109 protein-coding genes (2 of these 109 running past the window's edge) are annotated in these 115,343 nt (G+C 39.2%); 44 read left to right on the top strand and 65 right to left on the bottom strand.

What is annotated here, in order from left to right; all coding sequences use genetic code 11:
• On the top strand, positions 1-183 hold the 3' portion of the coding sequence (locus GO621_RS08555) for a type II toxin-antitoxin system Phd/YefM family antitoxin (protein WP_157566028.1). 36 nt of this gene lie to the left of the window's left edge; the window shows 183 of its 219 coding nt (coding positions 37-219); its start codon lies beyond the left edge, outside the window; the stop codon is at positions 181-183.
• A 674-nt stretch (positions 184-857) separates the two neighbouring features.
• Here GO621_RS08555 and GO621_RS08550 read toward each other — a convergent pair.
• The 6 genes from GO621_RS08550 to GO621_RS08525 all read right to left on the bottom strand — a co-directional run bounded on the left by GO621_RS08550 (position 858) and on the right by GO621_RS08525 (position 5,082).
• Positions 858-1,829 carry an alpha/beta hydrolase gene (locus tag GO621_RS08550; protein WP_157566025.1) on the bottom strand — a complete coding sequence of 324 codons (972 nt, stop codon included), beginning with the start codon at positions 1,827-1,829 and terminating at the stop codon, positions 858-860.
• A gap of 45 nt (positions 1,830-1,874) precedes the next feature.
• Complete coding sequence (locus GO621_RS08545; protein ID WP_157566023.1) at positions 1,875-2,270, bottom strand: hypothetical protein; 396 nt, start codon at positions 2,268-2,270, stop codon at positions 1,875-1,877.
• Between the two features lie 26 nt (positions 2,271-2,296).
• Positions 2,297-2,614 (bottom strand): HigA family addiction module antitoxin, encoded by a 318-nt coding sequence (locus tag GO621_RS08540; RefSeq protein WP_157566021.1) that lies wholly within the window; start codon positions 2,612-2,614, stop codon positions 2,297-2,299.
• A 13-nt stretch (positions 2,615-2,627) separates the two neighbouring features.
• Entirely contained in the window at positions 2,628-2,906 is a 279-nt protein-coding gene (locus GO621_RS08535) for a type II toxin-antitoxin system RelE/ParE family toxin (RefSeq protein ID WP_157566018.1), read from the bottom strand.
• A gap of 122 nt (positions 2,907-3,028) precedes the next feature.
• A complete protein-coding gene (locus tag GO621_RS08530) occupies positions 3,029-3,745 on the bottom strand; it encodes a DUF92 domain-containing protein (protein ID WP_157566016.1) in 717 nt (238 codons plus the stop codon).
• On the bottom strand, positions 3,745-5,082 hold the full coding sequence (locus GO621_RS08525; RefSeq protein ID WP_157566014.1) for a hypothetical protein: 1,338 nt from the start codon (positions 5,080-5,082) through the stop codon (positions 3,745-3,747). Before GO621_RS08525 ends, GO621_RS08530 begins: the two co-directional genes overlap by 1 nt.
• A gap of 356 nt (positions 5,083-5,438) precedes the next feature.
• Between GO621_RS08525 and GO621_RS08520 the strand changes: the two genes are divergently transcribed.
• Positions 5,439-6,950, top strand: a complete 1,512-nt coding sequence (locus GO621_RS08520) for a malate:quinone oxidoreductase (protein WP_157566012.1) — start codon at positions 5,439-5,441, stop codon at positions 6,948-6,950.
• 75 nt (positions 6,951-7,025) lie between these two features.
• On the opposite strand, the gene GO621_RS08515 is transcribed toward GO621_RS08520, so the two are convergent.
• The 10 genes from GO621_RS08515 to GO621_RS08470 all read right to left on the bottom strand — a co-directional run bounded on the left by GO621_RS08515 (position 7,026) and on the right by GO621_RS08470 (position 13,746).
• Positions 7,026-7,727 carry a hypothetical protein gene (locus GO621_RS08515; protein WP_198170183.1) on the bottom strand — a complete coding sequence of 234 codons (702 nt, stop codon included), beginning with the start codon at positions 7,725-7,727 and terminating at the stop codon, positions 7,026-7,028.
• Positions 7,728-7,765: 38 nt separating this feature from the next.
• On the bottom strand, positions 7,766-8,389 hold the full coding sequence (locus GO621_RS08510; protein ID WP_157566008.1) for a hypothetical protein: 624 nt from the start codon (positions 8,387-8,389) through the stop codon (positions 7,766-7,768).
• A gap of 22 nt (positions 8,390-8,411) precedes the next feature.
• On the bottom strand, positions 8,412-9,467 hold the full coding sequence (locus GO621_RS08505; RefSeq protein ID WP_157566007.1) for a DUF2157 domain-containing protein: 1,056 nt from the start codon (positions 9,465-9,467) through the stop codon (positions 8,412-8,414).
• Between the two features lie 30 nt (positions 9,468-9,497).
• Entirely contained in the window at positions 9,498-10,505 is a 1,008-nt protein-coding gene (locus GO621_RS08500; RefSeq protein ID WP_157566005.1) for a bifunctional riboflavin kinase/FAD synthetase, read from the bottom strand.
• 64 nt (positions 10,506-10,569) lie between these two features.
• On the bottom strand, positions 10,570-11,295 hold the full coding sequence (gene truB, locus GO621_RS08495) for a tRNA pseudouridine(55) synthase TruB (RefSeq protein ID WP_157566003.1): 726 nt from the start codon (positions 11,293-11,295) through the stop codon (positions 10,570-10,572).
• An 80-nt stretch (positions 11,296-11,375) separates the two neighbouring features.
• Positions 11,376-11,591, bottom strand: a complete 216-nt coding sequence (locus GO621_RS19380; RefSeq protein WP_198170182.1) for a type II toxin-antitoxin system HicA family toxin — start codon at positions 11,589-11,591, stop codon at positions 11,376-11,378.
• Positions 11,592-11,600: 9 nt separating this feature from the next.
• The gene (locus GO621_RS08485) at positions 11,601-11,810 is read right to left on the bottom strand and encodes a 2-oxoisovalerate dehydrogenase (RefSeq protein ID WP_232335613.1); all 210 of its coding nucleotides are present in this window, start codon (positions 11,808-11,810) and stop codon (positions 11,601-11,603) included.
• Between the two features lie 33 nt (positions 11,811-11,843).
• A complete protein-coding gene (locus tag GO621_RS08480; RefSeq protein WP_157566001.1) occupies positions 11,844-12,635 on the bottom strand; it encodes an undecaprenyl-diphosphate phosphatase in 792 nt (263 codons plus the stop codon).
• A complete protein-coding gene (locus GO621_RS08475) occupies positions 12,632-12,865 on the bottom strand; it encodes a DUF3098 domain-containing protein (RefSeq protein ID WP_157565999.1) in 234 nt (77 codons plus the stop codon). The genes GO621_RS08480 and GO621_RS08475 overlap by 4 nt, the downstream gene beginning before the upstream one ends.
• 2 nt (positions 12,866-12,867) lie before the next feature.
• Positions 12,868-13,746 (bottom strand): cell division protein FtsX, encoded by an 879-nt coding sequence (locus GO621_RS08470; RefSeq protein ID WP_157566100.1) that lies wholly within the window; start codon positions 13,744-13,746, stop codon positions 12,868-12,870.
• A 183-nt stretch (positions 13,747-13,929) separates the two neighbouring features.
• Here GO621_RS08470 and GO621_RS08465 point away from each other — a divergent pair, with 183 nt between their 5' ends.
• Together GO621_RS08465 and GO621_RS08460 are read left to right on the top strand one after the other, a co-directional pair.
• Positions 13,930-14,139 (top strand): hypothetical protein, encoded by a 210-nt coding sequence (locus tag GO621_RS08465; protein WP_157565997.1) that lies wholly within the window; start codon positions 13,930-13,932, stop codon positions 14,137-14,139.
• A 181-nt stretch (positions 14,140-14,320) separates the two neighbouring features.
• Positions 14,321-15,784 carry a TlpA family protein disulfide reductase gene (locus tag GO621_RS08460; protein WP_157565996.1) on the top strand — a complete coding sequence of 488 codons (1,464 nt, stop codon included), beginning with the start codon at positions 14,321-14,323 and terminating at the stop codon, positions 15,782-15,784.
• Between the two features lie 1,283 nt (positions 15,785-17,067).
• Here GO621_RS08460 and GO621_RS08455 read toward each other — a convergent pair.
• Positions 17,068-20,856: a DEAD/DEAH box helicase gene (locus tag GO621_RS08455; RefSeq protein WP_157565993.1), complete on the bottom strand. Its 3,789-nt coding sequence runs from the start codon at positions 20,854-20,856 to the stop codon at positions 17,068-17,070.
• 162 nt (positions 20,857-21,018) lie between these two features.
• Between GO621_RS08455 and GO621_RS08450 the strand changes: the two genes are divergently transcribed.
• Together GO621_RS08450 and GO621_RS08445 are read left to right on the top strand one after the other, a co-directional pair.
• Positions 21,019-24,018: a leucine--tRNA ligase gene (locus tag GO621_RS08450; RefSeq protein WP_157565992.1), complete on the top strand. Its 3,000-nt coding sequence runs from the start codon at positions 21,019-21,021 to the stop codon at positions 24,016-24,018.
• A 178-nt stretch (positions 24,019-24,196) separates the two neighbouring features.
• Entirely contained in the window at positions 24,197-26,737 is a 2,541-nt protein-coding gene (locus GO621_RS08445) for a TonB-dependent receptor domain-containing protein (RefSeq protein WP_157565990.1), read from the top strand.
• Between the two features lie 169 nt (positions 26,738-26,906).
• Here the strand turns inward: GO621_RS08445 and GO621_RS08440 are convergent, their stop codons facing one another.
• Positions 26,907-28,595 (bottom strand): ABC transporter substrate-binding protein, encoded by a 1,689-nt coding sequence (locus tag GO621_RS08440; protein ID WP_317163414.1) that lies wholly within the window; start codon positions 28,593-28,595, stop codon positions 26,907-26,909.
• A 173-nt stretch (positions 28,596-28,768) separates the two neighbouring features.
• Between GO621_RS08440 and GO621_RS08435 the strand changes: the two genes are divergently transcribed.
• Genes GO621_RS08435 through GO621_RS08425 form a run of 3 tightly spaced genes read left to right on the top strand, consistent with a single transcriptional unit; the run spans position 28,769 to position 31,418 of the window.
• Positions 28,769-29,701 (top strand): Abi family protein, encoded by a 933-nt coding sequence (locus GO621_RS08435; RefSeq protein WP_157565985.1) that lies wholly within the window; start codon positions 28,769-28,771, stop codon positions 29,699-29,701.
• Positions 29,702-29,731: 30 nt separating this feature from the next.
• Positions 29,732-30,658 carry a cobalamin-binding protein gene (locus GO621_RS08430; RefSeq protein ID WP_317163413.1) on the top strand — a complete coding sequence of 309 codons (927 nt, stop codon included), beginning with the start codon at positions 29,732-29,734 and terminating at the stop codon, positions 30,656-30,658.
• 10 nt (positions 30,659-30,668) lie between these two features.
• On the top strand, positions 30,669-31,418 hold the full coding sequence (locus GO621_RS08425; protein ID WP_198170181.1) for a PPK2 family polyphosphate kinase: 750 nt from the start codon (positions 30,669-30,671) through the stop codon (positions 31,416-31,418).
• A gap of 390 nt (positions 31,419-31,808) precedes the next feature.
• Here the strand turns inward: GO621_RS08425 and GO621_RS08420 are convergent, their stop codons facing one another.
• Entirely contained in the window at positions 31,809-32,048 is a 240-nt protein-coding gene (locus GO621_RS08420) for a DUF433 domain-containing protein (protein WP_157565982.1), read from the bottom strand.
• A 182-nt stretch (positions 32,049-32,230) separates the two neighbouring features.
• On the opposite strand from GO621_RS08420, the gene namA reads away from it, so the two are divergent.
• Both namA and tnpA read left to right on the top strand, forming a co-directional pair.
• Complete coding sequence (namA, locus tag GO621_RS08415) at positions 32,231-33,307, top strand: NADPH dehydrogenase NamA (protein WP_157565980.1); 1,077 nt, start codon at positions 32,231-32,233, stop codon at positions 33,305-33,307.
• A gap of 162 nt (positions 33,308-33,469) precedes the next feature.
• Positions 33,470-33,904: an IS200/IS605 family transposase gene (tnpA, locus tag GO621_RS08410; protein WP_157565978.1), complete on the top strand. Its 435-nt coding sequence runs from the start codon at positions 33,470-33,472 to the stop codon at positions 33,902-33,904.
• 578 nt (positions 33,905-34,482) lie between these two features.
• Here tnpA and GO621_RS08405 read toward each other — a convergent pair.
• From GO621_RS08405 to GO621_RS08390, 4 genes are all read right to left on the bottom strand, one after another.
• On the bottom strand, positions 34,483-35,826 hold the full coding sequence (locus tag GO621_RS08405; protein ID WP_157565976.1) for an alpha-L-fucosidase: 1,344 nt from the start codon (positions 35,824-35,826) through the stop codon (positions 34,483-34,485).
• A 383-nt stretch (positions 35,827-36,209) separates the two neighbouring features.
• The gene (locus tag GO621_RS08400) at positions 36,210-36,962 is read right to left on the bottom strand and encodes an MIP/aquaporin family protein (RefSeq protein WP_157565974.1); all 753 of its coding nucleotides are present in this window, start codon (positions 36,960-36,962) and stop codon (positions 36,210-36,212) included.
• 4 nt (positions 36,963-36,966) lie between these two features.
• The gene (locus GO621_RS08395; protein ID WP_157565972.1) at positions 36,967-37,962 is read right to left on the bottom strand and encodes an MBL fold metallo-hydrolase; all 996 of its coding nucleotides are present in this window, start codon (positions 37,960-37,962) and stop codon (positions 36,967-36,969) included.
• Between the two features lie 34 nt (positions 37,963-37,996).
• The gene (locus GO621_RS08390; protein ID WP_157565970.1) at positions 37,997-39,037 is read right to left on the bottom strand and encodes a hypothetical protein; all 1,041 of its coding nucleotides are present in this window, start codon (positions 39,035-39,037) and stop codon (positions 37,997-37,999) included.
• Between the two features lie 107 nt (positions 39,038-39,144).
• Between GO621_RS08390 and GO621_RS08385 the strand changes: the two genes are divergently transcribed.
• Genes GO621_RS08385 through GO621_RS08375 form a run of 3 tightly spaced genes read left to right on the top strand, consistent with a single transcriptional unit; the run spans position 39,145 to position 40,957 of the window.
• On the top strand, positions 39,145-40,407 hold the full coding sequence (locus GO621_RS08385; RefSeq protein ID WP_157565968.1) for an alkaline phosphatase family protein: 1,263 nt from the start codon (positions 39,145-39,147) through the stop codon (positions 40,405-40,407).
• A 33-nt stretch (positions 40,408-40,440) separates the two neighbouring features.
• The gene (locus GO621_RS08380; RefSeq protein ID WP_157565966.1) at positions 40,441-40,662 is read left to right on the top strand and encodes a hypothetical protein; all 222 of its coding nucleotides are present in this window, start codon (positions 40,441-40,443) and stop codon (positions 40,660-40,662) included.
• A gap of 19 nt (positions 40,663-40,681) precedes the next feature.
• A complete protein-coding gene (locus tag GO621_RS08375; RefSeq protein WP_157565964.1) occupies positions 40,682-40,957 on the top strand; it encodes a hypothetical protein in 276 nt (91 codons plus the stop codon).
• A 440-nt stretch (positions 40,958-41,397) separates the two neighbouring features.
• Here the strand turns inward: GO621_RS08375 and GO621_RS08370 are convergent, their stop codons facing one another.
• The 3 genes from GO621_RS08370 to GO621_RS08360 form a co-directional block, all read right to left on the bottom strand.
• On the bottom strand, positions 41,398-42,738 hold the full coding sequence (locus tag GO621_RS08370) for a SusD/RagB family nutrient-binding outer membrane lipoprotein (RefSeq protein ID WP_157565961.1): 1,341 nt from the start codon (positions 42,736-42,738) through the stop codon (positions 41,398-41,400).
• 17 nt (positions 42,739-42,755) lie between these two features.
• A complete protein-coding gene (locus tag GO621_RS08365) occupies positions 42,756-46,028 on the bottom strand; it encodes a SusC/RagA family TonB-linked outer membrane protein (protein WP_157565959.1) in 3,273 nt (1,090 codons plus the stop codon).
• Between the two features lie 265 nt (positions 46,029-46,293).
• Entirely contained in the window at positions 46,294-47,244 is a 951-nt protein-coding gene (locus GO621_RS08360) for an ion channel (protein WP_157565957.1), read from the bottom strand.
• 532 nt (positions 47,245-47,776) lie between these two features.
• On the opposite strand from GO621_RS08360, the gene trpD reads away from it, so the two are divergent.
• The 6 genes from trpD to GO621_RS08330 all read left to right on the top strand — a co-directional run bounded on the left by trpD (position 47,777) and on the right by GO621_RS08330 (position 52,345).
• Entirely contained in the window at positions 47,777-48,766 is a 990-nt protein-coding gene (gene trpD / locus GO621_RS08355) for an anthranilate phosphoribosyltransferase (RefSeq protein ID WP_157565955.1), read from the top strand.
• Between the two features lie 9 nt (positions 48,767-48,775).
• Positions 48,776-49,414, top strand: a complete 639-nt coding sequence (locus GO621_RS08350; RefSeq protein WP_157565953.1) for a phosphoribosylanthranilate isomerase — start codon at positions 48,776-48,778, stop codon at positions 49,412-49,414.
• A 15-nt stretch (positions 49,415-49,429) separates the two neighbouring features.
• A complete protein-coding gene (trpB, locus tag GO621_RS08345) occupies positions 49,430-50,611 on the top strand; it encodes a tryptophan synthase subunit beta (RefSeq protein WP_157565951.1) in 1,182 nt (393 codons plus the stop codon).
• Between the two features lie 70 nt (positions 50,612-50,681).
• Complete coding sequence (trpA, locus tag GO621_RS08340) at positions 50,682-51,470, top strand: tryptophan synthase subunit alpha (protein WP_157565949.1); 789 nt, start codon at positions 50,682-50,684, stop codon at positions 51,468-51,470.
• Positions 51,471-51,711: 241 nt separating this feature from the next.
• Positions 51,712-52,059 carry a hypothetical protein gene (locus GO621_RS08335; RefSeq protein WP_157565947.1) on the top strand — a complete coding sequence of 116 codons (348 nt, stop codon included), beginning with the start codon at positions 51,712-51,714 and terminating at the stop codon, positions 52,057-52,059.
• Between the two features lie 130 nt (positions 52,060-52,189).
• The gene (locus GO621_RS08330) at positions 52,190-52,345 is read left to right on the top strand and encodes a hypothetical protein (RefSeq protein WP_157565945.1); all 156 of its coding nucleotides are present in this window, start codon (positions 52,190-52,192) and stop codon (positions 52,343-52,345) included.
• Between the two features lie 60 nt (positions 52,346-52,405).
• Here the strand turns inward: GO621_RS08330 and GO621_RS08325 are convergent, their stop codons facing one another.
• Entirely contained in the window at positions 52,406-52,777 is a 372-nt protein-coding gene (locus GO621_RS08325) for a single-stranded DNA-binding protein (RefSeq protein WP_157565943.1), read from the bottom strand.
• Positions 52,778-53,225: 448 nt separating this feature from the next.
• On the opposite strand from GO621_RS08325, the gene gltB reads away from it, so the two are divergent.
• Together gltB and GO621_RS08315 are read left to right on the top strand one after the other, a co-directional pair.
• Complete coding sequence (gltB, locus tag GO621_RS08320; RefSeq protein ID WP_157565941.1) at positions 53,226-57,746, top strand: glutamate synthase large subunit; 4,521 nt, start codon at positions 53,226-53,228, stop codon at positions 57,744-57,746.
• Between the two features lie 7 nt (positions 57,747-57,753).
• Positions 57,754-59,232: a glutamate synthase subunit beta gene (locus tag GO621_RS08315; RefSeq protein ID WP_157565939.1), complete on the top strand. Its 1,479-nt coding sequence runs from the start codon at positions 57,754-57,756 to the stop codon at positions 59,230-59,232.
• 123 nt (positions 59,233-59,355) lie between these two features.
• Here the strand turns inward: GO621_RS08315 and GO621_RS08310 are convergent, their stop codons facing one another.
• From GO621_RS08310 to GO621_RS08295, 4 genes are all read right to left on the bottom strand, one after another.
• Entirely contained in the window at positions 59,356-60,018 is a 663-nt protein-coding gene (locus GO621_RS08310; RefSeq protein WP_198170180.1) for a YdeI/OmpD-associated family protein, read from the bottom strand.
• Positions 60,019-60,067: 49 nt separating this feature from the next.
• Positions 60,068-60,919 carry a hypothetical protein gene (locus GO621_RS08305; protein WP_157565935.1) on the bottom strand — a complete coding sequence of 284 codons (852 nt, stop codon included), beginning with the start codon at positions 60,917-60,919 and terminating at the stop codon, positions 60,068-60,070.
• Positions 60,920-61,062: 143 nt separating this feature from the next.
• Positions 61,063-61,596: an RNA methyltransferase gene (locus GO621_RS08300; protein WP_157565934.1), complete on the bottom strand. Its 534-nt coding sequence runs from the start codon at positions 61,594-61,596 to the stop codon at positions 61,063-61,065.
• Positions 61,597-61,744: 148 nt separating this feature from the next.
• A complete protein-coding gene (locus tag GO621_RS08295; protein WP_157565932.1) occupies positions 61,745-62,896 on the bottom strand; it encodes a galactokinase in 1,152 nt (383 codons plus the stop codon).
• A 197-nt stretch (positions 62,897-63,093) separates the two neighbouring features.
• Here GO621_RS08295 and GO621_RS08290 point away from each other — a divergent pair, with 197 nt between their 5' ends.
• The 4 genes from GO621_RS08290 (at position 63,094) to GO621_RS08275 (ending at position 69,721) form a co-directional block, all read left to right on the top strand.
• Positions 63,094-64,710, top strand: coding sequence for an arylsulfatase (locus GO621_RS08290; RefSeq protein ID WP_157565930.1), 1,617 nt, complete (start codon positions 63,094-63,096; stop codon positions 64,708-64,710).
• A gap of 175 nt (positions 64,711-64,885) precedes the next feature.
• Entirely contained in the window at positions 64,886-67,465 is a 2,580-nt protein-coding gene (gene mutS, locus GO621_RS08285; protein ID WP_157566096.1) for a DNA mismatch repair protein MutS, read from the top strand.
• A gap of 441 nt (positions 67,466-67,906) precedes the next feature.
• A complete protein-coding gene (locus GO621_RS08280; protein ID WP_157565929.1) occupies positions 67,907-69,043 on the top strand; it encodes a glycosyltransferase family 1 protein in 1,137 nt (378 codons plus the stop codon).
• A 228-nt stretch (positions 69,044-69,271) separates the two neighbouring features.
• Positions 69,272-69,721: a PA2169 family four-helix-bundle protein gene (locus GO621_RS08275; protein WP_157565927.1), complete on the top strand. Its 450-nt coding sequence runs from the start codon at positions 69,272-69,274 to the stop codon at positions 69,719-69,721.
• Between the two features lie 3 nt (positions 69,722-69,724).
• Here the strand turns inward: GO621_RS08275 and GO621_RS08270 are convergent, their stop codons facing one another.
• The gene (locus GO621_RS08270; protein ID WP_157565926.1) at positions 69,725-70,321 is read right to left on the bottom strand and encodes a thymidine kinase; all 597 of its coding nucleotides are present in this window, start codon (positions 70,319-70,321) and stop codon (positions 69,725-69,727) included.
• A gap of 85 nt (positions 70,322-70,406) precedes the next feature.
• On the opposite strand from GO621_RS08270, the gene GO621_RS08265 reads away from it, so the two are divergent.
• Positions 70,407-71,405 (top strand): hypothetical protein, encoded by a 999-nt coding sequence (locus tag GO621_RS08265; RefSeq protein ID WP_157565924.1) that lies wholly within the window; start codon positions 70,407-70,409, stop codon positions 71,403-71,405.
• Between the two features lie 64 nt (positions 71,406-71,469).
• On the opposite strand, the gene rodA is transcribed toward GO621_RS08265, so the two are convergent.
• The 6 genes from rodA to purH all read right to left on the bottom strand — a co-directional run bounded on the left by rodA (position 71,470) and on the right by purH (position 78,763).
• On the bottom strand, positions 71,470-72,732 hold the full coding sequence (gene rodA / locus GO621_RS08260) for a rod shape-determining protein RodA (protein ID WP_157565923.1): 1,263 nt from the start codon (positions 72,730-72,732) through the stop codon (positions 71,470-71,472).
• Positions 72,725-74,713 (bottom strand): penicillin-binding protein 2, encoded by a 1,989-nt coding sequence (gene mrdA, locus GO621_RS08255; protein WP_157565921.1) that lies wholly within the window; start codon positions 74,711-74,713, stop codon positions 72,725-72,727. Before mrdA ends, rodA begins: the two co-directional genes overlap by 8 nt.
• Positions 74,713-75,228, bottom strand: a complete 516-nt coding sequence (locus GO621_RS08250) for a rod shape-determining protein MreD (protein ID WP_317163411.1) — start codon at positions 75,226-75,228, stop codon at positions 74,713-74,715. The genes mrdA and GO621_RS08250 overlap by 1 nt, the downstream gene beginning before the upstream one ends.
• Positions 75,225-76,052: a rod shape-determining protein MreC gene (gene mreC / locus GO621_RS08245; RefSeq protein ID WP_157565920.1), complete on the bottom strand. Its 828-nt coding sequence runs from the start codon at positions 76,050-76,052 to the stop codon at positions 75,225-75,227. Before mreC ends, GO621_RS08250 begins: the two co-directional genes overlap by 4 nt.
• 77 nt (positions 76,053-76,129) lie before the next feature.
• A complete protein-coding gene (locus GO621_RS08240; RefSeq protein ID WP_157565918.1) occupies positions 76,130-77,152 on the bottom strand; it encodes a rod shape-determining protein in 1,023 nt (340 codons plus the stop codon).
• A gap of 84 nt (positions 77,153-77,236) precedes the next feature.
• Positions 77,237-78,763: a bifunctional phosphoribosylaminoimidazolecarboxamide formyltransferase/IMP cyclohydrolase gene (purH, locus tag GO621_RS08235; RefSeq protein WP_157565917.1), complete on the bottom strand. Its 1,527-nt coding sequence runs from the start codon at positions 78,761-78,763 to the stop codon at positions 77,237-77,239.
• Positions 78,764-79,230: 467 nt separating this feature from the next.
• On the opposite strand from purH, the gene GO621_RS08230 reads away from it, so the two are divergent.
• From GO621_RS08230 to GO621_RS08220, 3 genes are all read left to right on the top strand, one after another.
• Positions 79,231-79,494: a hypothetical protein gene (locus GO621_RS08230; RefSeq protein WP_157565915.1), complete on the top strand. Its 264-nt coding sequence runs from the start codon at positions 79,231-79,233 to the stop codon at positions 79,492-79,494.
• 511 nt (positions 79,495-80,005) lie between these two features.
• A complete protein-coding gene (locus GO621_RS08225) occupies positions 80,006-80,284 on the top strand; it encodes a type II toxin-antitoxin system RelE/ParE family toxin (protein ID WP_157565913.1) in 279 nt (92 codons plus the stop codon).
• 19 nt (positions 80,285-80,303) lie between these two features.
• Positions 80,304-80,618, top strand: a complete 315-nt coding sequence (locus GO621_RS08220) for a HigA family addiction module antitoxin (RefSeq protein WP_157565912.1) — start codon at positions 80,304-80,306, stop codon at positions 80,616-80,618.
• Between the two features lie 50 nt (positions 80,619-80,668).
• On the opposite strand, the gene GO621_RS08215 is transcribed toward GO621_RS08220, so the two are convergent.
• The 9 genes from GO621_RS08215 to GO621_RS08175 form a co-directional block, all read right to left on the bottom strand.
• The gene (locus tag GO621_RS08215) at positions 80,669-80,839 is read right to left on the bottom strand and encodes a formyltransferase family protein (RefSeq protein WP_317163417.1); all 171 of its coding nucleotides are present in this window, start codon (positions 80,837-80,839) and stop codon (positions 80,669-80,671) included.
• Positions 80,840-80,851: 12 nt separating this feature from the next.
• Positions 80,852-81,187, bottom strand: coding sequence for a type II toxin-antitoxin system RelE/ParE family toxin (locus tag GO621_RS08210; RefSeq protein ID WP_157565910.1), 336 nt, complete (start codon positions 81,185-81,187; stop codon positions 80,852-80,854).
• Positions 81,177-81,386 (bottom strand): hypothetical protein, encoded by a 210-nt coding sequence (locus GO621_RS08205; protein WP_157565908.1) that lies wholly within the window; start codon positions 81,384-81,386, stop codon positions 81,177-81,179. The genes GO621_RS08210 and GO621_RS08205 overlap by 11 nt, the downstream gene beginning before the upstream one ends.
• Before the next feature lie 94 nt (positions 81,387-81,480).
• The gene (purN, locus tag GO621_RS08200; RefSeq protein WP_157565906.1) at positions 81,481-82,086 is read right to left on the bottom strand and encodes a phosphoribosylglycinamide formyltransferase; all 606 of its coding nucleotides are present in this window, start codon (positions 82,084-82,086) and stop codon (positions 81,481-81,483) included.
• A 30-nt stretch (positions 82,087-82,116) separates the two neighbouring features.
• Entirely contained in the window at positions 82,117-82,605 is a 489-nt protein-coding gene (locus GO621_RS08195; protein WP_157565905.1) for a hypothetical protein, read from the bottom strand.
• 76 nt (positions 82,606-82,681) lie between these two features.
• Positions 82,682-83,068 carry a response regulator gene (locus GO621_RS08190; protein WP_157565903.1) on the bottom strand — a complete coding sequence of 129 codons (387 nt, stop codon included), beginning with the start codon at positions 83,066-83,068 and terminating at the stop codon, positions 82,682-82,684.
• Between the two features lie 27 nt (positions 83,069-83,095).
• Positions 83,096-83,731, bottom strand: coding sequence for a PAS domain-containing protein (locus GO621_RS08185; RefSeq protein ID WP_157565901.1), 636 nt, complete (start codon positions 83,729-83,731; stop codon positions 83,096-83,098).
• 131 nt (positions 83,732-83,862) lie between these two features.
• Positions 83,863-85,011 carry a lactonase family protein gene (locus GO621_RS08180; protein ID WP_157565899.1) on the bottom strand — a complete coding sequence of 383 codons (1,149 nt, stop codon included), beginning with the start codon at positions 85,009-85,011 and terminating at the stop codon, positions 83,863-83,865.
• Between the two features lie 73 nt (positions 85,012-85,084).
• Positions 85,085-86,410, bottom strand: coding sequence for a pseudouridine synthase (locus tag GO621_RS08175; RefSeq protein ID WP_157565897.1), 1,326 nt, complete (start codon positions 86,408-86,410; stop codon positions 85,085-85,087).
• 241 nt (positions 86,411-86,651) lie between these two features.
• Between GO621_RS08175 and GO621_RS08170 the strand changes: the two genes are divergently transcribed.
• The 3 genes from GO621_RS08170 (at position 86,652) to GO621_RS08160 (ending at position 91,996) form a co-directional block, all read left to right on the top strand.
• Entirely contained in the window at positions 86,652-87,404 is a 753-nt protein-coding gene (locus GO621_RS08170; protein ID WP_157565895.1) for a lytic transglycosylase domain-containing protein, read from the top strand.
• Between the two features lie 127 nt (positions 87,405-87,531).
• Positions 87,532-90,381: an excinuclease ABC subunit UvrA gene (uvrA, locus tag GO621_RS08165; protein ID WP_157565893.1), complete on the top strand. Its 2,850-nt coding sequence runs from the start codon at positions 87,532-87,534 to the stop codon at positions 90,379-90,381.
• A 106-nt stretch (positions 90,382-90,487) separates the two neighbouring features.
• Positions 90,488-91,996: an NAD(P)H-hydrate dehydratase gene (locus GO621_RS08160; RefSeq protein WP_157565891.1), complete on the top strand. Its 1,509-nt coding sequence runs from the start codon at positions 90,488-90,490 to the stop codon at positions 91,994-91,996.
• Between the two features lie 41 nt (positions 91,997-92,037).
• On the opposite strand, the gene GO621_RS08155 is transcribed toward GO621_RS08160, so the two are convergent.
• Genes GO621_RS08155 through lipA form a run of 3 tightly spaced genes read right to left on the bottom strand, consistent with a single transcriptional unit; the run spans position 92,038 to position 94,494 of the window.
• On the bottom strand, positions 92,038-93,039 hold the full coding sequence (locus tag GO621_RS08155; RefSeq protein ID WP_157565889.1) for an anti-sigma factor: 1,002 nt from the start codon (positions 93,037-93,039) through the stop codon (positions 92,038-92,040).
• 1 nt (position 93,040) lies between these two features.
• The gene (locus GO621_RS08150) at positions 93,041-93,592 is read right to left on the bottom strand and encodes an RNA polymerase sigma factor (protein ID WP_157565887.1); all 552 of its coding nucleotides are present in this window, start codon (positions 93,590-93,592) and stop codon (positions 93,041-93,043) included.
• 23 nt (positions 93,593-93,615) lie between these two features.
• Positions 93,616-94,494, bottom strand: a complete 879-nt coding sequence (gene lipA / locus GO621_RS08145; protein ID WP_157565886.1) for a lipoyl synthase — start codon at positions 94,492-94,494, stop codon at positions 93,616-93,618.
• Between the two features lie 114 nt (positions 94,495-94,608).
• Here lipA and GO621_RS08140 point away from each other — a divergent pair, with 114 nt between their 5' ends.
• Positions 94,609-95,010: an OsmC family protein gene (locus tag GO621_RS08140; RefSeq protein ID WP_157565884.1), complete on the top strand. Its 402-nt coding sequence runs from the start codon at positions 94,609-94,611 to the stop codon at positions 95,008-95,010.
• A 108-nt stretch (positions 95,011-95,118) separates the two neighbouring features.
• Here the strand turns inward: GO621_RS08140 and ytxJ are convergent, their stop codons facing one another.
• From ytxJ to GO621_RS08125, 3 genes are all read right to left on the bottom strand, one after another.
• Positions 95,119-95,448: a bacillithiol system redox-active protein YtxJ gene (ytxJ, locus tag GO621_RS08135; RefSeq protein WP_157565882.1), complete on the bottom strand. Its 330-nt coding sequence runs from the start codon at positions 95,446-95,448 to the stop codon at positions 95,119-95,121.
• Between the two features lie 218 nt (positions 95,449-95,666).
• A complete protein-coding gene (ribH, locus tag GO621_RS08130) occupies positions 95,667-96,161 on the bottom strand; it encodes a 6,7-dimethyl-8-ribityllumazine synthase (protein WP_157565881.1) in 495 nt (164 codons plus the stop codon).
• Between the two features lie 63 nt (positions 96,162-96,224).
• A complete protein-coding gene (locus GO621_RS08125) occupies positions 96,225-96,923 on the bottom strand; it encodes a tetratricopeptide repeat protein (RefSeq protein ID WP_157565879.1) in 699 nt (232 codons plus the stop codon).
• A gap of 137 nt (positions 96,924-97,060) precedes the next feature.
• On the opposite strand from GO621_RS08125, the gene recF reads away from it, so the two are divergent.
• Together recF and GO621_RS08115 are read left to right on the top strand one after the other, a co-directional pair.
• A complete protein-coding gene (recF, locus tag GO621_RS08120) occupies positions 97,061-98,173 on the top strand; it encodes a DNA replication/repair protein RecF (RefSeq protein ID WP_157565877.1) in 1,113 nt (370 codons plus the stop codon).
• Positions 98,154-98,444, top strand: a complete 291-nt coding sequence (locus GO621_RS08115; protein ID WP_157565875.1) for a DUF721 domain-containing protein — start codon at positions 98,154-98,156, stop codon at positions 98,442-98,444. The genes recF and GO621_RS08115 overlap by 20 nt, the downstream gene beginning before the upstream one ends.
• Positions 98,445-98,642: 198 nt before the next feature.
• On the opposite strand, the gene GO621_RS08110 is transcribed toward GO621_RS08115, so the two are convergent.
• Complete coding sequence (locus tag GO621_RS08110; protein WP_157565873.1) at positions 98,643-99,062, bottom strand: nucleoside-diphosphate kinase; 420 nt, start codon at positions 99,060-99,062, stop codon at positions 98,643-98,645.
• Positions 99,063-99,185: 123 nt separating this feature from the next.
• On the opposite strand from GO621_RS08110, the gene GO621_RS08105 reads away from it, so the two are divergent.
• From GO621_RS08105 to ypfJ, 6 genes are all read left to right on the top strand, one after another.
• Positions 99,186-100,196 (top strand): DHH family phosphoesterase, encoded by a 1,011-nt coding sequence (locus GO621_RS08105; RefSeq protein ID WP_157565871.1) that lies wholly within the window; start codon positions 99,186-99,188, stop codon positions 100,194-100,196.
• Between the two features lie 2 nt (positions 100,197-100,198).
• On the top strand, positions 100,199-101,200 hold the full coding sequence (locus GO621_RS08100; protein WP_157565869.1) for an FKBP-type peptidyl-prolyl cis-trans isomerase: 1,002 nt from the start codon (positions 100,199-100,201) through the stop codon (positions 101,198-101,200).
• Between the two features lie 51 nt (positions 101,201-101,251).
• Entirely contained in the window at positions 101,252-102,262 is a 1,011-nt protein-coding gene (locus tag GO621_RS08095; protein ID WP_157565867.1) for an FKBP-type peptidyl-prolyl cis-trans isomerase, read from the top strand.
• Positions 102,263-102,316: 54 nt separating this feature from the next.
• Positions 102,317-103,087 carry a TatD family hydrolase gene (locus GO621_RS08090; RefSeq protein ID WP_157565865.1) on the top strand — a complete coding sequence of 257 codons (771 nt, stop codon included), beginning with the start codon at positions 102,317-102,319 and terminating at the stop codon, positions 103,085-103,087.
• A gap of 48 nt (positions 103,088-103,135) precedes the next feature.
• Positions 103,136-104,155 (top strand): asparaginase, encoded by a 1,020-nt coding sequence (locus tag GO621_RS08085; protein WP_157565863.1) that lies wholly within the window; start codon positions 103,136-103,138, stop codon positions 104,153-104,155.
• A 110-nt stretch (positions 104,156-104,265) separates the two neighbouring features.
• A complete protein-coding gene (gene ypfJ / locus GO621_RS08080; protein WP_157565862.1) occupies positions 104,266-105,144 on the top strand; it encodes a KPN_02809 family neutral zinc metallopeptidase in 879 nt (292 codons plus the stop codon).
• Positions 105,145-105,222: 78 nt separating this feature from the next.
• Here ypfJ and GO621_RS08075 read toward each other — a convergent pair whose 3' ends face one another.
• The 10 genes from GO621_RS08075 to GO621_RS08030 all read right to left on the bottom strand — a co-directional run bounded on the left by GO621_RS08075 (position 105,223) and on the right by GO621_RS08030 (position 112,607).
• The gene (locus GO621_RS08075; protein WP_157565860.1) at positions 105,223-105,597 is read right to left on the bottom strand and encodes a YgaP family membrane protein; all 375 of its coding nucleotides are present in this window, start codon (positions 105,595-105,597) and stop codon (positions 105,223-105,225) included.
• Positions 105,598-105,745: 148 nt separating this feature from the next.
• Entirely contained in the window at positions 105,746-106,342 is a 597-nt protein-coding gene (locus GO621_RS08070) for a LutC/YkgG family protein (protein WP_157565858.1), read from the bottom strand.
• A complete protein-coding gene (locus GO621_RS08065) occupies positions 106,332-107,714 on the bottom strand; it encodes a lactate utilization protein B (RefSeq protein WP_157565856.1) in 1,383 nt (460 codons plus the stop codon). The genes GO621_RS08070 and GO621_RS08065 overlap by 11 nt, the downstream gene beginning before the upstream one ends.
• Complete coding sequence (locus GO621_RS08060; RefSeq protein WP_157565854.1) at positions 107,711-108,451, bottom strand: (Fe-S)-binding protein; 741 nt, start codon at positions 108,449-108,451, stop codon at positions 107,711-107,713. The genes GO621_RS08065 and GO621_RS08060 overlap by 4 nt, the downstream gene beginning before the upstream one ends.
• Positions 108,452-108,743: 292 nt before the next feature.
• Entirely contained in the window at positions 108,744-108,902 is a 159-nt protein-coding gene (locus tag GO621_RS08055; protein ID WP_157565853.1) for a hypothetical protein, read from the bottom strand.
• Between the two features lie 142 nt (positions 108,903-109,044).
• Entirely contained in the window at positions 109,045-109,554 is a 510-nt protein-coding gene (locus tag GO621_RS08050) for a shikimate kinase (protein ID WP_157565851.1), read from the bottom strand.
• Positions 109,551-109,859 carry a hypothetical protein gene (locus GO621_RS08045; protein WP_157565850.1) on the bottom strand — a complete coding sequence of 103 codons (309 nt, stop codon included), beginning with the start codon at positions 109,857-109,859 and terminating at the stop codon, positions 109,551-109,553. The genes GO621_RS08050 and GO621_RS08045 overlap by 4 nt, the downstream gene beginning before the upstream one ends.
• A 1-nt stretch (position 109,860) precedes the next feature.
• Entirely contained in the window at positions 109,861-110,919 is a 1,059-nt protein-coding gene (locus tag GO621_RS08040) for an ABC transporter permease (protein WP_157565848.1), read from the bottom strand.
• The gene (locus GO621_RS08035) at positions 110,920-112,071 is read right to left on the bottom strand and encodes a BT_3928 family protein (protein WP_157565846.1); all 1,152 of its coding nucleotides are present in this window, start codon (positions 112,069-112,071) and stop codon (positions 110,920-110,922) included. It abuts the gene before it with no gap.
• Entirely contained in the window at positions 112,068-112,607 is a 540-nt protein-coding gene (locus GO621_RS08030; protein ID WP_198170179.1) for a DUF1599 domain-containing protein, read from the bottom strand. The genes GO621_RS08035 and GO621_RS08030 overlap by 4 nt, the downstream gene beginning before the upstream one ends.
• A gap of 70 nt (positions 112,608-112,677) precedes the next feature.
• Between GO621_RS08030 and folP the strand changes: the two genes are divergently transcribed.
• Together folP and GO621_RS08020 are read left to right on the top strand one after the other, a co-directional pair.
• Positions 112,678-113,544: a dihydropteroate synthase gene (gene folP, locus GO621_RS08025; RefSeq protein WP_157565843.1), complete on the top strand. Its 867-nt coding sequence runs from the start codon at positions 112,678-112,680 to the stop codon at positions 113,542-113,544.
• A 102-nt stretch (positions 113,545-113,646) separates the two neighbouring features.
• Positions 113,647-114,306, top strand: a complete 660-nt coding sequence (locus GO621_RS08020) for a DUF2927 domain-containing protein (RefSeq protein WP_157565841.1) — start codon at positions 113,647-113,649, stop codon at positions 114,304-114,306.
• 122 nt (positions 114,307-114,428) lie between these two features.
• Here the strand turns inward: GO621_RS08020 and GO621_RS08015 are convergent, their stop codons facing one another.
• Positions 114,429-115,343 carry the 3' portion of an MlaD family protein gene (locus GO621_RS08015; RefSeq protein ID WP_157565840.1) on the bottom strand. It continues 84 nt past the right edge of the window, so the window shows 915 of its 999 coding nt (coding positions 85-999); the start codon falls outside the window, past its right edge; the stop codon is at positions 114,429-114,431.

Raw genomic sequence — 115,343 nt, 5'->3', positions numbered from 1 at the left:
CAGGACACTGCTATCCGGCTTTTTTTAGATGCTTTGTACGTAGAGTATAAAAGCGATGAGGTAGATGACACGAAATACTTACTATCAACATCTGCCAATGCTGATCATTTAAAAAAGTCTATTGAACAAATGGAGGCCGGTGAAGTAACAAAGGTTAATTTGGATGATATATGGAAGCCGTAAATTTTACGGCAGAAGCAATTGTTGATCTTGCTTATTGGCAAAAAAGTGGAAATGCAATATTAAAACTTCGCTGAACATTGTTTTTAAACTACGAAGTTGTTTAAACTTTTTTCTGCCCCTGTTTTTTGAATTAATGCTTCTTTTACCACCTAAAAATCTTAATCATGGGGTTTTGGTTTTTTAGGTTGATGCTTCTTTTATCACCTGAAAATGTTAGGGCCTGTTCAAATTTTGTCTTTTTTTGATGCTTCTTTGATGCCATCATTTTTTGTGTTTTTGGTTTTTTGGCTAAAGCCGGTTGCCTGTTATCCTTTGTCCACGGCCTGAAGGCCGTGGCAACCGGAATTTGAACCTGACTATACGTCCTGTCCGCACAGGGCCAATTCAGCATTAGTAAACAAAGATCTGTTGTAAAAAACACGCTTTAAAATTGCCACTGCCTTCGGGCCGTGGTGGTAGAAACGCAGGGAACGGCTTTAGCCAAAAAAAGGGGCACACAAAAGTTACGGAATAAATTTTAAACAGGCCTTAATGCTCCGGTTTTGATTTTTTGGGCCGATGCTTCTTTTATCACCTAAAAATGTTAATCTTTAGGTTTTGGTTCTTGGTGTCGATGCTTCCTGTGCAGGTTTAAACGGAGCCCTAAAAGTTTAAACAACTTCTACTGCTTCTCCTCAAAGCACCTTCCCCAAAAACCCAACAATATAATCTACAGTTGGCGTAAACCAAGGTTCAAACATACAAAATCCATGTGGCGAATCTGGAAAGGAATGAACTTCAGAATAAATATGGTACTCGTCTAATATCTTCCGGAAATCATCACGTCCGGCATGCATCCGATCAACAGAACTGTTCAGAAATAAAAACGGCGGCGTGTTTTTACCAACGTGTGTTAAAGGCGATGCTTCTTTTAGCAGGTTAAAATTGTTCATTTTGGTATAACCAAACCAGTAAGTAGAAGCCGAAATAGATTTTGTATCGTTTCCTTCTCCGGATTCCGGGTGAACGAAAGAAAGTATCCCATCAATATCAACCACAGCATTTACATTACTGGAAGCTTGATTATTACAAGGATCAGAACCTTCAAAAGCTGGATTTTGTCGGGTTGTACCTAACAAGGCAGCCAGTTCTCCTCCGGCAGAAAAACCTAAAACAGCAATTTTAGTAGTATCAATATTAAATTTTGTTGCGTTAGCGTGCATCCAGCGCAAGGCTGATTTTAAATCATAAACGGCAGCCGGATAAAGTGCTTCGGTAGAAAGCCGGTAATCGGCAGTAAAACAAACATAACCTTTTGAGGCCAGCCGTTGGGCAAGCGGAATTTGTTGTGCGCGGTTTCCGGAACGCCAGCCGCCGCCAAAAATAATTAAAATAGCAGGAAGTTTTCTTTTTCCGGCTTTCGGATAAAAAGCATCGAGGTACAAGTTCCGGTTCTTTAAACTACAATAAACCAGGTTGCGTTTTTCCTGAACGCCTGGTAATGATGCTTCTTTTACCAGTATAATATTGGGATATTTTTTTCTTGTAGATTGAAACGCACTGTAATTGGTATAACTGGTATCGGGTTTCTGGGTAAGGCCGGAAGTAAGTTGTGCTTGGGAAGGAAGAAAATAGAGAAGGAGAAGAAATGAGAGTAGATATTTCATTAAAAAGGTCTATAATAGTTGTTACCTAAGGTAGCTACATTAAAGCTAATTATTCTTTTTAACAGAATCTATTTGGACCGTTTTATAAGCATTTGGATATTTTTCATCATCAAGTGTAATTTCTACTACGCCATATTTGCCTGCCTGGCCGTATTTTTCAGTATCTTTAGAATCCTTCGATACATGGATGGATTTAATAGCCTGCGGATCAAGGGAGTTTAACTGGTTACCCATTATTTCTTTACCATGCGATTTAATTACATATAAAGATTCCTGCCCGATCAAACCTGCCCTGCTTGGTGTGCAAATACGTATTTTTTTGTTTTTTGAAGCATCCGCAGCACTACCTGTAGGCGACGGAAATTGTGCTACGGTTACCAATTGTGCTACGGTTATCTCTCCTGATAGCGTAAATAATAGCAGGATAAAAAAGGTTTTCATGGTGATTATTTTCTTCAAAGAAGTTTTTAGTAGCTGGAATTAACCTGCAAATCTTTTTTTCGCATCATCTGCACTTGTACTTTTGAACGGTTTTGTTTAGCCTGCCATAAATCATAGCTTTGTTGCATATTTAGCCAAAGTTCTGGAGTAGTATTAAGTGCTTCTGATAAGCGTAAAGCCATTTCTGCACTTATTCCCATTCTTCCGTTTACCAGTAAGGATAAAGTGCGTCGTGATACGCCTAAATTTATAGAAGCTTGTGTAATCGTTACTTCTAACGGGTCAAGGTATAAACCTTTTAATACTTCTCCCGGATGGACGGGCGGCATTCCTTGTTTTAACATAATTTGTTTCTCCTCAATGATAATCTACGTAATCAATATCAAGAATATTTTCATCAACAAAACGAAAGATAATACGATAATTTCCTGAAACTTTTATTGCCCAAAAACCGGTAAGGCTCCCTTTTAAAGCATGCAGGGCAGAACCCGGAAAATTAACGTCTTCAACAAGCTTTGCATTGTGTAATAAGATTAAAATAAGCCTGATTTTTGTAATATGTGCAGCCGGTAGTTTAGAAGAATCGCCTTTTTCCCAAAAAAGTTTTAACCCTTTGTGCCGAATGCTTTCAATCATTACTCAAATGTAAAAGCTTATGTTACGGTTTACAAGTTTCGGATGAGTAAATAAAGTCGAATTAAAGGTTATTTATATCTCTTAGTGCTTTTAAAATAATAATATGGCTATATAAATTGATTTCAGTTGGAAAAAGAGGATAACAGCATTGCAACAACCGCAGCAACAACTGTATTCAAAAAATTAACGGCATTGTTGCCTAAATAATGTTTTCGCTCTAAAGTAGCGCCGAGAACAGAATCTGCAAAGTTACCAATTGTTCCGGCAATAACAATCCACCAAAAATTGATCGTCCAGCCAAAGCTAAAAGCGTAAATAGCAGCAATGATAATGCTTGCTGCCAGGCCAAACAATGTTCCTTTCAGGCTGATTACGCCGTCCAGTCCTTTTTGGTCTTTTTTTAACGTGATGATGTTATAAAACCGTTTTCCGTAAACTGTTCCCATCTCCGATGAAATGGTATCTGCAGCAGCAGAAGCTAAACTTGCAGCCATCATCAACCTGAATAAATTAATTTTTGTTGGATAAAAGAAGCATAGCAAACCAAACAATCCGGCTGCACCAACATTGGCTAAAACTTGTGCGGTTCTGCGCTGGCCTTTGTTTTTTTCGGCTGCGCCCAATGCTTCTTTTAGCGTCAATTTATTGGCAGTAGCCAGGGCGGATAACAGAAAAAGTACGGCGGCCATCAATATTCCGTAATAACCGGCACCCAGGTATAAGCAAACGCCAAGCAAGGCAGCGGTTAAAGCAGCAGACAAAGTAAGTTTTTTTGTTTTTACGCTGAGAATTACGCCTGCTAACAATAAAACCGGAAGGAAATAATCAGCTTTTTGCATTACTTCATCTTCATTAACGAAGGATAAATCCGCAGAAAAACTTCGCCTGCATAAGGATTTTTACCGTACAAATTATCTAAACGATTATTGGTATGATACCAGGAAAGCTGTCCGCCTGCTGCAACACGGATTTTACCGATATGAAACAAATCGTAATTCAATCCAAAAGTTAAAGCATTAACCGGAAAAAGTGTATCTTCTCCGTATAAATTCTCATCCAGGTTCAGTTCCTCACGCGATTTTTGTACCCACTCGTATCGGGTATATAAATCCAGTTTTTTTAAGCGATAATCTGCTTCCAGCAAAGCCGTGTTCTGGCCATCCTGGTTTTTGTATTTATTCAATCCCCATAATGCAGTAACGTTTAAAAATTGTTTTCCTGCAAAAGGCTTGCTGTAAATGGCAGAAGCAATAGTCCGGTTTACGTTTTCATCCGGATGAAGCAGCTCTGGACTTTTTATAAATCCATGAGAAACCTCCAAAGCCCAGTTTTTTGACGGGTTGTAAGATAAGCGGCCGCTCCAGGAATCAAATTTGGGTTTGTCAAAATCCAGCCGGTTCTCGTCCGGTTCCCTTCCCGTAAAGGAAGAACCTTCAATCTTAAATTTATACAAACGTAAACCTAAAGTTGCTACACCGAATGTAATATGTGTGCCATCGTTCCAGTGATGGCCAATCGGTGCGTCCGGGTTAGAAAGCGCAGAAGGCCGATGCATGAAAGCTGTTGAACCCAATGCAGGTTCGCCGGGATAACCGATATAAAAGCTCAAATCAGTTTTTTTGTTGAAGCTGTAGGAATAACTGGCAGCCAGCTCAGAAAACAGATCATGCGGATGCTGGCGATCAACCAAAGGCACATTTTTCCAACTTTCTCCGGTTTGAAATAACAGTGGATAACCATTTCCGCCTTCTGTAAAATAATCCGCAGAAAGCATTACGTTAAAATGGAACAAGCCTTTTTGTCCAACCTGCCGCTGTCCCATCGCCATAAACCAGTTCGGCGCATCCAGTTTATTTGCACCTCGTGAACCTTTATTAGTAAAATCCTGACTGGTAAAACGGGGTGCAATATTGCCATGCAGCATATACATCCATTTTCCGGAGTTCAGCATAATTCCATACATTGGTGCTGCATCAGGGAGCCAGGCAGTTCCGGAACCATCGCGGTTCATGGGCAGGTTTAAAGAATAACCGCTGTTCATCTGCATTTTCATGCTGCTGGTATCGTTCATTTCCATACCTTTCATGTCTGCCATATTGTGCTGCTGCGCTTTAACTTTTATTATTATCAGCAGCAGCAGAGGGATTAGTTTAAGGGAGAGTTTTGCTTTCTTCATATCAACACAAAATTATTCTGATTCGTACACACCATTTTATATAATCCTGTTTAAGATTTATAAAATTATTACGTTATAAGATGTCTATGAACAATAAAAACCAGCTATATATGTTCAAACAAAAGGATAATGCTTCTTTTATCATACAATAATTCGGCAAGCTGATTCCCTATTTTTAGTGCATAAAAACAGTATGATAAATCTGTAAGTTGCGTTAAATCAAATAATCCTTTATTTTGTTTAGCTTAAGAAAACTTGAAAACAGGGCGTCATTTGCAAATCAAATTCTGTTCGGTTATTTTTCGCGCCTTTGCTTTTAAATTTTGAATGTATCTTTGCTTTCTTCAAAAAATACGATGAATAAATCTGGAAATACTTCTGAAAATACGGATGTAATTTTAATTGGTGCCGGTATTATGAGTGCAACGCTTGGCGTAATGCTTAAAGAACTGGACCCAAACTTAACGATACAAATTTTTGAACGGCTTGACCGTGCTGCGGCAGAAAGTTCTGACGCCTGGAACAATGCCGGAACCGGCCACTCTGCTTTTTGTGAATTAAATTATACGCCCGAACTGAAAGATGGTTCGATCGAAACCTATAAAGCGGTTAAAATTGCCGAATCGTTTGAAGAGTCCAAACAGTTCTGGAGTTTTTTGGTTGAACAAAACTTTTTGCCTGACCCGCCAAGTTTTATCAGGAGCATTCCACACATGAGCTTTGTTTGGGGCGAAAAAAACGTGGAATATTTGCGCAAAAGGCATCAGGCGCTTACCAAAAACCATTTGTTTAAGGAGATGGTTTATTCGGAAGATAAAAAGCAACTGCAAGATTGGATGCCGCTGGTAATGGATGGCCGCAATCCGAACGAAAAAGTAGCTGCCACACGCATGGAAATTGGTACGGATGTAAACTTCGGTGCCTTAACCAAAGCGATGTTTAACAAGCTTAAAACGATGGATGGCGTTCAATTGCAATTTAGCCATAATGTTTTAACGCTCAGAAAAAATAAAAATGGAACGTGGGCAATTAGGGTAAAAAACCGTGCAACAGGCGAAAGCAAAAAAGTAAACGCAAAATTTGTATTTATTGGTGCCGGCGGCGGTTCCTTGCCTTTATTAGAAAGATCAGGAATTCCGGAAGGAAAAGGTTTTGGCGGATTTCCGGTTAGCGGGCAATGGCTGAGATGCGTTAACCCGGAAGTGATTAAAAAACACCAGGCAAAAGTTTACGGAAAAGCTTCTGTAGGCGCGCCGCCAATGTCTGTTCCGCATTTAGATACACGGATGATTGAGGGCAAAAGAGAATTGCTGTTTGGGCCTTATGCTGGTTTTTCGACCAAATTTTTAAAAACAGGCTCTTATTTAGATTTGATTTTATCTATCAAAACCAATAATATTTTACCGATGATGGCTGCGGGGATTAAGAATCTTCCGTTAACCAAGTATTTAATTGACCAGGTAAGGCAATCGCCGGAAGACCGTTTAAATGCTTTAAAAGAATATCTGCCAACAGCAAAAATGGAAGATTGGGAGCTGGAAGTTGCCGGACAGCGTGTGCAGGTAATCAAAAATGATCCGGTAAAAGGAGGCGTTTTAGAATTTGGAACCGAAGTGGTAAGCGCCGCCGATGGCAGTATTGCAGCTTTGTTAGGTGCTTCGCCCGGAGCATCAACGGCGGTTTCTATTATGCTTGATCTGTTAAAGCGTTGTTTCAAGGATAAAATCAATACGCCGGAATGGCAAAGCAAACTGAAAGAAATGATCCCATCTTACGGTAAAGCTTTAGGTAAAGATGCCGAACTCGCCGGAAAACTAAGAGAAGAAACCAGCAAAGTATTAGGATTGACTGTGCCTCAAACGGTTTAGTTTTACCGAAATTATAGGCATAAAAAAAGCATGACAGATTGCTCTGTTATGCTTCTTTTATGATTTAAACTTACATTAAGTAATCCAGTAAGGTTTACGGTACAATAAAAACCATTTGCCTTGTTTTTTCTCCACATGAATGATTTCTCCATTTGCCCAATGATTTTCTGGAAAACGTTGTGAAATGTAATAACATGCTTTAGTATGATTAGAGTTAAACACCACTCTCGATAAAATAACTTTTTGTAGTGAATTTCTATTTAAATGTTCGATAGAATCAGCAGACTTAAATAAATAGTTTCCGATAGTTAATCCTTTTAATCTGATAGCTTGTTTTGGATATTCTTCTGTAAAAAGCTTCTTTTCTAATTTTAGCAAAGATGGATCATCTTTAATTTTTGGATAATATCTTACTTTTAAACCCATTTCTTTTGGGTTGTACAAAGTATCGTTAACATAGTAAATTAGTTTTTCAGACAGTTGTTGGTATGTGCTATCTGCCCATTTTTTATATCTTTTGTTTGTCGCTTCTCTGCTTTCTTTGAAATTATACTTAAAAGTGGGATGTTCCTTCTCCATCAGATAACAACAAGTTGCATCAGGAAAAGTATATTTTATCACTTCCAATTCTTCAGGCTGAAGTTTTATTTGGATGATTTTCGGTTTAGAATTGCATCCGTAAAAAAAGAGGCATAAAAACAGTATCATCAACTTCCTCACATTTCTCTCCCCTTTAGTTAAACTATCCGGGTTCCAAATCTTTTCAATAAATCCCATAAGTTTTTTTGAGGGCCAAATTGTAATTAATTATATCGTTACGATGTCCAGTAAGGTTTAATATACAATAAAAACCATTTGCCTTGCTTTTTTTCAACATAAAGCATATCACCATTTCCTGCATAAACTTCTGGGTAAGAGTAAGAAACATAGTAACATGCTTTTGTATGATTTGAGTTAAATACAACCCTGGATATGGCAATGTAACGTTTCGGAACCTTTTTTAATTTTCTGATCGAATCAGCAGATGCGAAAACATAATTTCCAAACATTAGTCCGTCTAATTTTGCAGCTTGTTTTGGATATTTAATTGTAAATAACTTTTTTTCTAAGTTGAAGAAAGTTGTATCTAATTTGATTCTTGGATCATGATAATATTTGTTGCCTGAACTGAAATTTGTGGGGTTGAACAAAGTATCTTTAACAAACCAGATTAGTCTTTCAGATTTATTTCTCTTGATGCTATCTATTGCTTTTTTAAATCTTTCTCTTTGTCCCTTAGTTTGATGGAAACCTTTAGGTGGAAATTTAGGAGCTTCCAGAATCTTCCAAGGAATGGGGTCATTATTTGGAAAAGTATATTTAATCACTTCCAATTCTTCAGCCTGAAGTTTTACCGGAATAATTTCTGGCTGAGAATGGCAACAACAAAAAACAGGCATAAAAACAGTACGGGTAATTTTTTCATTCCTCTTTTGTTTTCAAACTATCCAAATTCCAGATCTTCTCAGCCTTTCTTCCAATCAGCCAAAACGATAATCCAAGAATGGCAAAGAATAATGTTTTGTTAATATTGTCCCACAAGTATTCGGTGTAACGCGTGTAAACGTTTATCAGGAGGAAAGTAATTCCAAACTCTCGGGCACCTTCATCTTTCTTTTTCAATCCATATAGAACAAAAGCTATGGAAACGGCAATGGCAATGAGCGCCCAATAAAATAAAGTAATTTGTTTTACCCGGAGCCAGTCGTTTATCGTACCAAAATTGCCAAAAATGGAAAGCAGCCAGAGCGAGCAAAAAAGGTAAGCCATACCAACAATGTAAGTAAACTCGCGAAAGTATTCCAGCCAGCGCTTTTTTCTCAGCACAAAGCAAAAAGCTACCAGTATAGCACCGAAAACAACGAAGCGTAACGGATAGTTCATACCGAGGAAATAATGCCGCCAATCTGTTTGGTAACCGGTTTCTGTACCAAACCAGCTTCCTAAGGAAATTAAAGCAAAAAGCCAGATCAAATGTGAGTTAAGTTTGTAAGCAATAAAACCATACACAAAAACCGACAGTAAAAACAGTAGTGAGTAATGTCCGGAACCATTATCAAAAGTTTTGCCTAAATAAGCAATGCAATTGGCGGTAAACAGAATGCCAAGAAAAATAACAGCTTCGTTGCTAAATACTTTTTGCGGAGAGGTTTTTTTAAGCCGATGTCCTCTTAAAAATAAAAATGCAGCTAATATTCCCGAAAATAAACTGATCAGAATATCAGGTGTATTGTACAACTGCTTTAACCAGCGGATTACTTTATCATCAATAATTAACGAAGCAATGGCAATCAATCCACAAAATAAAGCTACCCAAAAGGAGTATTGTGCCAGGCGTTTCCAGTCGAAACCTTTTACATCATAACTGTTGCGCAGGTTTGCAGCGGTTTGTTCATCAATTAAACCTTGTGTTTGCCAATGGCCAATGGTTTCGTCTAAAAATTCACTTTCTTGTTTATCGAGGTCCAGTTTTTCCAAAGCATTAATTTTGATTGGAAGTTACTTTTTTTATCGGTAAAAGTAGGCAAGCACGCTTTCTTTATCGCGGCCTAATTGTGCGGTCAGTTCTTCCAGCCCGGCAAATTTAATATCATGCCGGATAAAGGCATGAAAACTCATTTGTAAGGTTTGGTTGTAAATATCGCTGTTAAAATCAAAAATGTTCACTTCAATGTTTCGTGTCATGCCATTAATTGTTGGCCGGTGACCGATGTAAGCCATGCCTTTTAGGAGTGAAGAGTGAGGAGCGGGGATCGTGGAATCAGGAGCGGTAAGCGTGTTTTTTTCTTCGTGATTTTCCTCTCTTCGCTCACCGCTCACCGCTCTTACCTCGACCGCATAAATTCCATCCGCAGGAATCAGTTTATAACTTTCTTCTACAAACAAATTAGCGGTTGGATAACCTAAAGTCCGGCCAATCTGATCGCCGCGTATCACTTTTCCAGTGATAAAAAAAGCATAGCCCAGGAACTGATTGGCCAAACTGCTATTTCCTTGCAATAAAGCTTCTCTGATCCGGCTGGAACTTACCGCTACTTCGTTTACATCCTGTTCCGGAATTTCTTCTACCTCGTAATTATAAACCGGTGCAAATTTTTGCAGTTCTGCTAATCCGCCGGTTCGGTCTTTCCCAAAACGATGGTCATATCCAATTACAATTTTTTTGGTCCCTATCCGGTTTACCAGTATTTCCCGGATATATTCTTCGGCAGAAAGATTGGAAAAATCACGCGAAAAAGGCGTGATAATGAGATGATCGATGCCTAAACCAGCCAGCAATGCTGCTTTTTCCTGAATGGTAGAAATCAGTTTCAGGTTTTGGTCTTCCGGATGCAAAATCATCCGCGGGTGCGGAAAAAAAGTTAAAATAACTGTTTCGCCGCCGGTTTGCCTGGCTACTTCCTGTAAACGTGAAATTATTTTACGATGCCCGAGATGTACGCCATCAAAAGTACCGATGGTAACAACGGCGTTTTGCAGCGGCTTAAACTCCTGAATATCGTGGTAAATCTGCATGCTGTTTTTATGCACTAAAAATAGATAATGAGCCTGTCGAAATTATTATACTATAAAAGAAGTATCAACCAGCAGGTGCAATTTCCGTTTTTTGAGAACGGATATGATTTACCAGTTCCATTACTTCATAAGCATTTTCCAACTTAAAACCACCGCTTCTGGTGCGGGTTAATTTGGAAAGAAAAGCACCGTTGTTAAGCGCCGCGCCAAAATCGTGCACCAAAGAACGGATATAAGTGCCTTTGCTGCAAACTACACGGAAATCAATTTCAGGTAATGCTATTCTGGTAATTTCAAATTCGCTGATGGTTACTTTTCGACTTTGGCGTTCCACTTCTTCGCCACGGCGCGCTTTCTCATACAAACGTTCCCCATTTATTTTGATGGCCGAATGTGCTGGCGGAAACTGGTCAATTGCGCCCAAAAAAGCTTGGCAATTTGCTTTGATCTGGTTTTCGGTAATTCCGTCTAAAGAAAAAGTTTGGTCAACTATCGTTTCCAGATCGTAAGAAGGCGTTGTTGCACCTAAAACCATTGTTCCGGTATATTCTTTTTCTTCTGCCTGGAAAGTATCAATTTGTTTGGTGAGCTTTCCGGTACAAACAATCAGCAAGCCGGTTGCCAATGGATCTAACGTTCCGGCATGGCCAACTTTTAGTTTTAATGGTTTCATCGAGTTGCGGATTTTACCAACCACATCAAAACTCGTCCAGTTATAAGGTTTGTTGACGAGGAGCAGTTCTCCTTCGGGGAAGTTAAAGTTTTTGAAGATGCTGTTTTTATCGGGCAAAATGTAATAATGTTAAATCTTTCAAAGATATAATTAATTGCAAAAAGGTAATTTATAAGCATCAGTTTAAAAGGTCTTCTTTACTGATTCCTAAATGTGCACTTACCTGATTTAATATTTCTGAAAGTGTCCCTAATTTTAGTGGGGTTATGATCTGGGATTGTAACGTGATGAGAACCAGTTATTGTTACTCTGGTTAGCCGAATATGACTGCCTTTTTGCCTGCTGATTTTGTATCCGAATTTAGATAGAATTTTTATAAGTTCTTTGGAGGATAAATCTCTTCGCAGTTTCAATATTGTATTTTAAACAAGTAAAATTTCTTCTTTAACCATGTGTAAACGAATAATTTTGGGCATTTGATCTTCCTCAAAATGACAATGAACAGCTTCGCGGATTTCTGATTTTAGTTCATCCAATGTTTCTGCTTCTGTAAATATAGGTTCACCTAAAGCATGAGCTGTATAACCACCTTCTATTGCTTCTTCAACCAGAAAAAAAACTTCATTCATCATTTAAAGATACTTCTTTTACACAATATTTTTTAATCATGCAGTTAGATGACCAGTATAATACAAAGCAATCAGCACCAATCCGGCAAGGATCCGGTAGAAACCAAAAACTTTAAAACCTTTTTTTTCCAGGTAAGTAATGAAAGTTTTAATGGCGAGCATGGCTACCACAAAAGCAATAACATTACCAATCAGCAAATATTTAAGCTGATCGCCGTCGAACATTTGTGCATGATGTTTATGATAATCCCAAAGTTCTTTCACGGTTGCGCCAAACATAGTTGGTACAGCAAGAAAGAACGAAAATTCTGCTGCTGCCTTACGGGAAAGTTTTTGGCTCATGCCACCAACAATAGTAGCTGCAGAACGGGAAACACCCGGAATAACCGCCAGACATTGAAATATACCAACTTTAAATGCAGTTGGATAATCGATTTCCTTTTCTTTATCGATAGCAGGTTTGTTAAACCATTCATCTACAAAAAGCAAAATTATACCACCTAAAACAAGCATCACGGCTACAACTAACGGGCTTTCAAGCAGTACGTCAATCCTCTTTTTAAACAGAACGCCAACAATAACGGCCGGAATGACGCCGACAACAAGCTTTAAGTAAAAATCGATAGAACGAAAAAAACGTTTTAAGTAGAGAACAACAACAGAAAGTATAGCGCCTAACTGTATGCAAACCTCAAACAATTTAACAAAATCGTTTTTACCGATGCCCATAAAAGCACTGGCAATAACCATGTGGCCGGTAGAAGAAACGGGTAAAAATTCTGTAATACCTTCAATAATAGCCAGAATGATGGTTTGGATCAGGTTCATGCTTTATGGTCAGGCTTTTTTAAGATTGCGTAAAAACCAACCCCAAAGCCAGCTAACACCACAATAGGAGATAATACAATCTTACGGAAATCATAAATATCGGTATCGCCAATCATCAGCATAAAGCCAATTACAACAATGGCCATGCTGATTAGCAGCCAGCGGTAGTTGCTTTTACCAAATACAAATTGGACAGGTTTAGTGTCTGTCTGGGTGTGTTTTAATGCCATAATTATCTGTATAAATCGTATAATTTTAAACGTAAAAATTTGTTGACTGCCAAAAAGGTACTGAAGCCAGAAATAAACATGCCCAGGCCAATAATACCTAAAAAGATAATGCCGAACTCGTAATAATTTCTTAAAAGGATTAAATCGGGCACTTCGCGGTAGCCTAAATATAATAAACCTACCAAAAGGATAATGGCAATAAAGCCGCCAAGCAAACCATGCAACAATGCGAAACCAACATAAGGCCAGCGGATAAAACCTTTAGTTGCGCCAACTAATTGCATCGATTTAATTAAAAACCGCTGCGAGTAAATAGCGAGGCTAATGGTATTGTTGATTAAAGCTACCGAAACAATCAGGAAAATACCGGCAAAAGCAAGGATAACCATACTGATGGAATAGATTTTTTCGTTCATCAGATCAACCAAAGATTGCTGGTAGATTACTTCTTTTACCAGTGGATTTTTAACAAGTTCTGCTTTAAACTTCGTAATATTGGCGTTATTGGCAAAATCGGCCTTGAGGTAAACATCGATGGAAGAAAGCAGCGGATTGTAGCCCAAAAACTTGATAAAATCTTCGCCCATATCTTTTTGCAGGTTTCGGGCGGCAAGTTCTTTGGTGATGTATTGCGTTTGTTTTACCTGCGGGTTTATGTCCAGCTGTTTTTGCAGTTGTAAAATATCTGTTTCTTTTGCGGCATCATCTACAATTATATTCAGCACAATATTTTCTTTAACATAACGCGACAAGTTGTGGGCATGTACCAGGATCAACCCCAATAAACCCATCATCAGCAGTACCATAGCAATGCTGATTACCGTGGAAATGTAAATCGTTTTTGTTTTTTTAGTCGAAGCGCTTGCTTCAAATTCTTCCAACATAGCCCAAACCTTTTTGCGAAAATAGAAAAAGCCCGTTCAAAGGTAAAACAATATCTATTTTAATTTCATCATACTCAAAAACTTCCTTTAAAGTTTAACAAATATTAACAAGCTGTAGAAACTGTTTTCTGGCAGAACTATTTGCGGCGCTAACAGTTTTAGGTAGATAAAAACAGCATCATGGAAAAAGCAAATTCACATCAAAAACCTTCGCCTTCGGATGATAAAACTTTTCCCGGAGTAGATGAAGGCCACAAAAGCAAGCTGCGCAAAGAAGATAAAACCTACCACGAGGATGATGCAAAAGCCAAAACTGATAATCCGGCCGAGTATTATCAAAATGAGGAACAGCCGGTGCAACCGATTAAAGATGCGCCGAAAGAACCATAAATTGATGCTTCTTTTAGCAGGATAAATTATAGCAATTAATATTTTATGGATTGCAAATTCGAGCTATCGAATTTTTATTAATAGAACAAGTCTAAAAGGATTCTAATCATCTGTTTTGTATATTTAAAATCATTGTTTGCATAATATATTGTTTACATTGTCATCTGTAAAACAGTATGGTATGAGAATCTTTACCAAAGCAATCGGCACTTTTTTAGTTACCTACTTACTATTTGGTTGCGGTAAAACACCTGATAACGCGGCTAAAAAAACAATTGTGTGCGGCAAAGTAATTAACATGCAAGCAAGTCCTAACATTAAAAATTACACATTAGAACTTGTAGATTATAGTGGTAGGTCGGCCAATCACATCGGACATATCGATAGCAATGGCTCATTTAAAATAATTTTTGATCAGTTTATTGCGGAAGACGTTAAACTGGATAATATTGTAGGAACTTTTATAGCACATCCGGGAGACAGTATTCATATCGACATTGATTTGAATAATATGAGTTCAGTCAAGTTTTCTGGTGATGGCTCGAAGACAAATACTGATATTAATAAATACACAAACCAGTACTACTCCGACTACGACAAGTATCAGCTTCCATATACTGATGTTAATAATTACAAAGCATATTGTGAGAATCTCAAATCAGAAATGTACAAAAAACTGGATGAGTTTTCTGCTTCCGCAAATCCAAACCAGGAAACAACAGAATGGATAAAAAACTATATCAACATCCAGTATTATTCGGCTCTTTTAAATTTCCCGTACAGGTATTGTTATTATAAAGATATACAGCTTTCTGATTGGGTTGCTCCAAAAGGATATTATAACATGGCTGATTTAAATAATGTTACTAAATCTTCTGTATTAAATTCAGGATACTATGAATTACCTAATCGATATTTAGGTGAATATATTTTAAGAAAACAGAAGACGTTCACTTTAGACAAATTAATTAATGGTGTTAACCAACAGCTTATTGGAAATGATTTATTTAAACAAGTAGTTTTAGGTAGCATTTTAGATTCAAGGCTTAATATAAACGATTTAGATTTTTATAATAAGAATAGAAATTTAATTGAACCTAATTTACAAGCTTTTATAAAACAGCCATTACAAACACATTATGCTAATGTGCAAAATGATTTTAAAAATGTGCATTTAAATACAAATGCTACATTAAGAAATATTGCCGGGACAGCTGCCGAGGGAATTATTGACTCAATCCGTAAAGCAAATAAGGGAAAAGTAGTTTATGTTGATTTTTGGGCAACCTGGTGTGCTCCGTGTAAGAAAGAAATGCCAGCTTCTAACAAATTACAACAGAAACTTAGAAAAGAAAACATTGCTTTCATTTATATATGCCTAGATTCTGAACCTAATACCTGGAAATTTACCTTATCTAAGCTTAATTTAAGTGGCATTCAGTACTACAGCGATAAACGACAATCATTAGCATTGCAAAAAGCATTTCATATTAATGGCATACCGTTTCATATGCTACTAAATAAAAACGGTGATATTGTAGAATCCGGAAACTGTTTAGGAGCAAATGATCCGCTTACAGAAAAAAAGATAATGAAGCTTTTGAGTAAGAATAGTATCGATAAACAGGTATCCAGTAATCTTTAATGCTGTTTTTAACAAAAAAAAAATTGATATTTTTAAGAAAAAGGTTCCCACTGTTAACGTTCACTAAAATGAGTTACTGTAAGTCCGATAACTTCGCCGTTTTTATAGTAGGATTTCATCTTCCCATTCCACTATCCATCTGCAGGTATTGAGGGGACCGAAACATACAACACACATTACATCTGCTTCCTCATTATAGCAAATGTGCAAATCTTCATCATTGCTTTGGATAACAGCTTTAAGTGCCTGCAAAATGTCTGTAATACTTACTTCTGCAATAGTATTTTTCGTTTTAAAAGTCTCTCAAACCAAAAACAATACTTCTTTTAGCAGCATAAAAGTATAATGGCAAATAAAACAAAAAAGGGAGCCAGATTAACGCAGCTCCCTTTGGTTTGTAAAAATGGTAATTTTAATTGTGTGCGCTTTTTTTTGCAGGGATCAATGGTACTATAATAGCTGCAAACAAAACAACAACTTCCAGGGCAATTAGCATAATTTTAGTTTTTTTAAAAAGATTAACAGATTGAGAACATTCGTCAGGGTGGTTTCTAATTCCAGCATTTCTTTTTCAGATCAGGTTAAAATTTGAGGCCCCTTGCTGCCCATACCCCGGCTATAAACATGCCACATCTTACTTGTAAAAATAGCTCCTGTTTTTCTAAAAATTAAGCTTTTTGTAATTGTATAAAATGAGGAAAATTTATTTAAGAATTCTCCTTGTTTTTTAAATTTCATCTGTATTTGGTAGATTGCTGCAAAAAAAATTATCAATACTAATGTCTATATTGATTTTTTGCTTCTGCTAAATGAGAAAGAAAAATAAAAGTTGGGAGAAGGTAGATTGGAAGTATTTTTCGTCCAATAAAAATTATAAAATAATTCCCTAAGTTGATTATTATTCTAAACGGCCGAAAAAATTGGCCTTTATTTTTTTAAAATAGATGTTACACAGTTTCAAATTCATGTAAAAACAGCTGTAAAAAAATAATTGTCAATTTGTCAGGGCGGTGTCAGTAGGCGGACTAATTTTAGGTCGTAAGTAATTTGGGTTGTTAATTACTGACATTATTACTTCTTTTTGGCAGTCTTTTTCTGCAGGTTTCTCTCAAAAATCAAAATCTATTGATTTTTATACCTTGCCAATTACGTGTGGAAAAAGAACATGTTTTTGCCCGACCAAAAAGTTAAAGAAAGCATTCCATACTTCTTTTACCACTATAAAACTGATACTTAGGAATAATCAATTTTTAACCGATCGGTTTTTTGTGCAAAACCCTCCCTTAACTAAATAAAAAAGCGATATCATCCTTGGTCAGTTTTTTTACAAAGCCACTTTCTTCATTAATCAGCTCATCTGCCAGGTTTTTCTTTTTTTGCTGGAGTTGCAGGATTTTTTCTTCTACGGTGTCTTTGCAGATCATTTTATAGGCGAAAATTTTACGGGTTTGCCCGATGCGGTGCGTTCGGTCTATCGCCTGTTGCTCGGCAGCCGGGTTCCACCAGGGGTCAACCAGGTAAACGTAATCCGCAGCAGTCAGGTTCAGGCCAACACCGCCAGCTTTTAAAGAGATCAGGAACACCTTGATGTTTTCGTCTTCCTGGAAACGGGTTACTTCTGCCTTGCGGCTGGCAGCCGCTGTTTTCCCATCTAAATAACAAAAAGGTATATCGGCTTTTTTTAGTTCTTTGCTGATTAGTTGCAGCATTTCGGTGAACTGGGAAAATACCAGCAGCTTGTGCCCGCCGGAGTTTTCCTGGATTTCGCGCATCAGTTCTTCCGTTTTTACAGACTCGGCTGTTGCTTCGCCTGCCTCTTTTATCAATGCCGGGTGGTCGCAGATCTGGCGCAGCCGCAGCAATCCTTCCAGTACATAAATACCGGATTTTCCCATACCTTCCTCCTCGATTTTTTTGAGCAGCATGTTGCGGTAATAATTTTTATACTCATCATAAATGCTTCGCTGGCCTTTGTTCATGCTGCACCACAAGATCGTTTCGGTTTTGTCAGGCAAATCCGTTGCTACCTGCTCTTTAGTCCGCCGCAGCATAAAAGGATAAACCATACGCCGTAATTGTTCTGATTTTAGCTTGTCGCCAAACTTATCAATCGGGTTTGCAAATTCCTGCTTGAAAAATTCACGCTGACCTAAGAAACCGGGATTGATAAAATTAAACTGTGCAAAAAGGTCATAAGTATTGTTTTGAACAGGCGTACCGCTGAGGATGAGTTTATTTTCGGCTTTTAACAATTGCAGCGATTTAGTAACCTGGGCATCAGGATTTTTAATCGCCTGGCTTTCATCCAGAATAATATAATGCCAGCTAAACCTGGATAAGTGTTCTACATCCAGCCTTACCACACCATAAGTTGTTAAAATAACGTCGAATTTTTCAAAATGATCGTCGTCAAAACTGCGCATGTTGCCGTAATACGTATGGTATTTTAAGTCCGGGCCAAATTTATCCAGCTCGTTTTCCCAGTTAAAAATAAGCGAAGTGGGGCAAACAACCAGTTGTGTACCGCCGGGTTTTTTCTCTTTCAGGAATTGCAGAAAGGTAATGGCCTGCAAGGTTTTCCCCAAGCCCATATCATCAGCGAGGCAGCCGCCCCAGCCCAGCTCGTCCAGCGCCTGCAACCACTGGAAACCGGCCAATTGGTATGGCCTTAACTGCGCGTTAATGGCAGCGGATGGCGGCTGATGCGTTTGCATTTCGCTAAAATTGACCAGTTTTCGTTTTTTTTCGGCTATTTCTAATTGCACATCCTGGTTGTTTAACTTATCGCCCAGTTCATCCAGCAAATTGTAATGCAACTTGCTCACGCGTACTTTGCCTTCTTTTTCATTACCAACTTTCAGCAATAAACCGTATTGCTCCAGCCATTCGGCCGGGATGATGCCCAGCGTGCCATCATCCAGCAAAACAGCTTCCTGTTTGTTTAAAATAGCTTTGCGTATAGCTGCAAGCGGAACCTGCTGCTCGCCCCAGTGGATTTCTATTTTCAGGTCAAACCAGTCGATCCCGCTGCCGGCCTCAATGTCAAAAGTTGGCGTATGGGTATTATAGCGGAAGGTTTTTAAATCCTGCAAGCCAAAAACAGGAAAACCAGCTTCCTGCACCTGCTGGATCATGTTTAAAAACCAGTTGCCTTTCATCACTTCTGCAAAAGGCAAAAAGTAATAAAGGTTGTTGCGCTGCGATGCAAATTTAGGGTGCAGGGTGCGCAGGTATTCATACAGCTTTTTTTCTTCGGGCTTATTTCTTTTTAAAATTTTGATTGCCCCTTCGCTTTGCTGGATATGCTCCTGGTTGTCATCATAGTCAATTAAAGTTTCCCCGTATAAAAAGCGGGGTTTCAGCATCAAAAATTTATCTTCAAACTCGCTTAAAAGCAACTGCGGCTGCGGTTCCGGTCCGGTTACATCAAAGTTGAGGGAATTGCTTACCATAACCGAATATTTTGCCTGTAAAGGAAGTATGATGTTTCGAATAATTTCGAGCTGGTCGGCAATTGGAAATTTAAGCAAACCGCCGGCAAAGTTTTGAGCAAGCAGCAGGTCTTCCGGGTTTTGCAACAGGTAAAGTGTGTTGTCTGCTTCTAAAATAAGCCCGCTTTTTAAAACTTTTGCCTGATTTGCTAACAAATCAACACCTTCTAAAATAAAATCGATTTTTATGGTGATAAAACGTTCATCTGCATCAACAGTAAAAAATAATTGGACTGGCGTTTTACTTAATTTTACAGGTTGAATATTGGCATTGCTAAAGCGTCCTTCGTTTAACTGGTAAACAAAAGGTTCCTCGCAAAGCACTGGCCATAAGTTTTGCAAAAGTTCCAGGTAATGTTTTTTTAACTGCTCTCTGTCGGGCTCACTGATCTGGTTCCAGGGATTTGCGTAACTATTTAAGTAGGAATTACCTTTTTGCGCCATCCATTCCACTAATTTCTGATCGCTGAATTCCAGGAGTTGATAGAAAATATCATCACTCAGAGATTGTAAAAAAGGAAGGTTGCTTTGATTGTGCAGCACCAATTTTTTCAGGTCCTGTTTGCCATTCTTTTCGCGTACAAAAACCGTTTCCAGTTCAAAACCAATATGCCTGGCAGAGGTGAAATTAAAAAGGAAGCCAATTTCAAAATCCAGCATTGTACTGGCAGGAAGCTGCAGCCTAAGCATATTATACCTGGTTGTGGCATTTCCTAAAATACTTTGTTTAATGCCTTGCAAAAACACAATATTGCCGGCCGAAATTAAATAAGCTGGCTTTTTTATCAGGGTTAGTTCTCCCCAGGGGGAAACCTGCCATTCAAAATCTTTTGCTTCCGGATCGTTCAGGCTGAGGCCGTAATTAGCCAGGATTTTATTTTTTTCGTCGGTAAAAAGCTTAAAACGATTAAAATAAAACCTGTTGTAATGATACTCCAGGTAAGCAAAGCCGCCAAACACATGTTTGCATAAAGGATAGGTTTTATCGCTGCAGGTACAGCGTGTTTTAAAGCCGTTATTTCTATCAAACACAATATCCACATCGCAAACCTTTTTCGATTTCTCATAATAACTAAAGCATTGGTGGGGCATATTTAAAGGCCCGGGCTTTAAATTATTCAGGATCTTATTTATAGCGCTTTGACTTGGATTGCCGGCCAGCCTTTGTAAAGTATAACCAGAAATACTATCCATTGTAAAATGAAAATAGCCGTCTTGGTCAAGCTTAATTTGTTTTCCTTCTTTTACTTCGGGTGTTGCTATTATCGGTATTTCTGTAACATCTGATGATAATCTTCTTCGGATAGTAATTGCGGCGGCAACGCAATGTTTGCAATCTTCATGGTCGAAAAACGCCGGGCATTCACACATAATTCCCAGATCAGGAGAACTTTCAATATCGTAAATATCAACAGTATAATTATATCTGCTGCTTTCGCTTGGAACTTGAAGTTCATAACTTTCTTTGTCGTCGCCTTCCTTTATTTTAACTGCTTTAAAAGAAGCAATCCGTCTGCCTTTATCCAATTGTGATTTGGATTGTTTATCGAGATAGAAGTTGATTTTATCAATAAATTGCATGCGCAAAGATATAAGAAGTGAAAAATACTTCTCCTGAAAAAGGCATGTACAATATTGACTTTACATGCTTCTTTTACCACTATAAAACTGATACTTCCGAATAATCAATTTTTAACCAACCGATTTTTTTAATTTCGCGGTTCAATTCCCGGAAAAGCGAAAATGGATTATCAATTCAGACAAATAGAAAGCGAATGGCAAAAGTTTTGGGCCGAAAACCAGACTTTTAAAGTAGAAAACCATTCTTCCAAACCTAAATATTACGTGATGGATATGTTTCCGTACCCTTCGGGCGCCGGTTTGCATGTTGGACATCCGCTGGGTTATATTGCTTCGGATATTTTTGCACGCTACAAACGTTTAAAAGGTTTTAACGTGCTGCACCCGATGGGTTACGATTCTTTCGGGCTTCCTGCAGAACAATACGCTATACAAACCGGTCAGCATCCTGCCATCACTACCGAACAAAATATTGCCACTTACCGCCGTCAGTTAGACCAGATTGGTTTTTCTTTTGATTGGAGCCGTGAAGTACGCACTAGTTCGCCCGATTATTATAAATGGACGCAGTGGATCTTTATGCAATTGTTCAATTCCTGGTACAACCTGGAAACAGACAAGGCAGAATCTATATCAACCTTAATTCAAAAGTTTGAAGCTGAAGGAAATCATGCGGTAAAAGCAGCATCCGATGAAGATGTTTTAAGTTTTTCTGCGGAGGAGTATGCTTCTTTTACCGACCAAAAAAAGCAGGAGGAACTGCTGAAATATCGCTTAACCTATCTCCGCGAAAGCACCGTAAACTGGTGCCCGGCGTTAGGGACGGTTTTGGCAAATGATGAAGTGAAAGACGGTTTTTCTGAACGCGGCGGTTATCCCGTCGAACAAAAAAAAATGATGCAATGGAGCATGCGCATTACGGCATATGCCGAGCGTTTGCTGCAAGGTTTGGATACGATCGACTGGCCGGAACCGCTGAAAGAAATGCAGCGTAACTGGATTGGGAAGAGTGTTGGCGCGATGGTGCGGTTTGGGATTGAGCGGGGAGCGAACCCAGAGCGGGGAGCGGGGAGTGAAAAGAGCGAATTTGCAAGTCCGCTCCCCGCTCCACAATCTTCGCTCTCGCTCGAAGTCTTTACCACCCGTGTAGATACCATTTTCGGTGTTACTTTCGTCGTATTGGCTCCGGAACATGAACTGGTAAAATCCCTAACAACACCAGGTCAGCAGGCGGATATTGATACCTACATCGATCAGGCGAAAAAGAAATCGGAACTGGACCGGATGGCCGATACTAAAACCGTTTCCGGCGCTTTTACAGGCAGTTATGTGATTAATCCTTTAGACGGAAAGAAAATTCCGGTTTGGATTGCCGATTACGTTTTGGCAGGATACGGGACCGGTGCGGTAATGGGCGTTCCTTCCGGAGATGCGCGCGATCATCGTTTTGCTACACATTTTAATTTGCCGATTGTTGCCATTTTAGATACACAAAAAGATGTGCTAAAAGAAGCAGATGCCACGAAAGAAGGCCATTATATCAATTCCGGTTTTATCAATGGAATGGAATATAAAGAAGCAACGGCTGCGGTAATTGTCAAACTGGAAGAACTGAACGCCGGAAAAGCAAAAATCAACTACCGCCAGCGCGATGCTATTTTCGGCCGGCAGCGTTACTGGGGAGAACCTGTTCCGGTATATTTCAAAGATGGTTTGCCACAATTAATCGATCAGGACAAACTGCCTTTGGTTTTACCGGAAGTGGATAAATATTTGCCAACAGAAAGCGGCGAACCGCCTTTGGCCCGTGCAGAAAACTGGAAATACCAAAATGAATTTGAATACGAATTAAGCACCATGCCAGGCTGGGCGGGAAGCAGCTGGTACTGGTACCGTTACATGGATCCGAAAAACGGGCAGGAATTTGCCTCAAAAGAAGCTATAGCTTACTGGAAAGATGTGGATTTGTACATCGGCGGCAGCGAACATGCAACCGGACATTTACTGTACAGCCGTTTCTGGAACAAGTTTTTAAAAGATTTGGGTTTGGTAGTAGAAGAGGAACCTTTTAAAAAGCTGATTAACCAGGGAATGATTCAGGGCGTATCTGAAAAAATTAATATTTCAGGTACATCTGGGTCAACTTTTTACATGATTCAAGGATTACAATTTAATTTTCCTAATACTGAAAGATTAATAATAAGTCAAAATGTTAGAGAACGTATTGATGAAACTTTAGTAAATACTGAATGGTCCAAAGCAGAGGTTCTCTACGCAACTTCTCAGCATCATGTAGATATAAAATGTGTTAATTCACTTACACATGAATTAGATATACATAAGTTCATTGAATGGCGCCCTGAGTTCAAAAATGCGATTTTCTGGTGTTCTGGTGGATGTTGGCAAAATGGTAGTTTTAAAAAATTTGAAGGCTCAAACGGCGATGATAAATTCTACACTAAGCCAGAAGTAGAAAAAATGTCCAAATCCAAGTTCAATGTAGTCAATCCGGATGAAATGATTGAACGTTATGGCGCGGATACTTTACGGATGTACGAAATGTTTTTAGGTCCGCTGGAACAATCTAAACCCTGGAACACCAACGGGATCGAAGGTGTTTTCAAATTCCTGCGGAAATTCTGGAAACTGTTCCATGACGACAACTTCAATTTTAGGGTGATAAACGAAGCACCAACAAAAGCAGAACTGAAAACTTTACATAAGATCATTAAAAAAGTGGAAGATGATGTAGAGCGTTTCTCGTTCAACACTTCCGTTTCCAGCTTTATGATCGCGGTAAATGAACTAACCGAATTAAAGTGTGCTAAAAGAAGCATCCTGCAGGATATGGTAATTATTCTATCGCCTTATGCACCGCACATTTGCGAAGAATTGTGGAAGTTGCTGGGCAATGAAGCCGGAACTTTATCTTACGCAACTTATCCAAAATTTAACCCGGAGTTTTTGGTGGAAGATGCTTTTTCGTACCCGATCTCCATCAACGGAAAAACAAAAACTAATTTGAATATTCCGCTTAGTTTAGACCCGAAAGAAGTAGAAACGCTTGTTTTAGCGGATGAAAATGTGCAGAAATATCTTGGCGGAAAAACCCCTAAAAAAGTAATTGTGGTAAAAGGCCGTATTGTAAATATGGTTGTTTGAGGAGGTTAAAGGTTAAGGGTTTTTAGGTAAAAGGAGAAAGGCCGATACGGTTCAGGCTTTCACCTTTGTCCTTTCACCTCTCAGTCTTCTTCCCAGGTAATGCTTCTTTTACAACTAAATTTCTTTTAACGCTGTAACAATTCCCACTTTTGCATCTCCAATTCCAAAAAATATATTAATGAAACGCTTATTTTTACTTTTTTCTTTATTTGCCTTCACCCTTTCTGCCCGGGCCCAGTTTCCTGGCGGCGGTTCCTCTGTTACCGGAAGGATTTCGGGATCGGTTATAGATTCGGTTACTAAAAAACCGATTGATTATGCAACCATTACTTTATATCGCAGTGGCGGAAAAGTACCTTTAAACGGAGTAGTTACCGATGAGAAAGGCGGTTTTAGGATTAATAATATCAATAACGGCAAATACAAAATTACGGTAAGTTTTATTGGTTATCCAACAAAAACTATCGATCCGGTTACCACTACGCCCGGCAAACCCGATGCTAATCTGGGCGCTATCCGTTTGTCTCCATCTGGACGTACGTTAAAAGGAGTAGATATTGTTGCTGATGCGCCGCTAATTGATAACAGGATTGATAAAATTGTGTATAATGCTGAGAAAGACGTTACTTCTGCCGGAGGTAATGCTACAGATATTTTAAGAAAAGTGCCTTTATTATCTGTAGATATTAACGGAAACGTAGCTTTACGCGGCGACCAAAACGTACGTGTATTAATTAACGGCAAGCCTTCCGGTGCCATGTCGAATAATTTAGCTGATGTTTTGCGCTCTTTACCTGCCGATCAGATTAAAAATGTGGAAGTGATCACTTCTCCATCCGCAAAATATGATGCAGAAGGATCAGGCGGTATCATCAACATCATCACCAAAAATAAAAATGTTGCCGGTGTAAGCGGTTCTGTAAGCGGCGGCGTGGGTACCAGGCAAAATAACGGAAACATTAATCTTAACATTAAGCAAAACCGTTTAACAGTTACAGCTAATATTGGCGGTAATTATACCTGGCCGCAAACTACGCCATCTACTTTTTACAGTTATAACGATACTTCCAGAACGCTAACTAACCAAACTACTTTAAGCAAGGTTAAGCGTTATGCAGGCACTGGTTCGGGTTCTGTAAATTATGATTTTAATAATTTTAACAGCATCACTTCAACCATTCGTTTTAACCAGGGCGGATTTAAAACGAATAGCGATATCAACAACGTTACCACAGACCCTAAGTATAATTCGGCTTATTATAACAACACCAACAGCAAATCTACTTTCGGCGGTTTCGACTGGAATGCTGCTTATACCCATAAATTTAAAAAAGAAGGGCATGAACTTTCTGTAGCCGGACAATGGAGCCACAGTATTTCTGAGGTAGATTATACTTCTTTATATACACCTGTCGGTTCATCAACCAATACCTTTCAGAACCAGCAGGCCAATAATGATGGGAAGAACAATGAATACACGCTTCAGGCAGATTATAGTTTACCGGTAAACAAAGTGCTTAAAATTGAAGCAGGCGGTAAGTCTATTTTTCGTCGTATCAACAGTAATTCTGATTTTTACAACCAGCTTAATGGTGGGGAATTTACCTATAACCCAACTACTTCCAACGATTATGATTACAATCAGGATGTGTATGCCGGTTACAGCGTTTTCAGTTTTACTTTACCTAAAAGTATTGGCTTACAAGTTGGTGCAAGGGTAGAAAATACACAGATTGAAGGAAAATCTGCTAATACAGTATTAGGTTTGGTGCCATTTGATAACAGCTATACTACTTTTATCCCAAGTTTTGCCATATCCAAAACGTTTAACAGCACCCAGACTTTTAAACTCAGCTATACTAAAAGGATACAACGGCCAAGCTTGCAGTTTTTAAATCCGTTTTTAAATACCAGCAACGTACAGAACCAATCTGTTGGAAACCCTTATTTATCGCCGGAGGTATCTCAAACGGTAGAGTTTAACTTCAATACGTTTATCAAGTCTTCTGTTATCAATGCTTCTGTTTATTACAAACACACTAATAATATTATTGAAAGTTTGGTAGGGCCGGTAACTTATACCACAACCAGTGCCAATGGAACTGATATTACCCGCAATGTTAACCGCACCACTTATGCTAACGTTGGCGAAAACAATTCTTTGGGCGTAAGTTTCTTCGGTTCTGTTAACCCGATAAAACCATTGACACTCAGGGGCAGTATTAATTCCTATACTTATGACCCCAATGCAAGCGGCGCTTTCCAGGCGCAGCAAAGCAGTACCGGAACCTACATTTTATACAATGTTTTTGCAAACGGAACGCTTGCTTTAAAAGGCGGTTTTACTGCCGAAGTTTTTGCTATCTTAAACTCGCCGCGCCGTACCATTCAGGGTACCAATCCGTCATTCGGTTTTGTTGGTTTAGGTGCGAGAAAAGAGATACTGAAGAAAAAAGCTACTATTGGTTTTAACACACTTTCGCCATATAAAAAAGCGATCGATTTTGACCAGAACATTACCGGAAACCATTTGGTACAAACTACCAAAACTGCATTTCCATTCCGCTCTTTTGGTTTAACGTTTAGTTATAATTTTGGTAAGATCAACTACAACGTTCAGCCTAAAAAAGGAATTAATAACGATGACCTGAAACAAGGCGATACAGGCGGCAGCGGTATCCCTTCAGGCAGCGGCACCGGAAGCGGCAGCAGGCAATAACAATTTTATACCGATAAAAGAAGCATTCGGAAAGTCGGGAAGACCGGAAGTTCAAAAAGTGGAAAAGACCGGAAGTCGGAAAGAAAAGTTTGTCTTTCTTCCCGGCTTCCGGTCTTTTTAGTATTCCGGTTTTTTCGGTCTTCCGGACTTTTCCGACTTTCCCCTCTCCTCAACTTCCTTTCTTTACCCTTTTCAAAACCAATAAATTCTGTCCGTTAGTGCTGATGCCGCTGATGTTGTTCTGGTACAAGTTCACTAACTTATAATAATACAAAATTACAACGGGCGATTCTTCCATCACCAGATTATCCATTTGCCGGTATAATTTAAATCTCGCAGAATCAGTTTTAGCCTGATAGCTGTCTTCAAATAATTTGTCGAAATCCGAATGGTAGAAACTGGTATAATTCGGCCCGAAAGGAACTTTGTTATGCGAGTAAAAAACGGATAAGTAATTTTCTGCATCCGGATAATCCGCAATCCAGTTTCCTCTGAAAAAGTTGATGCTGTTTTTAGCGATCATTTCTCTTAAACTCGCACCCTGACTAACTTCTACACGTGTTTTTATGCCTACCGAATTAAGTTGTCCTTGCACAAACTCAACTAAATCTCGATAAGTTGTAGTTGTATTTAGTAAAATTTCCGGAAGGGGATGGGCATTGTTGAAGCCGGCTTCTGCCAATAAAGCTCGTGATTTGTCAGGGTTGTAGTGATAACCTTCAACTACTTGCTGCTCAAAACCAGGCATTCCAACCGGAACAAAACCTGCATGGCCAGGTGTGCCAACACTGTTTCGTAAATATTTAACCATTTTATCGCGGTCGATAGCATAATTAATAGCTTGCCGTACTTTTTTAATCCGTAGAGGTGAAGTTTTAACGATAGCTAAATTGGTATCAACCAAAATTCCTAAATACTCTGTATTAAGATACGGACGAGTAATAAGCTTAAATTTTCCTTGGTATTTTTTACTGATCTTGCCAGATTTAGTTAAGATATCATCGCGGTAACTGCCATCAATATCATTAAAAAAATCGAGGTTGTGCTTTACAAACTCCATAAAAGCTGTTTGTTTATTGGTGATAAAAGAAGCACGTACAGCATCCAGATAAGGCAGTCGATGGCCATTTTCTATCTCCCAATATTTTTCGTTTTTGAGGAGAACGAACACTTCGCCCTCTTTCCAGTATTTAAACTTAAACGGACCAGTGCCGATTGGATGGCCGCGGAAATCTTTTCCATAAAAATCAACCACTTCATGCGGAACAACGGAACAATATTGAGCAGTAAGTAAACTTAACATTGGCGGAAAAGGACGGCGCAGGTTGATGATGAAAGTAGTATCGTTAGGCGCTTCAAATGCTTCTTTTAGCGCTACTTTATCGCTAAAAATCCAGGAACCAGAAGAACCGATTTTCGGATCAGTAAGCCGTTTAAAACTATAAACAAAATCTGCCGCAACCGCTTTCCGGCCTTTCCCATTTTTAAACTGTGTTGCATCATGAAAAAAAACATCGTTGCGCAGATGAAAAGTATAGCGCAAACCATCCGCAGAAACTTCCCATGTTTTGGCAATACAAGGCTTGGTTTTTAAGCTGTCATCAATTTGTACCAAGCCGTTATAAATCTGGTTGTCGCACCAAATGGCATTCTGGTTTCGTGCAAAAGCCGGATCAAGCGAAGTAAGCAGATCGTCCATGTTAAAATTAAAAACCGTTTTATTGGATTGATCTTTTGATGTGCATCCGCTTAAAAAAAGTAGTGCTAAAAGAAGTATCAGTATAATTTCTGCCCGTGTAGAATTATTGCGAAGATTGCGGGCTAATCCTTTATTTTGTTTGTTGTGATGGTTGTTCAAGGTTGGGAAATTAATTATGAAACACTCTATTTTAGTAAACTGAATCATATAATCTGCAATTTCAGTATAAATACTTGTTTTTTATAATTCGAAGATTACGTATGTTTGTACTAACAAGCTCACCCCGCTTCTCGTTAGATCAGCGCGCTCAGGGTGGGCATTTTTTTTGACTTATGCCGAGAGTTCCTTATACAAAACCGGCTCTATCATTTCAAGACCAATTACAGCAATTAAAAGAACGAGGACTTGTTATCGAAGACGACCAAAAAGCTATTTTTTTATTAGAAAACATTAGTTATTACAGATTAAGCGGTTATTGGTATCCGTTATTACAAGAACCTAAATCTTCCCACGTTTTTAAGCCAGATGCTTCTTTTAACCAATCTTTTCAATTATATTGTTTTGATAAAGAATTAAGAAAATTAGTTAGTTCTGAATTAGAGAAAATTGAAGTTGCGATCAGAGCTAAGATGATATATATATTAGCACATCAGTATGGTGCATTTTGGATAGATGATAGTAACTTATTTTCTAACCCTAAAAAGTTTAATAGTACAATTGATAAACTTAGGGAAGAATACAGGAGAAGCAGAGAAGATTTTATATTAGCATTTAAAGTTAATTACAATAATCCATTGCCTCCATCATGGATGATATTGGAGATTTCTTCGTTCGGTTCTTTATCAAGTTTATACGAAAATCTTAAACCTGGAAGATCGAAAAGAGCAATTGCTAAGCACTTTGGGTTAGATAATTCAACATTTTCTTCATGGTTGCATAGCATTGTTTATATAAGAAATATTTGTGCACATCATTCCAGATTATGGAATAAAACTTTAAGCATTTCACCTGCTTTGCCAGCAAAACCATATCTTCAATGGTTAACTGTTACAACTACAACTGATACTCGTAATGGTAAGGTTTCAACTATCAATAATAAAACATACTACATTCTATCAATGATAATTTATTTGTTGCAAACTGTAAATCCTGCAAATAATTTCAAAAAGAAATTGTTTATACTGTTATCAAAATACTGTACTGTAGATCCTGCTGCAATGGGTTTTCCAGTCGATTGGAAAGATCAATCTATTTGGCAATCATAAAATAGTAATTCTATTTATAATTTATCATAAGTGGATCAAAAAAGAATTATTTCCCTGCTGGCTGCCGGAACTGAAATAGTGTGTGAACTGGGTTTAGAAGACCAATTAGTTGGCCGCTCGCATGAATGTGATTATCCTGAAACCATTTTAAATTTACCGGTTTGTTCTTCTGCGATGCTTGATCCTCATGCGAGTAGTTTGGAAATTGATAAACAAGTAAAAGGTATTTTAACGGACGCACTTTCTTTTTATCAAATAGATCGAGAACTGATTAAAAGTTTAAAACCGGACGTCATCATCACTCAAACACAATGCGAGGTATGCGCTGTAAGTTTAAGCGAGGTAGAAAAAGCCCTGGAAAATTTACTGGATGGGCCGGTAACGATTATTTCTTTGGAGCCGGATAACGTGAATGCTGTTTTTAACGATATAAAAACAGTATCCGAAATTTTAGGCGTGCCGGATCGAGGAGCAGATTTAACTGGCCGTATGCACGAACGGATGAATTTGGTTAAACACAAACTCAAATTCATCACCCAAAAACCAAAGGTTGCATGTGTAGAATGGATAGAACCATTAATGATGGCCGGAAACTGGACACCGGAAATGGTGGAAATTGCAGGCGGACAATCAGTTTTAGCGGTAAGCGGAAAACGTTCGCCTGCCATTGATTGGCTTGAACTGCTTCACACTGATCCAGAGATCGTAGTGATCATGCCTTGCGGTTTTTCGATCGAAAGGACTTTAAAAGAAATGGGCACGTTATTAGAATTACCTCATTTTAATGATTTGCAGGCGATAAAGAACGATAAGCTGTTTATTGCAGATCGCAACCAGTATTTTAACCGTTCCGGCCCGCGGATTGTAGATTCGGTGGAAATATTAGCAGAAATAATCAATCCAAAACAGTTTATTTTTGGTTATGAAGGAGAAGGCTGGATCAAATTCAGCCTGTAAAAAAAGCATCATGAGCAAAAAAATAAAACTGGCAGATATTTCTACTTCTCCCAAAGAAAAAATAACCAAAGAAGAAGCGTTAGAGGCAAGTAAAAAGCTAAGCAGAGAACTGGCAGAAATACAGAATAAATTATATGCACAAAAAAAGTATGATGTGCTGATTATTTTACAGGGGATGGATGCTTCCGGGAAAGACAGTGCGGTAAAACATGTTTTTTCGGGTGTTAATCCTGCTGGTTGTCGGGTAAAATCATTTAAAGCACCAACAGAAGAAGAACTTGCCCATCATTTTTTGTGGCGGATCAGCAAAGAATGTCCCGAAAAAGGCATGATCCAGATTTTTAACCGTTCGCAATATGAAGATATACTGGTCCCAACGGTTGAAAAGCTGGCCGACGATAAACTAATTAAAGCTCGTTGCGAAGAGATTAACTGTTTTGAAGCAGGTTTGGTAAGAAACAATACGATACTAATGAAATTTTACCTGCATATTTCCCATGATAAACAGGTTGAAAAATTGCAGGAACGTAAAACCAACGAATACAAACGCTGGAAATACCAAAAGGAAGACATCGCAGCAATTAGCAAACATGATGAATTTGCCAAGGTTTATGAAGATATTTTCGACCGTTGTTCTGAGGCTGCACCCTGGAAAATTATTCCTGCAGATAAAAAGTGGTATAAAAACTATGCTATTTTAAATGAAATTGTACAGGAGCTGGAGAAATATGAGATACATTTTCCGAAGGTGGATTTGTAGGATGTTTACAGATCGTTGACTGAAACTATCATGATCTTTGGCAGGTTACCGCTTTTTAAAAGCAACCTTACTTTTTCTATCAAACAAAATTTTCACTAAATGGCCTGTTTAAATTTTGTCCTTTTGTTTGATGCTTCTTTTATACCATATTTTTTAAATGTTTTGTTTTTTTGGCTAAAGCCTGTTATCGGTTATCCTTTATCCACGGCCTGAAGGCCGCGGCAACCGCATTTGAACATGAATGCAACGTTCTGTTTGCATAGGGCCAATTCAGCATTAGTAAACAAAGTTCTGTCGTAAAACCAAGCTTTAAAATTGCCACGGCCTTCAGGCCGTGGGTTGTATAAACACCGGTAGCGGCTTTAGCCAAAAAAAGAAGCATATAAAAAATTACGGAATAAATTTTAAACACGCTCTTAATAATTTTTCAGATGTTAACGTTTTACTGGCCATTTTAAGCACTTGAAGAGCAAGCTCTTTTTTAACTGACGGAAAGTTTTCCAGGAACTCATCTAAAGTTTCTCCTGTTTCAATATAATCGAACAGTGCCTGGATGGGTACTCTTGTTCCGGTAAAAACGGGTGTTCCGCCCATCGTTTCCGTGTCAATATTAATTGCACCGTAATTCATCGTTTTGTTTGGTTGGTATCAAAATTACAAAAAATATAAGGACTCTGATAAGAAGCTTTTAAAGCTTTTGTGGTTTTATTGATAGTAAAATCAATTATTTCTGTTACGAGGTACTATCGTTACAAACCCGTAAGCAGCAGATGCGTTGTTTGTATAAATAATTTACCGATAAAAGAAGTATCATGGCCGAACTGTTTAAACCGTTAAAAATAAAAAGTATAGAACTTAAAAACCGAATTGCTATTTCGCCCATGTGCGAATATTCCAGCGAAGACGGTTTTGCCAACGACTGGCATTTGGTACACCTGGGCAGCCGTGCTGTTGGCGGCGCTGGTTTGATTATTACCGAAGCTACTGCAGTTTCTCCTGAAGCCAGGATTACACCGGATGATTTGGGTTTGTGGAAAGATGAACATATTACCGAGCTAAAAAAGATTGTGGATTTTATCCATGAACATGGTTCGATTACAGGTGTTCAATTAGCACATGCCGGCAGAAAAGCCAGTCACCAATCTCCCTGGAAAGGCAGCGCATTGATACCAAGCAGCGAATCAGAAGGCTGGCAAACAGTAGCACCAAGTGCAATTCCATATAAAGAAGGTACGGAAGCACCGATTGCTTTAGACGAAACTGGCATTGCCAAAGTAATTAACGATTTTAAAGAAGCAACCAGAAGATCAATCGAAGTTGGTTTTAAAGTGATTGAATTGCACGCCGCACATGGTTATTTGCTGCATCAGTTTTTGTCGCCTTTGTCTAATCAGCGAACAGATCAGTACGGCGGCCCTTTTGAAAACCGGATCCGTTTTTTGTTAGAAGTTACGGCTGCGGTGCAGGAAATCTGGCCTGCTGATCTGCCTTTATTTGTACGTATTTCTGCTACAGACTGGGCAGAAGGCGGCTGGACAGCAGAAGAATCGGTAAAACTTTCAGCTATTTTAAAAGAAAAAGGTGTTGACCTGATCGATTGTTCCTCCGGCGGATTGGTTTCCTGGCAAAAAATTAATATTGGCCCGGGGTACCAGGTTCCTTTTGCAGAGCAGATCAAAAAAGAAACCGGCATTTTAACCGGGGCTGTTGGTTTAATTACCGAAGCCGCACAAATGGAAGAAATTGTAGCAAAAGGACAGGCTGATCTGATCTTGATTGCCCGCGAATCTTTGCGCGATCCTTATTTCCCGCTGCATGCCGCACAACAGTTAGGCGTGGATGTTTCCTGGCCGGTGCAGTATGATCGTGCGAAGCATCAGCATAAGTAAAAATTTAGGGGATAAAAGAAGTATGTTTCAATTGCCGCTCCTTCAATTTGGTAAAGGAAAAAGTGGGAAGCATCGGGATAAAAGAAGTATGTTTCAATTGCCACGGCCTTTAGGCCGTGGATTGAAGGAATAGTTATAGGCTTTAGCCAAAAACAAACTGACATGCCATACACTAAAGTATTGATACATTTCATCTGGGCAACCAAAAACCGTGAACCTTTAATTACGAAACCGTTGAAGCCTTTATTATTGCAACATATTAAAGCAAATAGTATCAAAAAAGAAATTTTTATTGATACCCTAAATTGTGTTTCCGATCATGTCCATTTGCTTGTTTCCCTCGGTAAAGAACAAACAATTGCCAAAGCAGCGATGCTGATCAAAGGAGAATCTTCTTTTTGGGCAAACAAACAAAACCTGGTTAAAAGTAAATTTGAATGGCAGGACAAATACATTGCCTTATCTGTAAGTTATTCTGCCATAGATAAAGTAAGGGCTTACATTGCAAACCAGGAAACGCATCACCAAAAGAAAACGTTTGCTCAAGAATATGAGGAGTTTCTTGAAGCGCATCATTTTCAAAAAGGTTTTGCCTAAAGCCAGCTGTATTAACTTCAAAAACCAAGGACTAAAGGCCATGGCAATTGTAGCTGTTTAATTTAGAGTAGTTTATGTTTATACAAAAAACGGCAATGCTTCTTTTACCCTATAAAAGTTGTTGTTTGCATAATTTAGACAAAATCAAAAATTAAATGCTTACGGTTTTTTAGAGAGATAAAAGAAGCATCAGAAACATAAATATGATTAGTTTCAATTGCCGCGGCCTTTAGGCCGTGGATTGGAATAGAAAGGATCGGCTTTAGCCAAAACGAATTTGTAAAATATAGTTTTTAATTGTATTTCGTTTTTAAAAGCGGTTTGGCTAAAGCCAATTTTGAAACTACATACAACCACGGCCTAAAGGCCATGGCAATTGTAGCTTCGTATTCGATCCTGAACTCAGCTGCTGGTCCGGGTTTGCAACCCGGTCCAGCAGCTGTGGATTTCTAATCCCACTAAAAAATTTATTCACTTAACAATGCTTCTTTTACAGGCAAAAAATTAGTGTGGTATAAAAGTTATAGGCCTTAAAGGGCAGCATTCTTCCAAAATCCCAACTTCATCTTAAACCCGGGTTATTTATTTCCAACTTCCAGTACAATTACCTGGTCAGGGTCTTCTGCTGTGGGCTGCTGTACCGTTAGCAGTAATTTTTTATTTTTGAGCTCAGCTTTTACAGGCTGCTTTGTTTTAAGCAGATAAGCCTTTTTGATTTGTTTATAAGGAAAGCTTTCCAGGGTAAGGCTGTTCCCTTCGGGATTTAAAGGGTGCACATATACTTTTCCGGATGCCTGCGTTAAACAGCCCCATTTTTGCGGCCTGAGGAAACCGCCTTTGGTTTGATAAATGCTTTCGCCATATGTTTTTAACCAGGCGCCCATCCAATTAATGCGGTCCTGAAATTCCTGCTGGATCTCGCCGTTAGGCATAGGGCCAATATTAAGTAAAAGATTGCCCCCGTTACCTGCCGATCTTACCAAAAGGTTAACGAGCTGTGCCGGTGTTTTATAGGTAGTGTCTGTAAGGTTAAACCCCCAACTGTTATTAATGGTGGCGCAGGTTTCCAGCGGAAGGCCGGAGATTTTTTGAAAACTTAACCCGCTTGTATTTTCGCCGGGCACATCCTGTTCAAACATTTGAAAATCCTCGCCAGGTAAAGGCGACATGTGGTGGTTATTGCCAATTAGGCATTGCGGTTGCAGCCGGTGGATCAGGTCGTAAATTTCACGGATATGCCAGTCAACGCGCGTGTCATTATCTTTCCGGTCTTTACCTTCCTCGTCCATCTGGTCCCAGTAACCATCAAACCAAATCCCGCCGATGGTACCATAATTTGTTAAAAGTTCTGTTAACTGGTTTTTCATAAAGGTAATATAATCGTTCCAGTTGCCTCTTTCTGTCCGTCCGGTGCCTTTGCCGGTCCTGCCCGTCCAATATTGGTAATCGTCCCTTCTCCAATCCAGCAGCGAGTAATATAAAAAAAGTTTAACACCTTGTTTATGGCACTCATCGGCCATTTGCTTTACAATATCCTTTTTGTAAGGCGTTTGCATGATATTAAAATCAGAATACCTGGTATCCCACATACTAAACCCGTCGTGGTGACGGGTAATTAAAGTAATGTATTTCATGCCGCCCTGCCTGGCCAGGCTTACCCAGTTGGCTGCGTTAAAATCAACTGGGTTAAAAAAACGCTCCAGCCGGGTATAATTTTTTACGGTGATGTTCCTGTTGTTCATCACCCATTCGCCCGAACCCGGAATGCTAAACGGGCCCCAATGGATAAACAGGCCATATTTTGCATCGGTAAACCATTTTCTGGCTGCTGTATTTTGGGGCGAGGGTTGATAGCTGTTTGTTTGTGCATGTGTGCCGGTCATTAAAAACAAGAACGCCAGCGCAAGTAAGCTTTTTTTCATCCGTTTAAATTTGTTTTGTTTAGCTTTTAATGGCCCTGCTTCTTTTATCCCATAAAAAACAGCAGGATTGCTGTAAAGCTATTTAAAAATATAGGACAAAAAATCCTTATGCTTCTTTTAGCATTAAGAATTTTTGTTTTTTTTCATCCGGTGCTTCATAAAAGTATAACATGCCCCTTGTTTTTTAGGTGATAAAAGAAGCATCTCAAACAGCACGGATAAATTAAACAACTGCCGGTCCTGGTTTGCCAATTGCTAATTCTTGAAACTGGGATTCTAATCCCCATTAGAATAATAGTTATCCACTTAACAATGCTTCTTTTACAGGCAAAAAAATAGTGCAGCAAAGAAAGCCGTCAAACCCGCGTTAAAAGAAGTGTTAGTTACAGATCATTGCTGATATGCCGGTATTGAGCAAAATGATATAACTTGGCCACATCAGATCTGAGGTGTTTTAGCCAGCCAATATTAAAAACTAAAACAGCAAGCAGCATGCCGGTTACCGGTGCAGCCCAGTAAAGCCAGTAACCCGACCAAACGCTGCTTATAAGCGCCGGGCCAAAACTCCGTGCCGGATTGGTACTTGTTCCGGAAATGGGCGCTTCTGCAAAAACCATCATACCATAGATAACCGGCATCATAAAAGGGGTAATATTTTTCAATTTTTCGTGGCCTGTAAAAAACAGGATTACGGCAATTAGAACGAAAGTTGTCCATATTTCACCAATAAAAGCAGCATTTAATCCGTTCGGTATGGTCGCGCCATAATCCATACTATTACCTTGTTCTCCCCATAAAAGTAAAGGCAAGCAGCCAATTGCGGCGCCAGCCATTTGTGCTGCAATAAAACCAAGCATGTTTTTAAATTGCATGGTTTTGCGAAGCCAAAAAGCAATACTTACAACCGGGTTAATATGCGCGCCGCTGATTTTTCCGACCGGAGAAATGGTGATCAAACAACCGGTTGTACCGAATAAAAAACCGGAAACAGCCCTTCTGGTTCCCGCATCCGGGATAATTTGCAGTATGGGCGAACCTTTTCCATTAATAAAAATCACGACAGATAACCCCACTAAAACGAGCAAGGCAGTCCCGATAAATTCAGAAAAGTAAGCTTTTAAAAATTTACTTTCCATCTTACTATTTAAAAGGTTTCCACCATTTATTCACGTAAGGTTTGCCGTTATAAGTATAAGTTTCCCCTGGTTGAGGCACCAGTAAGGGAATGTTTTTTTGCTTTGCAATTTCCAACAACCTTTCAACCGGTTGTGTCCAGGCATGAAAAGCCAGGTTAAAAGTTCCCCAATGTATCGGCATCATTAAGTTAGCGTTAACAGCCGCAAAAGCATCTGCAGCGTTATCCGAGCCCATGTGGATGTCTTTCCAAAGATCGTTATAAGCACCAATTTCCAGCATGGCTATATCAAACGGGCCGTACTTTTCGCCAATGGTTTTAAAAAGCGGGTGGATGCCAGAATCAGCGCCAAAATAAACCTTATGTTTTGAACCTTTAATAATGTACGAAGCCCAGAGTGTGGTATTTCTGTTGATGATCCCTCTGCCTGAAAAGTGACGGGCAGGGGCAGCAGCCAATTTAAAACCCGGCCAGATCTCTTTTTCCTGCCACCAGTCGAACTCTGTGATCTGGTTTTTGTTGATGCCCCAGCCTGCCAAAATCTTTCCCACTCCTAAAGAACAGAAAAACGGAATGCTTCTTTTACCCAATGTTTTTACGGTTGCTTCATCCAAGTGGTCGTAATGATCATGAGAGATCAGGATAGCATCAATCGGAGGCAGATCATCTAAAGCAATCGGGGCCGGAAAAAACCGTTCCGGGCCGAAAAACTGAAAAGGCGAAGCCCGTTTTACCCAAACCGGATCCGTTAAGATCCGTTTTCCATCCATTTCGATCAACAAAGAAGAATGTCCCATCCAGGTAACCCGCAGCTCATCTCCCTTTAACTTATTTAAAAGAGGCAAATCAGCAGCAAAAGGGCCTGGCTGAATGCGTGGCGTACGGTTTGGATGATCTTTGGTATATTCTGCCAAAACTTTAAAAATGCTGGAAGATAAACCGGTTTTAGTGGGGATTGGGTTAACAAAAACTTTACCGTTAAAATTAGGCGAGTTATACATGCAAGCAGGAACAGGAAGGAGTTGTTTTGGTTTGTTAACTGTTATGCGCTACCAACATTTTTACGCTTTCCAAAAAATCTTCTTTACAGTCAACATGCAAAGTAATTTGTGAAACATATTTTCTGATACCAAAAGCTGCTGAAAAGGCAACTGGTTCATTCAATTTCAAAAATAAGTTTGGCTGATCAAATATTGGTTTTGCCAAGTTAAGCACTGCTTTTTCGGGTATAAAAGAAGCATTGACCGGGCTAATATTTTCTATTTGTGCTGCTTTAATTTGAGCGGTGTACAATAAGCCAATCCTGATTTTAATTTCGTTATTAGCAATTACAATGCGGCGTTGTTTAACAGAAGTTATATAAGCGATGATGAAAAGTACAGTATATATTTCTGAAATAAGCAATCCTAAAGCTATATTTTCATGCCCAAAATGCAGTAATAATAAGTGTACCAACCCCGTTTCGAGTATCAGCATAAATAGCAAAACACCAGTAAAAGCAGCAAACGAAGTGTTTTTGTAGATAGAAAATTCATTTGGCTGGTACGGTTCTTTTTTGCGTTTATACCAAAAGAACAAACCGTAACGTATCATTACAAATTCGGCAGCTAAAATGTCGGCTATTTTATTTTGTCCTAAAACGCTTTCTAAGCTTTGCTGCAATTTCTCAGGGAAATCAAAATCTGAGGAAGATAACCTTCTATAAAAGCGTCTGATTTTTTTAATTTTAATAAATAACCAGACAACTGAAATTAATTCAGTTGCTGCTAATAAATACTTTACCGATTGTAGCAACAAGTTTTGCTGTTGTGGAAGCAGACGGATAACAGTAAAATAGCAGATGGAAACTATAGTTAAGAAAAGTGGAAAATTGATAATTTTCTTTCTGACCAAAAGCATCCAAGCACAAAAAGGTAAAGTAACTATAAAATCAACTGAAAGTGCATTGGATAGGATTGAGATGTTATGTTGAAAAACGGAAGAGCGAATAATAAAATGTGCTGCAATTACTGCTGATAAAAAAAACAGGCTAAATAAAGCCACCATTTTGAAACGATTATCATAAAGTAAATTCATATCAATTTTTAGCTATAAATCTATACTTTTTATAACAATACACTTCCATTGCTGTAACTTATTTGTGCTTATTACAACGCTAAAAAAAACAACGGTAAATTTGCCTAATGAAACGTTTTTTTGCTATTCTCATTTTCTGTTTCCTTTCAACTTTTGCTTTTGCCCAGGCTGATACAACGCAGCACGTAATTTCCGGTCGTAAAAACAGCATCCAACAACAAAAAAAAACTTACGTGATCATGATTTCTGTTGATGGTTTGCGGTACGATTTTGTTGATAAATATCAGGCCAAAAACCTGATGGCCTTCCGCACTGCAGGTGTGCAGGCAGAACGGATGGTGCCTTCCTATCCTTCGTTAACTTTCCCTAATCATTATACTTTGGTTACCGGTTTATATCCTGCACATCATGGTTTGGTTAACAACGATTTTTACGATCCGAAACGAAAAGAATTTTATAAAAGCAGCAACAAAGCCAAAGCCGAAGATGGCAAATGGTATGGCGGAACGCCGCTTTGGGTTCTGGCCGAACAGCAGAAAATACTGACCGCAAGTTTTTACTGGGTCGGATCGGAAGCGCCGATAAAAGGCATTTATCCAACCTATTATTATGATTATAGTGAGAAAATTGGCATCCATCAGCGGATAGAAACAGTTGTAAACTGGTTAAAGTTACCGGCAGAAAAGCGCCCGCATTTAATTACTTTTTATTTTCCGGAAGTAGATCATGCGGCACATAATTTTGGCCCGGACGCAGCCGAAACGCAACGTGCCGTTTTATTTATTGATTCTGCGGTAAACGAATTGAACAAAGCCGTAAAAGCAACGGGTTTGCCGGTTAGTTTTATTTTAGTATCCGATCATGGCATGGTAAAGGTTGATACACAAAACCCAATTCCTTTGCCGCAGGCTGTTGATACTACTAAATTCATCATTCCGCCCGGTGGGGAAATTTTGGAGCTGTACGCCAAAAATAAAAAGCATATACCGGCTACTTATCAATCATTAAAACAATCGGAACATGATTATAAGGTGTACACAAAAGCAAATTTGCCGGCTTATTTGCATTATGGTGAAAAGGATGACCGTTACAACCGTATTGGTGATATTTTGCTGATACCTGATTTGCCTAAAGTGTTTAGATTAGGTCCTGGGAAAATAAAGCCGGGCCAGCATGGTTACGATCCGACAAAAGTTAAAGAAATGAACGCTACTTTTTACGCCTGGGGACCCGCTTTTAAACAGCATTTAAAAATTCCGGCGTTTCAAAATATTAATGTTTATCCCGTTGTTACTACCGTTTTAGGTTTAAAACAGACTGAAAAAATTGATGGGAACACAACGCTGGCCAAGCAAATCATCAGGAAATAAAACATTAAAACAACAGAAAGCTTTTTGTTAGGAATGACAGAAGCTTTAAACCAGATCAGGCAATTTTACAAGCCGCAAACAGTACAAATTATTTTTATAACCGAAGCGGTACAACCAGGAAAGCGCTTTTTTTACCTTAAAAATTCTAACGTTTTTAGGGCGGTAAAAGAAGCATTCAGCCAGGTTTTTGGTGAGTTTAAAAATGACGAAGAGTTTCTTGCTTTTTTTAAAGAAAACGGCTGTTATGTAGATTAACTGTGTGATCAAATGATCAATGGTTTACCTCCAAGTCCGGCAATCGGTTAGGGAAAACGGTATTAAACCATTAAGCGAAAGGTTAGCCAGCATGAGGCCGAAAGTGGTAATAACGATGATGAAAGTGCTGGAGCCTGAAGTAAACAAAGCGATTGAGCTATCAGCTATTGCTTCCGTTCAATATACCAAAGCCGTTCCTTTTCCGGCACATAGCCAAATCAATGTAGATAAATGTATTGCTGCCTTGGTTGAGGTTTTGGAAGCGTTGATGGAAAGAAATATGCTGTCTGACTGAACTCGGATTGTGCCGTGCTTTTGTTCTTAGCTTCGACCTGTTTAAATTTTACCTTATATCTTTTTGTATGCTTCTTTTATCAGGCAAAAACCTTAAAGTTTTCTACAATCTACCTTAAGGTTAGCCTGCAGTTTTGCTTTCTGCAAGGTTTAGAAGCCGTTTAAATTGAACTGGGGAAAAATCGTGATGCTTCTTTTAGCACCATAAAATGGATGTTTACACTTGCTTCCGTTTCCAAAAGCAAATGGCTTTGATGATTTTTAGGTGATAAAAGAAGTATGGACAAATAAATGGAACAAAAATTAAACTGCTTCTTAATAGTTTCTAAGTTTTCCATCCTTAAAATCAGAACTTAAAACAAAAAAGCGCGGAATTTTTAATGGCCCGCGCTTCTGCTTTTTTAAATAAACGGTTAAATAATAACCCTGATGTGTTTATTATTATTTATCCCACCAAACCCTTCTTAACATACTGGTGTTCTTAGGTGCGTTAGAATTATATCTCTCTTCGCCGGATGGATATAGCAACGAGCGCGGCAAAGAACCATTTAATGCGCTGCTTGGGGGTGCAGTAAGAACAGGTAAACCTGTTCTTCTCCAATCCGTCCAAACTTCCGGGTTCAAAAAGTTGGCTATGTATTTTTGGGTCATAATATCATTTAACGTGATATTGGCAGCAGTTTTAGCAACAGTAGTGGCATAAGCGGCGCTGTTTACTGTCCTCAATAAATTTGCAGTCACGGCAGCATTATAGGAAGCAGCAGCAGAAACTTTATCCCCTTTTTGAAACTGTGCCTCAGCTTTAATAAACAATAATTCATCGTAGCTCAGTAAATAAACGGTTGAATTAGGGCTGCCGTACAAGGTTCCTAAACCCCCGCTGCCATCGCTGTAAACACTTAAGCGAGGGTCTTTATTAGCAGTTAATAAATCATAAATATAGCCTGTAAAAGCAATATCGCCTCTTTGTGTATTAAACTGGTACCAGGGGTTCTGTGAGGTTACGCTCGATCCGGCAAATGGAACACCAGCATTATCAGCAGCAGAAGTAAAGCCTAAAGCAGCTTCGGTTAATGCCTTATCGTAATAAGTAGCATCAACCTTAACCAAATGCAGGTACATTTTAGCGCGTAAAGTATGTGCAAACCTTAACCATTTTTGCAAATCACCGTTGTAAAGTACATCATCGCTTCCGGGCTGGCTGGTGTTTTCTGAAGTAGTCAAAGCAGTTATAGCTGTACTTAGCAGGTTGTCTATGGTAGTATAAATACTTTGCTGCGTATCATAATGAGGCTGCAGGTTTGCTGTTCCCTGGAAAGCTTCTGTATAAGGTATATCTCCCCACAAATCTGTAGTTAAACCTAAAGCATTGGCCATTAATATACGTGCAACAGCAGCATAATGCGTTTGGCCTGCAGCATCGGCTATTTTAATCAGGAAGTAATCGTTGTTCATAATACCTCCTCCGTATAAGCCGCCGGTCCACATATTGTCCACATCATCTGCAGATACATTATAGTTACTGGCAAGTGCAGATTGGTTGGCTACACCCGTTGTTTGCTGCATAAATTCTGAAGTAAACCGTGAAGCATCTCCGCCCCATTCATAGCCTGTACTTTCAATAATTCCAGGAAGCAGGTTAGAAGATACAGGTTTTTGCAGCTGTGTCGGATCATCATTAATTCCCGGGTAGAAATAACCTTTCTTACACGAGGTAGTTACAGTTGCTATAGCAAATAGTACAGCAGCTTTTGTAAATATATTTTTGATATGAAGTTTCATGATAATAGTATTTATTGTTAAAACCGGGCTTTTAAATTAATACCATAGCTTGAAGTTCCCGGGTTATTAAAGTAATCAATCCCTTGTGCACTTGTTGCACCCGTTAAGCTGGTTTCGGGGTCAATTCCTTTATAAGGTGTCCAGATAATAATATTTCTTGCAAAGGCACCTATTGTAAAGCCTTTTATAAAATTACTTGATTTACCAAAGAATAAACTTTTAAAATCGTAGGATAAAGAAACTTCCCGAAGTTTTACAAAAGAGCCATCTTCAATAAACTGTTCGTTGATATTTCCAAAGCCGCCGCCATCGCCCTGGAACCATCCCTGGTCTAATGGAACACTTGAAGTATTGGCTGCCCCGCCGCCTGCAACTTCCTGGCCTGAGCTGTTGTAATGTACCAGGTTGCCATTGGCATCCAGGTGACCGTAAACGCCGCCAAAAACAGTATTGGTATTTCTGTTACTGGTAGCATCCGAGGTGCCGATAGCAGCTAAAGACCCTCTGGTGCCATCCCAGATATCTCCTTTAAACTTCCAGTCAACAAGGGTATATAACGAGATTTTTTTATAGGTAAAAGTATTGCCAAAACCCATCAGGAACCTGGGATTGGTATTTCCAATGATCTTTTGAACATTGGTGTTGCTGATGGGATAGCCAGTAATATCGCTTATGTTGCTTCCATTGGTATTCTTCACATCACTTACAACAATGTTGCCATTGTTGTCCCTAACATATCCGTAGCCATAAATGGAAGCAGCAGGGGCACCAGGGATCTGTGCAATAACAGTTCCGGTAAAACCATTTAGGGTAATCTGGTTTACACCTTCGGCCAGGGCCAAAACTTTATTTCTGTTCAGGCTAAAATTGACAAATGAATTCCAGGTAAAATTATTGTTCTTAACAGGGGAACCATTTACCTGAAGTTCAAAGCCATTATTCCTGATCGAACCGGAATTTAGGGTAAGATATTGATAACCTGTAGAACCTGAGATAGGGGCTGTAACCAATAAATCAGTTCCTTTACTGTGGTAAATGGTTGCATCTATGCCCAGCCTGCTCCGAAAAAAAGCTAATTGTGTACCAATCTCAAATGAGTTTGTTCTCTCTGGTTTTAAATTAGCATTACCTAACACATTAATTAAACCGTAGCTGGCTTGCCCGTTGCTTGGATAAGATATGCCGGTAGTGTATCCATCTGTATAGGTAGTTGGTGTATAAAAGCTGGATGTTCTGTAAGGATCCGGCACTTTACCAACTTGTGTTGCTGATAAACGGATTTTACCAAAACTTAAAACATCGCTGTTTTTAAGGTCGCCTAATTCTGAAAACACAAAACTTAAGTTAGCAGAAGGATAAAAGAATGAATCTTTACCTTTTGGCAGGGTCGATCCCCAGTCATTCCTTCCGGTGGTTTCCAGGTATAATAATGATTTATACCCTAAGTTTAAATCATAATATACGGCTGCCGTCCTGAAGTTTGTAATCGGATTGGTAGATATAATGCTGCTTGCGTTGGCAATATTGTTAAAACCTGGCGCTACCAATCCATCTCCCTGGGTGTATAGTTCATCCAGTTTATAACCATAAAAGTTATTTCCTATTTTAGCATCGAACTGGAAATCCTGGGCGAATTTTTTAGTATAACTTAATATTAAATCAGAGTTTAAGCTTCTGTAAGTATAGCGGTCATCAAATATTCTTCCACCCGGATAGGCGCCAGAATTAATCTCATACAATTGATGCCGGTTGTCATTATAAGTATCAGTACCTAACCTATAAAGCGCACTAAAACCATTGCCAATGTTATAATCCAACTGAACATTGCCAAACAGACGGCCTATGTTGGTAGTGTATGGATTTTGATTAATTGTCCAGTACGGATTGTCGTAGGTTCCGTTTCTGTATGACCTTTGACTGCCATCCGGGTATAGATAGGCAGCCGGATCTGTTGGGTCTTTTCTGCCAAAAGAATTATCAAAGGATATCGGGGTCCGGGTTAAACCTAACATAATACCAGAAAGGTTACTGCCTTGCTGGGCAATATTGCCATCACTGGAAGTATAAGTCAGGCTGGTTGAAGCTTTTATTTTTGATGAAATTTTTAACTGGCCGGAAAATGCAACTGAAGTTCTCTGATAATATTGAGTAGGGATTATTGAAGTTTGATAAACATTAGTAACTGATGTTCTGTAAGTAGCTGCATCATTTCCTCCGCTTAAACTAACAGAGTTATTATAAGTAACGCCAGTTTTAAAAAAGTTATTTAAATTATCATAAGGTGTAAAAGGGATCTTAGCTAATGGGCTTGATTTTCCAACCAGGTCTCCATGAACATCATATTGGTTCGGAACACCTGTCCAATATAAAGTATCTGCTTTTGCCCCCCAAGAGTAACGGTTGGTTGAACTGTAGGGATAAATCTGGCCATTAAGCCCTTTTACATATTGGTTTTGCAGTTTAGGTAACTTATTTACTACATCAAAAGATACACCTGTATTAAAATCGACCTGAGGTTTACCCATTGCACCTTTTTTAGTGGTAATGATAATAGCACCATTGGCAGCACGAAAACCATATAAAGCGGCCGCAGACGGCCCTTTTAATACGGATATGCTTTCTATATCATTTGGGTTAATATCAGCAGCCCGGTTAGTATTGGCAGCGCCTTGCAATAAATTGTTCTTCCCCTGGGAAGGGTCGCCGGAATAGTTTTGGGAATTATCTACTGGAACGCCGTCAACAATAAATAAAGGCTGGTTATCGCCTGTTAAAGAGTTTTGGCCTCTTAACTGGATATAAGCACCAGCGCCGGGTGTGCCTCCGGATGCCGTAATTTGTACGCCTGCAACCTTACCGCTTAATGCTTTTAAAGGATCAGATTGATCGGCGGCAATTAAGTCATCACCTTTAACATCCTGTACAGCATAGCCTAATGCCTTTTTCTCTCTCCGGATGCCTAAAGCTGTTACAATAACCTCAGTTAGTTGTGTATTACCGCTCTGCAGCGTAATATTAATAACAGATTTGCCGGCAACATTTGTTTGTTGCACATCATAGCCGATAAAAGTAAATACAAGTACATTATTGTCAGATGCGGAAATGGAATATTTACCGTCTGGCCCGGTTACTGTACCAACTGTTGTTCCTGCCACACGTACACTTACACCAGGCAAGGGTAATCCGTCCTCTTTGGCAATAACTGTTCCAGTAATTGTATGATTTTGCGCATAAACTTGCGAAGCAAATAAAAACAGGAAAATCATGCATAAATGTATATTTTTTTTCATTTTTTAATTAGTTAAACGAGTTAGCGTGTTAAATTATGTTAAACTTATGTAGTAAACTGAAAATTTTAAGTTTTATTGCCAAAAGTTTAACAAAATGTTATATTTATATCGTTTTTCGTATAAATATTAAAATTGTAACTACGTTTTTTTATATCTATACTTCTTTTAAGGATAAAATTTAAGTAATAATTCCATCCGGCAGGAAATAAGTTTAATTAATTGCTGGTTATGGGGTTGTAAGAGAATATTTAAGCTAAAAAGCTATTTATCCTGCAGGTAAACTGACTTTTTGTAAAGCATCGATTTTAGTTAAATCCAATACATTTACACCCATTTCATCCAGGGAAATGGCAGATATAAACTGTGCGCCCCAAACCAATTCTTCATCCTTATAAGAAGTTCTGGAATGTACCGTTTGCGAAAAGCTGTCATCAAAAGCTTTCAGCATCACAATAAATTCTGCTTTGCTGGTTTTTAAAAAATCTGGCCCCATGGTTTTCAGCGGACTGTCTTCGGTAATCGGATGCACAACTGTCCAGCTTAAGGTAAGCAGGCTAATCCTGTTCCTTTCCAGTTCTAAGGGCACAAATTGCCGTATAACTTTTCCGTCAACCGTTGCATTATAAGTTAGCATTATGCTCACTTCCAGCTCGATTAACTGGTTGCTGCGGTAATTAGCTAATCTAAACATCAAACCGGTTATATCCCAATAAGGCGCAACAATTATATTTTTACTGTAACGGATTTTTGCAGAAGGCCGCGAAAACCGCCCATAAAGTAAGCCTGTAGCCAAAGCAAAACTGAGCAGGCCGATTAAACATTCTAAAGCAGCAACAAAACTGGTTGTTATGCCAGCCGGGCTGATGTGACCGTAACCAACTGTAGAAATAGTTTGTGCCGAAAAGAAAAAAGCATCCATAAAGTGCATAAAAGCAGAATGCCCTGGTCTGATTCCGTCTAAATTTTCAATCCCTAATGCAAGATAAACAAGCGCAAAAAGTACATTGATAAGCAGGTAAGCAGAGAAAACCAGCAGGTTAAAGGCACTCCACGACATCGTAATCAAAGCATTATAAGTATCTGCCGTGCGAAAAAAAGGCGTTCCGGTACGGCGGATATTAGAAGAGCCATCGCGGTTTATTACCCGCTGGTTTTTTACCACAGGCTGTAAACCTAAGCCCAGGTCGTCCTGAATTTTATATTTTTTTGAAGACATAGTTGCATCTCTATGCTTTTTTTACCGGTTAAAAAAGCAATGGTGTCAAAATTATAAGGCTGTAAAAACAGAGCCTGTTAAAATTTTTATCATAAGAAATACAATGCTTCTTTTATCGATAAAAAGTTAATGCCTGAATAATCTTTAAATTAAAAATTACAGGGACATCACAGATTTTACCGGATAAAAGAAGTATCGGCAATACGTTGAATAAAATTTAAACAGGCTCACAGTAAAATCTGTTTTATGCAGTTACAATTGGTTTGATGGTGTTAGCGTTTTAAATCCTTTTCATCCGGTCCTTCATCATAATTGTTTGGCCTGTAACCGGTGTTCGTCTTTGTAATCCTTATATTTTTTTTGATATTTGCTATCTTGGTTCAGATTAAAGAATCATACTAATAATTAAAACTTGCAATAAAAATAGGATTTTGTAAGACAAGGTTGCCAGCAGCAACCTTTTTTATTTGCCAGAAGAAAACGAAATCCAATAATTGTACGATTAGAGCTGCCAATGGCAGGTTAAGCAGATATGAAAGCCATCTTAAATCATTTATTTGAAAACAGGAGCTTCGGTAAAGAAGAGTCTAAAAATATCCTGATCAACATCGCCAGGGGCAAATACAACCCATCTCAAATGGCTGCTTTTATCACCGCCTATTGTATGCGCAGCAGCACGGTTGATGAAATGGAAGGTTTTCGCGATGCGATGCTGGAATTATGCGTGCCGGTAGATTTAGAAACAGAAAACCTGATCGATCTATGCGGTACAGGCGGCGATGGTAAAGATACTTTCAATATTTCTACACTGGCTTCTTTTGTAGTTGCCGGCGCTGGTTATAAAGTAGCCAAACATGGTAATTATGGCGTTTCTTCCGGGTCTGGTTCTTCTAATGTGATGGAATATCTCGGTTATCAGTTTACCAACGAAATTGACCGGCTTAAAAGAAGCATTGATACCGCCGGCATTTGCTTTTTGCATGCGCCATTGTTTAACCCGGCCATGAAAATTATTGCACCCATCCGTAAAGAACTGGCTGTAAAAACCTTTTTTAATATGCTTGGGCCAATGGTTAACCCGGCAAAGCCAAAAAACCAGATGGTTGGCGTTTTTAGTTTAGAGCTTGCCCGCGTTTATGCTTATCTCTATCAAAAAACTGATAAAAATTATACTATTGTTCATGCTTTGGATGGATATGATGAGATTTCTTTAACCTGCGATTTCAAAGCTTTTTCTAATGCAGGCGAACGGATTTATAAATTGAATGAGCTTGATCTTCAAAAACTTCATCCTGCACAAATTAGCAGCGGCCATACGGTCCCCGAAGCAGCAGCAGTTTTTACAGCAGTTTTAAATAACGAAGCAACCGAAGCACAAACCAGCGTAGTGCTTTGTAATGCTGCTATGGCCATCAAAACAATTCATCCCGAAAAAACATTTGCAGACAGTTATAACGAAGCAAGTGTATCTTTGCAAAGTAAGAAGGCGTTAAACAGTTTTAAAACATTGTTGGAACAATAACAAAACGTTATGAAAATTAAAGTTTGCGGTATGAAGTTTCCGGAAAACGTCCGGGCAGTTGCAGCTTTGCAACCAGATTATCTGGGCTTTATTTTTTATCCGCATTCGCCGCGTTTTGTGGGTTATGAGCCAAACAAAGAGTTGACCGAACTTCGTTTACCGGCAAAAAAAGTAGGTGTTTTTGTGGATAAAGACTTTAGTACAATCAAAAGTATCATCCAGAAATATCAGCTTGATGCTGTGCAGCTTCATGGAAACGAAGTGCCGGAAATGTGTGGGGCTTTAAAAACTCAAACAGAAGTAATTAAAGCTTTTGGTGTTGATGATACTTTTGATTTTAGCAGATTAGAACCTTATGCTAATTGTGTTGATTTCTTTTTGTTCGATACCAAAACTACTGCTCATGGCGGATCAGGCGAGGTTTTTAACTGGCAAATCCTTCAGAATTATCATTTAAAAGTGCCCTTTTTTATTAGCGGCGGTTTAAGTGAAGAAAATATAGAAAGTGTTTTGAAACTGAAACATCCGGCATTTTACGGTGTAGATTTAAACAGCCGGTTTGAAATATCACCGGGATTAAAAGATTTAGAAAAATTAAGCAGGACTTTTGAACTGATAAAGTTGCAAAACAGCAAGCTTCCTTCATAATAAAACCTCAAGAAGATGAAATACGGAGTTGATGAACAAGGTTATTACGGCGATTTCGGTGGCGCTTATATTCCCGAAATGCTTTACCCGAATATTGAGGAATTAAGGCAGCAATATCTGGCTATTACTACGGATGCTTCTTTTATCAATGAATTTAATCAATTAATGCGCGATTATGTTGGCCGTCCTTCTCCTTTATATTTCGCAAAACGTACTTCGGAATTGTATGGCGCAAACATTTATTTTAAACGGGAAGATTTAAACCATACCGGTTCACATAAAATTAACAATGCAATCGGGCAAATTTTATTAGCACAACGTTTAGGTAAAACAAGGATTATTGCCGAAACAGGAGCAGGGCAACACGGCGTAGCAACCGCAACTGTTTGTGCGCTAAAAAATATTGAATGTGTTGTTTATATGGGCGAAGTGGATATTGAACGCCAGGCACCAAACGTTGCCCGGATGAAAATGTTAGGCGCAACGGTAATTCCGGCAACTTCAGGAAGCAAAACGTTAAAAGATGCAACCAATGAAGCGATGCGCGATTGGATCAACAATCCGGAAGATACGCATTATATTATCGGTTCTGTAGTTGGACCGTTTCCTTATCCGGAAATGGTTGCCCGTTTTCAATCCATCATCTCCGAAGAAACCCGCAAACAGTTATTAGAACAAACCGGGAGCGAACTGCCGGATTATGCGGTTGCCTGTGTTGGCGGAGGAAGTAATGCAATGGGTATGTTTTATCACTTTTTGGATGATGAAAGCGTAAAATTAGTTGCGGTGGAAGCTGCCGGAAAAGGGATTGATTCCGGTTTATCTGCAGCGACTTCTGTTTTAGGTAAAGAAGGTGTTTTGCATGGCAGCCGAACGATTTTAATGCAAACCGATGACGGACAAGTGGTAGAACCTTATTCTATTTCTGCCGGTTTAGATTATCCCGGGATCGGTCCGCAACATGCACACCTTCATAAAATTAAACGGGCAGAATACGTAAGCATTACAGATGATGAAGCCATGGAAGCAGGTTTGGAATGTTCCCGTTTGGAAGGGATTATTCCGGCGATAGAAACTGCCCATGCATTGGCCCAGCTTAAAAAAATGAAATTTAAAGGAGATGAAACTGTAGTAGTTTGTCTTTCTGGCCGAGGTGATAAAGATTTGACGACTTACATTAACCATTTCGGATTTTAAACCATACTGTTTTTACTGGCATAAAAACAGTATGCCAAGCAATTTTCTACTTTTAACATCAACACAAAGCATGAACAGGCTGAACCAGCTTTTTTCCACCAGGAAAGAAAACCTCTTATCTATCTATTATACGGCTGGGTTTCCAGAGTTAAATGCTACGGTTAATATTGCCGAAGCATTAGAAAAAGCAGGTGCAGATTTTCTGGAAATCGGTTTTCCGTATTCAGATCCTCTGGCTGACGGGCCGACGATTCAGCATAGTTCTCAGACTGCTCTGGAAAACGGGATGAACCTGAATGTTTTGTTTGAACAATTAAAAGATCTGCGTAAACGTGTTTCGATTCCTGTTTTGTTAATGGGTTATTTTAACCCGGTAGTACAATATGGCGTAGAAAAATTTTGTAAAAAAGCAGTTGAAGTTGGTGCTGATGGTGTAATAATTCCGGATTTGCCGATGTACGAATATGAAAGTTTGTACAAGCAGTATTTTTTGGAGAATAACCTAAGCAACATTTTCCTGGTCACGCCGCAAACATCGGAAGAACGGATCCGAAAGATTGATAATTTAAGCCAGAGCTTTATTTACCTGCTTTCTTCTTCTTCCATTACTGGTAAAAACCTGGAAGTTTCCGAAAACGTCGAACGCTATTTTGAACGCATCCAAAACCTGAAATTGAAAAATCCGACCGTTATTGGTTTTGGTATTTCCAGTCACGCTGCGTTTTCAAAAGCCTGTATATATGCCAACGCAGCTATTGTAGGCAGTGCTTTTGTAAAGATGTTAGCTTCGGAAAAGGATTACCTGAATAAAATCCCTGCTTTTATTGATCGGATTAAGAATGAAGGGGTTATTGTTTAAATTGTCATTTTTAAACAATAAATAACTACTTAGTGTACTTTGTACACAATTATTTTTATCTTTGCCCCGAACAAAAAAGATAAAAGTGCTTTGCTGTTTTTTGTCTTGTAAAAACAGCATCCCTCAAAACCGGTTGAGGGTTTTTTAAAATCAAAATAATTTTCCTCTATCATTTTCCGGTAAATCCAAGTATGGTTTAATACTTGCAATTTAAAGTTCTATAACTTTTAAAATCAATCCCATGAATTCAAAAATTTCTGATAAAATTATTAATCAAACAACACAAAACCTGCCTGATGGAACTGTTGTTCCCTTAACTTTTCATTATCCTGCTAACTTTAAAATTGATGATGTAATTAGTGTAACTGCCCCGCGCGAAAGTATGCAACTATTTGTACCTCAGCATCAAGAAGGCTGTTATGCCTTTGATATAGAGGTATGGGACGACCGCATCCGTTTGCTTTGCGATTCTATAAAAGAGCGTGAAACCCAGCCGGACGGAAGTACGGTTTTTTCTTTTAAGATCAGGGAAATTAATCTTTTTGCAAACAGCTTTCCGGCTGTTCAAAAAGTAGCAGTATATCAATAATTCCACAAACTGGCGTTGTTTTTCCCCGTTTCTTAAAATTTAAGAAAAACACGGGCATGCTTTTTTTATCCGGCTAAAACAATCAGGTAAAATATCCGTGTTAGAAGTATAACAGCTAAAATAAAATAACATGGAAATAGTTCCCGAAAATCAGGATCAGGAAACAAGACCGGATTCAACCCAAGAACAAGACAAGGATAATGAAGAACTTGCCAAAGAAATTCCTACGGTTACACCCGATACAGAGAATTTAGAACCTGGGCCAGAAGAAGGAGATGATGAGTAATGCCACAGTATTAAAATGATCGGGTAATATGTTGCCTGATCATTTTAATACTGTTTAATATTATCCTTTTGTAGGTTCAAAAGCTTCAATACTGGTAAAATCTGTTTTACGGCCAAGTAGTTTAAAATTTTCTGCCACTATTTCTGTGGTAAATTTTTTTACTCCTTCCCTTGATTCAAAAGACCTGGTTTTTAGTTTTCCTTCTATGTAAACTAATTTTCCTTTGGTTAACATTTGCTGTGCAATATCAGCAAGCCCTCTCCATAAAACAATATTGTGCCATTCGGTCAATTCTGTTCTTTTACCGTCTTTTAATACAATTTCCGACGTAGCCAAAGGAAAACTAGCTACTGCCACTCCATCTTCCAGGTGCCTGTATTCAGGATCTTTACCTAAATGCCCTACTAAAATCACTTTGTTAATTCCAGACATAGCTTTTTAATTTAATTTGTTAGCGTTCGCTTCGTTAGGTTTAAATACGGCTAATATTATTTCAAGGAATTGCAAGTAGGTTTGCTAAACTGATTGCTTATATTTAATATAAGTAAAATTAACTTTTAAAGTTTTTTTAATTATGAATTTTACTGCTTAAGCTCCTGTAAACGCTAAGAAAAATAATTTTGCCCTGGCCTAACCGTCTTAATCATGCTTATTTTTATCCTGGACCTGAAGTTTTAGCTTTTATAATAACTAATGTTTATAAATTTAGTATTATCAATATAATAAATTTAATTAACTTTTATTGCTATTTGATTAAAATAATTGGTTTTAAATTTTAAATTTTAATAAATGTATAAAAAGTAATATAGATGCTGATAATTTCTTTCAGTACGCTTATATTCGTCTAATAAGCAATATTTTACTTGTTCCTATTTTACTGATGAAGCAAACTGAAACTGACCAGCAGGGATTGTACGACCCTCAATTTGAGCACGATGCTTGCGGTACCGGATTTATAACACATATTAATGGGCATAAATCGCATCATATTATAGCTGATGCGCTTACCATGCTTGAAAACATGGAGCATCGGGGCGCGTGTGGCTGCGACCCTGATTCGGGAGATGGTGCGGGGATATTAATGCAGATTCCGCATGAGTTTTTACTCGAAGAATGTACAACAGATGAAATTTCTTTAAAAGAACCGGGTGAGTATGGTGTAGGGATGCTTTTTTTACCTAAAGATTCTGGTGTAAAAAAAGTATGCCATAATATTATTCAGCAATGCTGCGGTAAATTAGGGTTAACCATTTTAGGTTACCGTAAAGTTCCTGTCGATTCTTCCTGCATTGGCGAAACAGCCCGGGCAGCCGAACCAACAGTTGAACAGCTTTTTGTGGCACGGCCAGCACATATACACCATGCAGATGATTTTGAACGTAAATTATACGTATTGCGCCGGTTTATTACCAAAACAGTTAACGAAACTATTAAAACAGGCGCAGAGCATTTTTACTTTACTTCGTTTTCCTGTAAAGTTATTGTTTATAAAGGCCAGTTAACCACCTATCAGGTGCGCCAGTATTTTACTGATTTACGTGATGAACGCGTTTCATCCGGATTTGGGATGATCCATTCCCGGTTTTCTACCAATACCTTTCCTTCCTGGAAACTTGCCCAGCCATTTCGTTTTTTAGCCCATAATGGCGAGATCAATACTTTAACCGGTAATTTAAACTGGTTTTATTCGGGCATTCAATCTTATGTTTCTCCGTTTTTTACTAAAGAGGAGATGGAGATTTTGTTTCCGGTAATTGACAATAACCAGTCGGATTCAGCCTGTTTAGATAACGTAGTTGAAATCTTAATGCACTCTGGCCGTTCGTTGCCCCATGTAATGATGATGCTGGTTCCGGAAGCCTGGGACGGAAACGAACAAATGGACCCGTTAAAAAGGGCATTTTACGAATATCATGCCACTTTAATGGAACCTTGGGACGGGCCTGCTGCTTTAAATTTCACCGATGGTAAAATTATAGGCGCGTTATTAGACCGGAACGGTTTGCGTCCATTACGTTACGCAGTTACCAATGACGGGCGGGTGATCGTGGCTTCAGAAGCAGGAGTTTTGCCTTTGGATGAATCGACCATAATTAAAAAAGGCCGTTTGCAGCCGGGTAAAATGTTCCTGGTAGATACTACTCAGGGAAAAATCATTACAGATGATGAAATAAAAAAACAAATTACCTCCCGCCAGCCCTATGGCCGGTGGTTGGAGAATTATAAAATTAAGCTGGATGAACTTGCAGAACCACGTGTTTCCTTCACTAATTTATCAAAAGCTTCTGTTTTTAAGTATCAGCAGGTTTTCGGGTACTCGCGTGAGGATATTGAAACGATTATTAAACCGATGGCAACCGATGGTAAAGAACCAATTGGCTCTATGGGAACTGATGTACCGTTAGCGGTATTATCAGATCGTCCTCAGCATATTTCCAGCTACTTTAAACAGTTTTTTGCGCAGGTAACTAACCCGCCAATTGATCCAATCCGTGAAAGATTGGTGATGAGCCTGGCTACTTTTATTGGTAACAATGGTAATTTACTGGACGAAGATAAAATGCACTGCCATTGTGTGGAGCATAATCAGCCTATTTTGCATGATTATGAACTGGAGAAGTTAAGAAGTATTGATACAGGTTTGTTTCATGCTAAAACGCTTCAAACTTACTTTAAAGCTGATGGTTTGCCAGGATCATTGGCAAACGGGTTAAACCGTTTATGCCGTTATGCAGAAGATGCTGTTCAGGATGGGTTTGAAGTGTTAATCTTATCAGACCGTGCAGTAGATTCTGAACATGCACCAATACCTTCTCTGTTAGCTGTTTCTGCTATTCATCACCATCTCATTAAAAAAGGTTTACGCGGAGCGGTAGGTTTGGTTATAGAAGCTGGAGATGTTTGGGAGGTTCACCATTTTGCTTGTTTGCTGGCTTTTGGGGCAACTGCAATCAACCCTTATCTGGCGCTGGCTACGATCAATACTTTATCTCAGGAAGGAAAGATGGAAAGTTCACTGGATGTACCATCTCTTTCTAAAAACTATATCAAAGCAATTTGCGAAGGCTTGCTCAAGATTTTCTCTAAAATGGGGATTTCAACGCTGCAGTCATATCATGGTTCTCAGGTTTTTGAAATCCTGGGAATTAATAAAGAAGTTGTAGATCAGTATTTTACTGGTGGAATTACCCGTATTGGTGGTTTAGGCCTGGATGAAATTGCCCGCGAAACATTGTGTAAACATGTTAACGGTTTCAGAAGCTCTAAAAAGGAAGATCAGTTATTGCCTGAAGGCGGTATCTATCAATGGAAACGCAGGGGCGAGGCACATCTATTCAATCCGCAAACGGTGCATTTGCTGCAACATGCTACCCGTACTAACGATTACGAGGTTTATAAGAATTATGCAAAACTGATTAATGAGCAAACAGACCGGATGTACACCATTCGTGGTTTGCTGGATTTTGCCCATCACCGTGAAGCAATTTCTATTGATGAAGTAGAACCTGCAGAAAACATTATGAAGCGTTTTGCAACCGGAGCGATGTCTTTCGGTTCTATTTCTCACGAAGCACATAGTACAATTGCTATTGCAATGAACCGTATTGGCGGGAAAAGCAATACAGGGGAAGGCGGAGAAGATGAAATAAGATATGTGCCATTAGAGAATGGAGATTCTATGCGTTCATCCATCAAACAAATTGCCTCTGCCCGTTTTGGCGTAACTTCAAATTATTTAACCAATGCGGATGAGTTGCAGATTAAAATGGCGCAAGGTGCAAAACCTGGGGAAGGCGGACAATTGCCTGGCCATAAAGTAGATAACTGGATTGCAAAAGTACGCCATGCTACGCCTGGGGTAGGCTTGATTTCTCCGCCGCCGCATCATGATATTTATTCTATTGAAGATTTGGCGCAATTGATTTTCGACTTGAAAAATGCTAATCGTGCAGCAAGAATCAACGTAAAATTAGTTTCTAAAGCTGGTGTCGGAACGATTGCCGCCGGTGTTGCAAAAGCCCATGCTGATGTAATTTTAATTGCCGGAAGCGATGGCGGAACTGGTGCTTCACCAATCAGTTCTGTAAAACATGCTGGCTTACCTTGGGAATTAGGTTTATCCGAAGCACATCAGACTTTAGTACGTAATAAATTAAGGAGCCGTGTAGTGCTGCAAACAGACGGACAGTTAAAAACAGGTAAAGATTTAGCAATTGCTGCTTTGCTTGGCGCAGAAGAATGGGGCGTTGCAACTGCAGCATTGGTTGCAGGCGGTTGTATCATGATGCGGAAATGTCATTTAAATACTTGTCCGGTTGGTGTTGCTACCCAGGATCCTGATCTGCGAAAATTGTTTAGCGGCAAGCCAGAACATATAGTAAACCTGTTCCAGTTTCTGGCAGAAGAACTACGGGAAATTATGGCCGAGTTAGGTTTCAGGACCATAAATGAAATGGTTGGCAGGGTTCAATTTTTGAAAGTACGTGAAAACGTTACGCATTGGAAAGCTAAAACTGTTGATTTTTCTGCCTTGTTACATCCTGTTAGCAATACGCGCGGCATGACTTTGTACAACAGCGAAAAGCAGGACCATGGCATGGAAGATATTCTGGACTGGAAACTGTTGGAGCAGGCTAAACCAGCCCTGGAAAATCAGATGCCGGTATATGCTTCTTTTACCGTTAAAAATACTGACCGTACTGTTGGGACATTATTATCCAACGAAATCTCTAAACTTTATGGTTCTGCCGGCTTACCTTCAGGCTTAATCAATTATAAATTTACGGGTTCTGCCGGACAAAGTTTTGGCGCATTTTCAACAAAAGGACTATCTTTTGAACTGGAAGGAGAAGCTAATGATTACGTTGGAAAAGGACTATGCGGTGCACAAATCGCAATTTATCCCTCTAAAGAAAGCAAGTTTATAGCAGAAGAAAATATTATTGTAGGCAATGTGGTGCTTTACGGAGCTACTTCGGGAGAAATGTTTATCCGCGGACAAGCAGGAGAACGCTTTGCCGTACGTAATTCTGGCGCTACTGCCGTGGTTGAAGGTGTAGGCGATCATGGTTGCGAATATATGACTGGCGGACGTGCTTTAATCCTCGGAAAAACCGGGCGTAATTTTGCTGCCGGCATGAGCGGCGGTATTGCCTGGGTTTATGATGCAGATCATTCTTTCCGCGAGAACTGCAATAAGGAAATGGTTGATTTAGACACTTTATCTGCTCAGGATGAAGAAGAAATCATCACGTTACTACGCAAACACGTTCAGTTAACCCAAAGCGAAGTTGCTAAACAACTGTTAAGCGAATGGCCAGTAGCTTCTTATCAGTTTATTAAAGTATTCCCGAAAGAGTACAAAAAAGTTTTACAACAAAAAGAACCCTTAACCATCTGATTAAAAAATGGGAAAAGATACCGGATTTAAAGAGTTTGGAAGAGAACTTCCGCCAAAAATAGCGCCCCAGGAACGGGTAAAAAATTATCACGAGTTTGTTGGTACTTATTCCGACGAAAAACTGAACCAGCAATCGGCCAGATGTATGAATTGCGGCATTCCGTTTTGTCATTCAGGTTGTCCGCTGGGCAACATTATTCCTGAGTTTAACGATGCGGTTTACAAAAAGAAATGGGAAGAAGCGTATCAAATCTTATCTTCTACCAATAACTTTCCGGAGTTTACCGGCCGTATTTGCCCGGCTCCATGCGAGTCGGCATGTGTTTTAGGAATCAATAAACCGGCTGTAGTAATTGAGGAAATAGAAAAGCACATCATCGAAATAGCTTATGCCAAAGGTTATGTAAAACCAACAGCTCCGTTAATACGGTCGGGCAAAACAGTTGCCGTAGTTGGTTCCGGACCGGCTGGACTTGCTACCGCGGCACAATTGAATAAAGCAGGCCATTTAGTTACCGTTTTTGAACGTGACGATCAACCAGGCGGTTTACTTCGTTACGGTATTCCTGATTTTAAATTAGAAAAAACAATAATTGATCGTCGGCTCGAAGTAATGAAGGACGACGGCATTACTTTTAAATGCAATACAGAAGTAGGAAAAGACATTCAGGCTGATGAACTGTTGCGCAATTTTGATGCCGTTGTTCTTTCGGGCGGTTCTACCATTCCGCGCGATCTGCCTATTCCAGGCAGAGAGCTAAAGGGAATATATTTTGCTATGCAATTTTTAAAGCAGCAAAACAAACGCGTAAGCAATGCTTCTTTTACCGGTGAAAATATTACGGCTACCGGTCAGGATGTAATTGTTATTGGCGGTGGCGATACCGGGTCGGATTGTGTGGGCACTTCCAACCGTCAGAGCGCACGTTCCATCAAACAGTTTGAAGTAATGTTCCAACCAGCTAAAGAACGTACGTTGGCTATGCCATGGCCAAGTTTCCCCATGGTTTTAAAAACGACCAGTTCGCATGAAGAAGGCTGCGAACGTTTCTGGGGCATTAACACTAAACGTTTTATTGGTGATGAAAATGGCAATTTAAAAGGATTAGTTGTTACCGATGTTGAATGGGAAAAAGATTTTTTAGGCCGGCCGGTAAAGTTCAAAGAAATTGAAGGCTCTGAACGGGAAATTCTTTGTCAGCGTGTGTTTTTAGCGATGGGTTTTGTTCATCCGCAGCATTCGGGTTTGCTTGAACAGTTAGGTGTTGAGCTGGACGAACGAAAAAACGTGAAAGCCAAAGAAGGCGTTTTTCGTACCAATGTAAATAAAGTTTTTACTGCCGGCGATATGCGCCGCGGCCAATCATTAGTGGTTTGGGCAATTTCCGAAGGACGTGAAGCGGCCCGCAAAGTCGATGAATTTTTAATGGGGTATTCTGAACTGGAAAGCAAAGATGCCATTAACGAGTACCAGATGGATTTGTAGCGAAGGTAAAAGGTAGAAAGGTAAAAGGTTAACGGTAGAAAGATAGCGAACTTTGACTCCCTCTCTTTTGGAGAGGGCAGAGTGAGGCTTCCAACGCCAACTTTTACCCGGTAAAAGAAGCATCTAAACTTGCTTCGTTTCCAGTAACTTCTCAATCATTTTTTGAACCCGGCTTGTCCGGGTTTTTTCTTGTTTAGCTGTAAGTATCCACACCAGGTACTCCTTTTTGTGGCTGTAAGCCAGTTTTTCATAAGCAGAAAAAGCATCGGGTTCTTTTTCCAGAGCTTGTTTTACATCTTCCGGCAAATAAACAATACGGTTTTTAGTATCAATAAATTGATTAAGCTCGTTGTTTTGGATGGCATCATTTGATATTTTAGATTCTTTAACCTGTTCTTTTGGCCGCAAACGCAAAGCTGTCCAGGTTTTATCAATAGAAGCAGCAGAAACAACCTGTAAACCATACTTTTCGGTTTCCTGCCAGTTGCCTGTCATTTCCAGATCAGAAATAATGCCCGAACTTTTTTTCGGATAAGCAATCCAGGCAACAGTTTCGGGTTTTAAAGCAGAAATTATTTTTGGTAAACCCTGCTTCAATTCTGTACTATTCTTCAAAAAAAGCAAGACGCCATCAAATTTCTCTTCCGGTGAAACAATGGTTTTTGCTTTGACATTAAGCTGAGCAAAACTATCTGCAAAACCTTCTGGCGGATTAATAAACAACCAGTGTTGTGCTGTTTTTATCAGTAGTTTTTTTGCTAAGCTGTTTATTTCTGCTGTATCCATTTTGTCTTGTTGTTTGTAATATGGAAATTTCAAATTATAAATAACATTATCATTTCTTCGCCAGGGTATATTCTCCCGAAAGATCGGTTGAAGATGAATATGACATATATTCGGGTGATGAGGGGATAGCATATGCAGCATCATTGCCCCTGGTTACTATTATATATTTCCCGTTATTGGTCAGTTTCATGCGGGCACCATTCGCTGTAGCACCATTAAGCTTAATATTATATTTGAACATAATAGGTTTATCTATTGATAAACCCAAATATTTTATAGGGATAGCTAATTCAGATGTGTAATTTATTTGCTTGTCAAAAAGAGCGATTGCTTTAAATCCTTCCGCATTATATATAGAAATAACACTATCCGGTATTGATTTTACCCCTTCAATTTCGATCTCCTTTGATTTGTCAGTAAGCTCTTTGTTAACTACACGCATAAAAGAATCAGCCTGCATTTTGTTCATCATTGTATCTTTAGTAAGTTCAGGCCTGTTCTTTAGATTTATGTAAGGACGCTTGTTTTTATAGAATGTAGGGAAGGTAACAGCTACACCTTCTTTATCGTTTTTTTTACCTGAACTACTAACCGTAAAGGTGATTCCGCCCAATAGTATTTTATTGATGATATCAGGTTTTATTGCTTTTACTACCAGATAAATATTACCATCATCATTTGCTATCGTATAAAAAATCTCTGTAGCATGGTTATAAGCCTGGAATTTGTTGCCCCATTCGGTTGCTTTGCCATCAATTCTTATACCAGCCGGTGCCCGTAAACTCACTTCCTGTTTATTGGGTAGCTTTTGTGCATTTGCAAAAAAGCAAACAGTTAATAATAGGGCGATTAAGGTTATTTTGCTGTGATACTTATAAAATAGCTTTATTGGATTTAACATAACTAATTTATTTTAACATGAGTAGATAAAATCATGAAATCTATATTAATTAATTATCATTATCGGTTTCATAACAAAACCGGTTAATAGCAAAGGCACCAGACTAAGTATTCTCTCTATTCCATCGTAAAATCAGTCTTGATTTATTTCAGATTCAATTTCGCAAAAAAATCCCACAAAACAATACCGGCAGAAACCACGATATTAAAAGAGTGTTTGGTGCCAAACTGCGGGATTTCGATGCAGGCATCAATCATTTGCATGGCTTCATCGCTTACGCCGTTCACCTCGTTCCCAAAAATCAACGCGTACTTTTTGTCGTTTTCGGGTTGATATTCGTTTAAGCTGATGCTGTTTTCGGCCTGTTCAACAGCGATGATCTGGTAACCTTTTTCGCGCAGTTGCTGCAATGCTTCTTTTACCGTACTAAAATAAGACCAGCTGACAGATTGCGTGGCACCCAAAGCCGTTTTCTCAATTTCTCGGTGAGGCGGTTGTGCCGTAATGCCGCAAAGGATGATTTGTTCAACCGCAAAACCATCAGCAGTGCGAAAAACAGAACCTACATTGTGCATGCTCCGTACGCTATCTAAAACAACGGTTACCGGTAATTTTTCCTGCTGTTTAAAAGCGGCTACATCAACCCTTCCTAATTCTTCGAGTTTAAGTTTGCGCATGGTGGGTGAGAGGTGAGAGGTACGAGGTTTGAGGACCAGGGAATAAGAGCGGGAGCGAAGTGTGAAGATTGAAACGGAGCGAAAAGCTTTAGCGAAACGGAAAAGCGGGTTTGAATTGCGTTGTGCAGCTCCCCGCACCTCCGACCTCTCACTCCTCCTTCACCCCATCGCCAATTAAAGAATGGTAAACGGCAGGTTCGTAACCCACTTTTTCTGTGTAATAGCGGGTAAGTTTTTTAGCGAAATCATCATAAGCATCGTGTTTAACCAGGGCAATGGCACAGCCGCCAAATCCTGCGCCCGTCATGCGGGCGCCGGCAACGGTTTCCTGCGTTTTGCAAAACTCCACAATGGTATCCAGTTCTTTGCCGGTAACTTCGTACAAATCTTTCAGCGAAGCATGGGAAGCGTATAACAATTCGCCAAACCTTTTTAAATTTCCATCAGCTAAAACATGCGTTGCTTCTTTTACCCTATCATTTTCTTCAATTACGTGCCGGGCTCGTTTTTTAACCGTTTCATTTTCGATCAACCCTTCGTTTTTGTTAAAAGTGGCCGTATCGATATCGCACAAATTATCTATCTGCAGTTCTTTTTGCAGGTCTTTTAAAGCCGTCTGGCATTCTTCCACACGCTCGTTGTATTTAGATTCAGAAAGTTTTCGCGGTTTATTGGTGTTGATGATCGCCAGCACATAATCCTGCAACTTGCAATCCACAATTTTATAATCCAGCGTATCGCAATTCAGTTCGATGGCTTTGTCCTTCTCCCCAAAAGCAACCGCAAACTGGTCCATAATGCCGCTGTTTACGCCGATAAAATCATTTTCCACCTTTTTGCACATCTGCACCAGCTCCAGTTTAGAAAAGCCGGACTGATAGGTTTCGTTCAAAGCAAAAGCAGTAACAATTTCTATCGAAGCCGATGAAGAAAGGCCGGAACCAATCGGCACATCGCCTTTAAACAACATATCCAAACCTTTAAGCTGCTTGTTGTGCAGTAAAAACTGCTGCATTACCCCAAGGGGATAATTAAACCATTCTTTGCCTTTTTTGGTGTAAGCGCCCTGCATCGGAATATCCAACTGATCTTCAAAATCCAGGCTTCTGAAACGGAAAATACCTTCCTTGTTTTCTGCAACCAGCAAATTGGTACCGAAGGTAATGGAACATGGCAAAACCAGGCCGCCGTTATAATCAATATGTTCGCCAATAAGGTTTACACGGCCGGGGGCAAAAAAACTGCGGGTTGCGGGTTGATTAAAAAGCGCTGTGAATTTTTGTTGAAGATCAGGTTTCATAAACCAAAGATGGTAATAAAATCAGATTGAATGATTTTTAAATAATGATTTTCTTGTTTGCTTGATCAAATTTTAGAGAAAGCCGATGCTTCTTTTACCAGGTAAAAATCGGTAACAACAGGTGTGGTTGCTAAGATGCTTCTTTTATCAACCATTTCTTTTTGTATTTTAGGGCATCGTTCCAATAAACCTATTCAATGAAAGCCAGATTAATCATCCTGTCAAGCTTGGTGCTCCTGTTTATAAGCGGTTTGTTTTTAAGTTTTTCTCTTCCAGAACCACCTCAAAAAAAGCCAAACATCATTATTATCCTGGCAGATGATATGGGTTATTCGGATATTGGTTGTTTTGGTTCGGATGTGCAAACACCAAACCTGGACGAAATGGCCAAAGGCGGATTGAAAATGACGCAATTTTACAACGCTTCCCGCTGCTGCCCAACGCGCGCTTCCTTACTTACCGGTTTGTACCAGCATCAGGCAGGCGTTGGCGATATGATGAACACAAGGCCGCAACCTGCTTACCAGGGTTATTTAAACCAGAATTGCGTAACCATTGCCGAAGCCATAAAAGCAGGCGGTTATAATACATTAATGGCTGGCAAATGGCATGTTGGCCAGGCGCCGGAACATTGGCCGGTTAAAAGGGGTTTCGATCATTATTTCGGTTTGATCGATGGCGCCAGCAGTTATTTTTCTGATTATCCTTATCGCCCCAATCAAAAATTAACCATTGCTTTAGAAGATCAGCCTTTTACTCCGGGCAAGGGTTATTATTCTACCAACGCTTATACCGATTACGCCATTAAATTTATCCGGCAAAACAAGCAAACGGACAAACCCTTTTTTCTGTACCTGGCTTATCAATGCCCGCACTGGCCGTTGCAGGCTTTACCGGAAGATATTGCCAAATACAAAGGCAAATTTATGGAAGGCTGGGACAAGCTACGCGAGAAACGCTACCAGAAATTGCTGGAATACGGCATCATCAATAAAAACACCAAACTTTCTCCGCGTGATGAACATGTACCGGCCTGGGAAACTTTAACGGAGAAAGAAAAAGTTCGCTGGGATGATAAAATGGCGGTTTATAGCGCGATGATCGATCGGATGGACCAGAACATCGGCCGGTTGCGCCAAACCTTAAAGGATTTAGGTGAAGATAAAAACACGGTCATTATGTTCCTGTCTGATAACGGCGCCAGCAGCGAAAGCATTAAAGGCCCGGGCTTTTTGCCTTCTATCATAGAAGCCAGCAGGAAACCTTCCAGCGATCCAACTTCGTTTACCTCTTACGAATTTGCCGGCGCTAACCTGAGCGATGCACCTTTCCGTTTATTTAAACATTGGGAATACGAAGGCGGCACAGCTACTCCTTTTATTGCTTACGGTCCGGGAATTGTAAAACCGGGAAACCAGGTAAACGCGCCTGCCCATATTATTGATCTGATGTCAACCTGTTTAGATCTGGCAGGAGTTGCTTATCCAAAAACTTATCACCAAAATAAAATTGCTGCTACTGAAGGTATCAGTTTAGTCCCGCTTTTTAAAGGACAAGCGTGGAAAGGCCACCAGGCCTTATTTTTTGAGCATGAAGGAAACCGCGCAGTTCGGCAGGGCGAGTGGAAGCTGGTTTCCAATTATCCCGAAAAAAACTGGCATTTATACAATATGGAAAATGACCGGTCTGAACTGAACGACTTAAGCGCATCAAATCCCGAAAAAGTAAAAGAGCTGGATATTTTATATACTGCCTGGACTAAGCGGGCAGGTGTTTTGCCTTTTGAAACATTAGGAAAAGGAAAAGGAGAGTAATTTGGTAATGCTTCTTTTACCGGGTAAAAGTTGGTGTTGGTTAGCAGCTATTTAAGTTGATGCTGTTTTTACCCACTATTTTTTCACATCTGCTGTAAAAAACTTTTGATCGGTTAACTTTACTGCTTAATTGGTTTAAAATTTGGGAAAGAAGACTTCGGCAGAAACACCTTTAATGCAGCAGCACAGCCAGATCAAGGCTAAATATCCCGGCGCTTTGTTGTTATTTCGGGTAGGCGATTTTTATGAAACTTTTGGTGAAGATGCTGTTACCACTTCCCGTATTCTGGGGATCATCCTCACCAAAAGGGCAAATGGATCGGGTACTTCTATTGAATTAGCTGGTTTTCCGCACCATTCGCTGGATACTTATCTGCCTAAATTGGTCCGTGCCGGTCAGCGTGTTGCCATCTGCGATCAATTGGAAGATCCGAAAGCAACAAAAACCATCGTTAAAAGAGGCGTTACAGAACTGGTTACGCCAGGCGTTTCTTACAATGATAATATCCTCAGCCAAAAATCAAACAATTATGTAGCAACGCTGCATTTTGAAAAGAACCAGATTGGTTTGGCTTTGCTGGATATTTCTACCGGAGAATTTTTGGCGGCGCAAGGCGATCAGGAATATATCGATCAGCTGCTGCAAAGTTTCCGGCCCAACGAGATCATCTTCTCCAAACAAAAACAAAAAGAATTTACAGAAGCTTTTGGCGAAGGTTTTTATACTTATACCTTAGATGATTGGGCTTTTACCTTCGATTTTGCTTCAGAAACGCTGCTAAAGCATTTTGAAGTGAAGAATTTAAAAGGGTTTGGCATTGACCGTTTGCCATCAGCCATAGTTGCCGCAGGTGTAACCTTGTATTACATCAACGAAACGGAGCACCGGAATTTGCAGCATATTTCCGGCATCAGCAGGATAGAACATCAAAAATACATGTGGCTGGACCGTTTTACCGTTCGTAACCTTGAGCTATTGGATTCTGGTAACGAAAACGCCATCACGCTTTTTCAGGTGCTCGATCAAACGGCTTCGCCAATGGGCGCAAGGCTGCTTCGGAAATGGATATTGATGCCCTTAAAAGAACTGAAACCAATTGAGGAACGGCTGGAAGTTGTTGATTTTTTGCAGGTAAAAGAAGCATTGGCAGAAAGCCTGCTGCACCAGATTAAACAAATAGGCGACCTGGAAAGGCTGATCTCTAAGATCGGTTTGCAAAAAGCTAATCCCCGCGAAATCATACAGCTAAAAAGGGCATTGCTGGCCACGGCAGAAGTAAAAGACTTATGCGGGCAGACGGATAATTTATTTTTGCAGCAGTTGGCGGAGCAGTTAAATCCTTGCCAGTTGATCCGGGAAAAAATAGAAAAAGAAATCTTTCCGGAACCGCCTGTTCAAATTGCAAAAGGTGCAGTAATTGCCGATGGCGTGGATGAAGAACTGGATCACCTGCGTAAAATTGCTTTTGGCGGAAAAGATTTCCTGCTTGAAATACAACGCCGCGAAGCAGAAGAAACCGGGATCCCATCGTTAAAAGTTGCTTTTAACAGCGTTTTTGGTTATTATCTGGAGGTAACGCATACGCACAAAGATAAAGTGCCTTCAGGATGGATCAGGAAACAAACACTGGTTAATGCAGAACGTTACATCACGCCGGAACTAAAAGAATACGAAGAGCAAATTTTGGGTGCAGAAGAAAAGATATTTGCCATAGAAACACGCTTGTACCAGCATTTGCTTCACAGCATTAGTTCTTATATAAAACCTATTCAGTTAAATGCACGGATTCTGGCCAAGTTGGATGTGTTGCTTTGTTTTGCCCAACTTGCAAAGAAAAACCGGTATCAAAAGCCGGTAGTTGATGCAGGTGACCGGATTGATATTAAAGGCGGCCGGCACCCGGTAATCGAAAAAAATCTGCCCTTGGGCGAAGAATATATCACCAACGATGTTTTTCTGGATTCGGAAACGCAGCAGATTATCATTATAACCGGCCCGAACATGGCTGGTAAATCTGCCATTCTCCGTCAAACCGGACTGATTGTGCTGATGGCACAAATTGGCTGTTTTGTGCCGGTAAAAGAAGCACGCATTGGTTTGGTTGATAAAATATTTACGCGCGTTGGTGCATCCGATAATTTGTCTTCCGGCGAATCTACTTTTATGGTGGAGATGAACGAAACGGCCAGCATCCTCAACAATATCTCCAGCAGAAGCCTGGTTTTGCTGGATGAGATCGGCCGCGGCACCTCTACCTACGATGGCATTTCTATTGCCTGGTCTATTGCAGAATTCTTGCACAATCATCCTTCGGAAAAAGCTAAAACGCTTTTCGCCACACATTATCATGAATTGAATGAACTGGCAAGCTCTTTTTACCGCATCAAAAACTTTAATGTTGCTGTAAAAGAAACCGGGCAAAAAATTATTTTTCTGCGGAAGTTAGTTCCGGGAGGAAGTGAACACAGTTTTGGTATCCACGTAGCCAAGTTGGCCGGTATGCCGCCAAAAGTTTTATCGCGTGCCGGAGAAATTTTAAAGAAGCTGGAAGCAGAACGGACCGGCGGGGAAAACATTAAAGAAAGTATTAAGAAAGTACAGAAACAAGCTGTGCAATTGCAAATGTTTTCTATTGATGACCCGGTGCTTATTAAAATTCGGGATGTATTAAATGCGTTGGATGTAAATACACTTACACCGGTAGAAGCTTTGATGAAATTAGATGAAATACAACGTTTAATTAAAGGAAATTAACGTTGTATTATTTTCAGGATTAAATTTTAAAAAGCAAACAAACCCAACAAGTTTGTTTATAGAATCCAAATTAAATTTCTATAATAAATTTTAGCGGCACAGTTTTTTATCTTTTAAAACAAACGCTTGCCTGATCTTATTATTATTACAATAGTTGTATATACATAAAAACAACCTTGCATATCTTTTTTCGTGGCAAAAGCATACATAATTAAAAAATAATTTGTATATTGTAAACCAAATTAATCTTTGCAGTTGATACTGAGATAAATTATTGCTTTACAGCATCTTACCATCTCACTTATAATTTCACTTGTACATTCCTTTTGTATAGTAAATAGTGAAAGTTATTTAATCATTATTAAACTGTAAAAAAATACCGCTGGTATCGAACAAAATTATTTTTAATATGTTAACCCTATAATTATCATCCAATACAATATGAAAAAATTACCCGCCAAACTGCTTTGCCTTTCACATTTAAGATGGGATTTTGTTTATCAGCGTCCGCAACATTTGTTAACAAGATTTTCAGAAATGTTCAGTACTTATTTTTTAGAGGAACCAATGCACGATGCAGAGGACGAGGCGTATTTACATTTATCTAAACGCTTGCCTAACTTGTGGGTAGTTGTTCCTCATATTCCCGCCGGATTATCAAAAGCAGAAGAAAAGTTGGTAATGAAACAGTTGATGGATAAATTTATGGAAAAGGAAGATGGTGAAGATTTCCTTTTCTGGTATTATACACCAATGGCATTGTCGTTTACAGAGCAGCTTAACCCGGCGTTAATTGTTTATGATTGTATGGATGAACTATCTTTATTTAAAAATGCACCTGCTGAATTAAAAGATTTGGAAAAAAGATTGATGGCAAAATCTGATGTGGTATTTACAGGAGGCCATTCTTTATACGAAGCTAAAAAACATCAACATTCAAATATTCATGCTTTTCCAAGCAGTATAGATAAAATTCATTTTGTAAAAGCTAGAACAAACAAAGTTCAACCAGAAGACCAGGCTAATATTTCAAATCCTAAACTTGGGTTTTATGGTGTAATTGATGAACGTTTTGATATTGAATTAATCCGTACAATTGCTGATGCAAGGCCAAATTGGAGTTTCATGTTAATTGGCCCGGTGTTAAAAATTAACCGTGCACTTTTACCTCAAAATACAAACATTCATTATTTAGGACAAAAAAGTTATGAGCAACTTCCTGCCTATTTATCTGGGTGGGATGTAGCTTTGATCCCGTTTATGCTGAATGATTCTACCAAATTTATCAGCCCGACAAAAACACCCGAATATTTAGCTGCCGGCAAACCTGTTGTTTCTACTGCTATCCGTGATGTAATTAATCCTTATGGTAAAAATAAGTTAGTACATATTGGTTATACAGCTGAAGATTTTATTGATGCCATTGAATTGGAATTAAATAATAAAAACAATAAAGAATGGCTATCTAAAGTTGATACTTTTTTAAGTAAAAACTCATGGGACAATACTTGTGCAAGTATGATTACTTGTATCCAAAATTGTATCAAAGACAAACAAAAAATTTCAATTGCAAGCTAACAATTATAAATAAGGTTTATACTTGCAAAAGTGCTGATAGAATTTTATCAGTACTTTTTTTATGGATATAAATTAGCTGCTAAAAGAAGTATTTCCAATTTTAGAATTTAATTTTATCGTATCTAAATCAGTTTAAAAATTAAAAGCTGCACAATTGCAAACCAAATTTATTGTTTATAGTTAAAACTGATAATAGTAAGAATAACTAACCGTATCAAAAATAGTATTATGAGTTTAAATGAAAATTTAATTAACCATTTACAACATTTAGTGGTAATTGGAGTGGATGGGGAAGAAGGTTATACCAAAGCTGCCGAAATGGTTAGCAGCAAAGGTTTGTTAGCACAATTTGAGCAGGCTGCAACAAGCCGTAACATACAAGCGGAAGCAATCAGAAATTATTTGAGCGGTCAGGGTATAGAAAAACCAGCACACGAAGGTGGTTTTGCCGGTACTTTACATCGTGCCTGGCTGGATATCAAAGGAACGCTATCTAACCGAAGCGATAGTGTAGCCATAAACAGTTGCATTAACGGAGATAAAGCCGCGATTAATGCTTACCAGGATATTTTAGATGATAAAGAAGTACCGGCAGACCTCCGTTCTTTATTAACAGAACATTTGGAAACTATACAAACAGACGTTAAAAACCTGGAATTACTTTTACAGAAAAGCTAAAGTTCAGGTGTCAGGATTTACTTTTTTACCCAATAAAAAGCATCTTCTGCAACGTGGTTCATAACTTTCTTTTTCTCCCAACAAAATTTTTGTATCGTTTTCAATAATTCTGTATGAATATAAAGCCGGCTGGCCGCAAATTACACAAACTGCATGTACTTTGGTAACAGATTCGGCCATTGCCATAATTGCAGGCATTGGCCCAAAAGGTTTTCCCGTATAATCCATGTCGAGGCCAGCAACAATTACACGGATACCTTTATTGGCCAGTTTATTGCAAACTTCTGGCAGCTCGTCATCAAAAAATTGTGCTTCATCTATGCCTACAATTTGTGCCATACTGCCTAAAAGCAATATGGTAGAGGCGTTTTCTACCGGTGTGGAAGGTATGCTTGTTGCATTGTGCGATACAATAGCAGTTTCATCATAACGTGTATCTGTTTTAGGCTTAAAAATTTCTACAGACAGCCTTGCTATTTGTCCGCGTTTTAACCGCCTGATCAGCTCTTCTGTTTTTCCTGAAAACATCGATCCACAAATAACTTCTATACTCCCGCCATACTCATTTCTCCTTTTAAAAACGTCTTCGTTAAACAACATTTGCAGCTATGGTTGAAGGCCGAATATCAGAATTAAATACTATTTTTGAGAGTGGATTTATCAACATCTTCTTTATACTAAGTTTATGAATCAGCAGGAAATATTAAAAAAAATAGGCGGGATTATTGCAGAATTGAAAGAACAATACAGTTACCTGGAAGCTTCTGCCGATAGTTTTAATGTGCTTGAACTGGAGCTTTTTATGGCTAATGCCCATTTTTTGACAGACCATATTGAGATACTGAAAAAGATACAAGGACAAGCAAAACCTGTTGCTTTACCGCCAGCCCCGCTTGTATTGCCGGTAGAAAAAGTGTATGGGCAAAGGCCGGAAATACCAGATTATTTTAGTGAAGAAGAGCATTTGGTTTCTGCTGAAGATACTGTTCCGTTTAAAATAAAAGATGCTGTTCCTGCAGAAAAAACCGAAGCGGAATTGCAGGAAATACCAATGGCAGCAACAATAAAGCACGAAACATTTGTATTGCCGGAAACGATGCCACAACAGCAAGCAGAAGAGCTTCCTGTTGCAGCAGAGGATGCTTATTTTACCAGGCAAAAATTTACAACACCTGAAATACCGGTTGTGGAGGATGTGGTTATTAGTGAGCCGGAAGTTAAACCCGCAGCAGCTCAGCCGCAAGTTGAAGTACCTGCGTTGCCCCAACTTCAGCCTGAAAAATTTATGATTGAACCAGGACCGGTAAAACCGGAACCACAGCCTGAAACGATAAAACCAGAACCGGTAAAGCCGGAAAGTGAACAGGTTTTAACGCTTAACCAGCGCATTGCTGCACAAAAAGGTTTGGACCAAACCCAAGTTGCAGAAACCCAAATGGCAACAAAACCAGGCCAGGACCTTCCATCATTAATTACCCTAAACGATAAACTGCTTTTTGTAAGGGAATTATTTAATGGCTATAACCTGGCTTATTCTGAAGCTATTAATATTTTAAACCGTTATACCAATTTTGAGCAGGCAGAAAATTTTCTTAAAATCAATTATGCTGCTAAAAATAATTGGAAAGACAAACCAGCTACAACCGAAAAATTTTACGGTCTATTGCGCAAAAGGTTTTCTTAAATGAGTTGTTATTCATGGATCACCTGCTAAAACCCATGCTTCTTTTACCGGCAAAAAATAAGGATTAAACAAGCCCCATCCGGTTGGAATCCAGTTTAAGCAGGATAAAGATCAGAATGGTAAAACTCCATAAAGACGAGCCACCATAACTAATTAATGGCAGCGGTATGCCAATAACTGGAACCAAACCGATGGTCATGCCTACGTTGATAAAAACGTGAAAAAAGATAACTGATGCAACGCCATAACCGTAAATCCTGGAAAAATTGGAACGTTGCCGTTCTGCAATAAATACAATCCGGAACAGCAGGATCAGGTAAATGATGAGCACGCTCAGCGTTCCGGCAAAACCCCATTCCTCGCCAATGGTACAAAAAATAAAGTCGGTACTTTGCTCGGGCACAAAAGAGAATTTAGTTTGTGTGCCTTTTAAATAGCCTTTTCCCCAGAGTTTACCCGAACCAATTGCAATTTTAGACTGATTAACATTGTACCCAATTCCGCGCGGATCGGTAGTAATACCCAACCATTCATCAATCCTAACGGTTTGATGCTGTTTCAGTACATGATGGTAGAGAAAACTTACGCTGAAGATCATGGCAACGCAAATAACAAAACCAACGGAAACCGTAACAATTAAAGCCTGGTTGCGGCGGAAAAAATAAATTAAAGCACCGGCTATAACTACAAGCACAGCAACCAGGTAGAACTGGTTTACTAATAAAGTAAGGATAAACAAAGTAATAATCAAACCGGTAATAACCAGGAAAAGCGGTGAAATCCCCTCCCGGTACAGCACAAAAATAAGCGAACAAAATACCAGGGTTGAACCGGCGTCAGGCTGTAAAATAATCAGCACCATCGGGAAAGCAATAATGGCTGCCGCAATAAAAAAAGATTTTGTGTCAGTTACTTTAATGTTTGTTCCGCTTAAATAGCGGGCAAGCATTAAGCAGGTAGCAAATTTTGCAAATTCTGATGGCTGTAACCGGAAACCGCCGCCTAAAGGAATCCATGCCTGGTTTCCGCCTACGTTTCGCCCAATTACCAAAACAAGGACCAGTAAAATAACAACCATGACATAAACAGCAGGTGCTAAAGCACTGAAAAAACGGCTTTCCATCAGCAGGATAACCGTTGCCAGCACCACTCCGGAAACAATATAAAGAAACTGTTTGCCGTAATTGGTACTTAGGTCGATAATACTTGGATGGTCTTCATCATAAATAGCCGAATGAATATTGAACCAACCAATGATGCAAAGGATAAGATAAAGAACAACTGTAAACCAATCAACATTATAAAAAAAGCTACGCTGATTATTCATCTTCCTTTCTTTTTGAATTAACTATGTTTAAAGCAAGCTTTGGTATGGTTTTTTTGCCGCTGTCGCTTTTGATGTTTCTTTTATTGCTGTCGGCCTGGTTCTTTTTCAATGAATCTTTAGGCAGATACTTATAAGAGGGTTTAGGTTTACTGCCGGGAAGCGGCGGCAGCAAGTTAGCTTCCATATATTTTTTAGGGTTGATACCTGACGGACGGCGGCTGATAGTATCCTTTAAGTATTTTTCTATGATAAAAGAAGCAATCGGGGCAGCCCAGGAAGCACCTTGTCCAGCATTTTCTACCACAACTGCAATAGCAATTTTAGGATTGTCCCGCGGGGCGAAAGCAACAAAAACAGAGTGGTTTTCGCCATGAGGGTTTTGCGCCGTTCCGGTTTTGCCACACATCACAATTCCGGGTATTCGTGAAGCTGCTGCTGTTCCGCGTTCTACTACAGCTTGCATACCATTAATTACCGGCTCGTAATAATTGGAATCAATGCCTACATTTATTTTTTCTTTAAACTCCGGTTTTATAACATCTTTATCACCGATAGACTTAATTAGATGTGGCCGGTAATAAAAGCCACGGTTAGCAATAGTACACTCAATATTGGCCATTTGCAATGGCGTGGCCAGTAACTCGCCCTGGCCAATAGCCAGCGAAATAATTGTATTGGCACGCCAATGGTTTTTACCATACCTGTTGTTATACCAGGCCGGGGCAGGTACAAAACCTCTTTTCTCATTTGGAAGGTCAACATCCAGTTTTATACCAAATCCAAACTTGTTGACCTTATTTTTCCAATTAAGATAACTGGCTGTAATATTCGGGTAGCCCGGCTGGCTTATTACTTTATTAAAAACATTGCAAAAATAAGTATTACACGAACCTTCAATCCCATAACTTAAATTTGTTACGCCATGATGGTGCGTACAGCCTACCCAATGCGAACCCGCCTGGTAACCGCCCGCGCAAAAGAAAGTGGTTTGCGGCGTAATGATGCCTTCCTGTAAAGCAATGAGCGCAGCAAGTGGCTTAAAAGACGAACCTGGCGGATAATAAGCTTGTATCGGGCGGATAAATAAAGGATTGTACGGGTTTTTGTACATGGCCGAAATGTTGTTGCCCCGCTCGCGCCCAACTAATTCATTCGGGTCATAAGTAGGGCTACTTACAAATGCCAGAATTTCGCCTGTTGACGGTTCAATCGCTACAATACTGCCTACCTTGTTTTGCATCAACTTTTCCCCAAGTTTTTGAATGCGGAGGTCTAAAGAAGAAATCAGCCTTTCTCCGGCTACTGCTGCTGTATCATACCTGCCGTTCAAATATTTTCCTTTCGGTACATTTCGCGAATCAACCAGTAGGTTTTCTACACCACGTTGTCCGCGTAAAACACTTTCATAAGCTTTTTCAGCTCCGCTAAAACCAATATAATCCCCTGGATGATAATAACCATTAGATTTTTCTATAATCTTATCGTTTACTTCACTTATATAGCCTAAAAATTGTGCAGCAACAGAATCAGGATAAGTTCTTACCGAACGTGGCTGTACAAAAAAGCCCGGGAACTCAAACAAGTGTTCCTGGAAAGAATTGTAAAGCCGTGCTGATAACTGTTTTTCAAAAATGGATGGCCGGAAATTAGAGTAGATTTTAGCTTTTTGCAAACGCTGGTCGAACCCTTTTTTATCGATCTGTAATAATCTGCAAAACTCAAGCGTATCAAATTCATGCACCTGTTTCGGGATCACCAATATATCATAAACATGCTCGTTTTGCACTAATATTTTTCCGTGCCGGTCAAGTATAGCACCGCGGTCAGGATATTTGATAAACCTGCGTATCACATTGTTTTGAGCAAAAGCCAGATATTTGTCATCCACTATTTGAATGTAGAACAAGCGGCCGATCAGCATGAGTATGATCACAATGAAAATGCCCAGGATGACATATCGCCTTTCAAAAAAACTATTCATTAACGTACTTTTTTCTTAAAGAACATTAAACCGGAGATTAACATTAACATAACCGTAAACAGGGTGCTGAAGATGACCCTGGTGGTGGTAAACAGGATTTCTGATAAATGGAAAGATTCCAGGTTTAGCAGAAAGAAATGATGCAAAAATGTTAAAATCAAAGCATATAAAAAAAACCATCTGAAACCCATTAACCCTAAAGTTGGTTCGGGTTCGTTATCAAAACCTTCCTTTTGTACGGTTATACTAATAAAGATGATCCGGACATAAGCTAAAAAAACACAGGATGCAGCATGTAATCCCGGAGTATCATAAAAAGCATCAATAGTAATGCCCATTACAAACGCCAGCAGGTACAATAAAAAATTAGGAATATTAAACGGTAAAAGAAGTATGAACAGGATATAAAAATAAGGCGTAACTACGTGGTACAACGAAATATTTTTTAACAAAAACACTTGTATAAATACCAGCACGATAAAACGCAATATGTTGAATGGAATGCTTCTGCTCACTGCTTTTCCTGAGCCTCCAAACTCTGCTGTTCCTGCGCCAGTTTATTGGTAACCACATAAACATATTGCAGGTTACTGAAATTGACCGATAGGTTCACTTCAATGCCGGTTCCGTTGTTGCTGTCTTTAGCATCCAGTTTACTAATATGCCCTAACATGGTCCCTGCCGGAAAAAGCGAATAACCGGAAGTAACAACCGGCGTACCAACTTTAATTTTAGCCTGCTTCATAAAATTAATGAGCATGGCTTTGGTTGGGTCGAGGTTATTGTCCCAAATTAACGAACCTACATTGTTAGAATCTGTGAGCATAGCACTGATACGGGTGTTTTCATGCAGCAAAGATTGCACGGTTGCCAGGTTAGGCCCGGTAAAAGTAACAATACCCACTACGCCCGAACTGCAAATTACGCCCATTCCTTTGGTAATGCCCGCATTACTGCCACGGTTAATAGTAAGGTAATTATTACGCCGGGTAAAAGAATTATTGATTACCCTGGCCGAAATGTAGGTGTATTGTTGTTTATAAACAGTGTCGGTTACTGTTTTTAACGAGGAAGAATCTACATAAAAAGAAGATTTAAGCTGATTGCGCAAACGGGCATTTTCCCTGGCCAGGCTATCGTTTATGATACCTAATTTTAAATAATCCGTAAGCTGATCTACTTTAAGGTAAACGTTACCAACCAATTCGTTGGATGAACTGATAAAAGTAGCTTTTTGAAAATTATTGTATTTGATAAAAGTAATTAGGGAAATAACTTCAAAAATGATAAACAAAAAAAATGCGTTGTACTTCGAAATAAAAATCAGGAGGTTACGCATGGAAATTAAGAGTTGCGAGTTGCAGGTTGCCTGTTACCGGTAACTCACAACTGGCAACTGGAAACCCAATACTTCTTTTACTGCATTAAAAATTTAAAACTTCCGATATTTTTTAAAGCTGTACCTGTGCCACGAACTACGGCACGAAGTGGATCTTCCGCTACGTGTACGGGTAATTTTGTTTTTGCTGCAACACGTTTATCTAATCCGCGAAGCAAAGCCCCGCCGCCGGTTAAATAAATTCCCGTTTGATAAATATCTGCAGAAAGCTCCGGAGGTGTAATTTCCAAAGCTTTTAAGATAGCCTCTTCAATTTTAGAAATGGATTTATCCAGGCAATGTGCAATTTCTGTGTAGGAAACCGTGATTTGTTTTGGAACACCAGTCATTAAATCACGTCCTTGTACGGCAAAGTCTGCCGGAGGATCAGCTAATTCCGGCAAAGCTGCACCAACTTCAATCTTAATTTTTTCAGCCGTACGATCGCCAATCATAATGTTATGCTGACGGCGGATATATTGCACAATATCAGAATCAAAATTATCTCCGGCTACACGAATCGACTGATCGCAAACAATACCAGAAAGCGCAATAACAGCAATTTCAGTCGTTCCGCCGCCGATATCAATAATCATGTTGCCCATAGGTTCTTCCACATCAATGCCGATCCCTACGGCCGCAGCCATTGGTTCGTAAATCAGATATACTTCTTTTGCACCTGCAATTTCTGCGGAATCACGTACGGCACGTTTTTCAACTTCAGTGATGCCGGAAGGAATGCAAATTACCATCCGAAGTGAGGGAAAAAACCAGCCTTTGCCTTTGTTGATCATTTTGATCATGCCGCGGATCATGTGTTCCGAGGCATTAAAATCAGCTATTACACCATCTTTTAATGGCCTAACAGTACGAATATTATCATGGGTTTTGCCTTCCATTTGCATGGCCTGGCGCCCTATAGCAATTATTTTATTAGTCGTTCGATCAAACGCTACGATGGAGGGTTCATCCACCACCACTTTATCATTATGTATAATCAGGGTATTTGCAGTGCCAAGATCAATGGCAATTTCCTGCGTAAAAAAATTAAATAGACCCATTTGGTTTTATTTCAGTATTAGCTGCAAAGTTTACGAAAAAAAAGCGCTTAAAAGAATTACTTAAACAGTTTTACCTGTTTACTACTAATGTTTAAAATGACGAACGCCGGTTGTTACCATCACGATGTTCTTTTGGTTTGCAATTTGGATCGAATCCTGGTCTTTTATAGAACCTCCGGGTTGTAAAACAGCCGAAATTCCTGCATCTGCGGCAATTTCTACACAATCCGGAAAAGGGAAAAACGCATCAGAAGCCATGACCGAACCTTTCAAATCAAAACCAAAACTTTCTGCTTTAACAATTGCCTGTTTTAAAGCATCCACACGCGAAGTCTGGCCAACGCCGCTTGTAATTAATGTGCTGTTTTTAGCTAACACAATTGTGTTTGATTTGGTATGTTTTACTATTTTATTGGCGAAAAACAAATCTTTTAATTCTTGTTCTGTTGGTTGTTTGGTTGTAACCGTTTGCATTTGTTCCGGCCCTTCTATCGAAAGATCTTTATCTTGCTCAATTACACCATTTAAAAGCGTTTTGAACAATTTTTTAGGAAGCTCGACAGGTTTACGCACCAAGATAATACGGTTCTTTTTAGCTGTTAAGATTTTTACAGCTTCTTCACTATATGCCGGGGCAATCAATACTTCGAAGAATAATCTGCTTATTTCTGTTGCTGTAGCTGCATCCAGTTCTTTGTTGGTGATAATGACGCCGCCAAAAGCAGAAACGGGATCGCAGGCCAAAGCAGTAGTCCACGCTTGTAAAATTGTTGCCTTACTGGCAATTCCGCATGCATTGGTATGTTTTAAAATTGCTACGGTTGGTTCTTCAAATTCATCGATTAAAGCAACGGCAGCATCAACATCTACTAAGTTATTGTAAGATAATTCTTTTCCGCCCAACTTATCAAAAAGCTGATTTAAGTTGCCGTAAAAAACGCCTTGCTGATGCGGGTTTTCCCCGTAACGTAAAATTTGTGCAGGCTCAATGCTTTGTTTAAAAATTTGTAAAGGTTCTTCGCGGTTGAAGTAATTGAAGATAGCCGAATCATAATGCGAAGAAATATGAAAACCTTTGCGGGCAAAAGCTTTGCGCTGCTCAAAAGTAGTTTCGCCGTTTTGTGTTTTCAGGATATTTTCCAGCTCAATGTAATCATTTTTAGAGGCTAAAAGAAGCACGTCTTTAAAATTTTTAGCTGCTGCGCGGATCAGGGAAATGCCGCCGATGTCAATCTTTTCGATAATATCTTCTTCCGAAGCACCGGAAGCAACGGTTTCTTCAAAAGGATATAAATCAACAATCACTAAATCAATCTCCGGAATTTCGTATTCTTCGATTTGCTGCTGGTCGCCTTCGTGCCCGCGACGGTTTAAAATGCCGCCAAATATTTTAGGGTGAAGTGTTTTAACGCGGCCACCTAAAATAGAAGGATAAGAGGTTAAATCTTCCACTGGAATAACATCAACACCCAAATTTCGTATAAAAGTTTCTGTGCCGCCGGTAGAGTATATTTTTACGTTTAAGCGGTTTAATTCATGAATAATTGGTTCTAAATTATCCTTGTAATAAACAGAAATTAAAGCATTTTTTATTTTAACAGGCTGACTCATGAACAGTAAAATGAGCCGCAAAGGTAAAAATTTTAATGCTTTGTTAAAGGTTTTAGATTGATAAAAGAAGTATCGTAATAAAAGCTATTTGATTTTTTACTATGAAATATTGAGGTTGTTTAAACTTTTTGGTACCGATTTAAATTTGATTCTTGGGCATGCCCAGGTTTGGTGCCTATGCTTCTTTTACCGGGTAAAACTGGTGTTTGTATTTAATCACTAAAGACCTATAAGGTTTTCAAAACCTTATAGGTCTTTAGTGATTTACCGGGTAAAAATTGGTGTTTACATTTAATCGATCAAAAAAACAATGGTCAACATTTTTTAGGTGATAAAAGAAGCATCTACCCCCCAAAAAAAGAGGGCCAGAAAAAAAGTTTAAACAACTCCATTATTAAAAAATGCTAAGTTCAAAAGATGGAACTACAATGTTATCCAACTAAAAATGATTAATTGAAATTTGACAAATGAAAAAAGTAATTTTTTTAGGATTGGTGTTAAGTGTTTTAAATTGTGAAGCACAGCAAAAGCCGTCTTTTTTTAACAACAAAGAGCCAATAAAAATGGCAAAGCTGGGCAACAAAAGCTTTGATGAAATACAAATTAATGGTGAGGCTAATTTTACTTTGCCAAATGGAAATAGTGTAAGGCAAATTAGAATGAGAGATACTTCCGTTGAAGATATAAAACTAAAAGGCACTCCTTTTAAAAACAAAAAATATTTACGATAGATCTAATGGAGCCATACAAAGTTCAGTAGAAGTATTTTACGGAATTCCAATAGGGGCTAAAAAGGTTTATGATGGTAACGGCAATGTAATTAAGGAGATTGATCTCGGTCAGCCCACATTTGAATTTTCTATTTATGATTTAGCTGCTAAAATTAATAATGAGTTTAATATCGATATTATGAAGGAGAATATAACTGTTTATGTATCCAGAACTTTGGTAATACGTGATTCAGTTCCAATAGAATATCAAGTTTGGATTCCCGCAAATCCAAATTTATTAAATTTATACAGTGCTGGCAGAAGAATGCTGGTAATTGATGGTCATACTGGAAAAATTCGTTCAAATACCATTGTACGGTATAATGAATAATATCAATACTGTTTTTACTATCCTAAAAACAGCATCAACAGGAAAACACTTCACCTTTTTAGCCAAACTTTCAATTATTTTAATTAAGTAAGCAAAGAAAAATAAATTTGTTATCTGCAACGCTATGCGTTACATTTGTGCATGATCATAAGCTTTAACCACAAAGGACTAAAGCAATTTTATGAAAATGGAAATGCTTCTAAATTAATACCAGAACAGGTTGCTAAAATTCGCCGGATTTTAACTCGTTTGGATAATGCAGCTTCGCCTATAGAAATGAATGTTCCAGGTTACAATTTGCATAAGCTTTCGGGAAATTTGAAAGACTTTTGGAGCGTTAAGGTCGACAAAAACTTCCGCATTATTTTTCGTTTTAAGGGTGAAGATGTTACGGATGTGGATTATATAGATTATCATTAATTTAATTAGGAGGAGTATTATGGCAATGTTTGATCCTGCGCATCCGGGAGAATTAATTTTAGAAACGATAGAAGGTTTGCGCGAACAAACCGGACAGGTTTTAACCATTACAGAAGTCGCTGAAGGCTTACAAACAACCCGTAAAACCCTTTCGGCAATTATAAACGGCAAACAGGGCATCAGTTCTGAAATGGCTTTGAAGTTAGCCGCCGGTTTTAAAAATACAACGCCCGAATTTTGGTTACGTGTTCAAGAAAGTTATGATTTAGCACAGGCACGAAAAAGGGTTGATGTGAAAGAAGTGAAAGTATTTTGGGAGCCGCAGCTTATTTAGTAAAATAAATCAATACTGTTTTTATCACCATAAAAACAGCATCACAAAAATCACTTCATCTTCTTAATCAAATTCTCAATCACTTTCGGAAAATGCTGATGTTCCAACTGCTTAATTTTAAAGCGTACTTTTTCCAATTGGTCATTTGGCTCGATCTTAAAACGAAATTGCTTGATAATTACGCTTTTATCAAAACACTCGTTTATAAAATGAATGGTAATGCCCCGATTCTTTTATACATCCAGTTCAAGGCTTCCAACCATTTCTTTAAGTTCATTGGGTTTCAAGTCAGCTTTTTCGCCTTTATCATAAATAGTGAGCAAATAAACTGTTTCCGTTGCGATGTATAGGTAAGTAATTACCCTTGTGCCGCCGCTTTTGCCTTTTCCTTTACTGTTAATAGCTAATCTGATTTTATAGCAATTATTACCCAAGAAAATACCTAATTCTGGGTTTTGCGAAGTCTGGCCAATCAATTCAGCATATTCATTTTTTAAAGAAGGAAATTTTTTGACTAACCGTTTAAGTTCTTTTTCAAAACCATTAGTTGGGATAATACTATAACTCATCTAAAAGCTCCTGGGCAGTTTTTAGCTTGATTTTTCCTTGTTTATGCAAACGTACTTCTTCGGCAGCGTCTTTTAAATCCTCCCAAAGTGTAACACTATCAACAGAAATTGGCTTGGCTTTTTTAACGAAAGAAAGGCTTTTTAAAACTTTCATCCCAAAAGAGGCTTTATCGTCCGGGATTTCTATTAAAACTTTCATTTTGATTTTATTAATAAGGTTACAATTCCTGTATATTCAAATCTACTTAAAATTTTAAATACTGTTTTTATATCGGTAAAAACAGTATCATAAATCACTTCAGCTTCTTAACCAAATTCTCAATCACTTTCGGAAAATGCAAATGCTCCAACTGCTGAATTTTAAAACGCACATTTTCTAACTGATCATTTGGCTCTATCTTAAAACGAAATTGCTGGATAATTTCGCCTTCATCAAAATGCTTGTTTACAAAATGAATGGTAATGCCGGATTCCTTTTCGCCGGCTGCTAAAACGGCTTGGTGTACATAATCGCCATACATGCCTTTTCCACCATAATTTGGTAAAAGCGCAGGATGGATGTTGATGATGCGGTTTGGAAAAGCTTCTAATAAATTCGATGGGATGAGCCACAGAAAACCGGCCAGCACAATCAGGTCGATCTTTAAACTTTCGAGCAGTTTAAGCACTTCATCACTTTGGTAAAAAGCTTTCCGGTTAAAAATATGGGTTGGGATTTCAAAATTATCAGCGCGCTGTAAAACGTAAGCTTCCGGGTTATTGGTTAAAATAAGCGTTACTTCTGCAAAGTCGTTCTTTTTAAAATGCTCCATTATTTTTTGAGCGTTAGAACCAGAGCCGGAAGCGAAAATGGCAATCCGTTTTTTTACTGTTGTTAAAGGAACGGTTGGTGCAACCATATTTATTTGAGGTAAGGCAATTGCGGTTAACTACTTGCTGTGGATGAAACCATACCGGTATATTACAACGGTATCGGTTGGTTTATGAACGATGTTTACATCTCCGGCATCAAAAGATAAAGAATACTGGCCGAGGTTAATAATCCGGGCAACGTTTTGCTTGCTACTAAATGTAGGAGAAGTTTGGCTGATAACTGAATTTAAATTCAAATACAACATATCAGGAGTAAAAGACCAGGTTGAACTTAATAAGCCTGTTTTACAGCTATAGTTATTGAAATTATAAGTATTATCAGCATTAAATAAAAGCGTCTGGTTTAAAGTACAGCCTGCTTGTATAGTATCGGTTTTTACCAATGCTTCGTTTACATACTTAAAACGTTGCAGTAAAGCTAAGTTCCAGGTACTACGGGTTAAAAAATCGCTGATAGAGCTTTGCTCGTCTTTTTTGCAGGAATTAACAGCAAAAACAGCTATCAGCAAAATTAACAGCAACAGAAGCTTTGAATTTCTCGTCATAAACAACATCAAAAGTAACAAATCCTGTTAAAATAGATAACGCTTGTTCCTGGGCTTTTGATGTAAGGAACTTACCTCAGCCTAAAATTTCCAGCAGTTTCTCTTTAAAAACAGGTTTGGTAATAAATTCTTTAATCAGTTTATTTTTTTTGGCGCGTTTGAGGTCTTCCTCCCAAATAGAAGAACTAACCAAATAAATGTTGATTTTTTTTTGCAGTTGTGGCAAAACTGGTTCGAGGTTTTCTAAAAATTTCCAGCCATTCATTAGCGGCATGTTCAGGTCCAGCAGCAAAACGTCCGGCAGTGCCAATGCTTCTTTTACCAGTAAAAAATCCAGGGCTTCTTTTCCGCTCGTAAAAAATAAAAATGGATTGGCAACCTGCCAGGAACTTAACAGGTTTTTTAATGCGTTGATATAAATTGGGTCATCATCTACAACTGCAATAGTTTTTAATAAAGGCATAAATTTTAGGTTGATAAAAGAAGTATATTATATTTTGATGAGCGTGTTGAGGTAACCCACCGTTTGATTAAGGTTGCTGCTGATGGTTTTGATGTTCCCGATCATATCTCGCATCTGTTTAGAAGAAGTTTTCTGGTTGATGGATTCAAGTACCATTTGTAAATTGCTGGTATGCGAACGCAGGTTGTGCGAAACAATCCGCGAAAAGTTTTCTAACATTATATGCTGTTCTTCAATACTTTCCAAAATATAAACACTTGATTTTGAATCTTTTTCCTGTTGCAAACTGGTAAGCAGAATACCTTTTACGGCAATGCACTTTCCGTAATCGTCATAAACCGGGCTGCCCAAAGTATAAACGGAAATTACTTTATCATAAGCAGTAAGCACGGGCAGTTCCAGTTCAAAAGGTATGCCCTGGTGAATAGCGCGGTTAAAAGCCGGGCGGATGTTTTTTTCAGGCTGATAATACTCAATTAACTTTTCAAGTGTTGGTGTATAAGGTTGGGAAAGTCCTAATAACTGGCAAAGCCCGTCGGACCAGTGCAATTTGCCGGTGTATAAATCAAGCCGCCAGAAACAACTTTCGTTTAAGGTATCTTTTTCGGGCAACTCATTAACTTTTGTTTTCAATGCGATAGCGGTTTCCGGCTGTTTAGCCATAATCAAGCCATCCAGCTTTTACAGTTATTGGAACTCCTGTAAAGCAAAAAGGCCAGGATAAACGGGAAAAACATTCCCCATTTATCCTGGCCTTTTCCCCGGTACTTCTTTTACCGGATAAAAATTGATGCTTACTTTATCGGAACAAATTTTAAATAAACCGGATGGCTAAGTTCTAATTTAGAACCTGTCCGGGTTAATTTGCCGGTAGTTTTATTGATGCTAAAGGTGTAAATATCATTCGAGTTTTGATTGGCAACCAGCAAAAAGTTGCCGCTTGGGTCAATTGCAAAGTTTCGCGGCCCATTTCCTAAGCACGATTGCCTTTCTACAAAGCTTAATTGTCCGCTTGTTTTGTTTACTTTATACACTATCAAATCATTTGCCTGGCCGCGGTTGGAAGCGTACAAAAAGTTACCATCCGAGGAAAGGTGTAAATCTGCCGCACCGTTTTGGCCTTTAAAATCACTGCTTTCCATCGCAATAGTTTGTATAGGGTTTAATTTTTCATCAGCATAATTAAAAGCAGTAACCAAAGCGCCCATTTCCTGGGTAAGATAAGCATGTTTGGCATCGGCACTAAAAACCAAATGGCGTGGGCCGCTGCCAGGCCTAACCGCAACAGTTGGCTGTGCAGCAGGCGTTAAAGGTTGTTTATTATTAGGTTGATAAACGTACTGGTAAACTTTATCGGTCCCCAAATCATCTGCAAACAAATATTTTTGATCGGGAGATAAAACCACTGCATGAACATGCGCCGTTTTCTGCCGGGTGGTATCCACACTTCCGCCAGAGTGATGAATAGTTTGCAATGTATCAGCAATACTGCCATCCCGGTTTAAAGAATAGGCAATCAAACTTCCGCTGGAATAATTGGCAACAAACAAGTTTCTGTTGTTTTTATCAACGCTAACGTAACAAGGGTCGGTTCCGTAAGTAGAAAGTTTATTGATATAAGTAAGCTTTCCGGAGCGGCTATCAAATTTAAAAGCGCTTACGCTATCGCCGACCGGATTATGGCTTTCATTTACAGCATAAACAAAACGGTTATCAGCAGAAACAGTCAGGTAAGAAGGATCTTTTACGCCTGCTGCTACTTGTTCGTAAGTCACTGTACCTGTTTTAGTATCAAATTGATATACATAAATGCCTTTGCTTGTTGCGTTGGTATAAGTACCAATGAGCAAATGATAAAAGCGGGGCGATTCGTTTTGCGCCAATAAAAATCCCGGCATCAGCCAGGCAAGCAGCAGTGCATACAATATTTTTTTAGTTGTCATGATAGAATGAATGGTTTATAAATCAAACTTACATAAAAAAGCCGCTTTGGTTTTAGCAAAGCGGCCGTGTTTTTTATTTCATTAAGTGTTTTAGCTGGATAACTTCTTTTTCGTCAAGGTAACGCCAGCGGCCACGGGTTAAATCTTTTTTGGTAAGGTTTGCATAGATCACACGGTCCAACTTTACCACTTCGTAACCTAAATGTTCAAAAATACGGCGTACAATCCGGTTTTTACCACTGTGTATCTGGATGCCAACTTCGCGTTTACTTCCGCCTGTAACATAAGAAACTGCATCCGGTTTAATCAAACCATCTTCCAGTTCTAAACCGTAAGTAATTTTATTTAAATCGCCCTGAGTCAGGCTTTTGTCCAGCTCAACATTGTAAATTTTGGTAATGTTACTGCGCGGATGCGAAAGCTTTTCGGCCAGTTCACCATCGTTCGTCATCAGTAAAAGTCCGGTCGTATTACGGTCTAAGCGTCCAACTGGATAAATCCGTTCGCGGCTTGCTTTTTCTACCAGTTGCATTACCGTGCGGCGTTCCTGCGGGTCATCCGTAGTTGTAATATAATCTTTTGGTTTGTTCAGCAGCACGTAAACCATTTTTTCGCGCTTCAAAGTTTCACCGTTATAGCGGATTACATCTTTTATCGGGTCAATTTTCGCACCCAGTTCAGAAACTACTTCGCCGTTTACAGAAACTACGCCTGCTTCAATCAGTTCATCCGCTTTTCTGCGCGAACAAATCCCGGCATTGGCAATGTACCGGTTTAAGCGGATCAAGCCTTTGTCTTTGCTGCTGCTACTGCCGCTTTCTGCCGTTTTATTGCGCGAACGCATAACCGGTTTTTTATCGGCGCCTGCTTCTTCGCCGTTTTTAACGTAGCGTTTGTCGCTTCCGCTAAAATCTTTTTGGTAAGGCCTGCCTTCAGAATTGCTGCTTTTGTATGATTTTTCCCTTGAACGCCCTTCCTGAAAACCCTCTGAATTTCTTTTTCTGAAAGGCCTTTCGCTGCCGCTGCCGGAAGCTGGTTTGACAGAGAAACTACGTTCTTTAAACGGCTTGCCTTCGGTGCTGCTTTTACGGAAAGGTTTGGTATCGTCTGCCAATTTTTTGCCGGTAAAAGAAGCATTGCTGTTGTTACGGCTTTTAAAGCGGTTGTTTTCTGCGGAGGGCTTGCCAAACCTTTTTTCTACGGATGCTTCTTTTGCACCACCAAAAGATTTTTTCGGTGCGCCGAAAGCGGAAGGTTTTCTTTTGAAGCTGCCTTCTCCTCCAATGTTTTCATTTTTTGAAGATGAAGAAAAGCTTCTGCCGGTGGAAGGTTTACCAGTTCTTCTGGTTGGTCCGGCGGATTTGTCGTCACGACTGTTCCCTTGTTTTTTGTAAGCCATTTTTTAACAATTGCCCGTTTTTTATCGGGGGATGTAAAGGTAGCCTTTTAAGCCTTCTCTGGCAAATTAATCCTTTTTAAAACAAGGATTTAGAGGATGTGGAAAAGTATTTTTTAGCTGTATTTGAAGCTGTTTTTACAGGGTATTTTTCCCGATGTTTTTGTAAGTATTTGATATTCTGATTTATAAATCTATCTTTGCGGCAGTTAATCAATATTTAATAACTAAAACCAAAGGGACTATGTACAAAAAACACTTAATTACGTGCTCCGTAATAGTGGTGCTGTTTGTAATGTCAAAGTTGTTTATCTACAGTACAACGCTAAAAAAAACAGTAGAAAAAGCGCAGCCTAAAGGAGATAATGATGTTGTTGTTTCCGAGGCTCCTGATGCATCGAATGAACTGAATTTTGCCAATGAGCCCGTACCGGTACATGATCCGAAAGTGGCCGTAAAATTAGAGCATTCACTAAAGCAGCACAGCTTTAAGAGGCTGCAAACTAACAAGCTGCATTATCGCGCTGCAAAATTATTTACTGTAATCGAGCCAATTCTTAAACATTATGGTATCCCTGATGATTTTAAGTACATTCCGATTGTAGAATCAAACCTCGAAGCAGGCGTTTCGCCAAAAGGTGCAAAAGGTTTGTGGCAGTTTTTGCCCGGAACGGCCCGTACTTATGGCTTAAAAGTTAATTCTGCCCATGATGAGCGCCTTAACCTCAAAAAGTCTACTGTTGCAGCTTGCCGTTACCTTCGGGAACTGTACGGAGAGTTTCATAATTGGACATTGGTTGCAGCCGCCTACAACAACGGTTCTATTAAGTTAGCCCGGCAAATGAAAAAGCAGAAAAAGCACAACTACTTTCGTTTGCATTTAAACCATGAAACAGGAAGGTATATTTATGATCTGGTTGCTGTTAAGCAAATGATTACCCGGCCTGGAGAATTGGGTTATCAATCCATCGAGCCAGACTCGGTGGCATTTAATTAAACATTACATAAGGAGCACAAAGCAAAAAAGGCCGTCCCTAAACAGGGATGGCCTTTTTTGCTTATTTTTGCGCGAGTTAAACAAAAACAATTTATTAGGATTAGTAGATAATCTTCTGAACTAAAGTATGGCTGAAAAAGCGATTGATCTGGGCGAGCAAAGTGAGGTAGAAGTATTTGGTGCCCGGGTACATAATCTTAAAAATATTGATATTTCTTTTCCGCGTAACCAATTAGTAGTTATTACAGGTTTAAGCGGAAGCGGAAAATCTTCCCTGGCTTTTGATACGATTTATGCCGAAGGACAACGCCGTTACATGGAAACCTTTTCGGCTTATTCGCGCCAGTTTATGGGCGGAATGGAACGGCCGGATGTAGATAAAGTTTCCGGATTAAGTCCTGTTATCGCCATCGAACAAAAAACTACCAGTAAAAACCCGCGCTCTACAGTTGGAACGATTACGGAGATTTACGATTTTATGCGTCTGCTTTTTGCCCGTACTGGCGATGCTTATTCGTATGTTACCGGAGAGAAGATGGAGCGATTTTCAGAAGACCAGATTTTTCGTACCATTTTAGAGAAGTTTAACGGACAACCGATAAATATTTTAGCACCGGTAATTAAAGGCCGGAAAGGGCATTACCGCGAATTGTTTGAGCAGATACGCAAGCAAGGTTATCTAAAAGTTTGGATCGATGGCGCGATACAAGATGTAGAGCCAAAAATGCAACTCGACCGTTATAAAATCCATGATATTGATATTGTGGTTGATCGCTTGGTTATCACCGAAAAAGATGAAAAACGGCTGCAAACTTCCATTCAAACCGCTTTAAAAGTAGCTAAAGGAATTATCCGCGTTGCAGATCAGCAAAACAACGTTTCCTATTACAGCAAATTTTTAATGGACCCGGTTTCCGGTATTTCTTACGACGAACCTCAGCCTAATACATTCTCTTTTAATTCGCCTTATGGCGCTTGTCCGCGTTGCGGCGGTTTGGGTTATATCTCGGAGGTAGAAGAAGATTCTGTTATACCGGACCGTAAACTAAGTATTTTAAACGGTGGTTTGGCACCGCTTGGCGAATACCGCGAAACCTGGATGTTTCAGGTTTTAAAAGCGCTGGGTAAAAAGTATGAATTTTCGCTTGCTACGCCAATCGAAAAGCTGTCGCCGGATATTGTAAAAATTATCTTAAACGGTTCTCCTGATATGATTACCGTTCCGGTGGAATACAATAAATACAATGTCCAGAATTACCAGATCAGTTTTGATGGTATTATTAAAATGCTGGAAGAGCAGCAGGAACGCAGAACTGACGATGACAGCGGCGACCTGGACAATTATCGCGTAGTAAAAGTTTGCCCCGAATGTAACGGCGCACGCCTTAAAAAAGAATCTTTGAATTTTAAGGTTGATGGCAAAAGCATTTTCGATTTGGCTACAATGGATATTGTTACACTTAATTCCTGGTTTCAGGGTTTGGAAGAACGGATCAGCGAACGCCAGAACATCATTTCCAAAGAAATTTTAAAAGAAATACGTGCCCGCATCGGTTTTTTGCTAGATGTAGGTTTAAGTTATTTAACGCTTGATCGTACGGCAAGAACGCTTTCTGGCGGAGAAGCGCAGCGTATTCGCTTGGCAACGCAAATTGGTTCACAGTTAATGAATGTGATGTACATTCTGGATGAGCCAAGCATCGGTTTACATCAGCGTGATAACGACCGATTGATTCATGCTCTAAAAAACCTGCGCGATCTCGGCAATACAGTTTTAGTTGTTGAACATGATAAAGACATGATCCTGGAAGCAGATTATGTAATTGATATGGGGCCGGCAGCCGGCGTACACGGCGGAACAGTAGTTGCACAAGGTACACCGCAGCAATTGATGCACCAGCAAACGCTTACTACTTCTTATTTGAACGGAAGCAAGGAAATTGCCATCCCAGAGAAAAGAAGAGCAGGCAATGGCAAATTTTTATCGATAAAAAAAGCATCCGGGCATAATTTAAAAAATGTAAATGTTGATTTCCCGTTAGGAAAGTTAATTGGAATTACCGGGGTTTCCGGCAGTGGAAAATCGAGCTTGATTACAGAAACTTTGTATCCGGTTCTAAATCATCATTTCTTTCGTGCAAAAAAGCAGCCTTTACCTTATGGCAAAATTGAAGGGTTGGAAAATATTGATAAAGTAATTGAAATTGACCAGACACCAATTGGACGTACGCCGCGTTCTAATCCGGCTACTTATACAGGCGTTTTTTCTGATATTCGCGCTCTTTTTGTTGGTTTGCCTGAAGCACGGATTCGTGGTTATAAACCCGGCCGTTTTTCCTTCAACGTGAAAGGCGGACGTTGCGAAACTTGTCAGGGTGCAGGTGTAAAACTGATCGAAATGAACTTTTTGCCCGATGTACAAGTCCCATGCGAGGTTTGCGGTGGAAGAAGATACAACCGTGAAACCTTAGAAGTTCGTTATCGCGGTAAATCCATCAGTGATGTTTTGGATATGAGCATTGAAGATGCCTGTGCTTTTTTTGAGCCGATTCCTTCTATCTACCGAAAAATTAAAACTTTACAGGATGTTGGTTTAGGTTATATTACCCTGGGTCAATCTTCTACAACGCTTTCCGGAGGAGAAGCACAACGTGTAAAATTAGCAACAGAACTTTCTAAAAAAGATACTGGCAATACATTTTACATTTTGGATGAACCAACAACAGGTTTGCATTTTGAAGACATCAACGTATTACTTGGCGTTTTAAATTTACTGGTTGATAAAGGCAACACGGTTTTGGTAATCGAACATAATTTAGATGTGATAAAAGTAGCAGATCATGTAATTGATCTTGGACCTGAAGGTGGATCTGGTGGTGGCAAAATTTTATTTTCTGGAACCCCTGAAGATTTATGCAAAGTGAAAGAAAGTTTTACGGGAAAGTTTTTGCAGAAGGAAATGAACGTGGTTGTTTAATTCATCCCTTTTAAAACTAATAATACAAGCGAATGCTTCTTTTATCGGCATAAAAGAAGCATTCGCTTTTTATAAACATTGCTGCAAAATCAGTTGTTAGGAATTTATGTTAAAACTAATAACCTCTGCACAAATGCACGAAGTCGATGCGCATACTATCAGCACAGAACCCATTGCTTCAGTTGATTTGATGGAACGTGCTTCCAAAGCCTTTGTATGCTTCTTTTGCAATCATTTTCCTGATAAAAATATTTCGATAGCTGTTTATTGCGGAACGGGAAATAATGGCGGAGATGGTTTAGCAATTGCCCGTTTGTTAAAAGCGAATCAGTATGAAAATATCGATGTAAAAATAGCACGCTTTTCAGATCATGCAACTGCTGATTTTGATACCAATTTTACCCGGTTAAAAGAAGCATCTGTTCCTTTTATAGAGTTAAAAGCAGGAGATTTCCCAGAAGAAAACGCTGACGTTATCATTGATGCTTTATTGGGAAGCGGTTTGAATAAACCTCTAAGTGGTGCTTATGCTGATTTGGTGAAACATTTAAATAATATTGAAAAAAAGGTTATTGCAGTAGATGTTCCAACCGGACTTTTAACGGAAGGCGTGATTGATAAAGATGCGATAGTTTTAAAAGCAGATTTGGTAATCACTTTTCAGCGACCAAAACTCAATTTCTTATTGCCCGAATCAGCTTCTTTTATGGATGATTTTGTGGTGGTTGATATTGGTTTGGATGAAAACTTCATTCAAAACTTAGATAGCAATTTTGAGTTGATTGAAGAAAAAGATGTGGTAAAAACAGTACGGCCACGCAAAAAATTTGAGCATAAAGGAACATTTGGGCATGCTTTGTTAATTGCAGGCCAGGCAAAAACAATGGGAGCCGCTTTGCTTTGCTCTTCTGCAGCAGCTTATGCAGGTGTAGGTTTAACAACGGTTTGTATTCCGGCTCCGGGTTTAACTGCGTTAAATTCATTAATTCCGGAAGTGATGGCAATTGTAAGGGAAGAAAAGCAAATGCCCGAAATTGAATGGGATAAATTTACGGTAATTGGTGCAGGTCCGGGATTGGGAAAAGATTCTACTGCATTAATGGAAGCGCTGTTTGCTAATTTTAAAAAGTCGGTTGTGCTGGATGCAGATGCTTTAAATATGCTTTCTGAAAATTCGGATTGGTGGCAATCGATTCCTGAAAATTCTATCATCACACCTCATGTAAAAGAATTTGATCGTTTGTTTGGCGCTCATACATCCTGGTGGGAAAGGCTGGAAACTGCCAAAAAACAAGCGGCAGAGAAAAAAATAATTATCGTTCTTAAAAATCAATATACCATTATTACTACTCCGGAAGGAAGTCAATATTTTAATCCAACCGGCAATTCGGCAATGGCATCTGGCGGAATGGGAGATGTGCTGACAGGTATTATTACTTCTTTTATAGCACAAAAATATGCGCCTGCTGAAGCTGCTTTGCTTGGTGTGTACCTCCATGGAAAAGCAGGGGATGAACTGGCCTTAAACAACCGTTCATCTGTAGTTTTAGCAGCTCAGGTTGCTGCACAGGTTCCGGTAACATTAGCCAAAATAATTGCACAAAAAAACGGCTGAGAAAGCTCATCGTTTTTAAGTATTATTCTTTCGGGAAACTGCTATTTATGTGCAAATCCCATCACCATCATTTGCTTCATAGTTGGTTTTTCGCTTCCTCCGCGTGGTTCTAAAGTTACAGCAAAAGCAGATGCCTTATCAATAGATGCCATTTTTTCCATAATCGAATCAGTTTTACGAACATCAAATACACCTAAGCTAATCGGTTTAAGTTTACGTATTGCCCATAACTGATACTGATGCTGCTGGTCGTTCGCAGGTAAAGTGGATGCTTTTTTATTGATCCATAATTGTTTTTTCTCCGGGTTCCAGGCAAGCAGCATAGAAGAAGAATCTTTTACGCCTTTTAGTTTTATAAATCTGGTATCAGGATCAGAAAAGGCATTCAATTCCTTTTCGTGGTCTTTATTTTGCAGTTCTAAAGCCAGTATCCTTTTTTTAGATTGCTTTAACTCCGATTGCATAGCAATTAACCCCGGAGTATTGGTTTTTCCTTTTACGGTAACACTATCCACAAAAACAGGCTTTTGTAAAGCTGTTCCGCCTGATTGCTGTTTGTATTGATTAAGCTGACTTTCCTGAAAATTGACCTGATTGGCAAATTTTTGGTTCTGTAACTGAAGGGTAACCAGTTGCTGACGCGATTCCTGCAAACGGTTATACATATTAAACAAGGCAGCTAAACTAACCAGCAGCAAAGCAATACTGGCAGCAAAAGCATATTTATAAAAATAAGTTTGTTTGGCAGCTTGTAACGGAATTACTTTTTTATTTTCTGAAATGTTTTTTTGTGGGACCGAAACAGGTTCTTGCGTAGTACCAATTAACTGGTTTAAAACGGTTTCTCTTAAATTTTCAGATGGTTCAACTGCATTTTGTTCTGCATAAAGCTCCATTGCTTGGCTAATTTCGTCCAGCTCTTTTTGAATAGCAGGATACTTAGCAGCCATGCTTTCTACTTCGAGCTTTTCTTCCGGATTTAACGTATCCAGAATATAAAGTTCTAGTATGCCTGATTCAATATATTGCTTTATATCTTCCACTCTAATTAAAATATTTCCTAAGCTGGATTATGGCCATTCTTAAACGGGTTTTAATAGTTCCCAGAGGAATACTTAACTCGTCAGCTGCCTCCAAATGTGTATATCCTTTAAAATATACCAGGTCCAGGATTACTTTTTGCTCAGGCCTTAACTTATCTAATAAATCTTTAACACCCAAAAGTTCAGGCCTGTAAGTAGTGTTCCTGCTTGCATCAATAGAAGTTACGTTTATTTCGAGTTCATGGTTTTTGGTTTGGTTCTTATAATCTTTAGACCTGATTTTATCTATAGAAAGATTACGTGCAATATTCACCATCCATGTAAAAAGGCGCCCTTTATCAGAACTGTAGGAAGGAAACGAGTTCCAGATTTTTACAAATGTTTCTTGTAATATGTCTTCTGCCAGTTCATTATTTTGGACTATCCTGATAATAACGCCAAATAGCGAAGATGAGTACATGTCATACAAAGCTTCTGCAGCTATTTTTTCATGTTGTTGCAGGGCTGTAATAAGTTCTTCCTCAGAAAGTGATATTTTACGTTTCTTGATCAAGGAATTAGCAGGTTACGGAAATGTTAAAAATCAAATAAGTGTTTCTCAGCATGATAAGAAGAACGGACTAACGGCCCGCTTTCTACATACTTGAAACCCTTCTCTAATCCTATTGTTTTATAAAATTGAAACTGGTCCGGGTGTATCCAGTCTAAAACCGGATGATGGTTTTTGGATGGCTGTAAATATTGCCCTAAGGTAAGAATGTGAACGCCTGCTTGCAATAAATCGTCCATCGCTTGCAAAACTTGGTGTTCCTTTTCGCCTAAACCTAACATGATGCCCGATTTGGTACGCACACCAGCAGCAGAAATCCGGCTTAAACATTCCAGGCTGCGGTCATATTTTGCCTGGATCCTTACTTCTTTGGTTAGTTCCCTTACGGTTTCTAAATTATGGGAAACTACTTCCGGCTGTACCGCCAGTACACGGTCTAAGTTCGTCCAAATCCCTCTGAAATCAGGAATCAAGGTTTCTAAAGTAGTTTCAGGGCTTTCCCTGCGGATGGCATTAATGGTTTCTGCCCAAATGATGGAACCGCCATCTTTTAAATCATCCCGATCAACAGAAGTAATTACGCAATGCTTTACCTGCATCAGTTTTACAGAGTTTGCTACACGTTCCGGTTCATCCAGGTCAACAGCTAAAGGCCGGCCTGTTGCTACAGCACAAAAAGAACAGGAACGGGTACAGATTTTTCCCAAAATCATGAAAGTAGCTGTACCAGCGCCCCAACATTCACCCATGTTCGGGCAATTGCCGCTTTCGCAAATGGTATGTAATTTATGTGTATCTACAAGCCCTCTAACATGTGCATATTCTTTGCCAACAGGTAATTTTACTCTTAACCAATCTGGTTTACGCTGAGGTTGAACAGCAGGAACTACTGGTAAATCTATCATACTACAAAACTAAGTAATTCCGTTTTATTTACAGAAAATAGTGCTTTAACAAAAGGTTAATGACGGTCAACTGACTACAATTTATTTAATTTGCCAATAGAAATTATATGAACGATGGCAACAATAGAAACCGTATATCAGGGAACATTAAGAACAGAGGCAACACACGTACAATCCGGTACAGCAATTTTAACGGATGCGCCTGTTGATAACAAGGGAAAAGGCGAAGCTTTTTCGCCTACGGATTTATTAGCTGCTGCCTTAGGAAGCTGTATGTTAACCATTATGGGCATTGCTGCCCGGGAGCATCAGATCAATATTGATCATACAACTTGCAGCATTACTAAAATTATGGCTGCCAACCCGCGTAGGGTAGGAGAAATTGTTGTTAATTTAAAATTCCCGGAAACTTACACAGACAAACAGCAAAAGATATTAGAAAGGGCAGCTTTAACCTGCCCTGTATATTTGAGCCTGAACCCGGATATTAAAAAGACTGTAAGTTTCGGCTGGTAGTTGGATGAGGTAGGGGGTATGGGGTTTGAGGTAGAGGGTAGGAGCGATGAGGTATGAGCCATCAGCTATGCGCCATAAACCATAAGCTATGAACCCTCAACCATCAACCTATTGCATTACTTCCACTGCTTCTTCGGCAGAAATAGAAGAATGGGATTGGTTCAGAATACACTCGCCGTCTTTAATCAGGAGCAATTGAGGAGATTCATGGTGAACGTTAAAAGTTTCAGCTACTTTGGCTGATAATTCGCGGTATTTAATCAGGTCTAAAAAGTAAAGCGGCGTGTTTTCATCAAACAAGTTTCCGTCTAACTCAAACCTTCTTTTGGCCATCATACTGATGGAGCACCGTGTGCTGTGTTTAAAAATGATGCTGTAACCTTTTGCGGCTTTAATAGCCTTTATTTGTTCTTCGGAGGTAAGATTAATCCAATTCATACTTGCAAAAGTACAAGGATGCTTCTTTTATCACCCTAAAAATTTAGCAAATTGACAGTACGCCGATTATCTGTGGTGGCTGTTGCCGTAAGCCGGGCAAAGCTTGGAAGAGCAAGAAGATAAAGAACCTGTTAATGTAGCAGCCAGGGCAGCAAGTAAAATAAGTTTTCTCATTTTGGTAAATTTTATAATCTCTTTAAAATTAAATAATACCTGTTTTATCCGTTTAAGGTTACAGTCAATTCTGCCATTTTTATAGCTGTTATCGCTGCCTCATCTCCTTTGTTGCCGTGTTTGCCGCCTGATCGGTCCAAAGCCTGTTGCTGGTTATCGGTAGTTAATACACCAAATATTACCGGTTTTGAGTATTTTATAGCAACATTGCTTACGCCATTGGCTACTGCATCGCAAATAAAATCAAAGTGTCGGGTTTCTCCCTGTATTACACATCCTAAACAAATTACGGCATCAAGGTTTCCTTGTTTCAGCAATAAATCAGCTCCGGAAGTTAACTCAAAACTTCCCGGAACCGGGTAAGTTTGTATGTTTTCTTCTTTTGCACCATGCTTAATTAAAGTTTGATAAGCTCCTTCCAATAAAGCACGTGTTACATCTGCATTCCATTCTGCAACAACAATACCGAAACGATAAGGAGCAGCAGATGGTATAACCGTATGCGAGAAATCAGATAAATTTTTAAGTTGAGAGGCCATTAAAGGAGATTTGTTGTGGAAGAATTTACCTGATGCTTCTTTTACCGGGCAAAAATTTGCCTGCTATTGTTTTTGTGCTTCTGCCCTTGCTATATATTTATCGATGCTGCCGGCTTCATTGCTTTCGGGATAATCAGTTTTAATTTTTTTGTATGCATCCAAAGCATCGTTATAGTTTTTTTGCGCTTCGTAAACCAGAGCCAGTTTTTTAAGATACATAGGAGAAACAAAACTGTTGTTGCCTTTATCGGCAGCTTTTTTATAATAAGTAGCAGCTTTATCGTAGTCTTTCATTTCCACATAAGCATCCCCGGTGTTTCCTAAAGCCTGTGCGGCAATAATTAAATCATCACCACGGTAATTAGTTAAATTATCAACTGCTTTTTTGTAGTCGCCTTTATTTAAATAAGCAACACCTAAATAGTAATAAGCTAAGTTAGCTGCTTTGGTATTGCTGTATTCATCCACAATTTTTGCAAAACCCGGATAACCCGCGTCACCATTAATGGCTTTGTCCCATTGCTTTTTGTCCCAGAAATCCTGTGCAACATACATTTGGTTGGCCGCCTCAACCTCACGCGGAGCGAGATAAAATTTTTGATAAGCAAAATAAATCACGATCAAAGCCAGAACAGCACTGATAATAAAAGTCAGGCTTTTTTGGTTTTCTCTTACAAAATTTCCGGTTTGCGCTAATGGTTTTGCTTCTGCCGGAGTTTTTATCTCGGTGGCAACTTTAGTATTTGGTTGATTAATTGACATTTGTATCCAAAATTTTAGTGTGCAAAAATACAGTTTTAACCATGTTTAGCAACACCTATTTTGCGCGAATTTTAAAGGCTGTTTTCTATTGCCGTTATATTGCATAAAGCACAGGATTGTTACCTTTGAAGCCCGACATGTATTTAGCACAGCTTTCCCTGCTTAATTTTAAGAATTATATGCAGGCTGACCTTAACTTTCAGTCTGGCGTTACTGTTTTTGCCGGTGATAACGGCGCCGGAAAAACTAATTTGTTAGATGCTATCCATTATCTTTCCTTGTGCAAAAGCTACTTCAATCCAATTGATAGTCAGCAAATTTTGCAAGGCGCAGATTTTTTTATGGTAAACGGCGTATTTATCAAAGAAGAACAAAAAGATACAGTTGCCTGCGCCATCAAACGCAATCAAAAAAAGCAATTTAAACGCAATAAAAAAGAATACCAGCGATTGGCAGACCATATTGGTTTGTTTCCGCTGGTGATGCTTTCGCCGTATGATATTACGCTAATTATGGAAGGGAGCGAGGAGCGCCGGAAGTTTGTGGATAATGTGATTTCGCAAACCGATCATCAGTATTTAGATGGGTTGATTTTGTACAACAAAACCCTGCTTAACAGGAATATCCTGTTAAAAACCATTGCCGAAACCGGAAAGTACGATCCGCAATTGTTAGAGGTTTTTGATGAGCAATTGGTTGCTTCGGGCAACATCATCTTCCAAAAAAGGAAAGCTTTTATGGAAACCTTTACGGAGATTTTTAACCAGCATTATCAGTATTTGAGTGAAGATGCCGAGCGCGTAGAGCTGGTTTACGATTCGCAGTTGTTGCAGGATGATTTTGCTTTTTTACTTAAAAAATCAACAGAACGAGATCGGGTTTTAGAGCGAACAAGTGTTGGCATCCATAAAGATGATTTGCAATTTTCCATCCACCAAATGCCGATGAAAAAGTTTGGTTCACAAGGTCAGCAAAAATCTTTCCTGGTGGCGCTAAAACTGGCGCAATACAGTTTTTTATATCAGCAAAAAGGCTTTAAACCATTGCTTCTTTTAGACGATATTTTTGATAAATTAGACGAAAAGCGCGTTCATAAACTAATGCAGATGGTTTCTGATAATAACTTCGGCCAGGTTTTTATTACCGATACAAGTGCAGCAAGAATGCAGGATATTTTTGATAAAATTGGTGTAGAAGTAACTATTTTTAACGTACATAAAGGACAGGTAGATGGGCCGCACAAACGATAAAACGTTAAAAGAAGCTTTAGGCCTGATGCTTAAAGTTTACAAAATCAAGCGAAAGTTTGATGAAACGGCCGTAATAGCCAACTGGGCAGATCTGGTTGGAAAACCTGCTGCAAACAGAACTAAAGAACTTTTTATTTTAAATCGGAAGTTGTTTATCCGAATGGATTCTTCTGTTATAAAAAACGAATTGCTGCGGATGCGCGAAGAAATTATTGCTAAAATAAACGAACAGGCAGAAACGGAATTGATAACAGAGATTATTTTGTTATAAGTTTTTTCTGTCATTTTGACCGAAGGGGGAAATCTTCATTGAACCAACAATTACTTGAATTAGTTAATGATGTTTCTAAATAAAAAAAGAAGCATCTTACCTGAACACGATGCTTCTTTTATCACCTAAAACTTGTTATTTGAAGAATTTCTCTCATTCATCGAAATGACAGCAGGAAAGCAATGCTTCTTTTATCACCTAAAATCTTTCAAAAGCAGAGAAAAAGAAGTTGCCTTCAATTTGAGCATTTTCATCAGAATCAGAACCGTGAACAGCATTTTTCTCGATAGATTCTGCAAATTCTTTACGGATTGTACCTTCTTCTGCTTGTGCGGGGTTGGTTGCACCAATCAGTTTACGGAAAGAAGCAACTGCATCGTCTTTTTCTAAAATAGCAGCTACAATTGGTCCGGAAGACATAAAGCTGCATAAATCTTTATAAAAAGGACGTTCGGCGTGAACAGCGTAAAATTTTCCGGCCAGTTCAGGAGATAAAGAAGTATATTTTAAGGCAACGATTTTAAAACCGGCCTGGGTAATCTTATTTAAAATAGCACCAATGTGTTGATTTGCAACAGCATCCGGCTTAATCATCGTGAAAGTTTTGTTGGTTTCCATAAAATTTATTTATCAATTGAGCGCAAAAGTAGGTTTTTTGACAGGAAACCAAAACCAAGTTTGAATAAAAGGACCTGAAATTCATTTATTTATTTAGCTTTGCATTCCGTTTTAAAAGAGTAGATGTTAAACCTTGCCGAGCTGAAGGAATTACTGGCCCAGCCTCAAAAAATTGTTATTACCACGCATCATAAACCTGATGGCGATGCCTTGGGTTCTTCCTTGGGTTTATTTCATTACCTTAGGCAAAAGCAGCACAACGTGCAGGTAATTACACCAACAGATTATCCTTATTTTTTACAATGGATGCCTGGCAATGCGGATGTGATCATCTACACAGAAAAAAAAGAACAGTCAGCGGCATGGGTACAACAGGCGGATTTGATTTTTTGCCTTGATTTCAATTCGCTTTCCCGTATTAATGAATTAGGCGAATTGGTGAAAGCATCATCAGCAAAAAAAATCATGATCGACCATCATCTCGATCCTGAAAATTTTGATGATTTTCGCCACTGGAATACCAAAGCGTGTTCTGCAGCACAGTTGGTTTATGAATTTATTGCCGAACTTTTAGGTGATAAAAGAAGTATTAATGCCGATGTGGCAACTTGTTTATATACAGGTATTATGACGGATTCTGGTTCGTTCCGTTTCCCGACTACTACTGCTAATGTCCATCGCATTACTGCTGATTTAATTGATCTGGGCGCTGATAATGCAGCTATCCACCAATTGGTTTATGATCATTCTACCGAAAACCGATTGCGTTTTCTGGGTTATTGCCTGAGCGAAAAACTCGAAATCCTACCAGAATTTAATACCGCAATGATTGCAATTACACGCGATGAACTGAACCGTTTTAACATTATTACCGGTGATACAGAAGGTATTGTAAATTATGCTTTATCTATTACCGGCATCCGTTTAGCTGCAATTATTATCGAACGTACAGATAAAGTAAAGCTTTCGCTGCGTTCTTCCGGAACTTTTCCGGCTAATGAAATCTGTAAAAATTACTTTCATGGCGGCGGCCATCGCAATGCGGCCGGCGGACAATCAGAAAGTACATTAGAACAAGTAATCCATCAGTTTAAAACACTTTTACCCGAATATAAAAATCTTTTAACACAATAACAATGAAGAAAAACTTAGTTTTTTTAACAGTTGCAGCGCTTGCTTTTGCAGGCTGTAACGGCTTTAAAAAAGGCGATAATGGCCTTGAATACAAAATTTATACAGACGCACCTGGTGCAACTATTAAAACCGGCGATTTTGTAAGCGTAAATGTAATTGCCAAAACAGATAAAGATTCTGTGCTTTTCAATTCTTATGATATGGGCCGTCCGTCTCAGTTACTGGTAGCTAAACCCATGTACAAAGGTGATTTATACACTGGTTTAATGATGCTGAGCGAGGGCGATAGTGCAACTTTAAAAATTGATGCAGATACTTTGGTAAAAAGAAGCGGACAGCCTAAACCTCCAGGTTTTAAAGGTAAATACTTCGTTTATACCCTTAAAATTGAAAAGGTATTAGCGAAGGGCAATATGCCAGACAAAGCTTTCCAGGAAAAAATATCACAGTTTTTTAAAGCTGAAGCTGATAAATCCAGAGCTGCTGAGCCAATTAAAATTAAAAAATATATTACAGACAAAAATTTGAAGGTTATAACTACGCCTTCAGGCTTAAATTATGTAATTACACAACCTGGCACTGGTGAAAAAATTGCTGTTGGCGATACAGCGGTAGTAGATTACACCGGCAAATTGATGAACAGCAAAGAAAAAGTATTTGATACCAGCGTGAAAGAAGTAGCACAAAAAGCCGGCGCGCCGCTTTATGATAAAATGCGCCCTTACCAGCCCATTAAAATTGAAGTTGGTAAAAAAGCAGTGATACCGGGCTGGGACGAAGGTTTGCAATTGTTAAGCAAAGGCGAGAAAGCTACGTTTATCATCCCTTCTTCTTTAGCTTATGGCGAGCAGGGTTATGGCCCAATCGCACCTTTTTCGCCATTGGTTTTTGATGTGGAACTAAAAAATATCATCCACCCGGATCCTAATGCACCTAAAAAAGTGCTGCCACAAATGCCGCAAATGCCACAACAGGCGCCAGCAAACCCGGCAGCAAGAAAGTAAAAAAATCAAAATACAGCCTTCGCCTAAACAGCGGAGGCTTTTTTAAATCACATGAAATTACGTTTTCTCATTTCCGGTTTACTGCTTTTTGCCGTTTACGGATGGGCACAGGCTCAAAATGCTGTTGTAAAAACTACAGCAAAAGGGGCACGCTATCAAATTATCAATGCGCATCCTGGAGATCGCATCAAACTAAACGATGTCATTACGTTTAACCTTGCTATTAAAACAGAGCGGGATTCTTTGTTAATGAGCAGCTATCAGCGAGGGAAACCTTTTACTGCACAAGTTCAGCCTCCGCAAACAATTGATGATTTGATGGATATTTTTCCTCAGCTTGCCTTAAACGACAGCGTACGGGTTATTATTCCTTCCGACTCTTTGTTCAAAAACCGCGAACAGGACAGGCCGCCTTTTTTAGCTAAAAATGCTTCCGTTATTTATACATTGAAGATTGAAAGGATACAATCGCTGGATGAAGCCATTGCAGAGAAGAAAGCAGCAGAAGCAAAAATCAAAGCATCTCTTGATGAATTAAAAGCGCAGGAGCCTGCCCGCATTGCTAAATATGTTGCCAGTTTGCATCCTGCCGTTAAAGCTGTCCCTTCTGGTTTGTATTATCAAATTATTACGCCATCGGCAAAACCAAAACCTTTACCTGGCGATACTTTGCTGGTTAATTACATTGGCCGTACTTTGGATGGAAAAGTTTTTGATGCGAATTTACAGGAAGAAGCGCAGAAAGCCGGCGTTTTGCAACCAGGCCGTCCGTATGAACCTTTTCAGTTTGTAGTTAAAAATGGTGATGTAATTCCGGGTTGGGACGAAGGTTTTTTATTGCTGAACCAAGGGTCTAAAGCACGATTAATTATTCCTTCAAAATTAGCTTACGGCCCTAACCAGTCCGGGCCGGATATTGCGCCCTACAGCCCTTTGGTTTTTGATGTAGAATTGTTAAGCATCAAAGCCGGAAAACATCCTTCGGTTATCAAAAAAACACCGGTAAAAAAAGCATCGGGTAAAAAACCGGTAAAAAAGCCGGTTTCTGCAAAGAAAAAATAAACAAAACGTGCCTTCTGTAACCAACAGGAGGCATTTTTTTTTAGTTTTACAACAATGGTTTTAACAGACACGCACACCCATTTATATTATGAGGCAGATGAGGCAGCAAGAAATGCCATGATGCAGCGTTGTTTAGATAACCAAATAACGCGTTTGTTTTTGCCAAATGTAGATGCAGCTTCTGTCCCGATGATTGCTGATTTGGTTAAAACTTATCCTCAATATTGTTTTCCGATGTTGGGCTTGCATCCATGCAGTGTTACTAAAAACTGGGAAACAGAACTGCAAGCTGTTAAAGAAAGCTGGGATAATAACCAGAAGATTTATGCCGTTGGTGAGATTGGGATTGATTTATACTGGGAGCAAAACCTGCTGAAAGAACAGCAAAAAGCTTTTAGCACACAAATTAATTGGGCAAAAGAAGCAAACCTGCCCATCGTTATTCATTGCCGTGCTGCTTTTAACGAGGTTTATTCGATATTAAAGGAAGAAAGCAGCAGCAATTTAAGAGGGATTTTTCATTGTTTTTCCGGCGATTTAGAACAAGCCAATCAAATTATCGAACTTGGGCTTTATCTTGGGATTGGTGGCGTAGTTACTTATAAAAATGCTGGTTTAGATAAGGTTGTGCAGCAAATTGGTTTAGAACATTTAGTGCTCGAAACCGATTCTCCTTATTTGCCGCCGGTCCCTTTTCGGGGGAAACCAAACGAAAGCGCTTATTTAACTTATATTGCACAAAAAGTAGCCGACTTGCATCAGCAACCGGTTAAAAAAATAGCCGAAATTACCACTCTGAATTCAGAAAAAGTTTTCGGGATTTAGGGTGAAAGAGTTTAAATTTAAAATGTATATCGAGTCAACGCTTATTTTATGACGAATATCCTCATCATCTATACAGGCGGAACCATTGGAATGGTTGACGACCCGGCAACACACATGTTGCGGCCGTTTGATTTTAACCAGATCCTGCTGAATGTACCCGAACTTGCACGCCTTAATTACCGGTTAACGGTTCATTCTTTTAATCCGATCATTGATTCTTCTAACATGAAGCCTGCCATTTGGGTAGAAATTGCTTCATTAATAGAAAAAAATTATAACGATTATGAAGGCTTCGTCATCCTGCATGGTTCTGATACCATGGCTTTTACCGCTTCGGCATTAAGTTTTATGCTGGAAGGTTTGGGCAAACCAGTTGTGCTAACCGGTTCGCAATTGCCCATTAGTCAAATCAGAACGGATGCCAAAGAAAACCTGATTACTTCGCTGGAAATTGCTGCTTCCCAAAAAGATGGTAAAGCTTTAGTTCCGGAAGTTTGTATTTATTTTGATTCGCAGTTATTTCGCGGAAACCGTTCCTTCAAATACAATTCATCCAAATTCGAAGCTTTCCGTTCGCCTAATTATCCTGTTTTGGCCGAAGCTGGCGTTCATCTCAGCTTTAACGAAGCTTTTATTTTAAATTCTGTAGAAAAACCTTTTCAAGTCCATAAAAACATGTACACGGATATTGCCGTGTTGAAGCTGTATCCCGGCATCAGTCAGAAAACAGTAGAAAGTATTTTAAAAGCCGATGCAAAAGCTTTTGTAATGGAAACTTTTGGCGCAGGCAATACCACAACGGATGATTGGTTTATCAAATCCTTAAAAAAAGCTATTAAAAAAGGTAAAATTATCCTGGATATTTCGCAGTGTAAAGTTGGAACGGTAGAACTGGGCCGTTACGAAACCAGCAAGCAATTAAAAGATATGGGCGTTTTAAGTGGTTATGACATGACGTTTGAATCTGCAGTAACCAAACTGATGTACCTTTTAGGACGGTACGATGATCCGGCAGAAATTGCCCGTTTGGTAGAAAGCAGTTTATGCGGGGAAATCACGATTAGTTAATTGATGCTTCTTTTATCGCCTCAATTTTATATTGATAAAAGAAGCATGTACTATAAAACCTGTAAGGTTTAAGGTTGTTATCGAATTTCAAAACATTTAAAATTAAGATTATGCGTTGGTTAGGACGAGACGAAAGTGACAATGTTGAAGATGGCGGATCTGGCGGTGGCGGCAGCGGCTTGGGCATTGGGGGCGGCATCATTGGGATTGTTGGTTTTGTTATTTACCTGTTTACGGGTTATAATCCTACACAACTGCTAAATCAGGCAGGAGTAGGAAGCCAGCAGCAAACCACGCAAAGCGTACAGCAACCGCTTAGTTCAAGTGATAGCGTTAACCTTCATTTTTCGCGGGTAATTTTGCACGATAGCGAAACGATTTGGACAAAGATTTTTAGTGATATGGGCAAAACTTATGAAAAACCCAAATTAGTACATTTTCAAAATGAAGTAGATGCCTCTGGCTGCGGTATGGCAAGTTCTGCAACTGGCCCGTTTTATTGTCCTGCTGATCGTAAAGTATATCTTGATTTTTCTTTTTTTGATGAATTGTCAAACCGCTTTCATGCCGGCGGCGATTTTGCAAAAGCTTATGTAATTACACACGAAGTTGGGCATCATGTACAAAACCTGCTGGGCATTTCTGCAAAAATGGATCAAATGCGGGAGCAAATGAGCGAAACAGATTACAACAAAATGTCTGTGAAGCTGGAGTTACAGGCAGATTTTTATGCAGGTGTTTGGGCGCATTATGAAGCACAAATGAAAAACAGCGATAACCAAAGTGTAATTGAGCCAGGTGATATCGAATCGGCATTAACAGCAGCCAATGCTATTGGAGATGACCGTTTGCAGCAGGAAGCTACCGGCCATGTTTCACCGGATTCTTTTACACATGGTACTTCTGCCCAACGCATGTACTGGTTTAAAAAAGGTTACGAAACCGGCGATATCAAGCAAGGAAATACTTTTGCAGAAGGTGCTTTATAAATCCTGAAAACTAAAATCATGGGCATAAAAAAAGTCATTTCCAATTGGAAATGACTTTTTTTATGCCCATGATTACTTTTACAATTGGGGAACTGTTGTAGATGGATAAGCATGAACAATCGGAGAGTTTGTTGCATCTGTTTCATCCAAATCATCAATTATTTTTTTGATAGAACAAGTTCCGGTAATGCCACGGTGCAATAAGGCTGCGCCAATACCGGCTTCAGTTAAAGCTAAAATCGGATGGGAGAATAAATTGGTAATACCTTTGAAAAAAATATAAGCACCTGTACCAATAGAAATAATCCGGTCCGTTTTGCCAACATTGGCATTCGGGTTTTCAGGTAACAAGGTATCTTTTAATGTGTCCGTTGCTTTTTTAATTTCATCGGTATAAGGTGATACAGTATCTTTTACGGTATCTGTTACTTTTTTAATTTCGTCGCTAATCATAATACTGTTTTTTTTAATGATGATGTTCAGAAAAGATAACACCAGGAAACAGAGGGGGTTTTAGAAAAACGAAAAATAGTGAAGAAGGGTGCCAGGTTTAAGGTATCAGTTTATTTGAAGGCTGATACCTAAATCATGATACTCAAACCTATTCCAACACAAATAAAGTCATGCTACGTGGCCCATGGGCGCCAAGCACCAGAGATTGCTCAATATCAGCAGTTTTAGACGGGCCAGCAATAAAAGTAGCAAAACCATAATCAGCAGAACCAATACGTTCATACGCTTCGTGCATGGTTGGTACAATATCTGCAGCATTTAAAACAACTGCCAAATGCTGACAAATAAAAGGGGCGGCACGTTGCTGCATCAAATCTTCTGTTACCCAAACCGCACTATTCTCTGCAACGCCAAAAAGTGCCCGCATAATTAGTAATTCAATGTTTTCTAAAGTATGTGGATCAGGAATAGTTTTTAAATCAGTTTCAGCAATATCAGCTAATTCAGGAATAGTGGTAACGATGCGGCCTTCGCGAAACTGTTCAGAAACCATCGCTTTAATTTCTTCGAAATCCTTCACCATAAAAATCTTACTACCGATGGTGGTAGCTGTAGCGTGAAATTTTTGTAGGATAAAAGAAGCATCCTCTGTTTCAGGACTAAATACCGGAATTTCCGGCAAGGGCAGTAAATCCGGTTTATTTGCAGCTACTGCAGCTAAAATCCTGTCGCGGCTATTTTGCATGATTTCTGTTCTTCTGATACCATTCGCCAAAAGATTCTTTGGGCGGCGCAGGCATTTCGCGCTGTTTATACCATGGGTTTAAAGGATTACTTACTGCAAAAGGAGCATATTTCATCACAAAACGGCCCACTTTTCCTGCGGTTTTAAAAAATCCGGGCGAAGATAAAGTTAAAGTCATGGCCTGCATGCCCAGTTTTTTCGTTGTCCCTACATAACCTTCTTTCACCAAAACCTGCCGCCATTTATACAATTGCTCGTGGATATTGATCTTTACCGGACAAACGTTTGAGCAAGAACCGCAAAGCGTAGAAGCAAAAGGCAGATCGGCAAATTTGCGCATATCCAGGTTTGGGGCGAGGATGGAACCAATCGGGCCAGCAATTGCCGTATGATAACTGTGGCCGCCACTGCGGCGATAAACCGGACAAGTATTCATACAGGCAGCACAACGGATACATTTTAAAGAATTACGGAAATCTTTCCGTCCCAATTGCACCGTACGCTGGTTATCTACCAGGATTAGATGCATTTCCTGTCCAGAACGAGGTTTTTTGAAATGACTGGAATAAGTGGTAATGGGCTGGCCGGTTGCACTTCGCGTAAGCAAACGCAGAAAAACGCTGAGATGCTTCCTTTGCGGGATAATTTTCTCGATGCCCATACTGGCAATATGAATATCAGCAAGATGTGCGCCCATATCCGCATTGCCTTCATTCGTGCAAACTACAAATTCCCCCGTTTCTGCAATTGCAAAATTAACGCCGGTTAGAGCTGCTTTTCGGGTGAGGAAAGTTTCACGCAGATGTTGCCTTGCTGTTTCTGTTAAAAACTGCGGATCAGCATTTCCTTTTGGCGTTCCTAAATGCTTGTGGAAAAGCTCTCCGATTTCTTCTTTCTTTTTGTGGATGCAAGGCAAAACAATATGGCTGGGTGGTTCATCGGCCAACTGTACAATTCGTTCGCCCAGGTCAGAATCTATAACTTCAATGCCATGCTGACTTAAATATTCATTCAAATGGCATTCTTCCGTTAACATTGATTTGCTTTTAACCATGCGGTCAATTCCGTGTTTGGTAAGCAGTGAATGTACAATCTGGTTATGTTCTTCCGCATTTGCAGCCCAATGTACGGTAACGCCATTGGCTTTGGCTTGCGCTTCAAACTGAACTAAATAATTATTTAAGTTGCTTAGAACATTATTTTTAATTTGGGATGCAGTTTCGCGCAGCAATTCCCATTCCGGGATTTGATGTGCGGCTTTATCACGTTTTTGCCGTACCCACCACAAGGTTTCGTCATGCCAGTTTACACGAGCTTCATCTTTGTTAAAAATTTCAGCTAATTCAGCGTGATCTTTAGTTTGAGTGCTCATACCTTTTCAGCATTTAAAATTTCTGCAATATGCACTACTTTCGTTTTACTGCCTTGCCGACGAAGGATTCCTTCCATGTGCATCAGGCAGCTCATATCTGCCCCGGTAATATATTCGGCACCATGACTTACATGATCTGCGATCCGGTCTTTTCCCATTTTTACCGAAACTGCTTCTTCTGCCACACAAAAAGTTCCGCCAAAACCGCAGCACTCATCTTTCCGGTCAAGCGGAATAATTTCCAGCTCTTTCACCATGTTCAGCAGTTGAAGTGGTTTGGAGAAATCAGGTTCCACCAGTTCTGTCATCTGCGAAAGTTTTAACCCGCGTTGTCCGTGGCAGCTTTGATGTACGCCAACTTTATAAGGAAAGTGGGCGTTTAAATTTTCAACCTTTAAAACATCCGTTAAAAACTCTACCAGCTCGTAAATTTTATGGCTGACAGATGCTGCTTTTACCGGCTCTTTTTCGGAATGGATATGTTCTTTAATATGCAAAACGCAGCTTCCGGAAGGGCAAACAATATAATCGTATTTGGCAAAATCTTTAATAATTAAATCATTACAGCCCTGCGTTAAATGCTCAAAGCCAGAGTTTGCCATTGGCTGGCCGCAACAGGTTTGGTTAGGCGGAAAAGCTACGTTTACGCCCAGTTTTTCCAGCAATTGTAAGGTTGCAATTGCTGCACCGGGATAAAACTGGTTAACGTAGCAAGGTATAAAAAGTCCTACAGTCATCTTATTATTTGCTTAACAGGCGAAGCTAAAAGTTTTAGTCCGGTTAGCTGTCCTGTACTGTAAAGGTAAGGGTTTTGACGGAAGAGGTTAAGGTGTGAAAGCGTAAAGGTTAAGGGTTACAATGCACTGATTTTATGTTGATAAAAGAAGTATGCTATGCTAATTGTATTTAACGTTATTTTTCCTTGATGAAAAGAACCAACGAAATCAAGACAAACCCGATCCCTCCGGGCGTTTTGTCGGGGCCTTTCGGCACCAGGGCGACTACCTATCGCTTCGAAATGTAGCGCTGTCACTTTGCTTGTTGAACAATATTCTTAAATACTTCTTTTATTGATATAGATGATGTGGTTGAAAAAGAAGATTTTGTTTTTCTTAAAGTGGCAGAGCCGTCTGCAAGATATGCACCAAGGCGCGCAGGGTTGAATACCGCCCGGAGGCGATCCGGCATTCTTGATTTTTGGTTCTTTTGATCAAGCTAAAGAACGTACAAGAAAAATAAATTTTGAAGAAGATCTTTCCGCTGCGCCCAGCATGACAAAGCGACATCAATTGCAAAGTAATGCTGTTTTTAGCACCTAAAAATTAGTATTTCAGGTTGAATGATGCACTAAAAGATCAGCTAATTTCCGTGCAGTAATACCTACGCCATCTGCAATAATTTGTGCTTTTAGATAAATGGGTTCACGCTCAGCCAGTCTTTCAGTAATAAATTGCAAGAGTTCATTACCGGTTTTATGTTGCAATAAAGGGCGTTCGTTTTTGGCATTGGATAAACGCGCTGCAATTACGCCTGGCGGGACCTGTAAATAAATAACAGTTCCGTGCTGCTTCATCCAATTTAGATTATCAAAAAAAACAGGCAAACCGCCTCCGGTAGAAACGATGGCGTTTTCAGGATAAACTGTATTCTTCAATAAATCTGATTCTGTTTGTCTGAATTTTTCTTCTCCAAAAACAGTAAAATAATTACTGATCGTACCGTTTTGTTGTTCAAAAACCTCATCCAGGTCAATAAAATCAACATCTAAAAAATTAGCCAGTTTACGGCCATGCGTTGTTTTGCCGGAACCCATAAAACCGATCAGGAAAGTAAGGCTCATGGTTGTTTTCTTCTTTTAAAAATTACAATTGTAATGATGAGGATAATTAGTTCGCCACTTACCGCAGGCAGAAAAAAGATGCTCCACATCGGTTTAGCCGGATGTGGCCATATAAACCAGAACAGTAAAGCCAGCAGGTAAGAAAGCACCAATGAAATGATTAGGATGAAAAATATTTTTCTGCGTGGATGTGTTTTCCGGAGCAATAACCATTGCAGCATACGCCCGAGCCAAAAAGTGCAAACGCCCATCAGCAGCAAAAGCATCAGCATCTGGAAATAATACATGTTGCCTGGAGCATCCATATTAATTTAGTTTAACGCGTGGATCAATCCAAACATAAAGCAAATCAACTAACAAGCTGATCACCACAAAAATAAAAGCAATAAACAGGATAGCGCCCATTACTACCGGAAAATCTGAAGTTTCCAGTGCATCTACCGTTGCTTTTCCCAATCCGTTAAAACCAAAAATATACTCCACAAAGAAAGAACCGGCCAGTAGCGAAGCAAACCAGGTTGCAATAGCGGTAACCACCGGGTTTAAAGCATTTTTTAAAGCATGTTTATAGATGATGCTGTTTTTATCTAATCCTTTTGCTTTTGCTGTCCGAATATAATCCTGGCGCAAAACATCCAGCATGGCATTTCGGGTAAGCTGTACAATTAGTGCAAGCGGGCGTAAACCCAAAGTTACCATCGGCAAGATCAGGTTTTTCCAGATGATCACTTCGCCTTTAAACGGATCGTAACCGGTTAAACTGCCCGACATATTTAATCCGGTATATTTGCTCAGCACAAAACCAAAAACCCAGGCAATGATAATTCCGGCGAAAAAAGACGGCGCAGAAATGCCAATGATCGAAAAGCTGATGGCTAATTTATCAATCCAGGTATTTTGATGGACCGCAGCCATCACCCCTAAAAATATACCGATAAAAGAAGCAAAAATCATGGCGGTTGCCGCAAGGATCAGCGTGTTTGGAATAACAGCTAATAATGTAGCAGCAACATCTTTTCGGGTTTGATAAGAGCGGCGCAGATAAGGCCATTTGAGCGCAAGTACATGGTTTTTGCTGATACTGAACAATTTTACATAACCATATTTTTGCTGCTCTGAAGCTGTATTTTCATGGAAGCCGATAGGAGAAAGATCATTGAGATAATAAGCAAACTGAACGGGAATGGGTTTATCCAAACCAAATTCTTTACGTACAGCTTCCAGCGATTGTACATCTGCGCGTTGGCCTTGTGTCATCCGGGCAGGATCAGCAGGTAAAATGTTGAAGAGAAAAAATACCACAATTACCACGCCCAGCATGACGGCAAAGCCGTAGAATAATTTGCGGAGTACATAGCTGATCATTTACTGTTTCCCGATATATTTATCCACCAACTCATCATAACCTGGCAAAGTATGGAAATGCCATTTGCCTACAACTGTTCCGTTTTTCATTAGTAAAACGCCAGGATTGGCACGTACCATTGTTTTTAGCGGAACACCATCCGCATAAAAAATCTCCATAAATAATTTATGCGCTTTGCTGAAAGCTTCTGCATCCTGCGCAGAATTGGAAGTAAGCAAAACGGTACGCACATTAAAATTTTGTGTCAGGTTTAAAGATAAAGCATTGATTTTGTTGATGGCACCGCTGTTGGTTTCACCTAAATTATAGGCAACTACAATTAGGTTATAAAACGGGTTTCCAAGCAATTCTTTTGTGTAATCGTTTCCTTGCGCGTCAGAAATATTTAAGTCGGCAATCTTCGGCGAAAATCCTTTTTTGATTAAAACGCTAGTTGGCTCGCCTATAATTTCCCAATTATTATCTTTCCAGATTCCTGATTTTAAATATTCTTTATTGGTGATGCTTCTTTTATCGCCTGTTTTTTTGTTGTGGAGATTGTAGGTAATTTCAAATTCATCCGGAACTGCGTTTTCGGGGATCTTCATTTCTTCCGGTAAGTTTGCGCCAACTTTATAAGGCAAAAAATCAATCACCGGTAAAAAATCATACGTGTAAATACCAATGCCAAAAGAAAAAATGGCTGCTAAAAGAAGCATGACATTTTCTGTTTTTAACTTAAATAAAGGCTGGATAAGGTTTCTGTTCAGGAAGATAAAAACGATCAGCAACAGTAAAACCAGATCTTTGCTAAACGATTGCCAAGGCGTTAACGGAATCGCATCGCCAAAACAACCACAGCTTTGCACCACTTTAAAAGCAGCCGAATAAAAGGTAAGGAACGTAAAAAAAATAATGAGTAAAAGCAGTCCCCAGGCAACCTGTTTTCCGCGAGCGCCAATCAGCAAAGCAAAGCCGAAAAGCATTTCCAGCGCGCATAAAAAGATGGCTAAAGCAAGTGCCAGTCCGTTTAAAAATGTGATATGAAAGACTTCAAAATATTCAACTAATTTATAGGAAAACCCCAGCGGGTCATTGGCTTTGATCAACCCGGAAAAAATAAACAGCAAGCCGACAGCAATACGGCAAAACCACACTAAATTCTTTCTCATTTTACATCCAATTTTATCAAGGCAAAAACAGCATAATTGAGCATATCCTGATAGTTTGCTTTTACGCCTTCGGAAGCTAAAGTTTTTCCGGAATTATCTTCAATTTGTTTCACGCGAAGCAGTTTCATCAAAATTAAATCTGTTAATGAGCTGATCCGCATGTCGCGCCAAGCTTCGCCGTAATCGTGGTTTTTGTCCATCATCAGTTCATAAGTTTCCTTAATTTTCTGGTCGTAAAAAGAACTTACTTCTTCTACATTCATTTCCAGCGGCGTTTCCAAACTGCTTTCTAATTGCATCATGGCAATCACACAATAATTTACAATGCCAATGTATTCGCCAATAATCCCGTCGCCCACTTTGTTAATCCCGGTTTCTTCTAGGGTACGGATGCGTTGTGCTTTGATAAAGATCTGATCGGTAATAGAAGATGGGCGAAGGATGCGCCATGCCGTGCCGTAATCTTTCGTTTTTTTGATAAACAATTCTTTGCAAACGTTAATTACGGCGTTGTATTCGGCTTCAGTACGGTTCAAAACAGGGAGGTTCAATTTTAATTCGATATTTGTTTAACGGAACGGCTTGTTAAAAAATGCCGTTTTTAAGATGGCTAAAGATACATTTTTTCAGAAAAAGACGACGCTGAATACGGGCGGCAAACTCATCGACCTAAATATACCAAAGGTGATGGGTATTATTAACGTTACGCCCGATTCTTTTTTTGCCGGTAGCAGAAAGCCCAATACCAGCGATGCTGTTTTTATGGCAGAAAAAATGTTAAACGAAGGTGCTGCTTTTCTGGATATCGGCGCATATTCTTCCCGTCCCGGCGCTGCTGATATTTCTCCGCAGGAAGAAACAGACCGCTTGTTGCCTGTAATTGAAGCTGTTGTAAAGCAATTTCCGGAAGCAGTTTTATCGGTTGATACTTTTAGGGCAACAGTTGCAGAAACTGCGATTAAAGCTGGCGCACGAATTATCAACGATATTTCTGGCGGGGGATTAGATGCGGAAATGTTTGAAACTGTTGCCCGTTTACAAGTTCCTTACATTTTGATGCACATGAAAGGAACGCCGCAAAACATGGCAGAAAAGGCGCATTATGAAGATGTTTTTACTGAAGTGTTCGATTATTTTGCCGAGAAGGTTTACCGTTTGAAGGAGTTGCATGTGCACGATATAATCCTCGATCCGGGTTTCGGTTTTGCCAAAACGCCTGCACAAAGTTTTGAATTGTTGCAGCAATTAAAAGGATTTGAATTGCTGAAATTGCCCGTTTTGGCCGGCATCTCCCGTAAAGGAATGATCTATAAAACTTTAGGCGGAACGGCAGAAACGGCGCTAAACGGAACGACGGTTTTGAATACGATGGCGCTAATGAATGGTGCAAATATGTTAAGAGTTCATGATGTAAAAGAAGCGGTTGAAGCAGTGAAGCTATTTAATGCATATAATTCAACAGCTAAATACTGATACATTTCCTTTTTATAAAGTGAATTGAAATAAATTAAATTTGAAGCATTATTTAGTAAATACTCTCACAATTAGTCGATTTCCATATAATCAAACTTAAAAATGAAAACCAAAATTTTATTTATGCTTTCCTTTTTTGTAACGCTTTCTGCTTTCTCTCAAAACCGAATGAGTTTGGTTGATAAAGAGAATTTTAAAACAATAGCACTTTCCAAAGATCAGGCTGGCATACCAATTATTAAAAAATGGGTGGTGCCGATACATTATAAAGTTTATAGTGCAAAAGGAGCTTACTCTATTGTCGAAATTGATTCCATATTTACTCAAATTAAAACGCTCACTAATCTTGATATTGAGCGTGCAAAAAATGATGATGAAGTAAATTTTTCAGTTTTTCTTGGCGGAAAGGATGATTTTGGTACGCAAGTTCCTTCGGTTACTGCCCAATCGTTCAGCAAATATGGCGGCACTTATTACAAGTTTAATAACAAAGGCGAAATTTATCAGGCAATAGATTTAATTACTGTTGCGAGTTTTACTGATCAACGTGATGTTCGTAATGCATTACGCAGAAGTATTATTAAGCTTTTTGGATTTTTTAATCCGCTGGAAAATACCCCAACCAGCATTTTTTATTCTCAAAGCAACAATGTTGTAAATTTTGACGCTTACGATTCTTTCTTGGTCCGCTTGTTGTATGGCCCTCGATTTACAGCAGGAATGAATTCTGCGCAAGTTGATGAAGCACTAAATAAAATGTAAGAATTTAGGTGATAAAAGAAGCATTGTAACCTTTGCAGTTATTATATCAAAACAAAAATACCGGTAAAATTGACTGGCATTTTTGTTGAAGATTTTTAGTTGATAAAAACAGTATCTGTATCTCAGTTGCTTGTTTTTGGAGTTGCCGCGGTGGCTGCTTCTGTTTTTTCTTTTTTCTTAAAAAATCCGCGAAGCAAAAAATTATGCTGTACAGCTTCGAGGTCTTCATTTAGTTTTACAGAGCTTTCCTGTAAATTACCCATGGTTGTTTTAACCTGATCTGCCGTTTTTTGATCATTCAGCAATAATCCCATGGCGTTATCGGTACTGTTTAATTTGTTGCTGGCCTTGCTTAAATTATCTGTAATTACTGTTGCTTTTGTAGCAGTTTCTTTTAGCTGTTCTGCTGTGGCCGATAGTTTATTAAAAACACTGGTATCTGTCATCAGTTTATCTGCCAAACCACCTTTGGTATTTAGCTTTGCAGTAAAAACGCCTAACTGTCCGGCTAAAGCAGCAGAAGTGCGTGTGGTTTTTTGCAGGTTCATTACAATAGCGCGAAAGCTGTTTGCAAGGGTAGAATCTGCCAGCAGTGCGCCAGCCGTCCCTTTTCCTTTTACAATATCTCCACTTAATTTTTTAAAGTTGGAAGTAATACCAATTAGGTTTTCATTGTTTTCCTGAAAAGTTTTCATAATGTCATCTGTCGAAAGGTCTTTTTGTACCTGCAAAATGTCACCGTCTTCAATTTCGGCTGTTTTAGGGTTTCCACCAAAAAGTACAATGATTTTATTTCCGATTAATCCATCCGAACTTAATTTTGCGCTGGCGTCTTTACGTATATATCCTTGTGCAGATTCTTCAATACTCATAGAAACTTCTACCTGTGAACTTCCAAAAAATTTGATGGTTTTAACGGTGCCGATTTTTACACCCGAAAACCAAACATTGTTTCCTGGTTTTAACCCGCCGATATCATTAAAGATTGCATTTACACGAAGTGTTTTTACAAAAGATTTCTGTTGTCCGCCCAACAC

Origin of the sequence: Mucilaginibacter arboris (assembly GCF_009754915.1) — a bacterium.
GTDB lineage: Bacteria > Bacteroidota > Bacteroidia > Sphingobacteriales > Sphingobacteriaceae > Mucilaginibacter_A > Mucilaginibacter_A arboris.
This window is presented reverse-complemented; position numbering and strand designations above follow the sequence as displayed.

Excerpts from the sequence above, each read along its gene's own strand:
- GO621_RS08425 (WP_198170181.1), top strand. The coding sequence starts at position 30,669 with ATGAGCAAAAAAATAAAACTGGCAGATATTTCTACTTCTCCCAAAGAA.
- GO621_RS08535 (WP_157566018.1), bottom strand. The coding sequence starts at position 2,906 with ATGATTGAAAGCATTCGGCACAAAGGGTTAAAACTTTTTTGGGAAAAA.
- mreC (WP_157565920.1), bottom strand. The coding sequence starts at position 76,052 with ATGCGTAACCTCCTGATTTTTATTTCGAAGTACAACGCATTTTTTTTG.
- GO621_RS08220 (WP_157565912.1), top strand. The coding sequence starts at position 80,304 with ATGGCAATGTTTGATCCTGCGCATCCGGGAGAATTAATTTTAGAAACG.
- GO621_RS08240 (WP_157565918.1), bottom strand. The coding sequence starts at position 77,152 with ATGGGTCTATTTAATTTTTTTACGCAGGAAATTGCCATTGATCTTGGC.
- GO621_RS08160 (WP_157565891.1), top strand. The coding sequence starts at position 90,488 with ATGTTAAAACTAATAACCTCTGCACAAATGCACGAAGTCGATGCGCAT.
- mutS (WP_157566096.1), top strand. The coding sequence starts at position 64,886 with ATGCAGCAGCACAGCCAGATCAAGGCTAAATATCCCGGCGCTTTGTTG.
- lipA (WP_157565886.1), bottom strand. The coding sequence starts at position 94,494 with ATGATAGATTTACCAGTAGTTCCTGCTGTTCAACCTCAGCGTAAACCA.
- GO621_RS08445 (WP_157565990.1), top strand. The coding sequence starts at position 24,197 with ATGAAACGCTTATTTTTACTTTTTTCTTTATTTGCCTTCACCCTTTCT.
- GO621_RS08350 (WP_157565953.1), top strand. The coding sequence starts at position 48,776 with ATGAAAATTAAAGTTTGCGGTATGAAGTTTCCGGAAAACGTCCGGGCA.
- GO621_RS08115 (WP_157565875.1), top strand. The coding sequence starts at position 98,154 with ATGGGCCGCACAAACGATAAAACGTTAAAAGAAGCTTTAGGCCTGATG.
- GO621_RS08370 (WP_157565961.1), bottom strand. The coding sequence starts at position 42,738 with ATGAAACTTCATATCAAAAATATATTTACAAAAGCTGCTGTACTATTT.
- GO621_RS08075 (WP_157565860.1), bottom strand. The coding sequence starts at position 105,597 with ATGATTAGCGACGAAATTAAAAAAGTAACAGATACCGTAAAAGATACT.
- ypfJ (WP_157565862.1), top strand. The coding sequence starts at position 104,266 with ATGCGTTGGTTAGGACGAGACGAAAGTGACAATGTTGAAGATGGCGGA.
- GO621_RS08550 (WP_157566025.1), bottom strand. The coding sequence starts at position 1,829 with ATGAAATATCTACTCTCATTTCTTCTCCTTCTCTATTTTCTTCCTTCC.
- GO621_RS08050 (WP_157565851.1), bottom strand. The coding sequence starts at position 109,554 with ATGAGCCTTACTTTCCTGATCGGTTTTATGGGTTCCGGCAAAACAACG.
- trpA (WP_157565949.1), top strand. The coding sequence starts at position 50,682 with ATGAACAGGCTGAACCAGCTTTTTTCCACCAGGAAAGAAAACCTCTTA.
- GO621_RS08020 (WP_157565841.1), top strand. The coding sequence starts at position 113,647 with ATGAAAACCAAAATTTTATTTATGCTTTCCTTTTTTGTAACGCTTTCT.
- GO621_RS08265 (WP_157565924.1), top strand. The coding sequence starts at position 70,407 with ATGAATCAGCAGGAAATATTAAAAAAAATAGGCGGGATTATTGCAGAA.
- rodA (WP_157565923.1), bottom strand. The coding sequence starts at position 72,732 with ATGAATAATCAGCGTAGCTTTTTTTATAATGTTGATTGGTTTACAGTT.
- GO621_RS08185 (WP_157565901.1), bottom strand. The coding sequence starts at position 83,731 with ATGGCTAAACAGCCGGAAACCGCTATCGCATTGAAAACAAAAGTTAAT.
- GO621_RS08140 (WP_157565884.1), top strand. The coding sequence starts at position 94,609 with ATGGCAACAATAGAAACCGTATATCAGGGAACATTAAGAACAGAGGCA.
- tnpA (WP_157565978.1), top strand. The coding sequence starts at position 33,470 with ATGCCATACACTAAAGTATTGATACATTTCATCTGGGCAACCAAAAAC.
- GO621_RS08500 (WP_157566005.1), bottom strand. The coding sequence starts at position 10,505 with ATGCAGATTTACCACGATATTCAGGAGTTTAAGCCGCTGCAAAACGCC.
- GO621_RS08175 (WP_157565897.1), bottom strand. The coding sequence starts at position 86,410 with ATGGCTTACAAAAAACAAGGGAACAGTCGTGACGACAAATCCGCCGGA.
- GO621_RS08195 (WP_157565905.1), bottom strand. The coding sequence starts at position 82,605 with ATGACGAGAAATTCAAAGCTTCTGTTGCTGTTAATTTTGCTGATAGCT.
- GO621_RS08515 (WP_198170183.1), bottom strand. The coding sequence starts at position 7,727 with ATGGGATTTATTGAAAAGATTTGGAACCCGGATAGTTTAACTAAAGGG.
- gltB (WP_157565941.1), top strand. The coding sequence starts at position 53,226 with ATGAAGCAAACTGAAACTGACCAGCAGGGATTGTACGACCCTCAATTT.
- GO621_RS08395 (WP_157565972.1), bottom strand. The coding sequence starts at position 37,962 with ATGTATAACTCGCCTAATTTTAACGGTAAAGTTTTTGTTAACCCAATC.
- ribH (WP_157565881.1), bottom strand. The coding sequence starts at position 96,161 with ATGGCCTCTCAACTTAAAAATTTATCTGATTTCTCGCATACGGTTATA.
- namA (WP_157565980.1), top strand. The coding sequence starts at position 32,231 with ATGGCCGAACTGTTTAAACCGTTAAAAATAAAAAGTATAGAACTTAAA.
- GO621_RS08035 (WP_157565846.1), bottom strand. The coding sequence starts at position 112,071 with ATGAGAAAGAATTTAGTGTGGTTTTGCCGTATTGCTGTCGGCTTGCTG.
- GO621_RS08475 (WP_157565999.1), bottom strand. The coding sequence starts at position 12,865 with ATGGCATTAAAACACACCCAGACAGACACTAAACCTGTCCAATTTGTA.
- ytxJ (WP_157565882.1), bottom strand. The coding sequence starts at position 95,448 with ATGAATTGGATTAATCTTACCTCCGAAGAACAAATAAAGGCTATTAAA.
- GO621_RS08205 (WP_157565908.1), bottom strand. The coding sequence starts at position 81,386 with ATGAAAGTTTTAATAGAAATCCCGGACGATAAAGCCTCTTTTGGGATG.
- purH (WP_157565917.1), bottom strand. The coding sequence starts at position 78,763 with ATGAGTCAGCCTGTTAAAATAAAAAATGCTTTAATTTCTGTTTATTAC.
- GO621_RS08480 (WP_157566001.1), bottom strand. The coding sequence starts at position 12,635 with ATGAACCTGATCCAAACCATCATTCTGGCTATTATTGAAGGTATTACA.
- GO621_RS08545 (WP_157566023.1), bottom strand. The coding sequence starts at position 2,270 with ATGAAAACCTTTTTTATCCTGCTATTATTTACGCTATCAGGAGAGATA.
- GO621_RS08525 (WP_157566014.1), bottom strand. The coding sequence starts at position 5,082 with ATGAAGAAAGCAAAACTCTCCCTTAAACTAATCCCTCTGCTGCTGCTG.
- GO621_RS08405 (WP_157565976.1), bottom strand. The coding sequence starts at position 35,826 with ATGAAAAAAAGCTTACTTGCGCTGGCGTTCTTGTTTTTAATGACCGGC.
- GO621_RS08520 (WP_157566012.1), top strand. The coding sequence starts at position 5,439 with ATGAATAAATCTGGAAATACTTCTGAAAATACGGATGTAATTTTAATT.
- GO621_RS08090 (WP_157565865.1), top strand. The coding sequence starts at position 102,317 with ATGGTTTTAACAGACACGCACACCCATTTATATTATGAGGCAGATGAG.
- GO621_RS08450 (WP_157565992.1), top strand. The coding sequence starts at position 21,019 with ATGGATTATCAATTCAGACAAATAGAAAGCGAATGGCAAAAGTTTTGG.
- GO621_RS08100 (WP_157565869.1), top strand. The coding sequence starts at position 100,199 with ATGAAGAAAAACTTAGTTTTTTTAACAGTTGCAGCGCTTGCTTTTGCA.
- purN (WP_157565906.1), bottom strand. The coding sequence starts at position 82,086 with ATGGTTGCACCAACCGTTCCTTTAACAACAGTAAAAAAACGGATTGCC.
- GO621_RS08105 (WP_157565871.1), top strand. The coding sequence starts at position 99,186 with ATGTTAAACCTTGCCGAGCTGAAGGAATTACTGGCCCAGCCTCAAAAA.
- GO621_RS08310 (WP_198170180.1), bottom strand. The coding sequence starts at position 60,018 with ATGGATACAGCAGAAATAAACAGCTTAGCAAAAAAACTACTGATAAAA.
- GO621_RS08400 (WP_157565974.1), bottom strand. The coding sequence starts at position 36,962 with ATGGAAAGTAAATTTTTAAAAGCTTACTTTTCTGAATTTATCGGGACT.
- GO621_RS08040 (WP_157565848.1), bottom strand. The coding sequence starts at position 110,919 with ATGATCAGCTATGTACTCCGCAAATTATTCTACGGCTTTGCCGTCATG.
- GO621_RS08315 (WP_157565939.1), top strand. The coding sequence starts at position 57,754 with ATGGGAAAAGATACCGGATTTAAAGAGTTTGGAAGAGAACTTCCGCCA.
- GO621_RS08190 (WP_157565903.1), bottom strand. The coding sequence starts at position 83,068 with ATGCCTTTATTAAAAACTATTGCAGTTGTAGATGATGACCCAATTTAT.
- GO621_RS08230 (WP_157565915.1), top strand. The coding sequence starts at position 79,231 with ATGAAAAAAGTAATTTTTTTAGGATTGGTGTTAAGTGTTTTAAATTGT.
- GO621_RS08085 (WP_157565863.1), top strand. The coding sequence starts at position 103,136 with ATGACGAATATCCTCATCATCTATACAGGCGGAACCATTGGAATGGTT.
- GO621_RS08485 (WP_232335613.1), bottom strand. The coding sequence starts at position 11,810 with ATGATGAATGAAGTTTTTTTTCTGGTTGAAGAAGCAATAGAAGGTGGT.
- GO621_RS08125 (WP_157565879.1), bottom strand. The coding sequence starts at position 96,923 with ATGTCAATTAATCAACCAAATACTAAAGTTGCCACCGAGATAAAAACT.
- GO621_RS08530 (WP_157566016.1), bottom strand. The coding sequence starts at position 3,745 with ATGCAAAAAGCTGATTATTTCCTTCCGGTTTTATTGTTAGCAGGCGTA.
- GO621_RS08045 (WP_157565850.1), bottom strand. The coding sequence starts at position 109,859 with ATGGATGCTCCAGGCAACATGTATTATTTCCAGATGCTGATGCTTTTG.
- GO621_RS08290 (WP_157565930.1), top strand. The coding sequence starts at position 63,094 with ATGAAAGCCAGATTAATCATCCTGTCAAGCTTGGTGCTCCTGTTTATA.
- GO621_RS08095 (WP_157565867.1), top strand. The coding sequence starts at position 101,252 with ATGAAATTACGTTTTCTCATTTCCGGTTTACTGCTTTTTGCCGTTTAC.
- GO621_RS08420 (WP_157565982.1), bottom strand. The coding sequence starts at position 32,048 with ATGAATTACGGTGCAATTAATATTGACACGGAAACGATGGGCGGAACA.
- GO621_RS08390 (WP_157565970.1), bottom strand. The coding sequence starts at position 39,037 with ATGAATTTACTTTATGATAATCGTTTCAAAATGGTGGCTTTATTTAGC.
- trpD (WP_157565955.1), top strand. The coding sequence starts at position 47,777 with ATGAAAGCCATCTTAAATCATTTATTTGAAAACAGGAGCTTCGGTAAA.
- GO621_RS08455 (WP_157565993.1), bottom strand. The coding sequence starts at position 20,856 with ATGCAATTTATTGATAAAATCAACTTCTATCTCGATAAACAATCCAAA.
- mrdA (WP_157565921.1), bottom strand. The coding sequence starts at position 74,713 with ATGAATAGTTTTTTTGAAAGGCGATATGTCATCCTGGGCATTTTCATT.
- trpB (WP_157565951.1), top strand. The coding sequence starts at position 49,430 with ATGAAATACGGAGTTGATGAACAAGGTTATTACGGCGATTTCGGTGGC.
- uvrA (WP_157565893.1), top strand. The coding sequence starts at position 87,532 with ATGGCTGAAAAAGCGATTGATCTGGGCGAGCAAAGTGAGGTAGAAGTA.
- GO621_RS08365 (WP_157565959.1), bottom strand. The coding sequence starts at position 46,028 with ATGAAAAAAAATATACATTTATGCATGATTTTCCTGTTTTTATTTGCT.
- GO621_RS08540 (WP_157566021.1), bottom strand. The coding sequence starts at position 2,614 with ATGTTAAAACAAGGAATGCCGCCCGTCCATCCGGGAGAAGTATTAAAA.
- GO621_RS08180 (WP_157565899.1), bottom strand. The coding sequence starts at position 85,011 with ATGACAACTAAAAAAATATTGTATGCACTGCTGCTTGCCTGGCTGATG.
- GO621_RS08225 (WP_157565913.1), top strand. The coding sequence starts at position 80,006 with ATGATCATAAGCTTTAACCACAAAGGACTAAAGCAATTTTATGAAAAT.
- GO621_RS08460 (WP_157565996.1), top strand. The coding sequence starts at position 14,321 with ATGAGAATCTTTACCAAAGCAATCGGCACTTTTTTAGTTACCTACTTA.
- GO621_RS08385 (WP_157565968.1), top strand. The coding sequence starts at position 39,145 with ATGAAACGTTTTTTTGCTATTCTCATTTTCTGTTTCCTTTCAACTTTT.
- GO621_RS08110 (WP_157565873.1), bottom strand. The coding sequence starts at position 99,062 with ATGGAAACCAACAAAACTTTCACGATGATTAAGCCGGATGCTGTTGCA.
- GO621_RS08360 (WP_157565957.1), bottom strand. The coding sequence starts at position 47,244 with ATGTCTTCAAAAAAATATAAAATTCAGGACGACCTGGGCTTAGGTTTA.
- GO621_RS08325 (WP_157565943.1), bottom strand. The coding sequence starts at position 52,777 with ATGTCTGGAATTAACAAAGTGATTTTAGTAGGGCATTTAGGTAAAGAT.
- GO621_RS08375 (WP_157565964.1), top strand. The coding sequence starts at position 40,682 with ATGGTTTACCTCCAAGTCCGGCAATCGGTTAGGGAAAACGGTATTAAA.
- GO621_RS08380 (WP_157565966.1), top strand. The coding sequence starts at position 40,441 with ATGACAGAAGCTTTAAACCAGATCAGGCAATTTTACAAGCCGCAAACA.
- GO621_RS08170 (WP_157565895.1), top strand. The coding sequence starts at position 86,652 with ATGTACAAAAAACACTTAATTACGTGCTCCGTAATAGTGGTGCTGTTT.
- recF (WP_157565877.1), top strand. The coding sequence starts at position 97,061 with ATGTATTTAGCACAGCTTTCCCTGCTTAATTTTAAGAATTATATGCAG.
- folP (WP_157565843.1), top strand. The coding sequence starts at position 112,678 with ATGGCTAAAGATACATTTTTTCAGAAAAAGACGACGCTGAATACGGGC.
- GO621_RS08070 (WP_157565858.1), bottom strand. The coding sequence starts at position 106,342 with ATGCAAAATAGCCGCGACAGGATTTTAGCTGCAGTAGCTGCAAATAAA.
- GO621_RS08465 (WP_157565997.1), top strand. The coding sequence starts at position 13,930 with ATGGAAAAAGCAAATTCACATCAAAAACCTTCGCCTTCGGATGATAAA.
- GO621_RS08510 (WP_157566008.1), bottom strand. The coding sequence starts at position 8,389 with ATGCCTGTTTTTTGTTGTTGCCATTCTCAGCCAGAAATTATTCCGGTA.
- GO621_RS08305 (WP_157565935.1), bottom strand. The coding sequence starts at position 60,919 with ATGTTAAATCCAATAAAGCTATTTTATAAGTATCACAGCAAAATAACC.
- GO621_RS08210 (WP_157565910.1), bottom strand. The coding sequence starts at position 81,187 with ATGAGTTATAGTATTATCCCAACTAATGGTTTTGAAAAAGAACTTAAA.
- GO621_RS08295 (WP_157565932.1), bottom strand. The coding sequence starts at position 62,896 with ATGAAACCTGATCTTCAACAAAAATTCACAGCGCTTTTTAATCAACCC.
- GO621_RS08270 (WP_157565926.1), bottom strand. The coding sequence starts at position 70,321 with ATGTTGTTTAACGAAGACGTTTTTAAAAGGAGAAATGAGTATGGCGGG.
- GO621_RS08330 (WP_157565945.1), top strand. The coding sequence starts at position 52,190 with ATGGAAATAGTTCCCGAAAATCAGGATCAGGAAACAAGACCGGATTCA.
- GO621_RS08065 (WP_157565856.1), bottom strand. The coding sequence starts at position 107,714 with ATGAGCACTCAAACTAAAGATCACGCTGAATTAGCTGAAATTTTTAAC.
- GO621_RS08275 (WP_157565927.1), top strand. The coding sequence starts at position 69,272 with ATGAGTTTAAATGAAAATTTAATTAACCATTTACAACATTTAGTGGTA.
- GO621_RS08300 (WP_157565934.1), bottom strand. The coding sequence starts at position 61,596 with ATGCGCAAACTTAAACTCGAAGAATTAGGAAGGGTTGATGTAGCCGCT.
- GO621_RS08060 (WP_157565854.1), bottom strand. The coding sequence starts at position 108,451 with ATGACTGTAGGACTTTTTATACCTTGCTACGTTAACCAGTTTTATCCC.
- GO621_RS08435 (WP_157565985.1), top strand. The coding sequence starts at position 28,769 with ATGCCGAGAGTTCCTTATACAAAACCGGCTCTATCATTTCAAGACCAA.
- GO621_RS08055 (WP_157565853.1), bottom strand. The coding sequence starts at position 108,902 with ATGCCGGATCGCCTCCGGGCGGTATTCAACCCTGCGCGCCTTGGTGCA.
- GO621_RS08280 (WP_157565929.1), top strand. The coding sequence starts at position 67,907 with ATGAAAAAATTACCCGCCAAACTGCTTTGCCTTTCACATTTAAGATGG.
- GO621_RS08335 (WP_157565947.1), top strand. The coding sequence starts at position 51,712 with ATGAATTCAAAAATTTCTGATAAAATTATTAATCAAACAACACAAAAC.